The following is a 115,343-nucleotide window of genomic DNA, read 5'->3' as shown; positions in this document are numbered from 1 at the left end:
AAGGGACAGTTCAGCCTCCCCGCATCCAGCGTCGAGAACCTCGCTGCGCACCTTGCCCCCTTCGATGAGAGCGGCCAGTTCCGGCTGCGGTGCACCGATGCTCCAGGGCGGCCGAACGTCTTGCCGGTAGGCGCTGTCCCAATCCATCCGCGGTTCTGTCACGTGGGGGTCCTTCCCTAGCGGGTTTCTTCGGTCTGACGGCCACGTAGGGGCCTTCCGCAAGGGTGGACGATTTCGCACCGAGTGTCTACTTTTGCTGATCCGGGGCATAATCGCTCACACAACGACGCGGAAGAGGCACTGGTGACTATCGGAGAACAGGTTCCCGAAGGCCCCCTCGAATCCGTACCGAGCACCGAACGCAAGGGGCAACGGACCCGGCGGCGCATCCTCGATGCCGCTCGCGCTGTCTTCGCCGAGGTCGGCTACGAACGCGCCACGATACGGGGCATCGCCGCCGCTGCGGGCGTGGACAAGTCCTCGATCATCAAATACTTCGGCACCAAGCAGGCGCTGTTTCACGAAGCCGTGCATTGGGACATCCCGGTGGCCCAACTGAGCACCGACGACGCGGGGCAAACGACCGAAAACTACGCACGCGCCATGCTTACTGCCTGGGCCGCCGATCCCAATAGCCCCATGGCCGTGCTGCTGCGCACCAGCATGACCAGCGAAGACGCCGCTGACATCCTGCGCAGGCACATCACCACGCAGGGCGTGGACGCGGTAGCGGCCACCATCGACGCCACCGACGCCAGGCTGCGTGCCGCGGTGGCCGGCGCCATCTTGATGGGCATCGCCAGCCAGCGGTTCATTCTGCGGATGCCCGATTTGGTCAACGCCGACATCGACGACATCCTGCGACTTGTTACACCGCTGCTGCGCTCGTTGATCGACCCCGAATGACCGGGTGAATAGGACCTCGGAGCTACCCTCGCGCCCCTGACATGGCGACGCAGCCTTGCTGCGGATCGTGGCGCATGTCATCGAAGAATCGCTGGTCGCACCGGTGTCTTCAAGAACCCCACCGAGCACGAGCGCAGACACCGGACTCAGATGGTGCGTTTCAGCCCGACGTGGGCAGCGTGGTACCCGAGCCGGCGATAGAACGCCCGAGCCCTTTCGCGTGCCTCGTCCGTGGTCACCTGCGCCAACTGCGCCCCGTGAGCTCGGCCGTAGTTGTGTGCCCACTCGACGAGTGCGGTACCGAGGCCCTGTGCGCGTTCGGCTTTGGCGACCCGTAATCCCTCGATCTGCAGCCGAGTGGCGCCGCCGCGGGACAGGCCGGGAATGATGGTCAATTGCACGGTCGCGACGACCATGTCTGAACCGTTCAGGACGACTCCGAGATAGTTGGATCGGTTGCGAACGAGGACGTCGTAGGCCGCCTCGTAGCGTTCGAGTCCGGCGCCTTCGCGATCCTGACCGAATTCGTCGTCGGAGAGCAGCTCGGCGATCACTCCCACGTGTTCGCGCGTCGCGCGCTGCACCCGGAAGGTGCGCCCTGCTACCCGCAACAGTCCTCGCACCGAGGACTGCGCCAGTGCCTGCAGGCGCGCCACCAGCAGGTCCAGCCAGGACCCCACGTTGGTTCGCGCCTCCGCGGTATCTGGGTAGCGGCATCGCAGATGCAGGCCGGATTCGTCCTGAATGAACCAGAGCATGACGCCGTCGGTGTGGATCCTCGCGCTCACATACTGGGCGTCGAGTCCGACCGAGTCGATGCGCACCGGAAGTCTAAGTTGGTCCAGCCAGGAGATGGCGAACATGCCAGGCGCCATTGGCATTCCGCCCCACGGAGCCAGTACGTCGGCGAGTGGCCAGGAACCAAGCTGCACCGCTTCTTTGACGGCGGCGGCCGCGGCGTTCGGCTCGACGACCGCGGACTCCAGCACCGAATTGGTGATGAACCAGCCGACCGAGTCGTGCCACTTTTCTTCAAATCGGCTGTGCACGGGGAAGACTGCGCGCAGCGGCGCTCCCGCCAACTCGCGGGTTACCGCAGTCATGGCGACCACCGCGAGTGCCAACGTCGAGACGCCGTCATTGCGTGCCTGCGCGGCGAACGCGGCGCCGTCATCGACATCGAACACATCACGCACTTCGACGCGTTCCGGATGCGGCCCAGACTCACCCAACGGCAGCGGAAACCGCGGCATGACCCCACCACTGTCGCTGATGATTTGGGCCCACCGCGCACGCACGCGATCCGGCGCCGGGGGACGGTCCAGTAGCGCTTGGGTGTGCACCACAAACGCGGGCCGCGGCTGCAGAGACGACGTACGTCCGGTCCTCGCGTCGGCGAGCATCGACAACAGGTCCCGGGCAATCACGAGCATCGACCACATGTCCACATGTGCGTGGTCGGCAGCGATGACCACCGTCAATCCGGCGGCAGTCTCCAACACGCAGAGCCGATGTGAGGGCCGCTGATAGGGCGAACACGTCGCGTTGAGAACTACTCGCAGTGCGTCGTTGACCTCCTGGCCCGCGGCGATCTCATGCTCGACCCACTTGCCGGGTTGAACATCGATCTCATGCAGCTGCGGATCGCCGTCCGCCCCGAGTGTGAATGCCGTTCGCAGAGTGCCGTGGCGGGCGATCACGCCCAGCCACGCATCGGCCAGCGATTGCCGGCTGACCCCAGCCGGCAATCGAATGGACAGAGCCATCCAGGAGCCGGGTCGCGCACCCTCGGCTACGTGTATGCGCTGGTCAAAAGACACCGGAAGCTGCCGACCGAGGTCAGACACCGACACGTCATAGCCCCAGAGTCGTCCGAACGGTAGCCGCAAGTGCGCCACGTTGGTCAGCCGCATGGCGGTACCCTAACGCCCCAGATAGCCTGAATGCTCAGTCAGCGCGGTCGGCTCCGGGACGAGTCGGCCGATCGTGAAAAGAGTCGCGCGATGTCCACTTTCGTGGTATCGGGAGCAGAGCTTGCGGTAGAGCTGAGCGACGAAGGTGGTCACCCGGTAGTTCAACTGCACGGACTTACCTCCAGCCGGGCGCGTGACCGGGTGCTCAATCTTGACCTCGGCAGGGGGCTCAGCGGGACCCGCTTGCTGCGCTACGACGCACGCGGCCACGGCAAGTCGACCGGGCGCAAGGTTCCCCAAGATTACCGGTGGGAACGCCTTGCCGAGGATCTTCTACGGCTGCTCGACAAATGGTTTCCCGGCGAACAGGTGCATGGGGTCGGCCCATCCATGGGTACCGGCACACTGCTGCACGCTGCCGCCCGCGAGCCGGACCGCTTCGCCGGTCTCACGCTGATGGTGCCGGCCACCGCGTGGCACACCCGGCCCGCGCAGGCCGCCAATTACCGGGTGGCGGCCGAGATCATCGAAACCGAGGGAGTCGGGGCATTCATCGCCTGGGGGCGTGCGGCGACTCCGCCACCAGCCACGGTCGGCGCGCCCGAAACAGTTCCCGATGTCGCCGATGCGTTGCTGCCATCACTGTTTCGCGGTGCGGCTCTCAGCGACCTTCCCACCAGTGAAGCCCTAGCACGAATCGATGTGCCGACCACGATCCTGGCCTGGATCAACGACCCGGCGCATCCGCTGTCGACCGCGGAATCACTTGCCGCACTGCTGCCGCAGTCGACGCTCACCGTGGCGCACACCCCGGCCGATGTCGTGACCTGGCCCAAGATCCTCAGCCAAGACGTCGCCCGCAGAGGCTGACACCGCCGCGCGCTCAGGTCAGGAGCCGTCTCGCCCCAGCCGCGCCATCATCAGGGGGGTCACCGCAACGCGCTCGTCGGATTGAACAACCCGCGTGCCGCACGGAATTGGCGGATCCGCTCTCACTGCTACCGCGGACGAGACCGCGCGCGATCATGGGTCCGGCGTTGTCTGCGGGCGAGCCGCCGAGCCAGCACCTGCTGCCCGGGGCCGGCCAGCTCCCCGATGGCACTGTGCCGACCGGAGACCGCCATCAGCACGGCTTCCGCCGATCCGGTCAGCTCTGGTCCGCTGCCGTGACTCCAGTCCAGGTCGCTCGTGGTCAAGCGTACACCGCGGGCCAGGTGCCACCCTGGCAGCTCGGGGGTGCGCAGGCTGTCACCCAGCACGCAACGCAGCCGTTCGGCCGGGATCTGGCGCGGCAGACCGAGCGGGCGGCGGATGTCTTGATGATGGATGGTGACGTCGAGCAGCGCGAGCCGGCCTCCGAAGGTCGTGGCCAGCCCCCGCGGCCGCAGCCGAGCCCGCAGTTGGTCGAGCAGCTGTTCGGTGCTCAGCGATGCGAGTTCGTCGACCCACACCTGGTTGGCGTCAATGATCCGACCGCGGATGACACGGCCAAACATGCCGAGCAGACTGGCGTCGTCGAAGCTCATCACATGAGCGACCACGTCGCGCACCCGCCAGCGCTCACACAATGACTGCGCCTCCCACTGCTCGGGCGTCAAAGTCGCCAGCAGATCGGCCAGCTCTGTCCGCTCGGCGGTGGCCATCTCGAGACCGTCCACGGGATCAACTCTGCCACGCCGACCCTCGGTGGCCGTCCGATAAGTGCTCCTGCCCTGCGCGCCAGCGGAATTCACGCCACGGATACGCCGCTGCGAGGGCAGCGAGCCCGGATTTCATCCTCGCCGTGGGTACGGCCTGCCGCGCCTACCGCACAACAACTGGGCTGCTGGGCACGCAGAGCCGCTAAGCTCCCTGTCATCCCCGCGCACAGCCATCACTCATCGCCCCCCTGACACTGCAGATCGGGCGCATCGAGCGCGGACGTCCCATGGCAGTCACAGCCGCCGGCGAGCGAGTCCTCGATTCAGCCGCGTTGACAAGTTCGTCGATCCTGGCCGCAGTCCACTGGGCCACTGGTGGTCGACGCATTGCCTCCATTGCGACCCAGGGCGATCACCTCGGCCCGGCAATCGAATCAAGCTGCTTCGGTGAGCTGATCGTCACATGGCTGCGGGCGAGGCCCTCGGATTCGTCGACCCGCCGGCGTGCTTCACGAACTTGGCGGATCCGCCATCGCGCGCGAGATTCCGCCACGATCCGTGAGACCCAATAGCTGCCGCGGCTCATCTGGCCATGTTGGCAAAGCGCGACAGGTGCAACTGGTGCGCGACGGTCACCGTCTTGGTCGGACCGTTCCGGTGCTTGGCCAGAATGAAATCCGCTTCTCCCCCACGTGGGTCGTCCCGCTCGAATGCATCCGGGCGGTTGAGCAGAATGACCATGTCGGCGTCCTGCTCCAGCGAGCCCGACTCACGCAGGTCCGAAAGCATCGGCTTCTTGTCGGTACGTTGCTCGGGACCACGGTTGAGCTGGCTGATCGCGACCACCGGGACCTCGATCTCTTTGGCCAAGAGCTTCAGATGCCGGGAGAACTCCGAGACTTCCACCTGCCGCGACTCGTGCTTCTTGCCGGAGGTCATCAGCTGCAGATAGTCGACGACCACGAGCTTCAGGTTCGCCTTCTGGCGCAGTCTGCGCGCCTTGGCCCGGATCTCCATCATGGTCAGGTTCGGCGAGTCATCGATATACAGCGGCGCCTCGCTGATCTCGCTCATCCGACGCGCCAGCCGGGTCCAGTCATCGTCGGTCATCCGGCCCGAACGCATGTCGGCGAGTTTGATTTTCGCCTCCGCTGACAGCAATCGCATCACGATCTCGGTCTTGCTCATTTCCAGCGAGAAGATGACGCTGGCCATCTGGTGCTTGATCGAGCAGGAGCGCATGAAGTCCAGGCCCAACGTGGACTTGCCCACACCCGGCCGCGCCGCGACGATGATCATCTGCCCCGGGTGCAGGCCGTTTGTCACCTCATCGAGTTCGGTGAATCCGGTCGGCACACCGCGCGAGATCCCACCGTTGGAAGCGATGGCGTCGATCTCGTCCATCGTTGGCTGCAGCAGATCTTCCAGCGGCACGAAATCCTCGGACAGCCGCCGATCGGCGACGTCGTAGATCTCGGCCTGCGCGCGGTCGACCACCTCGGCCACATCGGCGCCCTCGGCACCGGCATAGCCGTATTGCACCACCCGCGTGCCGGCCTCCACCAGACGGCGCAGCAGCGCCTTCTCGCCGACGATGCCCGCGTAGTAGCCGGCGTTGGCGGCGGTCGGCACCGTTGAGATCAGGGTGTGCAAATAGGGCGCACCGCCGATACGCCGCAGCAGGCCGCGCCGATCCAACTCGGCGGCCACCGTCACCGCGTCGGCCGGCTCCCCGCGCCCATAGAGATCCAGAATGGCGTCATAAATGTTCTGGTGAGCCGGACGGTAGAAGTCACCGGGCCGCAGCCGCTCGAGCACATCGGCGACGGCGTCCTTGCTCAACAGCATCCCGCCCAGCACCGACTGCTCCGCGGCGAGATCCTGCGGCGGCTGCCGGCCGAAGTCTTCACTCGGCGGCGGGGCATCCATGTTGTCCGAGTGCGCGAGGTCGTCAACGACAGCCATTGGCTCTCACCTCCTCCGAAATAAGCATCCGAACGTACATTCGATCGCTGAGTTTCAGAGCGTAAGTCACCGCACCGACAACCCCCACTCCCACACACCCATCGTCTTGCGACGGGACGATGCTAGACGTTGCTGGCGAGTACTCCAAGTGCCTGCTGTTTATGAACCTGTGCATCGTGTGTGCATATCCATTGACGCCGGTGGTGAGGGGGTATGGAAAACCTGTGGATCAAGGCCGACCTTCTATACATCACTGCAGGTGACCGCTATCCAACGCCAGACATTCAGTGTGGACAAGAATCTCTTCGGCGTGTCGGGTCAGGTTACTGCGTCGGGCGTGTTGGTTTTCGCCGAGATTTTCCCCAAGTTAATCAGTGGTAACGAGGCACGTCCGAAACCATGCTCTGGAAAGTTCGCCAGCCGGGCACCGCCGCATCGCGCTTCCCAGCTATCTCGGATATGGCTCCGAGCAGCACAAAACCCGGTGGCGGCCACTGGCCGCCACCGGGGACATTGCTTGTTAGTGCGGGCTAGCTTTCCGCGACCACGTCGACGGAGAGCTCCACCTCGATCTCGGGGTGCAAATGCATCACCACGGGATGGGTGCCCACCGCCTTGATGTGGGCCTTGGGCAGCCGCACGATCCGCTTGTCGAGGTTCGGCCCGCCCGCCTTCTTGATGGCGGCCACGACGTCACCAGCGGTGACCGAGCCGAACAGCTTGCCGGAGTCGGCAGCCGTCTTCACCGGCAACGCGACCGAGCCGAGCGCCTGGATGGCGGTCTTGATCTCGTTGGCGTGTTCGCGGTCGCGTACCGCCTTGGTCTCGCGGGACCGGCGGATCTCATCGGCCTGCTTCTGCGCACCTCGCGAGGCGACGATCGCCATCCCTCGCGGTAGTAGGAAGTTGCGGCCGTACCCGTCCTTGACCTCGACTGTGTCGCCGACGGAACCGAGGTGGTCGACGTCAGCCGTCAGTATCAGCTTCATCGTTATACGTACTTTCGTTGGGCTTTCAGCGATTACCGTCGATTACCGCGCCGACGAGGTGAAGGGCAGCAACGCGACCTCGCGAGCGTTCTTCACCGCCAGGGCGATGTCACGCTGGTGCTGCACACAGTTGCCGGTGACCCGGCGGGCACGGATCTTGCCGCGCTCACTGATGTAGGTCCGCAGCAGCGCGGTGTCCTTGTAGTCGATTGCTTGGTCTTTCTTGGCGCAAAAGACGCATTTGCGCATCTTGACCGGCTTCTCCGGAGCCGGACGACGCTTGTTGGACTTGGCCATGTGTCTGTTTCTTTCCGTTTCTTACTGGTCTGAAATTCTGTTGGTTCAGAAGGGCGGTTCGTCGTCGCCGCCGAACGAACCCGATGCCGGGGCACTGCCCCACGGGTCGTCGCCCCCTGCCGGGCTGCTGGCCTGCGCGGGCGCCTGACGCGCCCCACCGCCACCGCCGAAGCCGCCACCACCGCCGCCGCGGCTGGCCTTGTTGACCTTGGCGGTGGCGTACCGAAGCGACGGTCCGATCTCCTCGACCTCGACCTCGACGACGGTGCGCTTCTCGCCCTCACGGGTTTCGAAGGACCGCTGCTTGAGCCGCCCGCTGACAATCACGCGCGCTCCCCGGGTAAGGCTTTCTGCGACGTTCTCAGCGGCCTCACGCCAGATGTTGCAGCGCAGGAACAGCGCCTCGCCGTCCTTCCACTCACCGCTTTGGCGGTCGTAGATCCGCGGCGTGGAAGCCACGGTGAAATTCGCGACGGCCGCACCCGATGGCGTAAAACGCAATTCGGGGTCAGCGGTCAGGTTTCCAACAACGGTGATAGTGGTGTCACCAGCCACAATTTCCTCCTGGATCCGCCTGGCGGGTAGTCATGAGCATGTCTTAGCGAGCCTGCACACGAGCCTATGCAACGGCGCTGACAGCGGACAGTCAGCGCTTGTCGGCGCGCATCACCTTGGTGCGCAGCACCTTGGTGCGCAGCACCGACTCGTTCAGGCTCAGCTGGCGGTCGAGCTCAGATACCGTCGCCGGGGCGGCCTTCACGTCGATGACGGCGTAGATGCCTTCGGCGTGCTTGGCGATTTCGTAGGCCAGGCGCCGCCGGCCCCAGATGTCGACCTTGTCGACCGTTCCGCCGTCTTTCCGGATGACATTCAAGAACGTCTCCAGGGACGGGGCAACAGTACGTTCGTCGAGCGTTGGGTCAAGGATGACCATGATTTCGTATGGACGCATGGGAACCTCATCACCTCCTCTGGTCTGCACGGCCACGGTAGTTCCGCGGCAGAAGGGTCGCCTGCGTCGGCAACCGCATCAGGCTACCGGACGCGGCTTAACCTGCGAAATCGGATGGACCGCTCACTTGCGGGAGTCGAGGAATTCGATCGCCCCGGCCCTGACCCCTTCGTCGGCCTTGGCCAGCGATCCGGCATCGAACGGCGGCTCGGGGTCGTACTCGATCAGCAGTTGGGTGGCCTGCGCGGCCTCGCGATCCACCAGCAGCTCGACCAGCCGCAATCCCATGTCGATCCCGCTGGACACCCCGGCGGCGGTGATGATCCGTTGCGGCAGGTGCTCGACCACTCGTTGCGGCACATACCGTGCACCCAGCCCGTTGAGCAGTTCGGCGGCCCGCCAGTGCGTCGTCGCGGTCAATCCGTCCAGCAAGCCGGCCGCGGCGAGCAGCAGCGCACCGGTACACACCGAAGTGGTGAATCTGGTGTGCGGGTGCACCGCCTGCAGCCAGCCGCGGATGGTTTCGTCTTCGAACAGTCCCCGAGTGCCGATGCCACCGGGAAACACCACGACATCGGGCGCATCGACTTCGTCGAAGGTGGCATCGCAGGTCACGCCGAGCATGCCGTTTTCGGTGCGCACCTCACCACGCTGGTGCCCGATGAACACCACATCGATCGACGGAATCCGTTGCAGAACTTCATAGGGGCCAACCGCGTCCAACGCGGTGAACCGGGGAAACACCGGGATCGCGACCTGCATCACCGGCCCCCCACCGTGACCGGTTCGGGCGCGGCCGCCACCGTCACCCGTCGTGAATGCACCGGGCGCAGCCAACCCGGCAACCACCCTGGAGGAGCATCGGCGGCGCGATCAAAAGTGCCCCCCGCCGGATCGTCGATTCGGCCGTCCCAACGCACCAAGTCCTCCTCGGGCCGGTAGATCTGTCGAATCACCAATGCACACAGCGCCATCACCGCGATGTCACGGAGCAGCACCGTTGTGGTGAACCACTGTTCGGGCAACGAACGGCTGGCATTGCCATAGAGGTAATACATCCGCGGTACCCACACCAGTGCGTCAATTGTCATCCACGCCAGCAGAACCCGTCGATGCGGCAGCGCCAGCACGGCCAGCGGGACCAGCCACAGCGAGAACTGCGGACTCCAAACCTTGTTGGTCAACAAGAAGGCGGCGACCACCAGGAATGCAACTTGGGCCAGCCGCGGCCGCCGCGGCGCGGTGAGCGCAATGTAGACAATGGCCGCACAGGCCAGCCCAAACAGCGCCGTGACCACGGTGTTGAGCACCACCGGCGGCTCCCAGAAGCCCAGCGAGGGATCGAAACCGCGCCAGCCGGTGAACGACTTGATGACGTTGTACAGCGAATCCATGTCTTCGCCGCGCCGGGTGTTGAGCCGGAAGAACTCCGACCAGCCCCGCGGATAGAACACCATGACCGGCAGATTCACCATCAGCCAGGTTGCCGCGGTCGCCAGCGTGGCGCGCAGCACGCCACCGAGTCGTCCGGACCGGATACCCAGCACCGCCAGCACGCCCAGGAACAGCAGCGGATACAACTTGGCAGCAGCGCCCAATCCGATCAGCACACCACTCAGCCATGGTTTGCGTCGCGCCCAGGCCAGCAGGCCACCCATCGCGAATGCCGTTGCCAGCGCATCAAAATTGGTGAATATCTGAAAGATCACCAACGGTGAGGCCGCCACCAGGGCCGCGTCCCAGATCCGTCGGCCCGCCAGCCCGGCGGTGGCCCAGACGGTGGCCAGCCAGGCCAGTGCCAGGCCCAAGGCCGCGGCATTGAAGAACATCACCACTTCGGCGATCACCGGCAAGGGGGCCACCTTGCTCAATGCGGTGTAGGTCTTGGCCAGCGCCATCGACAGGTACTGGTAGACCCCGGTCAAAACCGGGTATTCCATGTAGCGCACCGCAATTCGGCCGTCGTACTGAATCTGGGGAGTACCTTCGCCGTTGGTCTCGATCCAGCTCGACTTGTACGGGAATTTGCCCTGATTCAACAGTTCGGCCCCGTAGAGCGGCACCGTATCGGAATAGCACAGTTCGTAGTAGGCACGCTGGTTTTCCCAGTTGGCTACCCGCTCGTCGCCCGGACCGGTGCCGGTGGTCTGTAGACAGGCCGCCTTGGTTGACCATCCGAGCGCCAGAAAAACCAAGGCCATCAAGAACATCACCCGCACCGGGGTCATGAATCGGGCGCGACCGATCAGCGCGTGGCGGCCTACCGGTCCACCGATCACACCCGCCAGCGCGGACCCCAAAACATCAGTGCGGCTGGGGAAATCGCGGTAGTCGGCGCTACGCAGATCCCTGGCTAGCGGTTCGGGCGAGGTGGCGCAACGTGGTGTCCGTGCGTCCGTCACGGTGGCGGATTGTCGGCGGGTGGCGCCCCTGGTGGCGGAGCGGGAGCAAGAGTGATGGTGGTTGGCGGCCCGACGGGAATCGTGATCCCGGGCGCTATCTCGACCGTGGGCTGGATGACGGTCTCCGAGGGCGGCGGCGCCTCCGGTGGAGGTGGAGGCGGTGCCGGCACGCCGGCGTAGCCGCCGATCTCGGTGGGCTTGGGGAAGCTCTCGACCTCGGTGCCCTTCAATGCACCGTCCATGGTGGCTTTCCAGATGTCCGACGGCAGGCCCGAGCCGTAAATCGGTGCGCCCGAGGCGGTCACCAACGGCTCGTCACCCTTGACCGTTCCCACCCACACGGCCGTCGACAGTGACGGGGTGTAACCGACCATCCAGGCGTCTCGGTTGGCGCTGGTGTCGCCCAACTGCACCGTGCCGGTCTTGGAGGCCGACGGCCGGCCGCCGGCCAGGTTGTGACCACGCGAATATCCGGCAATGGGTTCCATTGCCGCGGTGACGTTGTCGGCTACCGCCTTGGGGATGCGCTGGTCACCGGTGTTGTCTTCGGTGGAGGCGTCGAAGAGAACCCGGCCGTCGGCGTTGACGACTTTCTGCACGAAATGTGGCCGGTGATAGATCCCGGATGCGGCCAGCGTGGCGTAGGCCGAAGCCATGTCGATCACCCGGGTCTGATACTGGCCCAGCACAATCCCGTTGTTGGGCGGTCCGCCCTTGCCGTCCTCGGACAGCGTGTGGGGCACGCCCGGGAAGCTGGTGGCAATGCCGGCCTGGTGCGCGGCGTCGGCGACGGCCTCCGGGCCGCCCTTCAGTTTGAGCATCAGCCGGTAGTAGGAGGTGTTCAGCGACATCTTGAGCGCCTGCGCGATGTTGCAGGTACCGCAGCTCTCGCCTTCGACATTGGTGATCTTGATGCCGTCCACCGTCAGTGGCGAACTGTCGACGTCATAGCCCAGGCCAATTCCCTGTTCAAGGGCGGCCACCAGGGCGAATACCTTGAACGAGGATCCCGTCTGCAGCCCGGCCTGGGCGAAGTCGAACCCGTTGGCGTTGTCGCCGCCGTAATAGGCGCGCACGGCCCCGTTGTGCGGGTCGATGGAGACCACCGCGGCCCGCATCTCGGGATCCTGCCCGTCGAGGTATTTCGCTACCGCCTTTTCGGCCGCCTGCTGCGCTTGGGCATCGATCGTGGTCGTGACCTGCAGCCCCTGCGTGTTCAGGGTCTGTTCATCGATGTTGAACAGCTCCAACAACTCTTTGGTGACCTGGCGTTCGATCAGCCCGTTGGGCCCGGTGGTCTGGTTGGCCGCGCGGGCTTGATCCGGCGGCACGGTCCTGGGAAATACCTGCTCGGCCCGGTCTTTGGCGGACAACGCCTTGGTATCCACCATGCCGTCGAGCACCCAGTTCCAGCGCGCCAGCGCCCCATCGGGATCCACCGCCGGGTCCAGCGTGGAGGGCCGCCGAATCAACGCCGCCAGCAGGGCTCCCTCCGACACGGTGAGCTGCTCGACCGGCTTGTCGAAGTAGGCCTTGGACGCTGCCGAAATCCCGTATGCGCCGCGGCCGAAGTAGATGATGTTGAGATAGGCCTGCAGGACATCGTCTTTGGACCACTCCCCCGACATCTTGGTGGCGATGACGAGTTCCTTGGCCTTGCGCATCAGGCCGCTCCACCCGTGTTGCGCCGAGCCGACCAACGCGTTCTTGACGTATTGCTGGGTGATCGTGGAGCCGCCTTGCAGGTCACCGCCGAACAAGTTGTTCTTTATCGCTCGCGCGAAGCCGCTGAAGGAGAACCCCGGGTTGGAGTAGAAGCCGCGGTCTTCGGCGGCGATGACCGCGGCGCGGACATGCTCGGGCACCTGACTGAGGTTGACGTCGACCCGATTGCCTTCGGGGGGAACGATCTTGGCGATCTCGGAGCCGTCGCTAGCCAGGATCGTGGACACCTGATTGGTGCGGATGTCGCCCGGCCTTGGCACATCGACGATGAAGTAGGCCATGGTGAAGGTGACGATGGGCAGCAGGATGACCACCGCCGCGGCCAGGTAGACCGAGCGCCGCACCCATTTCCAGTTGATCCGGCGCAGCCAGTCGCGCTGTGTCGTGGACCGGTGGGACCGGGCGCGAGAGCGACCTGTTGGACCTGAAGGCCCCGCGGGACCCGCGGGTGGAGGCGCCCCGCCATCGGGCGGAAGCCCACCGCCGCTGCGCCGGCTGCGGATGGGCCGCGTCGGCGGGGCGTCGAGCGCGGCCTTGACCTGATCGAGTCGATCACGCTGCAGGGGCGTCGAGGGCGGACTGTCCAGGGCGGCCTTGACTTCCTCGATCGGGTCGGCGTGGCGAGCTGAGCGAGGATCCGACACCGCAGGAATGATCGTGGTCATCCTGTCGTCGGGAGGAACCGCACGACGCGGAACCGGCGCCGAACGCGACCGTTCGTCGTTGCCGGATTGGCCGCCCATGTCGTCGCCCGCTGGACCGCCCCGAACGTCGCTGGGCGGCTGGTGGTGGCGCCCTTCGTTACTCACTGGCAGTGCGGGCTCCATTGCGCGCCGTGCGCTTGCCACCGGTTCCCCGCGGGGGACGTGCGGGACGTGCCGCACCCAGGACATAGGACTTCACCAGGTGATTCCAACTGCAGGTGCGGCACACCTCCACAACGTGCACCGCGAACTCGGAGAACCGGGTGGTCAACGTGATCAACTCTTCGGCGGTACGCGCCGAACCCGACACCGGGCCCAGGTGGTCACCGAACACCCAAGACACCAGCGTGAGCTGCTCTTTACGGCAGATCGGGCAGATCACCTGACTTTGTTTCCCGTGAAACTTCGCCGCGCGCAGCAGATAGGGATTCGCGTCACACACCTCGGAAACACCGGTGCGCCCCGAATACACCTCGGCCAGCAGTGAGCGCCGCCGAAGCGCGTAGTCCACTACCTGTCGCTGCAGTCGCACGCTGACCAGAGTACGTCGCGATCCGCACCACCGATACGCAACAATGCCGTTATCGCGCGTCTCCTGGGTATTCGTTGACCACCTGCCGGCGGGGACTTCTACGATCATCGGCGTGGCGAAATGGCTAGGCGCATCACTCGCGCGTGGAGGCTCGGCGGCGACCCGGGCCAAGGACACCGACCGGCAAGACGCCTGCCAGATTCTCGACAGTGCCCTCAGCGACGGCCAGCTCTCGATGGAGGAGCATCGCCAGCGGGTCGCCACGGCAACCCAGGCGGTGACGTTGGGTGACCTGCAGCACCTGGTCGCCGACCTGCAATCCGAGAGTGCGCCCGCGGAGGTGCCGGCCCTCAAGTCCCGGGGTCAGCGCAACAGCCTTGGCCTGCTGGCGGCCGCGTTGGGTGTCTCGATCTTGTTAGGTGTTGCGATCGGCTGGGGCCTGTACGGAAACACCCGTTCGCCGCTGGACTTCACGACGGACCCGGGCGCCAAGCCCGACGGGGTCGCGGCGGTGGTGCTGACACCGCCCAAGCAATTGCACTCGTTGGGCGGGCTGACCGGGCTGCTGGAACAAACCCGCAAGAGGTTCGGGGACACGATGGGCTACCGGATGGTGATCTATCCCGAGTACGCGGTGCTGGACCGCAAAGACCCCGCCGACGAACGCAGGATCTTGAGCTACACCTACCGCGGCGGCTGGGGGGATCCCACCGGCAGCGCCCGAAGCGGCGCCGACACCGCACTCGTCGACCTGGGCAAGTTCGACGTGAAGACGGCAGTGGGCATCATGCGCGGGGCCGCGGAGACCCTGGGGATGAAGCCGAAAGACGTCACCAACATGTACCTGTCCATCAACCCCGCGAGCGACCCGACCACCCCCGGGGCGATATCGCTACAGTTATACGTCTCGAGCGACTACGGCAGTGGATACATCGCCTTTGCCGGCGACGGTACCATCAAACAGGTGAACTACCCGTCCTAGCCCGAACGGGCTCGTCGTTCAGCGGGTTTTCCCCGCCAACCAACTGTGACTAACACCGCACCAACGGTAGGTTGTGTTGTGGCGAATATATCGCGACGATACTATGGCGCGAGGCGTCGGTTCGTCGTAACCAGGCATGCAAAGGAGGTGGTTCGATGCTGGAGCTCGCCATCCTGGGCCTGCTCATCGAATCGCCGATGCATGGCTATGAGTTGCGCAAACGCCTGACCGGCCTGCTCGGCGCGTTCCGGGCATTCTCCTACGGCTCGCTGTATCCCGCGCTGCGGCGCATGCAGGCCGAAGGGTTGATCGCCGAGAACGCCGCCCCCACGGGGATGCCGGTGCGGCGGGCCCGGCGGGTCTACCAGCTCACCGATGCCGGCCGTCGGCGCTTCGGCGAGCTGGTTGCCGACACCGGCCCGCACAACTACACCGACGATGGCTTCGGGGTACACCTGGCGTTTTTCAACCGCACCCCCGCCGAAGCGCGGATGCGCATCCTGGAAGGCCGTCGCCGCCAGGTGGAGGAACGCCGGGAAGGCCTGCGTGACGCGGTGGCCCGGGCTAGCAGCTCGTTCGACCGCTACACCCGCCAGCTGCATCAACTCGGACTGGAGTCCAGCGAGCGTGAGGTCAAGTGGCTCAACGAGCTCATCGCCGCCGAACGCGCCGCACCCAATCACGCTGAACAGACCTGAACCCCCGCAAACCAACAATGCCTAGACACCGCAGAAGCAATGAGGTTAGGAGAACGCCCGAATGAGTGAGAAGAAGCCGCTAGGCGCGCCGGGTGCGCAGCCTGAGGTACGAGTCGCCATTGTCGGCGTCGGCAACTGCGCGTCCTCGCTGGTCCAGGGCGTCGAGTACTACCAAAATGCCGACGACAACTCGATGGTGCCCGGCCTCATGCACGTGCGGTTCGGCCCGTACCACGTGCGCGACGTCAAGTTCGTGGCGGCTTTCGACGTCGACGCCAAGAAGGTCGGCTTCGATCTGTCCGACGCGATCTTCGCCTCGGAGAACAACACCATCAAGATCGCCGACGTGGCGCCCACCAACGTGGTGGTGCAGCGCGGCCCGACGCTCGACGGCATCGGCAAGTACTACGCCGACACCATCGAGCTGTCCGACGACGAGCCGGTCGACGTGGTGAAGGTCCTCAAGGACAACAAGGTCGACGTCCTGGTGTCCTACCTGCCGGTGGGCTCCGAGGAGGCCGACAAGTTCTACGCCCAGTGCGCCATCGACGCCGGCGTGGCGTTCGTCAACGCGCTGCCGGTGTTCATCGCCTCCGACCCGGCCTGGGCCAAGAAGTTCAAGGACGCCAGCGTGCCGATCATCGGCGACGACATCAAGAGCCAGGTCGGCGCCACCATCACCCACCGCGTGATGGCCAAGCTGTTCGAGGACCGCGGGGTCACCCTGGACCGCACCTACCAGCTCAACGTCGGCGGCAACATGGACTTCAAGAACATGCTCGAGCGCGAGCGCCTGGAGTCCAAGAAGATCTCCAAGACCCAAGCCGTGACGTCCAACCTCACCGGCTCGCTGGCCGGCAAGGTCGAGGACAAGAACGTCCACATCGGCCCGTCCGACCACGTGGCCTGGCTCGATGACCGCAAGTGGGCCTACGTGCGCCTGGAAGGCCGCGCCTTCGGTGACGTGCCGCTGAACCTGGAGTACAAGCTCGAGGTGTGGGACTCGCCGAACTCGGCGGGCATCATCATCGACGCGGTGCGGGCGGCCAAGATCGCCAAGGACCGCGGCATCGGTGGCCCGGTCATCCCGGCATCGGCCTACCTGATGAAGAGCCCGCCGAAGCAGCTGGCCGACGACGTTGCGCGCACCCAGCTCGAAGAGTTCATCATCGAGGGCTAACCCCTTCTTACCGAGCGTCACGCCAGCGTGGCTTTCTGCGCCGAGCGTCACCCCAGCGTGACGCTCGGCGCAGCTCGTAGAGTCGCAGGTGTGACCGACTCCTTCCCCGACGATCTGACCGGCCTCACCGAGTTCGACCTGCTGGCCGAGAATGCCGAACAGGCCGGGGTGACGGGTCCGCTTCCGGAAGTGGAGCGCATCGAAGTCGGCGCGGCCGAGACCAGGATCAGCGCGTTGCGCTGGGGCGGCCGCGCCCCGCGGGTGATCTTTCTGCATGGCGGGGGGCAAAACGCCCACACCTGGGACACCGTGATCGTCGGTCTTGGCGAACCAGCGCTGGCGGTGGACCTTCCCGGCCACGGCCATTCGGCCTGGCGTCAGGACGGTGACTATTCACCCCAGCACAACGCGGACGCACTGGTACCGGCGCTGCGCGAGCTGGCACCCGAAGCCGAATTCGTTGTCGGGATGTCGCTAGGCGGGCTGACCGCGATACGGCTTGGCGCCCTGGCACCCGAACTCGTCGACGAGCTGGTGCTCATCGACGTCACCCCCTCTGCCTTGCAGCGCCACGCTGAAATGACCGCGGAGCAGCGCGGCACGGTTGCCCTGATGCACGGAGAGCGGGAGTTTCCCAGCTTCCAGGCCATGCTGGATCTGACGGTCGCCGCGGCACCACATCGCGAAGTAAAGGCTCTGCGCCGCGGCGTGTTCCACAACTCTCGGCGGCTGGAGAACGGCAACTGGGCATGGCGTTATGACGCCATCCGCGCTTTCCCCGACTTCGCCGTCCTCTGGGACGTCGATGCGTTGGCAGCGCCGGTCACCCTGGTGCGCGGCGGTAAGTCGGGCTTCGTCAGCGACGAGGACATCGCCGAGCTGCGCGGGCGTGCGAAGGGTTTTCGTGGCGCACAGACGGTCGAGAACTCGGGTCATTCGGTGCAAAGCGACCAACCCCGGGTCCTGGTCGAGATCCTGCGTGGGGTGCTCGGCGGGCGCTGAGCCCGCGCCGCAACGCGCCTACGGTGGTCTCATGACCTCACCCGTACATCCCGATCGACCTTTGCGTATCGGCGTTCAGCTGCAGCCACAACACGCCTCGCACTACGGCGATATCCGCGATGCCGTGCGCCGGTGCGAAGACATCGGTGTCGACATCGCCTTCAACTGGGACCACTTCTTCCCGCTGTTCGGCGACCCCGATGGAGCCCATTTCGAGTGTTGGACCATGCTGGCGGCCTGGGCCGAACAGACCTCGCGCATCCAGATCGGCGCGCTGGTGACCTGCAACTCCTACCGCAATCCGGAGTTGCTGGCCGATATGGCTCGCACCGTCGACCACATTTGCGACGGCCGGCTCATCCTGGGGATCGGTTCGGGCTGGAAGCAGAAGGACTACGACGAATACGGGTACGAGTTCGGCACCGCAGGCAGCCGTCTCGACGATCTAGCCGGCGCCCTCCCCCGGATCAAGACGCGGCTGGCGAAGCTGAACCCGGCGCCTACTCGCGGCATTCCGGTCCTGATCGGCGGCGGGGGCGAACGCAAGACGCTACGGCTGGTCGCCGAACACGCTGACATCTGGCACAGCTTCACCGGCGTTGACGAGTTCCCGGCGAAGTCCGCGGTGCTCGCCCGGCACTGCGCCGACGTCGGTCGGGATCCGGCCACCATCGAGCGTTCTGCCGCGCTTCAGGACAGCGGCAGGCTCAGCGCCGACGCCGACGCACTCGCCGGTCTGGGAGTCACACTGCTGACCGTCGGGTGCGATGGGCCCGACTACGACCTGGCAGCTGCCGAGGCGTTGTGCAGATGGCGTGACAGCCGCTGACTTTCGAGAACGTAAATTTAATCGTCAAATCTGAGAATTTGCGTGCCCAGTCGTGAGAAACTTCCAGCGCTGATTGCCGGACCGGGCCGAAAAGAGACTCGACGAAACCGATGCCAAAGAAATATGGGGTCAAGGAAAAAGACCAGGTTGTTGCGCACCTCCTCAACCTGATTCTGACTGGCAAACTACGAAGCGGCGACCGTGTCGACCGCAACGAGATCGCAGGGAGCCTCGGGGTCAGCCGGGTCCCCATCCAGGAGGCGTTGGTCCAGCTCGAACACGACGGAGTCGTGTCCACGCGCTATCACCGAGGAGCGTTCGTGGAACGCTTCGACCAATCGACCGTTCTCGAACACTACGAGCTCGAGGGCGTGCTCAATGGCATGGCGTCCGCGCGCACCGCGGCCAATCCCACGTCTCGGATTCTGGGAGAGCTCGACGGGCTGATGCGAACGCTTCGCGCCGCCAAGGACGCTCGGATCTTTGCCGAACTCACCTCGGAATACCGCAGAACGATCAACGAGGAGTACGCGGGACCACGACTGCAGGCCCTCATTCGCGCGTCGCAAAACCTGATACCCGGCGCGTTTTGGGCGAGCTACCAGTACCGGCGCGAAGACATGCTGCCCTTCTACGAAGACGAGCATTCGGCGATACATCGACGTGACCCGCAGGCCGCGCGCGCGGCCTGTAGCGGCCGCTCCGAGTTGATGGCGCAAACGATGCTGACCGAACTGTTTCGGCGCCAGGTGTTCACCCCGCATGAGCAAGCGTGCCGCAACAACGGCCATGCAGCGGCCGCGCCGGTAGCGCCGCTGCCGTCGCGCCCCAAAATTGTTGTCGAGACCCCTGAGGCGACCCGGCTCGCATTCTGAGCAGCACACACCGCCCGCTTGATCGATACGGTGGCGGTGATGAGTTCAACCGTGTATCCCCGTGCTCGCGGCGGGAAGAGAATGCTCGCGGTGTCCGCGACGATCCTGATCGTGTTGGGCTTGTCGCTGGCGGCGCCCGCCCAGGCGGACCACAATCAGTGCGCACCGGCCGGTGTGGACAGTGCCATGGTCCTGCCCGCCGATCTGTCCAGTGCGACGACTGCCGGCTCGGACGAAGACGTCCAGACCACCGCGGGGGTTGTGCCGCTGAGTTCGGTGAACATTGGCGACCTGGGGCTAGGCACGCCCGGAGTCTTGACGGCGGGCACCCTGTCCGACGCTCCGCCCAACACTTGCATCAACTCCACCGGGCAGTTCACCGGCTTCGATAACGAACTCTTGCGCGCCATCGCAGCCAAGCTGGGCCTGCAAGTCCGCTTTGTTGGCACCGACTTCTCCGGGCTGCTGGCCCAGGTGGCGGCGCGACGCTTCGACGTTGGCTCTGCCTCGGTCAAATTGACCGAGGCGAGGCGACGCACGGTCGCCTTCACCAACGGCTACGACTTCGGCTACTACTCGCTGGTGGTGCCCCCAGGTTCGGCAATAACCAAGTTCAGTGACCTGGCGCCGGGGCAACGCATCGGCGTGGTTCAGGGCACGGTCGAAGAGGCCTATGTGGTGAACAGCCTGCATCTGCAACCGGTGAAGTACCCCGACTTTGCCACCGTGTACGGCAGCCTCAAGACCCACCAGATCGACGCCTGGGTGGCACCCGGCAATCAGGCCGAGGATGCGATCCGGCCCGGCGATCCCGCCGTGCTCGTGGCGAACACGTTCGGCGCGGGGGACTTTGTGGCCTATGTGGTGGCCCGAGACAATCGGCCGTTGCTCGATGCCCTCAACGCGGGGCTGGACGCCGTCATCGCCGACGGCACCTGGTCCCAGCTGTACAGCAAGTGGGTGCCCCGAACCCTGCCGCCGGGCTGGAAGCCGGGTTCTCGGGCCGTCGCCGCGCCCACCCTGCCCGATTTCGCAGCCATTGCCGCAAACCATCGGCACAAGCCGGTGGGGCCGGCCGCACCGAAATCGGCCCTGGCCCAGTTGCGGGACTCCTTCTTCGACTGGGACATGTATCGGCAAGCCATCCCGACGTTGTTCAAGACCGGGTTGCCCAACACGTTGATCCTGACCCTCAGCGCCACCATCATCGGGCTGGCGCTCGGCATGGCGCTGGCGATCGCTGGAATCTCGCACCAGCGCTGGCTGCGCTGGCCGGCCCGGGTCTACACCGACATTTTCCGCGGCCTGCCCGAGGTGGTGATCATCCTGATCATCGGGTTGGGCGTCGGACCCATCGTGGGCGGATTGACCAACAACAATCCCTATCCGTTGGGCATCGCGGCGCTGGGGTTGATGGCCGGCGCCTATGTCGGTGAGATTCTGCGTTCGGGAATCCAAAGTGTTGACCCCGGTCAACTCGAGGCCTCCCGCGCGCTGGGTTTCAGCTACTCCGCGGCCATGCGGCTGGTGGTGGTGCCCCAGGGCGTGCGACGGGTGCTGCCCGCACTGGTCAATCAATTCATCGCGTTGCTGAAGGCCTCGGCCCTAGTGTACTTCCTTGGCCTGATCGCTCAACAGCGTGAACTCTTCCAGGTCGGGCGCGACCTCAACGCCCAAACCGGCAACCTGTCGCCGCTGGTGCCCGCGGGCATCTTCTACCTGATGTTGACCGTTCCGCTGACGCATCTGGTGAACTACATCGACGCGCGGCTGCGCCGCGGTCGCCGCCGCCTCGATCCGGAGGATCCCCCCGGAGTCGTCAGCTCCACCATCGGTGAGGAGATGACGTGACCCGCCAGGATGCAGGTCGACAACCGGTTTGTCTGGCGGCCAGGAGTATTCACCAAACGCTGGGCGGCAGCGTGGTGCTGCGTGGCGTCGATTTGGAGGTCCCCGCGGGTACCACCGCGGCGGTGATCGGTCCGTCCGGGTCAGGCAAGTCGACGCTGCTTCGCACCCTGAACCGCCTGCACGAGCCCGACAGCGGAGACATCCTGCTAGACGGGCGATCGGTATTGCGCGACAACCCCAACGACCTTCGGCAGCGCATCGGCATGGTGTTCCAGCACTTCAACCTGTTCCCGCACCGCAACGTTGTCGACAACGTCACGCTGGCGCCACGCAAGCTACGCGGACTATCCAACGAAGAAGCGCGAATGCTCGCATTGGACCAACTAGACCGAGTTGGCCTGAAGCACAAGGCCAATGCACGCCCAGACATGTTGTCCGGGGGGCAGCAACAACGCGTTGCGATCGCGCGTGCCCTCGCGATGGCCCCGCAGGTGATGTTCTTTGACGAGGCAACCTCGGCGCTGGACCCAGAGATGGTCAAGGGCATCTTGGCGCTGATCGCCGACTTGGGCGCTGACGGCATGACCATGGTTGTGGTCACCCATGAAATGGGTTTCGCCCGCTCAACCTCGGATGCCGTGGTGTTCATGGACCACGGGACGGTGGTCGAAGCCGGTCCCCCAGAGCAGCTATTCGAGGCCGCGCGCACCGAACGGCTGCAGCGGTTTCTCGCCCAAGTACTTTAACAGGCTGGCTAGATCGGCTCAACCGCTGGCCAGATGTCGGGTTAGACTGCCGAATTATGGCGGATACCGAATCCACCGCGCCCGAGGTGACGGAGCTGGCCGAGGGTCTGCACCGCGCGTTATCCAAGTTGTTTTCGATACTGCGCCGGGGCGACCCTAACGGAGTGGTCGCCGGCGAATTGACGTCGGCGCAATTATCGATTCTGGTTACCCTACTCGATCGGGGTCCCATCCGGATGACCGACTTGGCCGCGCATGAGCGGGTGCGAACTCCCACCACCACCGTGGCGATCCGTCGCCTGGAGAAGATCGGCCTGGTGAAACGCTCGCGCGACCCATCGGACTTGCGGGCGGTGCTTGTCGACATCACCCCACAAGGACGCTCCGTTCACGCCAAGTCGCTGGCCAACCGGCACGCCGCCCTGGCCGCGATGCTCGACCAACTCCCCCACTCCGACCTCGAAACCCTGATGACGGCTCTGACCCCGCTCGAACGCTTGGCCTGCGGCGAACCCGCCAATGCCCCGGAGGACGACGCCGCCACGCCCGGGCGGGGATGAAAGTAATTGACCGATAAACGGATTGGTGTCAGCTAGACCCATGCCAACTGCACTCATCACCGGCGCCAGCCGCGGCATCGGTGCTGCGATCGCTGCCGCATTGGCGCCGACGCACACCCTGTTGCTGGCCGGCCGGCCTTCCGCCCAACTCGACGCTGTGGCAGATCAGTTCGGCGCCACTACGTTTCCGCTGGACCTCACCGATGACGAGTCGATCGAAACCAGCTGCGGGATCGTCGATGAACTCGACGTATTGATACACAATGCCGGACTTTCCATCCCGGGGCATTTCGGCGATTCGCACATCGACGAATGGCGCGCCACCTTCAACGTCAATCTCTTTGGTGCCGTTGCTCTTACGCTGGCGCTGCTGCCGGCGCTGCGAAGTGCCCGCGGCCAGGTTGTCTTCATCAACTCCGGGGCCGGGCGCAACGTTTCCGCCGGGATGGCATCCTATTCGGCCAGTAAATTCGCCTTACGGGCATTTGCTGACTCGTTGCGCACCGATGAGCCCACGCTTCGCGTGACGACCGTCTATCCCGGCCGCACCGACACCGACATGCAGAGGGAGCTCGTCGATTTCGAGGGCGGAACCTACGATCCCGCAAGGTTCATGCGCGCCGACACGGTCGCCGAGGTGGTGGCCAATGTGGTAGCCACGCCACCGGACGGTCACGTCCACGAAGTGGTCATCCGACCCCGCTGAGGACACCCGCCCCGGGTTTGGAATCGCGGTCAAACAACAAGATTCACCAGACGGCCGGCGACCACAATCACCTTCCGCGGGCTTGCGCCCGCCAGGAACGCCTGCACCTTCTGATCGGCTAGGGCAGCGGCTTTGACCGCATCGTCATCCGCGTCGGCGGCCACCACAACCCGGCCCCGCACCTTGCCGTTGACCTGAACCGGATATTCGACGGTGTCGTCGATCAGATAGGCCGGATCGGCTGCCGGGAATGGTCCGTGCGCCAACGAAGTGGTGTGACCCAGCCGCTGCCACAACTCTTCGGCCAGGTGCGGGGCCAGCGGGGCCACCATCAGCACCAGCGGCTCGATGGCAGCTCGGGGCACGGCATCGCGATGGCGCTTGGTGAGGAAGTTGGTGTACTCGATCAGCTTGGCGACCGCGGTGTTATTTCTCAGTGCCGCATAGTCTTCAGCCATCCCGGCGATAGCGCGGTGCAGCGCCCGCAGCGTGTCGGTGTCCAACTCAGCGGGCGTATCGGCCACCAGGATCTCGCCGGTGTTTTCGTCGATCACCAGCCGCCACACCCGCTGCAAGAAGCGATACGCGCCGATAACGTCTTTGGTCGCCCACGGGCGTGAAGCCTCGATAGGGCCCATCGACATCTCGTACACCCGCAGGGTGTCCGCGCCATAGTCGTCGCAGATCTCGTCGGGCGATATCGAATTCTTCAGGCTCTTACCGATTTTCCCGAATTCCTGAAAGACCTCGATCTCGCCGTCGGCACCGGGATACACAAACCCGCCGTCACGTACGATGACCTCTTCGGCAGGTACGTAGGATCCCCGCGCGTCGGTATAGGCGAAGGCCTGAATGTAGCCCTGGTTGATCAGCTTGCGGTAGGGCTCGCGAGAGCTGACGTGGCCCAAGTCGTACAACACCTTGTGCCAGAACCTGGCATAGAGCAGATGCAGCACCGCGTGCTCGGCGCCACCGACGTACAAGTCGACGCCACCCGGGTCGTCCGGGCCGTGTTCGGCCGGCCTCGGCCCCATCCAGTACGTCTCATTTTCCTTGGCGCAGAACCGATCTGCGTTGTGCGGATCGGTATAGCGCAGCTCGTACCAGGAGCTGCCCGCCCACTGCGGCATCACGTTGGTGTCGCGGCTGTACGGCTTGAGCCCATCGCCGAGATCCAACTCGACGTGCACCCACTCGGTCGCCTTGCCCAGCGGCGGCGACGGCTCGCTGTTCGTATCGTCGGGGTCGAAAAGCACCGGCGAATAGTCCGGCACATCGGGCAGTTCGACGGGAAGCGCCGACTCATCAAGTGCGTGCGGGCGTCCATCCGCGTCGTACACGATCGGGAATGGTTCACCCCAATACCGCTGACGCGCGAAAAGCCAGTCACGCAGCTTGAATTCGATGCGGGCCTGGCCATGGCCGTCGGAGTCCAGCCGAGCGGTGATGGCCTGCTTTGCCTCCCCCACGCTCATGCCGTCGAGGAATCCCGAGTTCACCAGGACGCCGTCGCCGGTGTAGGCGGCCTGCGAAATGTCGCCGCCGGCAATGACTTCGACGACCGGAAGTCCCAGTGCTCTCGCGAAATCCCAGTCCCGCTGATCATGGCCCGGAACTGCCATGATGGCCCCGGTGCCGTAGCCGGCCAGCACGTAGTCAGCGATGAATATCGGCACCGGCTGGCCAGTGGCAGGATTGATCGCGTGGCTACCCAGGAAGACGCCGGTCTTCTCTTTGCTTTCCTGACGCTCGAGGTCGGACTTGGCCGCGATAGCGCGACGGTAGGCGGCCACGGCCTCGGCCGGCGTGGCACCACCACCGGTCCACAGCGGGTCCACACCGGCTGGCCACCCGGCCCCAACCAGATCGTCGACCAGGTCGTGTTCGGGGGCCAGAACCAGATAGGTGGCACCGAACAGGGTGTCGGGGCGAGTGGTGAACACTTCGAGGCCGACCGTCTCACCGTTGGACCTGGTTGCCGTAAAGAGCGCGGAGGCACCCGTCGAGCGCCCGATCCAGTTGCGCTGCATGGTCTTGACCTGGTCCGGCCAGTCCAGCACATCGAGGTCGTCGAGCAGCCGATCGGAGTATGCGGTGATCCGCATCATCCATTGCCGAAGCCGCTTGCGAAATACGGGGAAGTTGCCGCGGTCGCTGCGTCCATCGGATGTCACTTCCTCGTTGGCCAGCACCGTGCCCAGTCCAGGACACCAATTCACCATCGAATCCGCCCGGTAGACCAACCGGTGGTCATCGATCACGTCGGCCCGCTCCCCCGCCGACAGCGTGGACCAGTCCCGGCCGTCGACCAGACTTCTGGCCCCGGAATCAAACTCTGCGACCAACTCCGATATCGGGCGAGCCTTGTTGGCTGCCGCGTCGAACCACGCGTTGTAGATCTGCAGGAAGATCCACTGGGTCCACTTGTAGAACTCGACGTCGGTGGTGGAGAAGCTCCGCCGGCTGTCGTGGCCCAGCCCCAGCCGGCCCAGCTGGCGCCGGAAGTTGACGACGTTGGCCTCGGTCCTGGTCCGTGGGTGGGTGCCGGTTTGCACGGCATACTGCTCGGCCGGCAGACCGAAGGCGTCGAACCCCAACGCATGCAGCACGTTGCGGCCCTTCATCCGGTGATAGCGGGCGAACACGTCGGTGGCGATGTAGCCCAACGGGTGCCCGACGTGCAGGCCCTCCCCGGATGGATAGGGAAACATGTCCTGGACGAACAGCTTGTCCTCGGGCACCGGGGAACCGTCCGACGGTGCGAGCGATCCAACCGGGTTGGGCACGTTGAACGTGCCCAGGCGGGCCCAGTTCTGCTGCCAGGTCCGCTCCACTCCGGCCGCTAGCTCGGCGGTGTAGCGATGCCGCGGAGCGTCGGATTCCGCGTCGTTAACACCGGAGGGGACACAAGAGGGGGCACCGGACGTGCTGCCAGGTGTCGTGGTCGGCGATTCGGTCACGCCCAACAGGGTATAAGGGCGGCTTTGCAGCGGCTGGCCCGTAGCCCACGGCCACGGGTTGGTCTCGGTTGCGTTGCACACCGATCAGATGTTCATCCCAGGTCTGTTTCGGTCCTGGTAGCTGCCGCCGCCAGCTAGTTACATTCAGCTTCGGTAGCGGGCAGCGCCGCCCGAATAGTTTCGGAGGGACCGACGCAAATGATCCACATCGCGCGCACTTGGCGAGGGTTCGCAGGGTGCTTGGCCGCCGGCTTCGTCGGCGTCACACTGATCGCGAGCGGCACGGCGTCGGCCGACCCGCTCTATCCGCAGCCCCCGTCGCCCGCACCGGCTCCCGCCCAAGCGGCGGTTCCGCCCGTCCAGAACCTCAATGCCTCCCCCGGGAGCATCACCAACCGGTTCGCCCCGGCTCCCGCGCAGGTGCCCGCCCCGATGCAGGTTCCGGCCGCGACGGCCGCGCCGGTACCGGCCGCCATCCCCGCCACCGGACAAATGCCCGCCGCCGGGCAAGTCCCCGCCGCCGGGCAGCTGCCCGTCGCGGCGCCGGTAGCCCCGGCGATAACACCCGCCGTCACCGGGACCGTGCGCGACTACCTCAACGGCAAGGGCGTCAAGCCCGAGGCGCAGCGACCGCAGGGGTTCAACGCACTCGAGATCACCCTGCCCATGCCCCCGCGCTGGACGCCGGTGCCCGACCCCAACGTGCCCGACGCGTTCGCCGTGATTGCCGACCGAGTGGGCGGCAACAGCGTGTACACATCGAACGCGCAGGTGGTGGTGTACAAGCTGGTCGGCGATCTGGATCCCGCCGAGGCCATCTCCCATGGCTTTGTGGACAGTCAGAACTTGCTCGCCTGGCGGACGACCAACGCCTCGATGGCCGAGTTCGGTGGCTTCCCGTCGTCGGTCATCGAGGGCACCTACCGCGAAAACGACATGACGCTGAACACCTCCCGGCGCCACGTCATCGCCGCCTCGGGTAGTGAGAACTACCTGGTGTCGCTCTCGGTCACCACGGCGCAGTCCCAGGCGGTGGCCGATGCCCCCGCCACCGACGCGATCATCAATGGATTCCGGGTGGCGACCCCGACGGCAGCCGGTCACACACCCGCCCGGGCCGGCGCAGCCACTGCGGTAGCGCCGCAGACCCCGGCTCGGGCCGCGTCGCCGGCCGCACCCGCTCAGGCACCCGTGTCGATACCTCATCACCCGGCGGCCGCGACGGCGCCGGCTCAGGCGCCCGCGCCCAATCTGACGCCCGCGCTGCAGGCCGTGCCGGGCCAAGTAGCTGCGGCGCCGCCGGTCGCCGCCGCGCCCGCCCCGTCGCGCTGACTCCCGACGCCCATTACCCCGGGGGGTTGATCCGATCGCCCCTTGATCAAGCGAACTCGGTCACGACCTCGTATTGTGACTCCATGATGATCGCCGGTGTGCTCTGCATGTGTGCGGCGGCGGCGTCCGCCCTATTCGGAGCGTGGTCACTCGCCCGCGCCGATGTCACCGACTCGACTCAGCTCGCATTGCGAGCGATGGCACCCACCCAGCTGGCGGCCGCGGTCATGTTGAGCGCCGGCGGGGTGGTGGCGCTCGCGGCCTCCCCGCACACCGCCTTGGTGGTGTTGATCGTGTGCGTCGCGGGCGCGTTGGGCACACTGGCCGCCGGTTCGTGGCAGAGCGCGCGGTTTGCGCTGAGCCGCGTGGATACGATTCCCGACGAAGCCTCCTGTAGCGGCTCCTGCGCTGGTTGTACGCTCTCCTGCCACTGAGCATCCGGTGGCACGGCAGCGGGGGATCCGGTTAGACCCAGTGCTGCTGATGGTGCTGGGGGGCATATTGGCCGCCGTCCTGCTACCGGCACGCGGTGCCGCCAGCGACGCGGTGATCGTCGCCGCCCGGGTGGCCGTCTCCGTGTTGTTTTTCCTCTATGGCGGCAAGCTGTCCCTCGAGCAGGCCTGGCACGGGCTACGCCAATGGCGCCTTCATGCGCTGGTGCTGATCACCACATTCCTCATATTCCCGATCCTCGGGCTGGCCATCCGCGCGCTGGTGCGGTCCTGGATGGACGAAGAGCTGCACAGCGGACTGCTGTTCATGTGCCTGGTCTCCTCGACGATGCAGTCAGCGATCCTGTTCACCTCGATCGCGCGTGGGCACGTGTCGGCGGCGATAGTCAGCGCGTCGTTGTCCAACATCCTCGGTGTGCTGCTCGCTCCGATACTGGTGCTGTTCTTGATGGACATCGGCGGTGGCTCCCAGGCCGAAGAGAGCGCACTGGCCGATTTTGTGCTGCAACTGTTCGTACCGTTTGTGCTGGGGCAGCTGGCCAGGCGCTGGATCGGTGCGCTCAACGCGCGGCATCCAGGCCTGATGCGCTGGATCGATCGCGCCGCCATCCTGCTGTTGGTGTACGCGGCCTACTCGCTCGGGGTGGCGACGGGTGGATGGACCAAGGTCGACGCGTGGCACTTGGTGGCGGTGGTGGCCCTCGATGCGCTTCTCGCCCTGGCCTTGGGGATCACCACGGCGCTGGGACGAGCCGCTCACCTCAATCGCGACAACTCGGTCGTGCTGATGTTCTGTGGTTCCCAGAAGAGTCTGGTGTCCGGACTGCCGATGGCGATGGTGATGTTCCCCGAGGCGATATCCGGCGTGGTCATGCTGCCGTTGATGATCTATCACCAGTTGCAGCTCGTGGTGGGCGCGGTGATCGCCAGCAAGCTGGGGAGAAAAGTGGTCGACCCAGCCGACTCGGCCGCCCTGCCCGCCGTCGCCGAACCCGACGAGCGGGGGGAGAGCCTCAGTTCCGGCTGACGTCGATCGGGTGGGTCGCCAACAGCGAAAGCGGCCAGGGCTGCCGTCGCAATGTCCGGCCCCACAAGTCGGCCCGCGGCGGTACCAGAACGTCAGATGGCAAGGCCGACAGCACGATCCAGTCATCACGTTCGATTTCGCCCTCGAGCTGCCCGATGGTCCACCCGGAATAGCCCGCAAAAATTCGCACGCCTTCGACCAACGGTGCGATCAGGTCGGGGTCGGCGTCGAGATCGACCATCACGATCCGGCCGGCAACATGGCGCAGACCCGACACTCCACCCGGATCGGCCCCGACCCGCAACGTCGCCAGGCACAGGGCAGCGTCGCGCTTCACCGGCCCGCCGATGAACATCGTCTTGGGCTTGGCCGCAAGCTTGGCCCACTGCGGCAATACGTTGTGCACGGCGGTCTCGCTGGGCCGGTTGAGCACCACACCCAGCGTCCCGCCGTCGTTGTGCTCGACGATATAGATGACGCTGCGCCGGAAGGTGGGCTCGAGCAGGTCGGTATTGGCCAGCAGCAACGTACCCGCTCGCACCCGTTGTGCGGCAGGCGCAACATCGTCTTCTGGATCTTCCTGCGGCGCCACCCCAACATCATGGCATTCACACCACGGCACTAACAGCATCATCACCGGGTTAAACGAGCACTGTCGGCAGATATTTGTAGCGTTGTTGGGTCCGCACGGTGCGAAATCGGGCTAACCTTCGCTCGATCGTGGAAGTGGGGGTCTGTGATTCGCAGACGGATGCACGCCAGCGCACCCGTCGAATTGTGGCGGTCGGTAAGGAGTCCGCCTGATTTTTGGCGGCTGCTTCAGGTGCGCATCGCCAGCCAGTTCGGTGATGGCCTCTTTCAGGCGGGGCTGGCCGGGGCCTTGCTGTTCAATCCGGACCGCGCCGCCGATCCGATGGCCATTGCGCGCGCGTTCGCGGTGCTGTTCTTGCCGTACTCCCTGCTGGGCCCGTTTGCCGGTGCGCTGATGGACCGTTGGGATCGGCGCTTGGTGATCGTCGGCGCCAATATCGGTCGATTGATCCTCATTGCCGGGATCGGGACCATTCTGGCGTTTGAGGCGGGCGATCTGCTGCTGCTGTTTGTCGCGCTGTTGGCCAATGGTCTGGCCCGGTTCGTCGCCTCGGGGCTGTCGGCGTCGTTGCCCCATGTGGTGCCGCGCGAGCAGGTGGTCACGATGAATTCGGTGGCCACCGCCTCGGGTGCGGTCGCGGCGTTTGTGGGCGCCAACTTCATGTTGCTGCCCCGATGGCTGGCCGGTGGCGGTGATCATGGCGCCGCCGCGGTCATTTTCACCGCGATGATTCCGGTCGCGATTTCACTGCTGCTGGCCCTGCGGTTCGCCCCCCGGGTGCTCGGCCCCGACGACACCAAGCGCGCGATCCACGGATCGGCCGTGTACGCGGTTATCACCGGCTGGATGCACGGGGTGCGTACGGTCGTCCAGCTCCCGACGGTGGCCGCCGCGCTGTCCGGTCTGGCGGCCCACCGAATGGTGGTCGGCGTCAACTCCCTGCTGATCTTGCTGCTGGTCCATCACATGCGAGACGTGGACGTCGAAGGGTTGGGCACGGCACTGCTGTTCTTCGCCGCAACCGGCCTCGGGGCGTTCCTGGCAAACGTGCTCACCCCGGGCCTGATCAGGCGCTGGGGGCGCTACGCCACGACAAATGGCGCCCTGGCCGCCGCCGCGGTCATCCAGCTTGCCGGCGCGGGCCTGCTGCTCCCGGTCATGGTGGTGTGCGGGTTTCTGCTGGGAGTGGCCGGTCAGGTGGTCAAGCTGTGCGCCGACTCGGCGATGCAGATCGATGTCGATGACGCGCTGCGGGGACACGTGTTCGCCGTGCAGGATGCGCTGTTCTGGGTCTCGTATATCGTCTCGGTTACCGTGGCCGCGGCCTTGATTCCCGACGACGGGCGCGCGCCGGTCTTTGTGTTGGTCGGCTCGGTGATCTATCTGCTCGGACTTTGTGTGCACAGCATCGTCGGCCGGCGGAGTTCGGCCTCGAACGTTGAGGGAGGTTGACAATGGCGGGTCCCGGCCCGATCGTGGCTGACCTGGAGGCAGAAAGCGACGACCTGGACGCCCTGGTGGCGCCGCTGGCACCGCAGCGGTGGAGCGAGCTGACCCCGGCACCGGGGTGGAGCATCGCACACCAGATCGCGCACCTGCTGTGGACCGATCGCGTGGCACTCACCGCGGTGACCGACGAGGCGGGGTTCGCCGACGTACTGACCGCGGCGGCCGCCAACCCGGCCGGCTTCGTGGACGAGGGCGCCGAGGAGCTTGCGGCGATGCCGCCGGCGGAGCTGCTCAGCGATTGGCGGCTCACCCGCGGCCGACTGCATGAGGCGCTGCTCAATGTTGCCGACGGACGCAAGTTGCCGTGGTTCGGACCACCCATGAGCGCCGCGTCAATGGCCACCGCGCGCTTGATGGAGACCTGGGCGCACGGGCTTGATGTTGCCGACGCCCTCGGTGTCACCCGGCCCGCCACCGACCGGCTGCGCTCGATTGCACACCTGGGTGTGCGCACCCGCGACTACGCCTACTTCGTCAACAACCTGGCCCCGCCCACCGAGCAGTTCCTGGTCGAGCTGCGCGGCCCCGGCGGTGACCTCTGGTCGTGGGGACCGGCCGATGCGGCCCAGCGGGTCACCGGGCCCGCCGAAGATTTCTGCTTCCTGGTCACCCAGCGGCGACCGTTGAGCTCCCTGCACCTCACCGCGACCGGCGAGGATGCGCGGCAATGGCTACAGATCGCGCAGGCCTTCGCCGGGCCTCCCGGCGAAGGGCGATGACCCTAACCTGACCCGCGACCTAGCCGGCTGCGCCGTGGCGCGAGTCGCCGCCCTCGGGGTCCTCGTCGAATGCCTCGTCGTGGTGCGCCCACTGGGGCAACGGGGTTGGTGGCGCGCCCCCGAACACCGCGTTCAAGTAGGACGAAGCATTGGGATCCGATGTTGGCGGCCTGACGCCACGTCGAGCCTTGCGCACAAAGGTGAACAACAACAGGCCGCTGCCCATCACCAGGAAGCCCACCAAGGCCACCAAGGCGATCGTCAACCAGGTCATGGTCCACCAATCTAGCCCGGATGCCGCACCGATGATGCGAAAGAGGCTGTGGTGCAGATAATCTATCCGAGCCGCCGGATGACCATTTCGAACTCATTGCACCGCAGGACAATCCGGCGCCCGGTTACTGCAAAGGCCCGACGTAGCGGGCCTCGTTCTCGGCTTTCGCCTCTTCACGCAGCGCGGCGAGGGCGACGTTCAATCGATCGGCCAGCTCAGCATGGGAGTAGCCGGTCATGACGCCGGGATGCAGCGTCAACTTCAGTAACCGGCCGTCGGAATTGGCCACAGCGTGAACACATCCCAGGTCCACGCTGTAGGTGACATTCTCCGCCTGCGCGACAAGGGCTTCCCATTTGTCGGCCGCCTCGCTCAGTTCGCGAAGGACGGATTCAACGAGGTCTTTGTCGCTCAATTCCGCGCGACCGCCGGGCCCCGACACCAAGACAGTATGTCCACGGCTGTAGCCACCGTCAATTCAAACGCGACGTCGAGCGTGTATGCACCGGTGGCCGATTCGGTCGGCGAGTGGTCACGCATTGAGTTCCCGAAACCAGGCCAGGTGGTAGTTCGCCGTCACCGCGTCGCCGTTGACACTGCTTGCGGTGGCCGCCAACAACATGCAGTTGAGCAACACCTCACCATCGATGCTGGGGTAGTGGGCCACAATCTGGTGCCGCGCAGTGTCGAGATGCACTCGCAAAAGGTCGATTTCGTCTTCCACCACGGCCGTCCCGGCATCAGCCGCCTTGGCCAGTACGTGCGCCATCCTCGGCAACCCGACACGGCTGCGGGTGGCGTCACAGAGCTCTCGGGCCACATTGTCGGCCATCGGCAACTCACGCGGCCGCACCGAGGATCTCGTCGCGGTGTCTTCATCCGCCCAGGGCAGCGGATCGCCCGGGCTATAGCTCAGCGAACCCGTCGCCGCGTCGACCAGTGCGGCGAGCCGGCCGCTGCGCCGCTTCGGGGGCAGCAACCGGACGCCCTGTGGAAGGGCAATCCCGGGAGGTATCCAGCCGTGGGCGACGTCGTTGACCAGCACCGTGCCTTCTGACTGTCGCCCAATCGCCCAGTTCAGGCGAGGCTCCTGGCGGGCCACGAACATCAGCAGTCGACGCAGCCGCTGGTCGTCCGACTCCGGCACAGCCGGTGCCGGAGCTCGAGCCGCTGCCCGGGCCGCATCGACCGCGTCGGGGCGCCCGGCCATCGGCGGTTGCGGTTGCGATCCCGGTTCGCCCGCGTTCGGATCGGCGATGTCTCGTGGTGCGACGGGCGGCTCGGTTGACGCCCCTTCACGTAGTTGATTCCGTGCCGACTCGACTCGTTGCACCGCCCGCGCGCGGGCTTCGTCGATCACCCTGGCCTCCGCGGCACGTCGGTCCGAATCAAGCATTACCGCGTGGCGCAGGCTAGCCAGTTCCTCATTGGCGGAATCGGCGATTCGCTGCAGGTCGGCTTCCAAATACTCTGCCAGCGTGGCAGTTTCGGGCGCATCCCGCGACAGTTCGGTGGGCCATAGCCCGCCGATCACCCATGGGGTGCAGTCCGGCGGAGAGCTGAACGCCGGGATGGCCAGGGATTCCTGGGCGGCTTTGCGGAGGCGCTGACGCGCCGTCCGTCGCCCGAAAATCGCCATCGGCTCAGCGTACCGGCACCTCACGGGGCGTCGCAGATGGTGAATTGTGCCGACGAGCGGGCCTCGGTAGCGTGAGGCCATGGCTGATTCTGCGCTGCAGCAGCAACTCGATGAGGTGCGTTCTCTGCTAAGCCGCGCGCGGGAACTGTTTGGCGCCAATCCCGTCGAACCACCCACCGACATCGCACCCGATCCCGATACCGCCAAACCCTGGCTGCTCTAGCCGATCAGCGGCGGCGCGGCCGTAATTGGTGTGCCAGCAGGCGCTCGATGGCGACGTCGAGATCTCGGTTGGTCGGCACCTCCGCCGATGGCGTGTGGCCGGCCGCGACGATCTCTTCGCGTACTTCTAGCAAAGCCTTCAGACATGAGACATCGGCTGTCAGCAAAATTCCCTCGGCCAGCGCAGCGGCGTCGGTCTCCATCGCTCCCTCGCTCAAGGCCACGCTGTGCATGTAGCCGGCCCGGCACGACCGGACCAGAATGTGCCCGCTGGGATGGACGGTGTCGAACGCGGGGTTGGCGTCTGTCATCGACCGTTGTCGACGATGCCGCCGAAATCGTGAGCCGCGTCTTGCTCGTGCTGGTCCCACATCGCCGCGGAGGTCCGCAGGTTCTGCGCGATGTCGGCATGGTCGTCGGCCTGCTGCTCGTAGCACTGGCGTCGTAGCTCGAGAAGATCGCGACCGGCGTCGCGCAGCTCACTGAAGATCGGCCCCAATGAGTTCAGGCTCTCCTGTATCGCAGCGTGCGACGACGGCACGCTGCGCAGGTATTCGGAGGTTTGCTCGTGATGGGCAGCGGCTTCGCGCAGGTGCGCCGGCTCCACATGGATTCGATCTGCCATCCGCTGTCTCCTCGTTATGGCGCCGGGGTCCCGCCGGCGGGCTCAGTATCGCGGGGCGACCGGCGTAGTCGCCGGCCGGGTCGGGGTTGGGGCGCCGGTCTGGGCCGGCTCCGTGACGGTCGTCGATGTTGGCGGATGCTGCCAGCCTAGGAAGTTCGGCCCGCCAATGCTGGAAACCTGCTGCATCTGCCCGTCCAGAAACGCGTTGCCATCACCGAGGGCAAGCGCGTGCCGATCCGTGAACATGCCGATGTCTCCGGCGGCGAGCCGCGCCGGGTCTATCGGGTCACTCACCGGCGTTCCGGGCGGGGGGATGGCAATGCCTTGTTGCTGGAACGCATCTGCGATGGCAGCACCGCCCGCGGCGGCGTTGATAGCCGCCGCTAGTTCAGGGCTTGCCGCGGTGATCGTGTCCCCGTTGGGCAGAGTCACCGTCGTCGGTCCGGTGGGCAGCGGTTGCGGCTCGCCCGACGATGCCGGTTGCTCCGTGTCTTCGCCACCACCGTCGGTGTCCTCATCCAGATCAGCTGGTTCGTCGTCTGAGTCGTCGCCCGAGGCGTCCGGGTCCAGGGCAAGGGAGTCGAGGCTGGGGTCATCGAGCTCGTCCAGGCGTGATGCGATTGCCCGGGGGATTGCGGACAAGGCCGGACCCGCGGGCAAGTTCGGGACCGAACCAGCACCCGACGGAGTGGCAGCGCCCGATCCGTCGCCCAGGCTGGGCATGCTCGGCAGCGACGGCGCCGTCGCCGCGCCCGACGGCGCAGCGCCCTGCGGCAACGTCGCCTCATCTACCAAACCCGGGTCGTCGAACAACAGCGAGTCCAAAAGCGGGTCCCCGAGATCAGCCCAGCCGCGCGGTCCGCATCGGCACCGGTGCCCGCCGCGGGCTCGGTGGCCGTCTGCGCATCGCCGGGCGAACTCGCCTCTTGCTTGGATGCGTTGTACAGCGACGTCCATGCGGCCATCAGGGTTGCTTTCGAGGTGTCATCGAGGCTCGCAGTGGCGACCACCTCGCGGATATCTCTGAGTTTTCCGATCAGGAAGCGCTGGAAGTCGCGGGCTCCGGCCGGTGTGTCCAGATCCGAGCGGGTCCGCACCGCGGCTTCGGTCTCTTGCTGCAGCTCGTCGAGCGCCTCGCTTCCGTCGACCGCCGTCAGGTGCGCATTCAAGATAGCCGCGATCACCTGCAGATCGAGCTGCGATCTCATCGAATCTGTTGTGCTAAAGCCACTTCCGCGCCAGCGATGGCATCGGCGGCGGCTCCGCCCGCCGCGCCCGATTGCGCACGCTGCTCCGATCCGCCCATGTCGCGTGACAGTACCCAGGCGCCTCAGCGCCGACAATTCACCTCACCTGGTCTGTGCACAACCGGCTGGCGGGCTAGCCCACGGATTCGCCATAGTGTGCCCGCAAGCTCGCCAGCACAGCACTTTTCGTGCGATCAAGCTCGTGGGCGGTGGCGACGATGGTTGCGATCTCGCGCTGCTTGGCGAGCAGGAAATTCTGAAACTCACGCGCCCCCAGCGGGGTATCGAGGGCGAGCGAATCCTGGCCTGCCACAGCGCCATCGATCTCAGCACCGATCGCATCCAGCCGACGGACACTGTCGCGCATTACCGTGTGCGCACGGGTGAGCGCCTCCACCAGCGCACGGTCGGCCTCCCCGAGCACGTCGTGTTGGCGCGCCAGCTCGGCTTGCCGCGCCCGGATCGCAGCTAGCGCGGATCCGGCCTGCTCAGACCTGGGTTCGCCGCCGTTCATAGCGGCCGCCGGATTTGCACATGGCTACCCAATGGGCTGATCCGCACCGAGGCGCCCGCGTGCGGCGCCTCGACAACCAGATTGTTGCCGATCGCCAGCTGCACATGGCCCGGATGCGGGAAGACCAGATCGCCGGGCCGTATCTGCGAGCGCGACACCACGATCCCGTCGTTGATCTGCTGGTAGGTGGTGCGGTCCACGTGCACGCCCGCCTGCGCGTAGGCCCATTGGACCAGCCCGGAGCAGTCGAACCGGTCCGGGCCGGTGGCCCCCCAAACGTAGGGGCGGCCCAGCCGCGACAACGCCGCTCGCACCGCGATTCCGGCGCGCCCGCTGATCGGCGACAGCCGCTGCCTCGACCCATGGTGGTGCAGCATCCGGTACCGCAGCAGGCGCAAGGCGGCCAACCGGCGCCGCGCCCGTCGGTGCGCCCACAGAACATGCGCGCGTTGGGCACGCAGCCGGCCCACCCGGCGACGGATGGCCTCACGCTGGGCCAACGGGGTCACCGGCGGTGCCACACAATCGGCCCGAGCCTGGTTCACGACGTTGCCGGTCAACTCCCGGGCCTGCTCGCGATCCCGGTGCGCATCGGCAATCACCGCGGCAACCACCGCATCGGTTCTTGTCGCAGCCGCTAGGACTTCCCGGCCACGTGCTGCCCTGAACCTATAGCGGGGTTGATCCGTCGCGGGGTTGGGCGGGGTGTCGCGCCACAGCGGCTCCGCACCCGGTTGGGGGTGCACGTCCGGCATCCGGTGGTCGCCAGTGCCGACGAACATCTGATGGGCGCGAAGCAACGCATCGACTTCGGTGGGAATCATCGTTGCCCCTCGCCGTCGTCGTAGCCCGGACCCTGCTGTTCAGAGGACTCCGTGGATCCATCGACGAAGGCGCGAATCCGGGGGAGCGCTCCGGGCGGGATGACCCCCCTGTTGCGGATATCCCACAGTTCGTCACTATCGACACCGATCAGTGCCGCGATGACCGCGTCCGGTAACTGCGATAGCGCGCACGCCCGGTCGAAGCGCGCACTCAAGCTCGCCGGCATCCGCTCAAGCAGGGCGGTGCGCGTTGCCTCCAGCGCCTGCAGGTGCTCCATGAGTCGGGCGCTGGACTCCGAGCCGGCGTTGACCGCCACCCGCCATGAGCTGGCGGCCAGCATCTCGGCCTTCACGCACTGAGCGACCACAGAGAGAATATACGTCTCATATTCGTTTGATGTGCTCGCCGGCAATCTATCGATGACCGACCTGAGGGCATCCAGCTGGGCTTCGGCGTATCCCTCCAGCACATCGGTGTCACTGTGGCGGTCGACCACCACCACGCCGGGGCGGCGAGGCGAGGCCGTCTCGGTCGGCCGGGCAGCGAGCAGCCGGGCTAGCTCCGCCTCCGGATCGGCGGCGACCAGCAGCCGCGAGTAGGTGCCCGGCGGCAAACCGAGGCCGTTTTCTACCTTCTGAACTGTGCCTTTGTGCGGCTTGCGGGCACCTCGTTCCAGATAGCTGAGGCCCATGATGCTGACACCGGTCGCGGCCCCGAGGTCGGCCAGTGACCAATCGTGTGACTCACGCAAGGCACGGATAGCCGCACCGGCCGATTCACGGCTCACCGCTAGCTCCGGCCATAGGCGGGATATTACACAGACCGGTACGACACCCTGTTATATACGTTTTTGTCACGCTTCTCTTGCCAGGATCGCGCATCTTCGTATATGCTTTCGCATACGTTTTAGCGGAGAAGGAGACCGGCTGATGTCCAACCCTTGCGCCACCAACCCGGAACTGTGGTTCGGCTACCCCGACGAAGACAGTGGCAACGGTGCCGCGAAGGCCCGCGCCTATGAGCGCTCCGCCACCAAAGCGCGGATTCAGTGCCTGCGCCGGTGCCCGCTGGCCCAGCAACGTCTGTGTGCCGAACGGGCCGTCAAGCACCGGGAGGAGTACGGGGTGTGGGCTGGGGTCAAGCTGCCCGGGGGCCAGTACCGCAAGCGTGGACAGCTGGCTGAGGCTCATGACGTCTTGCGCCGAATCGCGGCGGGGGAGATCAATGCCCGACAGCTCCCGGAAAACACCGCCCTGCTGGCGCGCAACGAACGCGATGCCGTCCCCGTGACCGCGGTGGTGTGGCATTTGCCGGTCACACAGGTGGGCCCCCAAACAGCGGCCTAGCCCCACCGGTGGGGCCGCGTCGTGATCACGCGCTACCTGGGGCGGCCCGGTCGCCAAACCGGCGTAGGGTCGCGGTAGCTCGCCCGAGCACACCCGCGACGAAGGGTGCACCAAATGAGCAACCTGGGGACCGCACCAGCGGAGGTAGCCTGCTGCGCCGCACACGGTGCCGGTATCGAGGTGCTGCATCCGCGGGAAGTGCCGCTGGGTGGGCCGCGTGCAATCCGGGTGCAACGCACGCTTCCGCAGCGGCAACGTTCGCTGATCGGCGCCTGGTGTTTCGTCGACCACTATGGCCCGGTCTCGGCGCACATGGATGTGGCGCCCCACCCGCACACCGGACTGCAGACGGTCAGCTGGCTGTTCAGTGGGGAAGTGGAGCACCGGGACAGCGCGGGGGTCCATGCCCGGATCCGCCCCGGCGAGCTGAACCTGATGACCGCGGGCGCGGGCATCTGTCACTCCGAGGTGTCGGTGGGTAGCGGCGTGCTACATGGCGCCCAACTGTGGGTGGCCCTGCCCGATTCCGCCCGCGACACCGGGCGCGACTTTGCTCACTACGCGCCGGCACCGGCGGTGCTCCCCGGTGCGCGAGCGCGGGTGTTCATCGGCGAGCTGGCGGGCGTGCGGTGGCCGGTACATACCTTCACGCCGCTACTTGGCGCCCAGCTCGACCTGGACGCCCATGCCGAGCTGGATATCGAAGTCGACCCGACATTCGAACACGGGGTGCTGTGCGATGTCGGCGATCTCGAATTGGCTGGGACCGCGCTGGCGGCAGGCGATCTGGGCTACCAGGGCCTGGACAACACCACCGTGCACGTGCGCAACGTCGGGGCACAGCCGGCGCGACTACTGCTGTTGGGCGGCACACCGTTTGCCGAAGAATTGGTGATGTGGTGGAACTTCGTCGGGCGCAACCACGACGAGATCGTGAGCTATCGCCAACTGTGGCAGGACGCCGACGCGCGCTTCGGTGAGGTTGTCGGCTACCAGGGTTCGGTCACCCGACTGCCCGCCCCGCCCCTGCCCATCACCCGGCTGCTGCCCAGACCGCTACCGAACCGAGAGGACCATCGATGACTGCCGACAAGACCGGCGCGCAGACCACCATCACCGCCGAGGCGGGCAAGCACACGATCGCGGTCGAAGGACAAACCGTCGGACTCGCCACCTACATCGACCGCGGCGATCAGCGCGTCTTCGACCACACCGAAGTCGATCCGGCGTTCGGCGGACGGGGCCTGGCGACCATCCTCGTGGAGGAAGCCCTGCAAGACGCACGAGCCGCGGGCAAGCGCATCGTCCCGGTGTGCTCCATGGTCGTTACGGTCCTCAACAAGCATCCCGAATACGACGCGATCACCGACCCCGTTTAACGGGACAGCTCAGGCGTCCTCGATGTTGGGGCGCGGGCGAATTGCGTCCCCACCGGAGAATGGGCGATGCAGCTGCTGATGCCCATAGACACCCTCGGTGTAGGCCGTCTCCGCGTGCTGGCTGAAGTCGACACCGCTGACCTCTTCCTCGCGGCTTACCCGGAACCCCATCAACCGCTCGATCAGCGCGGCCAACAAATAGCTCACCGTGAACGCGTAGAGCGCCACCACCACCATCGCCAATGCCTGCTTGCCGAGCTGGCCCAGCCCACCGCCGTAGAACAGACCCCGCGCGCCGTCGGTCATCACCGCGGTGGCCAGCAACCCGATCAGCAGGGCGCCCACCACACCACCGATGAAGTGCACACCCACCACGTCGAGCGAGTCGTCGTAGTTGAGTTTGAACTTCACCGTGATCGCGAACGCGCAGACGATCCCGGCCGCCAACCCGACCAGGGCCGCACCCAGGGTGTTCACCGTGCCACACGACGGCGTGATCGCCACCAGACCCGCCACCACGCCCGAGGCGGCACCGAACGTGGTCGGCTTGCCGTCGCGGATCTGCTCGACTGCCAGCCAGCCCAGCATCCCCAGGCACCCGGCGACCAGGGTGTTGAGGAAGATCGCCGAGGCCAGCCCATTGGCCGCCAACGCCGAACCGGCATTGAACCCAAACCAGCCGAACCACAGCAGTCCCACACCCAGCAGCACGAACGGCAGATTGTGCGGGCGCATCGGATCAACCTTGAACCCGATGCGTGGGCCCAGCACCAGCGCCAGGGCAAGGGCCGAGGAACCCGAGACGATCTCGACGACCAGCCCGCCCGCGTAGTCGAGCACTCCCATCTTCGCCAGCCAGCCGCTGGGCGCCCACACCCAGTGCGCCACAACCGAGTACACCGCGATCGACCAGACGGGTACGAAAACCATCCAGGCCGCGAACTTGGCCCGATCCGCGATAGCACCGCTGACCAGGGCGGCGGTGATGATCGCAAAGCTCAGCTGAAAGGTCGCGAACAGCAACTCGGGAACCGACCCATGGACCGTCGCCGGACCGATACCGCGCATTCCGGCATGCGTCAGCCCGCCCACCAGCCCACCGGGGAAGCCAGGCGCCGCGCCGTCGGAGAACGCCAAGCTGTAACCGGCCAGCAACCACGCCACCGTGACCAGCGGTATGGAGATGGAGCTCATCATGATCATGTTGAGCACGCCGGTGGTGCGCACCATGCCGCCGTAGAAGATCGCCAGCCCGGGCGTCATCAGCAGCACGAGTGCGGTGCTGGCCAGCAGCCACGCGATAGCGGCGGGATCGATATCCAACTCGGCGCTCCTTCGATAGTCAGCAGCCACGAGAATATCGGCGCGATGTTTCCGATAGACGCTAGACGGCGGATCTCGGCATAGTCAGCCGCCGCAAACCGAGCCCCGGCCGCGGTGCAATATCCGTGTATGACGCCGTTCCTGTGGGACCAGCACACGTGTCTGCCGCTACAGACCGACACCTCGGTCGAACCGCTGATCCGGTACCACGGTCACGACATGGCGGTGTTGGTATCGGTCAACGCCGGGTATTCGCCGCACAGCTTCCGCGACACGACGGCGCTGCTGGATCACTACCGCGCCGCGATCAGCGCCCACCCCGATCTGGAACTGGCCGCCGGCGTCGGCGATGTCACCACCATCACCCGCGGCGGGCGCATCGCGGTGGTCTTCGACCTGGAGGACTCCCGCCCCCTCGACGACAACCTCGACAACCTGGCGACCCTGGCCGACCTCGGGGTGCGCACGCTGCTGCCGACCTACAACCACGCCAATCGTGCAGGCAGCGGTTGTCTGGACACCACCGATGCCGGCCTGACCGGCTGGGGACGCGCGATCGTCGCCGAGATGAACGACGTGGGCATCGTGCCCGACGGGTCGCACTGCAGCACCCGCACCGGACTGGACATGTGTGAGGTCTCCACCGGTCCGGTGGTCTACAGCCACTCCTGCATGCGCGCGGTGTGGGATCACCCGCGCAACATCACCGACGACCAAGCACGAGCCTGCGCGGCCACCGGTGGGGTCATCGGAATCACCGGGGTCGGCATTTTCCTGGGACCCAATACGCCCACCCTCGACGCCATGACACGACACCTGGAATACGCCGTCGATCTGGTGGGCATCGACCACGTCGGTATCAGCAGCGACTTCTCCTTCGATCTCGCCGACTTCTACGACGAGCTGGCCCGCAACCCGGACCTATTCGATGAGAGCTACACCCGCTGGGGACCGACCCAGTGGATGGCGCCCGAAACGCTGCTCACACTCGGTGCGCACCTCGCCGACCGGGGCTGGGCCGACGATCACATCAACGCGGTGCTCGGCGCCAACTTCTATCGAGTGGCGCAACGCGTCTGGCCCACCTGACAACCCCGCCACGATTGTTCCGGCGACCACACTGATACTCGCACAATTGATTGGTCGACATCTCACCCTCCGGTCCGGATCCGGAAATGGCGTCCGCTCGATTATTCGATCCAACCGTGTTTTCGGGCAAATCCCTCGAATGCCGCCCGGATGCGCACAATCTGCTCACCCGTAATTGAAGGCGTCGCCTCCAAGAGGATCTCGGTGGCCGCTTCCTTGAATTCCTGGGCCGAGAAGACATCGAAATACTCATCGGTGTCCGAGGCAGCGGCCTTGCTCCCAGCACCGGTCCTGCCGGACCCTTCCGAAGTGATCAGCACTGCCGTGGCGAACTTGCCGCGAGGACCGTCCTCGATACCAAAGGAAACCCGCGTACCGCGTTTTGCCAAAAGCCGATCGAAATCCAAGTCGTTGGCATGCAGGAAAACGTCCTCGCCACCGGAATCGGGAGCAATAAACCCATAACCACGAACATCGTCAAAACGAACAATCCGCCCTGTACCCCTCACCGAATACCCCGTTCAACTCACTCACGAATGAATACAAACATATATCCAGAGTAATTCACCGAGTCAAGTAATCTCGCCAACGAACCCGTCCTCACCGTGCTCTGGACACCGGAAGACCGCCAGCGACCCAGCGGATCCGCAACCGTACCAGCGTAGATCCCTCCCGCCTGGAAGCCGAGCACGCGAGCCGTCGCGCCGCACCCATCCGGCCGGGATTTGCCGCATCGGACTCGCGATGGGGTGCCGATCTGGTTAGGTTGAATAACGACATGACGTCCAGCACGCGCTACATCCCCATTATGGAGGCCGCTACCGAGTTCATGGGTTTATACGATTTCGTAGTCGATCGGTGGTCAGTGCTGTGGTTTCTGGCCTACCAGCACATCAGCCTGGTAGGACAGACGCTGATCCTGGCGACGGCGATAGCCCTGATTCTCGGTGTTCTCATCTACAACTCACCGCTGGGCGTGGCCGCCGGGAACGCGGTGACCGCGGTCGGGTTGACGATTCCGTCCTACGCCCTGCTCGGTGTGCTCGTCGGGATCGTCGGCCTCGGCGTTCTGCCGTCGATGATCATGCTGACCTTCTTTGGCGTGTTCCCCATTCTGCGCAACGTTGTGGTGGGACTGACCGGCGTCGACAAAGGCTTGGTGGAGTCGGCCCGGGGGATGGGAATGAGCCGACTGACCACGCTGGTGCGTCTGGAATTGCCGCTGGCGTGGCCGGTGATCATGACCGGTGTGCGGGTGTCCGCCCAGATGCTGATGGGCATCGCGGCCATCGTGGCCTTCGCGCTCGGTCCGGGTCTGGGTGGCTACATCTTCTCGGGCATCTCCCGAATGGGTGGCGCCAACGCGACCAACTCGATCGTCGCCGCCACCATCGGCATCCTGATCCTGGCGGTCATTCTCGACACGGTGCTCAACGTCATTGCGCGTCTCACCACCCCGAGAGGAATACGTGCCTGAAGCCGCATCCGCTGATCAACCGACCACGTCCGACGCTCCCCAGAGCAGCGGACTCCGGATTCTGCTGGATGGGGTGACCAAGCGGTACGGCGTGCGCTCCACACCCGCGGTCGACAACGTCACCATGGAGATCGGCGCGGGCGAGATCGTCATGTTGGTAGGCCCTTCGGGTTGTGGAAAGACCACGACGATGAAGATGATCAACCGGCTGATCGAGCCCACCAGCGGGCGGATCTTCATCGGCGATGACGATGTCACCCGCCGCAACCCCGATGAACTTCGACGCCACATCGGTTACGTGGTCCAGGGCGCGGGACTGTTCCCGCACCTGACGGTGGGTGACAACATCGGCATCGTTCCCCGCCTACTCAAGTGGGACAAGAACCGGGTTGCCGCCCGTATCGACGAACTGCTCGACCTGGTCAACCTCGACCCGGCCCAGTACCGCGACCGGTTCCCCCGCGAACTCTCCGGGGGCCAGCAGCAGCGCGTCGGTGTCGCTCGCGCCCTGGCCGCCGACCCGCCGGTGCTGTTGATGGACGAGCCGTTCGGTGCGGTCGACCCGATCACCCGCCAACGACTACAGGACGAGTTGTTGCGGCTGCAGGAAGAGCTGCACAAGACCATCGTCTTCGTCACCCACGACTTCGGCGAGGCCGTCAAGCTGGGTGACCGGATCGCCATCCTGACCACCGGCTCCAAGGTCGTCCAATACGACACCCCGGAACGGATCCTCGCCGAACCCGCCAACGACTTCGTCCGCGGCTTCGTCGGCGCCGGCGCTACCCTCATGCAGCTCAGCCTGACCCGGGTGCGCGACATCGACCTGCACGAGGCCGTCGTTGCGCAGGCCGGCGGCGACCCCGCCGAAGCCGTTGAACTGGCCGGATCCCTCGACCGGGAGCATGCCATCGTGCTTGACCGGCAGAATCGGCCGCTGCGCTGGCTGCCCCTCGAGGAGCTGGCCAAACCCCAAGCACTGGCCCAGGTGACCCGCGATGACGACCTAGAGTGCGTCAACCTGGCATCGACCCTCAACGACGCGTTAGACGAAATGCTGACCTCGTCACACGGGGTCGTGGTCGTCACCGGCCGACGCAATATCTACCAGGGCGTCATTAGAGTCGAGACGATCATGGAGGCAATCGCCGACATACGCGGTGCAGCGAACTCTGAGGAGCCCGACACGTGAGCGTGGCCGGCAGCGACATCAACGTCGAAGGTGCCGTCAAGGGCGGCGCCGAGGGCCAACCCACGGCCCCGACGACGCCAGGTCGGCCGAGTTTCGGGCGGTGGGCGCTGCAGCCACTCACGTGTGCCTTCGCGGTGGCCGGAGCGCTGGCCTATGTGACGGTGGCCTATGTGTCCGAATCGGAGCGCCGCTCGCTGAGCGTGTCGCATCTGTTGCAGCTGCTGCGCGAACACCTGGTGATCAGCCTGTCGGCCACGGTGCTCACGTGTGTGGTGGCGATTCCGGTGGGAATCGCATTGACGCGAGGGCCGATGCGGCGTTATTCGAAGCCGATCATCACCGTCGCCAGTTTCGGTCAGGCCGCGCCGGCTATCGGCCTGATCGCGCTGGGGGCGGTCGTGTTCGGGATCGGTCAGCTCGGCGCGATCGTTGCCCTCACCGTCTACGGCGCGATGCCCATCATCGCCAACACCGTCACCGGACTCGACGGCGTGGATCGCCGGATCGTCGAAGCCGCCCGGGGAATGGGTTTGTCGGCGTTCTCGACGCTGCGTCGTGTCGAACTGCCGTTGTCGCTACCGGTCATCGTCGCCGGCGTTCGGACAGCCTTGGTGCTGATTGTCGGGACGGCGGCGCTGGCGTCGTTCACCGGCGGCGGGGGATTGGGGCAGCTGATCACCACCGGCATCAAGCTGCAGCAGCCGGTGACCCTGATCGTCGGCGCCATTCTGGTGGCGGCACTGGCGTTGTTCATCGACTGGCTGGCTCGCCTCATCGAGATGGTGGCCGCACCGAGGGGACTGTGAATCACATGCTCGCAGCGGTCCACCGATGGAGTAAATGTCGGCGCGCGCGACGGCTGGCGTTCGCGGCGCTCGCGGTGCTGTGCGTGGGCCTGGTGGCCAGCTGCGGGCTGCGCTCGGCGACCGGTGCGGTGCTGGAAGCCAAACCCGGCCTCATCCGCCACTATCAGTCCCTGGAGGGCGTGCCCATCACCGTCGCGGCCAAGGACTTCACCGAGCAGCTGATCCTCGGCAATATGCTCTCGATCGTCCTGCATGCCGCGGGCGCTAGGGTCACCAACCTCAGCAACACGCCCGGCAGCTTCGGGGTCCGGCGGGCGTTGCTCACCGGCGAGGCGAACATCGCACCGGAGTACACCGGTACCGGCTGGATCAACTACCTCGGCCATGAGAACCCGATCAAGGGCGCAAAGCAGCAATGGGAAGCCGTCAACGTCGCCGATCAGGTCAACGGCCTGACCTGGTTGCCGCCGGCGCCGATGAACAACACCTACACGTTGGCCATCCGCGAGTCCGAGGCCGAACGACTCGGGGTGACCAAGCTCTCCGACCTCAAGAGGCTGCCCCGCTCCGCGCTCACGTTCTGTATCGAAAGCGAATTCGCAAGCCGCAATGACGGTTTCGTGCCGATGCTGCACGCCTACGGGCTTGATCTCGAGGATCTGGCGAAGATCACCACGTTGGACACCGGGGTCGTCTACAGCGCCACGGCACAAGGGGAATGCAATTTCGGCGAAGTGTTCACCACCGACGGCCGGATCCCCGCGCTGCATCTGCGTCTGCTCGAAGACGACAAGCACTTCTTCCCGCTGTACAACCTCACCGAGGTTGTCGATACCTCGCTGATCAATGATCACCCGGAACTTCGGGAGATCTTTGCGCAGCTCAATCCGAGGCTCACCAACGACACGATGAGGGAATTGAACGCCCAGGTGGACAACAATGGCCGGGACCCGGCCATCGTTGCCAAAGACTGGCTGCTGCAACAGAAGCTGCTCAGCTAGCGGCCTGGGTCAGACGTCCGGTCTCACCCGCCCGCAGCGACGACGAGGGTCAATTCGTTTCCGCTGCGCTCCACCTGCATGCCGGCCCTGCGGGCGACCGCAGCGACCGCGGCCGCATCGGTGGGCTCGGCCCGCGTGCTCGCCAGAATGCGGGCCAGCCGACCCTTGTATGCCTTGTTGAAATGGGTGACCACGGTCCGTCGGCCGTCGGGATGCTCGGCGAGGACCTTGACGTGGATCCCGCCGGATGTTGGTCCCAGCGCTACATAGGAGCCGGAGCGCAGATCGACGATCAGGTCTTGGGCCGCCAACTCCGCGAGCAACGGCTCCAGCAGGGGCTTCCACCGGGCGGCCAGGGTGGGTTTCGCCGGGAGCTTGGAAGTAGCGGAAAGCCGGTAGGCGGGCACCTGATCGTCGGCGCGCAACAGCCCGAACAATGCCGAACCAATGGCCATCCGAGCGCGGGCGCGCTTTGCCTCGGCGCCGCGCAGCGAATCGACATCCAACGCGTCGTAGAGGACACCGGTGTAGCGGCGCAGCGCCGGCAGCGTCGGCGCGGTACGCAGCGCGGCGTTGCGCTCGATCTCGGCATCCTGGGACGGCGAGACCCCCAGGGCCGTTCTGCACGCCGGCGGGTCGGCCGCGAGATCAACGAGTTCGCCGACCAGCGCGGCCCGCAGTGCACCCAGTCCCGGGTTGGCGAGTTTTTCGAGTCGCAGTGGGGGGCCATCACCCCCACCCCGCTTGGTCTCCGACGGCGGTAGCAGCACAATCACGGGTGCAGACGATAGTCGGCCGTGGTTTCGCCGGATTGGTGCACGCGGTGTTCGCGGCGATCGGGGGGCTTGCCGGAACCGGCAGTCCGCCCAACCCGCCCAGGTAGGCGAGTCTTCGTCGGCCTGGTAGCCACCGGCCGCTAGTCTGCTGAGTGGCCGTCATCGGCAAACGAAGGGCCTACAAAGTGCGCGTCGAGTCAGCAACGTTTTTGATTGTCGGCGGCTCATCCGGAATCGGTCGCAGCGTCGCGGAGCGGGCTGCGCGCCGGGGCGCCACTGTGGCGGTGACGGCCCGACGTACCGACCGGCTGGCCAGCCTCGCCGCGACCATCGCGGAGATGGGTGGCAGCTGTTCGATCCACCCGGCCGATGCCACCGATCCGGTTGCCGCACAGTCGGTTGTCGCCGACGTACTAGAGCGCCACGCCAAGATCGACGTGGTGTTGCTCAATGCCGGCGGCGCTCCTGCCCTTGATCTGACCCGGCTTGACGCTGCTGACATCACAAGCGTCATGGACGCCAACTACGACGTCGCGGTCAACTACCTCGTTCCGGTGTTGCGGCACATGGCTGAGCGCGGGACGGGCGTGATCGCACACACCAACTCGTTGGCCGGTTGGTACGCCGTACCGCTGCAGGGGCCTTACTCGGCGGCGAAGGCCGCATTGAGGGTGCTGTTCGACGCCTATCGGATTGAGTATGCCGGCAGCGGTGTGCGATTTGTGTCGATCTATCCGGGATTCGTTGCCACGGAGGCCACCGAGGGCGACGGAATGCCCGCACCCGGCGAAATCTCTGAACAGGAAGCTGCAGAGCACATTCTACGCGCACTATCTTCTGGCCGAGAGTCCTTTTCGTTCCCGCGTGCCATGAGCACACTTGTCGGGCTGGGTCGGTTGCTTCCGACAACGCTGCGCCGCAAAGTGATCAAGAAGGTCGTCACCTCGGCGTAAGGACCGCGACCGCAGTCGTTGGAATCGAGCTGGCTCGGTTTGCGACAACCGGTCTTGGACACACCGCACCCGGATGTCTTTCTTTCCGACAGGATCTGCTCACCCCCAGGCGATTTCAGCTCTCCGGAACCCGCGGTATGCACCACGCCGGGCGGCACGGGACACCGTACGAGAGGACCGGATAGCCGTCGAGAAACTGCACGTCTGCCGACGCCACGTCACGCTTAGCCCGTCGCTTCCTCGCCTTCGCGGTCGAAGCCCCACCGGATCGCCGCGGACAGGTTCGACACGTAGTTGGCTTCCAGATTGTCGTCGTGCTGGCGTTGTATCCAGGACGGGTGCTTCACGTGGAAAATGTACGGAACACCCTTGGGGAGTCGCCCGCGCGGAATCTCAAAGAGCTCCTCGCAAATCCGCGCGCTCGGATAGAAGAACGTCAGCACCCGTTCCGCATCGCGACCTAAGGCAACCACCAGCCGCGGCCGGACGATCTCGAGTTCGCGGTGCAGATACGGCGAGCAATTGACAATCTCATGCTGATGCGACGAGCGGTTCTTCGGCGGGTGGCAGTGCACCGCGTTGCTGATGAAGACATCCTCTTTTTCCGGACCCGCGCGCTGGATGCTCTCGTCGATCAGTTCGCCGCTGCCACCGGTGAACGGGACCTGGCTCTCCATGCACTTCTCGCACAGGCTCTGCCCGATCAGCGCGACCGGTGAGCTCACGCAGCCGTAGCCGGGCGCCGACATGGTGGCGGGCGCGATGTTCATGCCCTCGCAGCGCCGGCAGCCCGCGATCTCAGCGTCGAGAGCGATCTTGCGCAGCCGTCGCGAGGCAGATGAGTCATAGTCCTCGGTCACGCTCGGACCCACGGTTGGAGTGTAGATACTTCCGGGGGCACGCCCCGCCTAATTGAGCCGCGGCGAGCAACAACGTCCAGCCGGGCCGCTCGGGCAGGCAAGTCGCATACCCCGCAACGGCTGTAAAAGCGGATCCGACGACGACAGTCCCCACCCATGGACGCCCGCCGCAGCCACCCCCACAAACCACAAAGGTCACGTCCTCTTTCGAGGCCGTGACCTTTGTGTCTACGGTTCATAGAACCGCTCGCTGTGGGCGAAGGGGGACTTGAACCCCCACGTCCCGAAGGACACTGGCACCTGAAGCCAGCGCGTCTGCCATTCCGCCACTCGCCCAAACGACCGGAGGACCATATCACTTTAGTAGGCCCGAACCCCAACCGCTGCCAGCGGGGTGGGGCCGGGGGTCGGCCCCGGGAACCCCCGCCGAGCCGCAGTTCGACCCCAGCGGCCCTGGTACACGGACCAACTTCTGGGTCTCTGAAGTGTCTCGATGTGATTCTCAGGGTTCTCACGGTGCCCCAGGGTCACGGTGTCCCGATAGCATGGTCTGTTGACCACGACCCGCGGGTGAGTCGTTTGCCTTGCGCCAACGATGGACCACAACACAGTGAGGCGAGCGCTGAAGAGATGGGTAGCCAGAAAGGGCTAGTTCAGCGCATCGAGCGCAAACTCGAGTCGACGGTGGGGGACGCATTTGCCCGGATGTTCGGCGGATCGATCGTCCCGCAAGAGGTCGAAGCCCTGTTGCGACGGGAAGCGGCCGACGGCGTGCGCTCCCTGCCGGGAAATCGCCTTTTGGCCCCCAACGAATACATCATTACCCTCAGTGTGCACGACGCTGAGGAATTGGGCGCCGATCCACACCTCACGTCGAGCGAATTTGCTCGGTACTTGGCGGACTACATCCATGAACAGGGGTGGCAAACTTATGGTGATGTGGTCGTCCGGTTCGAGCAGTCATCGAGCCTGCATACTGGCCAGTTCCGCGCCCGCGGGGCTGTTAACCCCGACGTCGAGCCCCGCCCGACAGTCAACGATTCCGCCCAGCCACAATCGAACGATGCGTTTGGCGCAGAACCAGGAGTACCACCAATGACTGACAACTCGAGCTACCGCGGCGGTCAGGGGCAGGGGCGGCCCGACGAGTACTACGACGAGCGTTACGCCCGTCCGCAAGAAGACCCGCGCGGCGGTCCGCACGGCGGACCCGACCCACGTGGTGGATACCCGCCGGAGGCCGGGGGTTACCCGCCTCAGCCCGGGTACCCGCCGCCACGCCCGCAAGACCAGGGCGGCTACCCGGAACAGGGCGGCTACCCCGAGCAGGGCGGCTACCCCGACCAGCGCGGCTACCAAGACCAGCGCGGCTACCAGGACCAGGGCGGTTACCCCGACCAGCGCGGTTACCCCGAGCAGGGTGGCTACCCGCCGTCATATGAGCAGCGTCCGCCCGCGCCCGGAGGTTACGGCGCCCAGGGCTACGACCAGGGTTACCGCCAGGGTGGCGGCTACGGCCAGCCGCCCGGCGGTCAGCCCGGATACGGGGGCTACGGCGAATACGGCCGCGAGCCCGCACGCCAGGACGAGGGCGCCTATTCAGCGCCCGCGGCTCCGTCGGCATCCCCTGAGGCGCAGCGCCCGGGCTACCCCGACCAGGGGGCGGCTACGACCAGGGCTACCAGCAGGTCGGCGCCGGGTACGGCCGGCCCGAGTATGGCCAGGGCGACTACACCCAATACGCCGACACGTCCTCCCCGGGCGGCTACCCGCCGCAGGGCGCCGGATACGCCGACCCGGCCGGTCGCGACTACGAGTACGGCCAAGCGGCGGCCCCCGACTACGGTCAGGCGCCGCCCGACTACGGCCAGGCCCCATCCGACTACGGTCAGGCGCCGCCCGAGTACGGCCAGCCAGCCGGCGGCGGTTACGGCGGTTACGGACAGAGCGGCTACGGGGCTACCGGATCTTCGGTGATCCTGCAGCTCGACGATGGCAGCGGACGCACGTACCAGCTCCGCGACGGGTCCAACATCATCGGCCGCGGGCAGGACGCGCAGTTCCGGTTGCCCGACACCGGGGTGTCACGTCGCCATCTGGAGATCCGCTGGGATGGACAGGTTGCGCTGCTGGCGGACCTGAACTCGACGAACGGCACCACCGTCAACAACGCGCCCGTGCAGGAGTGGCAGTTGGCCGACGGCGATGTGATTCGCTTGGGCCATTCCGAGATAATCGTCCGCATCCACTGACCCTCTGGGCTCACAGCTGCCGTGCTTTACTCCGCACCGACCGCCGTCCAAGTATCGTGACCTTGCTGATGTGCTCGGCACCGGCGTGGGGTGGGCAGTGCCAGGACGGAAAGGACGCCAGATGCAGGGGTTAGTACTGCAACTGACGCGTGCCGGTTTTTTGATGCTGCTGTGGCTTTTCATCTGGTCGGTGTTGCGGATCCTGCGGACCGATATCTACGCACCGACCGGTGCCGTCATGGTGCGCCGCGGTCTGGCGTTGCGCGGGACGCTCTTACCGTCGCGGCGGCGCGGGCAGTCGGCACGCTATCTCGTAGTGACCGAGGGGGCGCTGACCGGCGCCCGCATAACTTTGAGTGGACAGCCGGTATTGATTGGACGCGCGGACGACTCGACCCTGGTGTTGACTGACGACTACGCCTCGACGCGCCACGCCAGGCTTTCCCAACGAGGATCGGAGTGGTACGTCGAGGACTTAGGATCGACCAACGGTACTTACCTTGACAGGGCGAAGGTGACGACTGCGGTACGAGTTCCCATGGGAACGCCGGTGCGAATCGGCAAGACGGCAATCGAGTTGCGCCCGTGACCCTAGTCTTGCGCTACGCCGCCCGCAGTGATCGCGGCCTGGTACGCGCCAATAACGAGGACTCCGTGTACGCCGGGGCACGCCTGTTGGCGCTGGCCGACGGCATGGGCGGCCACGCCGCCGGGGAAGTGGCATCCCAGTTGGTCATCGCCGCGCTGGCACATCTGGACGACGATGAGCCCGGCGGCGACCTGCTGGCCAAGCTGGATGCCGCGGTGCGCTCCGGCAACTCGGCTATCGCCGCCCAAGTCGAGATGGAACCCGAGCTCGAAGGCATGGGGACCACACTCACCGCGATCCTGTTTGCCGGTAACCGACTGGGGCTGGTGCACATCGGTGACTCCCGCGGCTACCTGCTGCGCGACGGTGAGCTGACCCAGATCACCAAGGACGACACGTTTGTCCAGACGCTGGTGGACGAGGGGCGGATCACCGCGGAGGAGGCGCACAGCCACCCGCAGCGTTCGCTGATCATGCGTGCGCTGACCGGTCATGAGGTCGAGCCGACGTTGACCATGCGAGAAGCTCGCGCCGGCGACCGCTATCTGCTGTGCTCGGACGGCCTGTCGGATCCGGTGAGCGACGAAACCATCCATGAAGCGCTGCAGATTCCCGACGTCGCCGAAAGCGCCTACCGTCTCATCGAGCTGGCCCTGCGCGGGGGCGGTCCCGACAACGTCACGGTCGTGGTGGCCGACGTCGTCGACTACGAATACGGACAAACCCAGCCGATCCTGGCCGGCGCGGTCTCCGGTGATGACGACCAGCTGACCCTGCCCAACACCGCCGCAGGACGGGCTTCGGCGATAACCGCCCGCAAAGAGGCGGTCAAGCGGGTTCCGCCGCAAGTCGAGACCGTTCACCGGCCTCGCTGGTCATGGCGACGGATGGCACTGGTCGCCACGCTGGTGGTGCTGCTGGTGGTGGCGGGCCTGTTCATCAGCCGTGCGGTGATCCGCAACAACTATTACGTCGCCGAATTCAACGGCACCGTATCGATCATGCGGGGCATTCAGGGGTCGTTTCTGGGCATGTCCCTGCACGAGCCGTATCTCATGGGCTGTCTGAACGCACGCAACGAGCTGTCCCAAATCAGCTATCAGCAATCCGGCGAGCATCTCGACTGCAATCTGATGAAGTTGGACGACCTGCGCCCACCCGAACGCGCACAGGTGCAGGCCGGCCTTCCCGCCGGCTCGCTCGACAACGCGATCGGGCAGTTGCGCGAGTTGGCCGCCAACTCGCTGCTGCCACCCTGCCCCGCGCCGCGCGCCACCTCGCCGCCGGAATCATCTGCCCCGAGCACCGCCAGCGAGACACCCGGACAGCCCAGCGTCACCTCCTCACCAGCGTCGACGACCACCCCGACTCCCTCGGCCAGCACCACGCCGACCACGACTTCCGGAAGTACGGCAGCTACCAGCACCCCGCCCGCGGGTACCTCGCCGGCGGCCCCGACGTCACCTACTCCGACGTCGACGACGAGTTCGCCGAACGTGACCGCACTCCCGCCACCCCCACCGCAGCCGGGCATTGACTGCCGGGCGGTGGCATGACGACCCAGCTGCAGCCACCGGTAACGGTGACGCCCCCGTTGCCGACCCGACGAAATGCCGAACTGCTGCTGTTGTGCTTCGCCGCGGTGATCACCATCGCTGCGCTATTCATCGTGGAAGCCAATCAAGACCGGGCCATCCATTGGGACCTAGCCAGCTACGGGCTGGCCTTCCTCACCCTGTTCGGCTTCGCGCACCTGGCGATCAGACGCTTCGCGCCGTTCACCGATCCGCTGCTGCTGCCGGTGGTGGCGCTGCTCAACGGACTGGGCCTGGTGATGATCCACCGGCTCGACCTCGTCGACAAGCAGATCGGCCACCGCGCACATCCCAGCGCAAACCAACAGATGCTGTGGACTCTGGTCGGGGTGGCGTCGTTTGCGCTGGTGGTGACGTTTCTCAAGGACCATCGCCAGCTGGCGCGCTATGGCTACACCTGTGGTCTGGCGGGTCTGGTGTTGCTGGCGATCCCCGCGGTACTGCCCGCGGCCTTGTCTGAGGAAAACGGCTCCAAGATCTGGATTCGGTTGCCCGGCTTCTCCATCCAGCCCGCCGAGTTCTCCAAGATTCTGCTGCTGATCTTCTTTTCGGCGGTGTTGGTGGCCAAGCGCGGACTGTTCACCAGCGTCGGCAAGCACCTGATGGGCATGACCCTGCCGCGCCCGCGCGACCTCGCGCCGCTGCTGGCGGCCTGGGTGGCCTCGGTCGGTGTGATGGTCTTCGAAAAGGACCTCGGCACCTCGCTGCTGTTGTACGCGTCATTCCTGGTGGTGCTTTACCTGGCCACGCAACGGTTCAGTTGGGTCATCATCGGGCTGACGCTGTTCACCGCCGGAAGCGTGGTCGCCTACTTCGTTTTCCACCATGTCCGCGTCCGGGTGCAGAACTGGCTCGACCCGTTCGCCGATCCCGACGGCACCGGCTACCAAATGGTGCAAGCCCTGTTCAGCTTCGCGACCGGCGGCATCTTCGGTACCGGTCTGGGCAACGGACAGCCCGACACCGTGCCCGCGGCGTCGACCGACTTCATCATCGCCGCGTTCGGGGAAGAGCTCGGGCTGGTGGGGCTGGCCGCCATCTTGATGCTCTACACCATCGTCATCATCCGCGGACTACGTACGGCGATCGCCACCCGCGACAGCTTCGGCAAGCTCTTGGCCGCCGGTCTGGCATCAACGCTGGCCATCCAGCTGTTCATCGTCGTCGGCGGCGTCACCAAGCTCATCCCGCTGACCGGGTTGACCACACCATGGATGTCCTACGGCGGGTCGTCGCTGCTGGCCAACTACGTGCTGCTGGCCATCCTGGCGCGAATCTCCCACGGTGCCCGACGACCATTGCGCACCCGCCCTCGAAATACGTCGTCCATCGCGGCGGCCGGCACAGAGGTGATCGAGCGGGTATGAACGCCTCTCTGCGCCGAATCTCGGTGACCGTGATGGCGTTGATCGTGCTACTACTGCTCAACGCCACGATGACCCAGGTCTTCACCGCCGACGGGTTACGAGCCGATCCCCGCAACCAGCGGGTGCTCCTCGACGAGTACTCCCGCCAGCGCGGCCAGATCACCGCCGGCGGCCAGCTGCTGGCCTACTCGGTGGCCACCGACAGCCGGTTCCGTTTCCTGCGGGTTTATCCCAACCCAGAGGTGTACGCGCCGGTGACGGGCTTCTACTCGCTGCGCTATTCCAGCACCGGCCTGGAGCGCGCCGAGGATCCGCTCCTCAACGGATCCGACCAGCGCCTGTTCGGTCGCCGGCTGGCCGACTTCTTCACCGGCCGCGACCCCCGTGGCGGCAACGTCGACACCACGATCAACCCGCGCATCCAGCAGGCCGGGTGGGACGCCATGCAGCAGGGCTGCGGCGGGCCCTGCAAGGGCGCCGTCGTCGCGCTGGAACCGTCGACCGGCAAGATCTTGGCGCTGGTCTCTTCGCCGTCGTATGACCCCAACCTGCTGGCGTCGCACGATCCGGAGGCACAGGCCGAAGCCTGGAAGGATTTGCGCGACGATCCCAGCTCCCCGCTGACCAATCGGGCAATTTCGGAAACGTATCCGCCCGGCTCGACCTTCAAGGTGATCACCACCGCCGCCGCATTGCAGGCCGGGGCCACCGAGAACGACCAGCTGACCGCCGCCGCCAACATTCCGCTGCCCGACAGCACGGCGACCCTGGAGAACTACGGCGGTGCCCCGTGTGGCAGTGGGCAGACCGTGTCGCTTCGCGAGGCGTTCGCCAAGTCCTGCAACACCGCGTTTGTGCAGTTGGGCATCTCGACCGGCGCGGCGGCTCTGCGCAGCATGGCACATGCCTTCGGGCTGGACACCCCACCGAGCGCGGTACCCCTGCAGGTGGCCGAGTCCACGGTCGGACCCATCCCGGACGCCGCCGCACTGGGCATGTCGAGCATCGGACAAAAGGACGTCGCGCTCACACCGCTGCAAAACGCGCAGATTGCCGCGACCATCGCCAACGGCGGCGTCGTGATGCGGCCCTACCTGGTCGACAGCCTCAAAGGGCCCGACCTGGCCAATATCAGCACCACCGCACCACATCAGCAGCGCCGCGCGGTGTCACCGCAGGTCGCCGCTAAGCTAACAGAGCTGATGGTCGGCGCCGAGCAAGTCGCACAGCAGAAAGGGGCCATCCCCGGCGTGCAGATCGCATCCAAGACGGGTACCGCAGAGCACGGCACCGATCCCCGTCATACCCCACCTCACGCGTGGTATATCGCGTTTGCCCCCGCACAGGCTCCCAAAGTTGCTGTCGCGGTGCTGGTGGAAAATGGGGCCGATCGCCTTTCTGCGACCGGCGGCGCGCTCGCGGCCCCGATCGGGCGGGCCGTGATCGAGGCCGCGCTTCAGGGGGAACCATGAGCCCAAGAGTTGGTATGACGCTGTCTGGCAGGTATCGCCTGCAGCGGCTCATCGCCACCGGTGGCATGGGCCAGGTCTGGGAGGCGGTCGACAGCCGGTTGGGCCGGCGCGTCGCGGTCAAGGTCCTCAAACAGGAATTCTCGTCGGACCCCGAGTTCATCGAGCGGTTCCGCGCCGAGGCACGCACCACCGCGATGCTCAACCATCCCGGCATCGCCGCCGTGCACGACTACGGCGAAAGCCAGATGAACGGTGAGGGCCGCACCGCCTACCTGGTGATGGAGCTGGTCAACGGCGAACCGCTGAACTCCGTGCTCAAACGCACCGGGCGGCTATCGCTGCGGCACGCGCTGGACATGCTCGAGCAGACCGGGCGGGCTCTGCAGGTCGCCCACGCGGCCGGCCTGGTGCACCGCGACGTCAAGCCGGGCAACATCCTGATCACCCCCACCGGGCAGGTCAAGATCACCGACTTCGGTATCGCCAAGGCCGTCGATGCGGCACCGGTGACCCAGACCGGCATGGTGATGGGCACCGCCCAGTACATCGCGCCCGAGCAGGCGCTCGGCCAGGATGCCAGCCCGTCCAGCGACGTCTACTCGTTGGGAGTGGTTGGCTACGAAGCGGTTTCGGGTAAACGTCCGTTCACCGGCGACGGAGCTCTGACGGTGGCGATGAAGCACATCAAAGAGCCGCCGCCGCCGCTGCCGGCCGAACTCCCGCCGAATGTGCGCGAGCTGATCGAGATCACGCTGGTCAAGAACCCCGGCCTGCGGTACCGCAGTGGGGGACCCTTCGCCGACGCCGTCGCCGCGGTGCGCGCCGGCCGGCGCCCGCCCCGACCCAGCCAGTCACCGCCCGCCGGCCGGGCTGCCCCGGCAGCCATCCCGTCGAGCGCACCGGCGCGGATCGCGCCCGCGCCCACCACCCGGACGACCACGCCGCGCCGAACCCGGCCCGCGACGGGCGGACACCGGCCGCCACCGGCCCGGCGTACCTTCTCCTCGGGCCAGCGCGCGTTGCTGTGGGCCGCCGGGGTGTTGGGCGCACTGGCGATCATCATCGCGGTGCTCATCGTCATCAATTCGCGGGCCGACAGCCAGCAACAGTCACCGCCGCCGACCGTCACCCAGACCACAACGGCTCACCAAACGCCGACCGGTCAGGGGCCGCGCCTTAATTGGACGGATGGTCAATCAATAGGGAATCCTGGACTGCAAAGTAACCAGCCTGACCTGGTCGACGATGCGGGCCGAAATCGCCCGATAGGGAACCGGGACAGCGCAACCAGCTGGAATGTCATGGTGACGCCGCAGCATCGTGCGGCGCTGGCCCGATTTGAGATGCAGCGATGACCACCCCTCAGCACCTGTCCGACCGCTACGAACTGGGCGACATCCTCGGTTTCGGAGGTATGTCGGAGGTACACCTCGCCCGCGACCTGCGGCTACACCGCGACGTCGCGGTCAAGGTGCTGCGCGCTGACCTGGCTCGCGATCCCAGCTTCTATCTGCGCTTCCGGCGGGAGGCGCAAAACGCCGCCGCGCTCAATCACCCGGCGATTGTCGCGGTGTATGACACCGGCGAAGCCGAGACGCCGTCCGGACCGTTGCCCTACATCGTCATGGAGTACGTGAACGGGGTCACCCTGCGTGACATCGTGCACACCGACGGCCCGATGGCCCCGACGCGCGCCATCGAGATCATCGCGGACGCGTGCCAGGCACTGAACTTCAGCCATCAAAACGGCATCATTCACCGCGACGTCAAGCCGGCAAACATCATGATCAGCACCACCAATGCGGTCAAGGTGATGGACTTCGGCATCGCGCGCGCGATCGCCGACAGCGGCAACAACGTCACCCAGACCGCGGCGGTCATCGGCACCGCGCAGTACCTGTCGCCCGAGCAGGCCCGCGGCGATTCGGTCGACGCACGATCTGACGTCTACTCGTTGGGATGCGTGCTCTACGAGATCCTGACCGGCGAGCCACCGTTCACCGGCGATTCCCCGGTCGCGGTCGCCTACCAGCATGTTCGGGAAGACCCCATCCCGCCGTCGGAACGCCACGAAGGGATCTCCGCCGAGCTGGATGCGGTGGTGCTCAAGGCCCTGGCCAAGAACCCGGACAACCGCTACCAGACCGCCGCGGAGATGCGCGCCGACCTGGTGCGGGTGCACAACGGCGAAGCGCCCGAGGCACCTAAAGTGCTGACCGGCGCCGAGCGGCGCTCCCTGACGGCGTCCTCGCCGTCCAGCCCGGCCGCGCCACGCACCGACCCGCTGCCTCGCAAGACACTCGATGACACCGACCGGGACCGCAGCACGCCCTCGGTCGGCCGCTGGGTGGCCGTGGTGGCCGTGCTGGCCGTACTGACGATCGTCGTCACCATCGCCATCAACACGTTCGGCGGCAACACCCGCAACGTGCAAGTTCCCAATGTGCGGGGCCAAGCATCGGCGGATGCCATCGCTGCGCTGCAAAACCGTGGCTTCAAGACCCGCACCCTGCTCAAGCCGGACTCGACGATCCCACCCGACCACGTCATCGGTACCGACCCGGCCGCCAACGCCTCGGTGTCGGCCGGCGACCAGATCACCATCAACGTCTCCACCGGTCCCGAGCAGCGCGAGCTCCCCGACGTCTCCTCGATGACCTACGCCGAGGCCGTCAAGAAGCTGACCGCGGCGGGATTCGGCAGGTTCAAAGAGGCCGAGTCGCCCTCGACCCCCGAGCTGATGGGCAAGGTCATCGGAACCAACCCGCCGGCCAACCAGACGTCGGCGATCACCAACGTCATCACGATCATCGTCGGCTCTGGCCCCGCGACCAAGCAGATTCCCGACGTCGCGGGCCAAAGTGTTGAGGAAGCCGAACAGAACCTCAACGTTTACGGGTTCACCAAGTTCAGTCAGGCATCGGTGGATAGCCCCAAGCCTGCCGGCAGCGTCATCGCCACCAATCCGCCGGCGGGCACCACGGTGCCGATCGATTCGGTGATCGAGCTACAGGTGTCCAAGGGCAATCAGTTCGTCATGCCCGACCTGTCCGGCATGTTCTGGACCGACGCCGAGCCGCGGTTGCGCGCGCTGGGCTGGACGGGATCACTGGACAAGGGGCCCGACGTGGACGCCGGCGGTTCCCAGCACAACCGGGTCGTGTATCAGAATCCGCCCGCCGGTGCCGGGGTGAACCGCGACGGCATTGTCACGCTGAAGTTCGGTCAGTAGTTCCGGCCTCCACCGGCAGGTGCGGTCGGATCGCGCTGGCGACCTCGTTTTCCAAACGTCGCACCAGCGTGTCGTCGCGCGCCCATCCGCAGTAGGCCAGCCAGTTGGCCAGCATCCGGTGCCCGCCCTCGGTCAGGATCGACTCGGGGTGGAACTGGACACCGTGAATCGGCAGCTCGGTGTGGCGAACTCCCATGATCACTCCGCTGCGGGTGTGCGCCGTGGCTTCCAGCTCGGCCGGCAGCGAGTCCGGCAGGATGGTCAGCGAGTGATAGCGGGTTGCCGTGAACGGGTCCGGAAGTCCTTGTAGGACGCCAACATTTGTGTGATAGACGCTGCTGGTCTTACCGTGCAGCAGCTCGGGCGCCCGATCGACGGTCGCCCCGAAGGCAACCCCGATGGCTTGGTGGCCCAGGCATACCCCCAACAGTGGCGTGCGCGCCGCCGCACACGCCCGGACCAAACTCACCGATGCACCGGCTCGTTCCGGAGTGCCCGGGCCCGGGCTGAGCAGCACCCCATCGAATTGCGCCGCGATGGCGGCCTCGTCGCAGAGCCGCGGGTCGTCGTTTCGCCACACCTCGGCCCGCACACCCAACTGGCCCAGGTACTGGACCAGGTTGAACACGAAGCTGTCGTAGTTGTCGACGACCAGGATGGGCATCGTGACAGGTTACCGTCCGGCCCGAGTTCTGGTCGGCTCAGTAGCCCACCGGACCGAGCGGCTGCGCGTAGTGCATCCGGACCGGTTCGGAGTACCCGGCGACATTCACATCGGATTTGGCTTCCTCGCGGTAGCCCAAACCGAAGCGCACCACATACTGCTTGTAGAGGACCACCAGTGGTGCCGCCTCGAGCGCCGCTTGCATCGCGGCCGCATCACCGATCGCGGTAATGATGTAGGGCGGGCTGTAGGTGCGACCGTTGAGCAACAGGGTGTTGCCGACGCAGCGAACCACCGAGTTGGCGATGATGCGCTGGTCCTGCATCTGAATCGCCTCGGCGCCGGCACTCCACATCGCGTTGAGAACGGCGTCGATGTCTTGTTGGTGCACCACCAGGTCATCGGGGGAGGCGTCGCGCGGGAAGCGGCCGTTGGCGTCGCGCTGCGCGTCGTTGAGCGTGACCACCAGGCCCGGGCCGTGCGCCGGATCCATATCGGCCTCGCTGGCCAACTCGCGGGCTCGGCGCAGCATCGCCGTCAGGGCGGCATCAGAGGACCGCAGGTGGTTCGCGTCGATCCGCGCGGTGAGGGCATCGCGCTCAGCGCTGAGGCGGTTGACCGACGACTGCGACTGACGGACCAGGTCCACCAGTCGTGGTGCATCGCTGCGGCGGATTTCCGCGCCGCCGGAGACCCCGTGGGTGGCGGCCAGCAGCAGACCGGCCAGTAGGCACACCAGCGGAACGCCGAAGCGCCACGGCGAGCGGCGCTCATCGGTCATGCCGCCTCCATTTCCTGGTCACAGGGCCGGTTGGGTTAGTCTCGTGGCAAAGCTATGCCTAATGCTGCAACCGTAATCGTTGCAGTCCTGTCCCGCTCATTGTGTTGTTGAGGTATTTCGAGGTACCAATGCCCAAGTCGAAGGTCCGTAAGAAGAACGACTTCACCGTCAAGCCGGTGAGCCGCACCCCAGTGAAGGCGAAGGTCGGCCCTTCCAGCGTCTGGTTCGTCGCGTTGTTCATCGGTTTGATGCTCATCGGCCTGGTCTGGTTGATGGTGTTCCAGTTGGCTGCCGTCGGTAGTCAAGCTCCCGCGGCGCTCAATTGGATGGCTCAGCTGGGTCCGTGGAACTACGCGATCGCGTTCGCTTTCATGATCACCGGATTGTTGCTGACGATGCGCTGGCACTGACCCAAACCACACCCGTAATGAATTCATTACTGGGTAGGTGGGTCACCGCGCCAGCAACTCTTTTGTAGTTCAATCACACGCGTGTGATTTATCCCCACTGTTGATAGCGTCTGTGGATAACCGTATCCCCCTTGGTCGGAGGGCTGAAGTAGCGCATGCAGCAAACACAATGGTCGCCGCGGACGGCGGGAATCGCTGGTTGTGCGCTCGCTGGCGTTTTGATGGCTACCGCCGCTGTGACCGTCGTCACAGACCCGCCTGGGCGCATTCTGGCAGGCGTTGCCGCACTGGGTCTGATCTTGTTTGCGGGCGGATCGTGGCGCGCGCGGCCAAAGCTGGCAATCACGCGTGAGGGCCTAGCGATCCGCGGCTGGCTTCGGACTCAGCTGCTGCGCCCCGCCAGCATCAAGATCATCCGGATCAACGAATTCCGTCGCCATGCGCGCACGGTCCGTTTGCTCGAGATCGAGGGGGACAACGACGCCATGTTCGTCTTGTCGCGGTGGGATCTCGGTACCGATCCGCTCGACGTACTCGACGCGCTCACCGCGGCCGGCTATGCCGGCCGCGGCAAACGTTGAGCTGAAGGTGTCAGGAAATAGTGATCGACTCGATCACGACCGGTTCGGTGGGCCGGTCGCTGCCGTCGGTGGAGGTCGTCGCGATCGCCTCCACCACACCCTGTGAGTCCGGGTCGCTCACCTCGCCGAAGATCGTGTGGCGCCGATTCAGGTGCGGCGTCGGGCCGACGGTGATGAAGAACTGCGAGCCGTTGGTGCCCGGCCCGGCGTTGGCCATCGCCAGCAGGTAGGGCTTGTCGAATTGCAGCTCCGGGTGGAACTCGTCAGCGAACTTGTAGCCCGGTCCGCCGCGGCCGGTGCCGGTGGGGTCGCCGCCCTGGATCATGAAGCCCCGGATCACCCGGTGAAAGACAGCGCCATCGTAGAACGGGCCGGAGGTGCTACCGGATGCGTTCTGGGTCGAATATTCCTTGGTGCCCTGCGCAAGGCCGACAAAGTTGGCAACGGTCTTGGGAGCGTGGTTCCCGAAGAGGGCGACCTTGATATCCCCGCGGTTGGTGCGCAGCGTGGCGGTTGCAGTCTGAATTGGGCTGTTAGTCACGGAATCACAGTCTGCCATTACAGACGGGCCCGGCCGCAGCCGGTGTCATTCCGACTCGTGGGAAGCCGTGTGCGGGCAATGGGCCCGCGAACGCCCTAATGGTGGCAGTCTGTGGAGGGACCGGAGTAGCTCTGGGCCAGGGCCTGGCAAGACGGTTTGGCACGACAGTAGAGAGGCGGCAGATGAGAGAGCAGGCGGAAGCACGGTTGACGCCACGGGAGCGACTGACCCGCGGGCTGACCTACACGGCGGTGGGGCCGGTGGATGTGACCCGAGGTGTTGTGGGACTCGGGGTGCACTCTGCGCAGTCGACCGCGTCGGAGCTTCGCCGCCGGTACCCCCAGGGCCGCTTGGCCCGCGAGGTTGCCGCCGCTCAGGAAGCGATTGCCCAGGAGCTGGCCGCCGCTCAAGAAGTGGTCGCCAATCTGCCCCAGGTGATTCAGGAGGCCCGGCGCAAGCAGGGCCGCAGTAAGCGTCCCTGGGTGATTGCCGGGGCGGTCACCGTGGTTGTCGTGGCCGGCGGTGCGGTGGCATTCACCGTGGTGCGCCGTTCGTCGCAGCCCGAGCCGTCCCCGCGCCCACCCAGCGTTGACGTCCAGCCGCGTCCCTAGGACTCGCTTAGCGTGCCCATGGACTCGGGCAACTAGGCCGCCTATCACGACGGCTTGACCCTCACGCGACGTGAGGCGCCAACCTGATCGACGTGACGCAGGAGACGCCGGTGGACGGACTCACCGTGGGCCAGGTCGCGGAGCGATTCGGCATCACGGTGCGCACGCTTCACCACTATGACGAAATCGGGTTGTTGATCCCGAGTCGACGTGCGGCCTCGGGTTACCGGGTTTACACGTCGGCGGACCTGACGCGCCTGTCCCAGGTCATCGTCTACCGCCGACTCGAGCTGCTGCTCGACGAGATCGCGCGGCTGCTCGACGAGGGCAATGCGGTCAGCCACCTGGTTCGTCAGCGCGAACGCGTCATGGCGCGACTCGATGAGATGAAGGACCTCGTCGAGGCAATCGATCTGGCATTGGAGAAAGCCATGACCAACACCCCCATGACCGACGACGACATGCGCGAACTCTTCGGTGACGGCTTCGACGACTACCGGGTCGAGACCGAGCAGAAGTGGGGCGAGACCGCGGAGTGGAAGGAATCCCAACGCCGCACCAAGTCCTACGGCAAGGACGAGTGGGTTCGGATCAAGGCCGAGGGCCAAGCCATTGAGAAGGCCTTGTCCGACGCCTTCCGCGCTGGGCTGCCGGCCGACTCCGAGGAGGCTATGAACGCGGCGGAGCAACACCGCCGCCACGTGAATCGCTGGTTCTACGACTGCCCGCCGGCCTTTCACCGCAACCTGGGCGACATGTACGTGAGCGACCCCAGGTACATCGCCACCTACGACGAATCATTCGGGTTGCCGGGGGTCGCGGCCTACTGTCGCGAGGCCATTCACGCCAACGCGAACCGGGCCGGCGGCTGACGTGACCGGCCCGTCCTGGTCGCGGTGCTAGCCGCTGTGCGGGGTGCGGGTCCACGCTCCGACCTCGGAGCGTCCGATAACCGTCGCACCCAGATCGCTGACCTCCTCGAGCAGCCGCTGCGTCAGCGTTTCAATACCGACCTCGGTCGCGGTCGCCACACCCTGGGCCTGGATGGTCGGCAGCAGCGTCTCAACCAGATCGGCGAGGGCTTGTAGCCACACCGCGGCCGCACGCCCGGCCCCGATGAAGGTCCGCATGGTCAACGTCGGTGCCGGTAGCCCGGCACCGGTGAAGGCGTTGTGTAGGCGGTCGGCCATGTCCCAGGAGGTGTGGGTGCGGTCCAACGCCTCGCGGATCCAGTGACAGCAGCGGTCGTGGGTGGGCGCCGGTGGCGACGAGCGGACGGCACTCCAGTCCGGCTCGTGAAACGCCACGATCCCGCCAGACACCAGATGTTGAGACAGTCGGTGCAGCATGGCGGCGGGATCGGCCTGGAAGGTCAGGACGTAGCGGCCCACAATCGCATCGAATGGCCGCTCGAAGCTCAAGTCGGCGGGGTCACCCAGCCGGAAGCGAACGGTTTCGGATAGCCCCCGCGCCGCCGCGGTCGCCGATGCCGCGCTCACCGCGCCGGCCGCCCGGTCCGTTCCGACCACCTCGCCGCCGGGCATCGTCAGCTCCGAGGCGAGAAACGCGACGTCTCCGGGACCGCTGCCCACATCGAGCACCCGCATCCCGGGCTCAAGGCCCGCGGTGGCCAGGTACTCGCGCGTGGTCGCGTCCAGCAGGATGGCCTGGCGGCCCAGGCGGCCCAACTCGTAGTCCGAATGGCCCAGTACATAGTCGGGTCGGTTCACATTCACCACGATTGATCCTTGATTCGGTGATCGGGAGCAAATCCGCAACATTGCAGTGCGCGCATGGTCGGTGTGACGAGTTCGGCGCACAACGACCCTCATGCCGGGAAAGTGGGCGACCAGCCGAGGTCAGACAGATGATTTGTGGAGCCTAGGGGAATCGAACCCCTGACACCCGCCTTGCAAAGGCGGTGCTCTACCAACTGAGCTAAGGCCCCTCGTCGTGACCGGGTGGATAACCGGGTACGAATCCAGAATCCGGATCCGGCGCCACGTGCCAGACCTCGACGCTGCGCCGTGCCCGCACCGATGCTGCTACCACAGCAGTCGCTACCAGCAGCAACACGAGCGGCACGCTATGTCTTGATGGGCACATGGTCGTGGGCCTAGGAGGACTCGAACCTCCGACCTCTTCGTTATCAGCGAAGCGCTCTAACCGCCTGAGCTATAGGCCCGTATTGCGCATACGGCCAAGCGACGAGATTACCGCAATGGGTGCCCGACTCCCAAAACCGCTAGTCGCGATCGGCCAGGGTGACCTCGATACCGCCGATCAGATCGGTCGCCAGGTTGTAGATAAATGCCGCGATGGTGGCCATCGCCGTCATCAAAACGATGTTCACCAAGCCGATCAGCACGGCACCGCCGAAGATGGTTCCGCTGGAGACCAGCTCCGCGCTACTGCCGCTGGTGTTGTTCAGCAGGTCGCCGACGTTGCTGTTGAGCTTGGCCCACACGCCCATACCGCCCAGAACCAGGTACAGGAAGGCCACCGCGATCATCCAGATGAAGAACAGCGCCACCGAGAGCAGCCCCGACACCTTCAGCGTGCTCCACGGATCGATCCGTCGGATCTGCATGCTGGCCCGTACCGGGCCGCGCGCCGCCCGCCGAGACGACACCTGGAAGCGCGATTCCCGCGATTCCCGGGCTTCGGCGGCCGCCGACCGTGCCGCACCGGCCATCGGATGGGCCCCGGAATTGTCCGCCCCACGATCGGGGGCGGGCTTGCGCTGCACGGGTCGGGGAGCCGGTCCGGACAGATCGGGCAGTTCGCTGGCGTAGACCTCCGCCGGGAGGTTCTCGCCACGCACCGGTGGGGCTTCGGCCTCCGGCGGCGGGGCCTTGACCGAAGCCGGCCCGCCGGCCGGCGCCGACGTACCGGAGATGAAGCGGCTCAGCCGAGCGTCGGCGGCCGACGTCGGACCGGGCACCCGCCCCTCACCGGACTGTTCGGGTGGGCGTGGCCCCGGGTTTCCCGGTCGCGCCGCGCCCCGCTGCCAGGGCGGTGAATCCGCTGGATCGGGTAGCCGGCCGGGCCCCGTCCCCGCCCGGTGTACGCCGGAACGGTCGACCGCGGCGTCCCCATTGAAGTTGTCGCCCATATTGGGGGCGCCTGGATCGTTCGGTGAGGTCACCCGGACTCCTAACGTATGTACCCAGGTCGCTGAGTCTAATGGCCCCACGCTTTGCCCCAGGGCGGGTGTACCCCGCCCCGGCCCTAGTTGCTGGACTCGTCGGTGTCGGTTGCTTCCGCGACAGCTTCGTCGGCGTTTTCTTCAGCGTTGCGGGCGATGGCCAACAGCGTGTCACCCTCGCCGAGGTTCATCAACCGAACGCCCTTGGTCTGCCGTCCCGCCTTGCGGACCTGGCGAGCCGCGGTACGGATGACACCGCCACCGGAGGTGATCGCGTAGAGCTCGCTGTCGTCATCGACGATCAGCGCGCCGACCAGCCGGCCACGCCGGCGGTCGTACATGATGGTCAGCACGCCCTTGCCGCCGCGGCCCTGGACCGGATACTCCTCGATCCCAGTGCGTTTGGCGTAGCCGCCCGCCGTGGCCACCAGCAAGTAGGTGCCCTCTCGGACCACATTCAGCGACAGCAGCCGGTCATCGGCGTTGAACCGCATGCCCTGCACGCCGGAGGTGGCCCGGCCCATCGGCCGCAGCGCCTCGTCGGTCGCCGAGAACCGAATCGACTGACCGTTCGCCGAGACCAGCAACAGGTCTTCCTCGGACGAACACAGCACGGCGCCAACGAGTTCGTCTTCACCGCGCAGGTTGATCGCCACGATCCCCCCGGAGCGGTTGGAGTCGAAGTCGGTCAACTTGGATTTCTTGACCAACCCGTTCTGGGTGGCCAGCACCAAGTAGGGCGCGTCCTCATAGCTCTTGATCTGGATCACCTGGGCGATGCGTTCCTCGGGCTGGAATGCCAACAGGTTCGCCACGTGCTGCCCACGCGCGGTGCGTAACGCCTCGGGCAGTTCGTAGGCCTTGGCCCGATAGACCCGGCCCTGGGTGGTGAAGAACAAGATCCAGTCATGCGTTGAGCAGACGAAGAAGTGTCGGACGATGTCGTCTTGCTTGAGACCGGCACCCTGCACGCCCTTGCCGCCGCGCTTCTGGCTGCGGTACAGGTCGGTCTTGGTCCGCTTGGCGTAGCCGGTTTCGGTGATCGTGACGACGACGTCCTCGCGGGCGATCAAGTCCTCATCGCTCACGTCGCCGTCGGCGGCGATGATCCGGGTACGACGGTCGTCGCCGTGCTTGTCGACGATCTCGGCGAGTTCGTCCCGCACGATGGCGCGCTGGCGTTCCGGTTTGGCCAGGATGTCTTCCAGATCGGCGATCTCGGCCTCGATCTTGGCCAGATCGTCGACGATGCGCTGGCGTTCCAGGGCGGCCAGCCGCCGCAGCTGCATGTCCAGGATGGCCTGGGCCTGGATCTCGTCGATGTCGAGCAACTCGATCAGGCCGGCGCGGGCGATGTCGACCGTCTGCGACGCCCGGATCAGTGCGATCACCTCGTCGAGCGCGTCCAGCGCCTTGACCAGACCGCGCAGAATGTGGGCCCGCTCATTTGCTTTTCGCAGCCGGTAGGTGGTGCGTCGGATGATCACGTCGAGTTGGTGTTCGACGTAGTAGCGGATCATCTGGTCCAGACGCAGGGTGCGCGGTACGCCATCGACGATGGACAGCATGTTGGCGCCGAAGCTGGTCTGCATCTGGGTGTGCTTGTAGAGGTTGTTGAGGACCACCTTGGCCACGGCGTCGCGTTTGATCTCGACGACGATCCGCAGGCCCACCCGGTCGCTGGACTGATCCTCGATGTTGGAGATGCCGGCCAGTTTGCCGTCGCGAACCTGCTCGGCGATCGAGGTGATAAAGTTGTCGTGGTTGACCTGATACGGCAGCTCGGTGATGACCAGTGATGTCCGGCCGCGCGAATCTTCCTCTATCTCAACGACTCCGCGCATCCGGATGGAACCGCGACCGGTCTTGTAGGCATCGGAGATGCCTTGGGTACCGACGATCAGACCCGAGGTGGGGAAGTCGGGTCCCTTGACGCGGTCGGTGACCGCGGCCAGCGTCGCCTCTTCGTCGGCGTCGTGGTTTTCCAGGCACCAGAACACCGCTTCGGCGAGTTCACGCAAGTTGTGCGGCGGGATGTTGGTGGCCATGCCGACCGCGATGCCGCCGGACCCGTTGGCCAACAGGTTGGGGAACCGGCTGGGCAACACCGTCGGTTCCTGCACCCGACCGTCGTAGTTCGGGATGAAATCGACTGTCTCCTCGTCGATTTCACGCAACATTTCCATCGCCAGCGGGGTCAGGCGAGCCTCGGTGTACCGCATGGCGGCTGGCGGGTCATTACCCGGCGACCCAAAGTTACCCTGACCGTCGACCAGCGGGTAGCGCAGCGACCACGGCTGCGCCATCCGCACCAAGGTGTCATAGATCGACGCGTCACCGTGCGGGTGGTAGTTACCCATCGTTTCGGCGACCGAGCGCGCCGACTTGGCGTGACTGCGGTCCGGCCGGAACCCGGAGTCATACATGGCATAGAGCACACGGCGGTGTACCGGCTTGAGCCCGTCGCGGACTTCGGGCAGGGCCCGGCCGACGATGACGCTCATCGCGTAGTCGATGTAGCTGCGCTGCATCTCCTGCTGAATGTCGACCGGTTCTATCCGGTCACTAGCTTCACCACCAAGCGGCAGCGTCGTGTCTGTCATCTATTCCTCGTTTGCTCAGTCAAAACGCGGACTCGGGGTCTAAACGTCCAGGAACCGAACGTCTTTGGCATTACGGGTGATAAAGCTGCGGCGTGCATCGACGTCTTCGCCCATCAGAATGGAGAACAATTCGTCGGCGGCCGCCGCATCGTCGAGGGTCACCTGGCGCAGCACCCGAACCGATGGGTCCATCGTGGTTTCCCACAGCTCCTTGGCGTCCATCTCGCCCAGACCTTTGTAACGCTGAATGCCGTCTTCCTTGTTGATCTTCTTGCCGGCTTTGAGCCCAGCCTCGAGGAGGCCGTCGCGCTCCCGATCGGAGTAGGCGAACTCGGGTTCGGTGCGCTGCCACTTCAACTTGTACAGCGGCGGCTGTGCCAGGAACACGTGGCCGTTCTCGATCAGCGGACGCATGAAGCGGAACAACAGGGTCAACAACAACGTGGAGATGTGTTGGCCGTCGACGTCGGCGTCGGCCATCAAGACGATCTTGTGATAGCGCAGCTTCGAGAGGTCGAATTCGTCGTGAATACCGGTACCCAACGCGGTGATGATCGCCTGGACTTCAGTGTTTTTCAGGACTCGGTCGATGCGTGCCTTTTCGACATTGATGATCTTGCCGCGCAGCGGCAGGATCGCCTGGAACATCGAATCGCGGCCACTCTTTGCCGAGCCGCCGGCGGAGTCACCCTCCACCACATACAGTTCCGACTTGCGCGGATCTGTCGAGCGGCAGTCGGCCAACTTACCGGGCAGCCCACCGAGATCGGTTGCGCTCTTGCGCCGCACCAACTCTCGCGCCTTGCGCGCGGCGAGACGTGCCTGCGCCGAGGAGACCGCCTTGTTCACAATGGTTTTGGCTTCCGAAGGATTGGCCTCGAACCAGTGGGTGAGCTGTTCGTTGCAAACCTTCTGGACAAACGACTTGACCTCGGTGTTGCCCAGCTTGGTCTTTGTCTGACCCTCGAACTGCGGCTCTGCCACCCGCACCGAGATGACCGCGGCCAACCCCTCGCGGATGTCGTCACCGGTGAGGTTGGGGTCCTTGTCCTTGAGCAGCTTCTTGTCTTTGGCGTACTTGTTCACCACCGAGGTCAACGCACTGCGGAAGCCTTCTTCGTGCGTTCCACCCTCATGGGTGTTGATGGTGTTGGCGAAGGTGTGCACCGACTCGGAGTAGCCACCGTTCCACTGCATCGCGATTTCGACTTCGTGGCCGGAGCCCTTGCCCTCGAAGTCGACGATGCTCTGCTGAATAGGACTCTTGGTGCGGTTGATGTGCTTGACGAAATCGACCAAACCGCCGGGATAGTGGAAGGTGCGGCTCTTGACCTTGTGCGGCGCGGTCGATTCGGCGGCCTTCTCCTGGGCGGACTTTGGTGCTTCGGCGGTATCACTGACGACGTCGTCGACGACCTCGTCCGGGGTGACCCGCTCGTCGGTGAGATTGATGGTCAGGCCCTTGTTGAGGAACGCCATCTCCTGCAGGCGCCGCGCCACCGTCTCGAAGTCGTATTCGGTGGTCTCAAAGATGTCCGGGTCGGCCCAGAACCGGATGGTGGTTCCGGTCTTCTTGGTTGCCTCGCCCTGTTTGAGGGTGCCCGGCTGGGCGCGGTCGTAGAACTGCGACCACTCGTATCCGTCGCGCTTGATGTCGACTTCCAGTCGGGTGGACAGCGCGTTGACCACCGACACACCCACGCCGTGCAGACCACCACTGACGTTGTAACCACTGTTCTCGCCGCCGAACTTGCCGCCGGCGTGCAGTTGGGTCATGACGACGTCGACGGTCGGGGCGCCGGTGGCGTGCATCGCGACCGGAATGCCTCGGCCGTTGTCAGCGACCTCGACACTGCCGTCATCGAGCAGCCGCACGTTCACCTGGGTGGCGTAGCCGGCCATCGCCTCGTCCACCGAGTTGTCGACGACCTCCCACACCAGGTGGTGCAGACCGCGCTCACCGGTGGACCCGATGTACATACCGGGGCGTTTACGGACGGCCTCGAGGCCTTCGAGAACGGTGATCGCCGAAGCGCCGTAGTCGTCTTGTGCCTTCTTCTTCTGGGCAGCCACGGTCCGAATGTTCTCCTCGGGGTTGGATGCGCGCGGTCCAGTCACCGCAGCAGTCACTCCTCCACTCTACCGTGAGTGGTTGTCCGCACCGATTCTCTGGGCGCGTTTCTACCTATCTAACTGCGCCGTGCGCTCGATATCTTGCTTCCCGATGCGTCCCGACGTTGGAGATGCGGGTCCATCTCGTCCTAGCCGATCTGAGACCTCCATGGCCGTGGACTCGATTCGAGGGGTCGCATTTGTCCGCGTGGGACCTAGCCGTAGGTGTCGCGAGGGCCTCTACCAGCGATGTGTCGGGGCCCTTTGCGCCACGACGGACTGGCCGGGCCGGTGATCTTGAGCGAGGTCACCATGCCGTTGCCCACCGCTGCGGCGATCTTGGCCAACAGTTGTGATTGCATGATCCGCAACTGTGTCGCCCACGCCGTTGATTCGGCCGTCACACTCAACACACCCTCATTGAGCGCCGTGGGCGTTGCGTGATCGGCGATCTGCGCGCCGACCACTTGACTCCACTGACCCAGCACGGTGCCTTCCGCGACGTGACCGGACCACCCGCGCTTTTTCGCCAAGTCGCGCGTCAGCTTACCCAGCGGTTGCGGATCCCTGGTGTCCGGCCCGGGTCCTGACCAACTACGGCGTCGCCCCGCCACACGTCGCGGCGCGGGCCCCGCGGCGAAACCTCGCCCCGGGTCTTGGCCACGGGCGCGCGCTGCCGCCCGCGCTTCGGCCAAAGCACGCCGCACCAAGTCCATGCCGGGCAATTCGTCACGTGCTGCGCCGTCACCGGGCCCGGGCTGTTCGCCGTCACCGTTCACGACTGCACCGCCGATACCCGGCCGTCGGCACTGTCACGCAGATCGATATGCACCTTGCGAGCATCCCAGCCCGAAGGGATGTCTTCGAGCACCGCCGCGGTTACCAAGACTTGTTCGGCCGACTCGGCGACCCTTGCCAAAGCCGTGCGACGGGCGGCATCGAGCTCAGCGAACACATCGTCGAGTAACAAGACCGGTTCGCTACCGTCGGCGCGCAGCAGCGCAAAGGCCGCCAATCGCAGCGCCACCGCCATTGACCATGACTCCCCATGGCTGGCAAAGCCCTTTGCCGGCTGGTCGCCGAGACGCAATTCCAAGTCGTCACGGTGCGGACCCACCAGACACACACCCCGCTCCAACTCGGCATCACGGCGCGCGGCCAACGCCGCCAACAACCCTTCTTCCAGGGTGACACGATCCGGCGCGGCGTCGTCGGCAGCCACGAATGCATCCATGCTGGCTCGATACGCGATCGCCGCTGACCGCGACTCCGGCGCCAGCAGCTGATATGCCTTCTCCACTTCCGGTTCCAGTAGACGCACCAAATCAATGCGGGCCGCCATCAGTTCCGCACCATGTTGCGCCAGCCGGCTGTCCCATACATCTAAGGTGTCCAACGCGCCGCGGTCTCCCCGAAACCGTGCTCCTGAAACGGATTTCAGCAATGCGGTGCGCTGCCGCAGCACCTTGTCGTAGTCGGCACGCACGCCGGCAATGGTCGGTCGGCGCAACGTCGCCAAGTCATCGAGGTAGCGGCGACGATCCGCCGGGTCCCCACTCACCAAGGCCAGATCTTCGGGGGCAAACAACACCGCCCGCAAAACACCGATCACCTCGCGCGTGCTGCGCACCGGTGATCGATTCAACCGCGCCTTGTTAGCACGGCCTGCGGCGATCTCCAGATCCACCGCACATTCTCGACCGTCATTGACCACGATCGTCGAGATCACCGCTCGGTCGGCACCCGCGCGGATCAACGGCGCGTCGGTACCGACCCGGTGCGACCCCAATGTGGCCGAATACCACAGCGCCTCAATGATATTGGTCTTGCCAAATCCGTTCGGACCGACGAACACCGTTCGTCCGGGCCCCAGTTCAAGATCCGCGTGCGCCCACGAACGGAAATCACGCAATCCCAAATGCCGGACGTACACCTATTTCGGCACCATGGTGGTCAGCCCGGCAACCGAACCGGCATCAACAGATAGACGTAGTCGGTCGGCACCGCCGCGAAGGGACCTTGATCCCCGGGACCGCTGACAATCCGGTCCTCAGCGGACGCTGGCCGCAACAGCGCCGGCTTGCCAGGCGTGGTGAAACCGAACGACACCCGCTCGGAATGCAACGAGGCCAACCCGTCGATCAGATATGTCGGGTTGAACGCGATGGTCAAGGGTTGACCCGCGAACTCAACGGCAATGTCTTCTTCGGCCCGTCCGACGTCATCGGCTCCGGCCGAAAGCCGCAACATTCCATCGGCGAACTCCATGCGCACCTGGGCGCCGCGGTCGGCCACCAAGGCGACCAGCTTGATCGCCTCGGTCAGCTCAGCCACATCGGCGCTGGCCACCGCGGTGTGTTCGGCCGGCAACAGCTGACGGAACTTGGGAAACTCCGCGTCAAGGAGCCGCGTGGTGCTGCGCTTGCCGTCACCGCTGATACCCAGCAGGCCGTCCTTGCCAACCCCCATACCGGCGCCCAACGACAACCGGACTTCCGAACCATCGGTGTTGGCTTTGGCCGCCTCGCCCAGGGTCTTGGCCGGCACCAACACCGCCGCCTCGATGTCCGGGGACAACGCATTCCAGGTCAACTCGCGAACTGCCAGGCGGAACCGGTCGGTGGCCGCCAAAACCACTTTCTCGCCTGAGATCTCTACACGAATACCGGTCAACATGGGCAAGGTGTCATCACGACCTGCGGCGATGGCGACCTGACCGATCGCCTCGGAGAACAGCTCGGCGGGCAGCGTGCCGGTGTCCTCGGGCAGTGTGGGCAGCGTCGGGTAATCCTCAACCGCCATCGTCGGAAGTGAAAACCTGGCGTTCCCACAGGTCAGCGCGACGCGGTTACCGTCGACGTAGAAGTCGACCGGCTTGTTCGGCAGTGCCCGGGTAATGTCGGACAGCAATCGCCCTGATACCAAAACCGTTCCAGGAGAAGCAATTTCGGCGGGAACCCGGACTTCTGCGGAAACCTCGTAGTCAAAACCCGAGATGGTCAGCCCCTCGTCGGAGCCGGTCAACAACACCCCCGACAGCACCGGCACCGCAGGCCTGGTGGTCAAGTTTTTTGCGACCCACGACACCGCATCGGCGAAGGACTCGCGCACCAAACGAAATTTCAAGTCGGTGAGACCAGCTCGTGTCGTAGCCGCGTCCATTGCGTCCCTTCACCTAACAGTGAGTTCAAAACCCGTAAATCCATGAGCCGACTTTGCCGCCGGCAGGTGGGACTGACCGCTTCGTACGTCAGTGGCGTGTAGTTACACGAAGACGTCCGCAACGACAGTCGAACACCAACCGTAGAGCTTCAAGCCCGAACTTGAAAGCTCGCTGTCAGTGACGACAAGTCAGCCGACACGCGCTGCGATGCGGCGCTGTGTAGCGGATGTCCCCAACGCTGTTCTTCAAAGAACAATCATCGAAGAGATCTCAATAACAGTAATAAGGGGTGTTAATTCTGGGGACAGCCGGGTCTTGACGCAGCTAGAGGACCGGTGGGGCTGTGGATCACGCTGCGGGTGGCTGTGTGGTCTGTGTTGGCCTGTTGGGGATGGGACGGGCGGTGTGCACTCCAGTCCGAAAATTACATGAATGTCTGCAGCCGTTTGTGCACAGGACTACACACACCGGCGTCGTGTAACTCGTGTGACTAACGTGAGAGAAGTTTTTTGCAGAAATTACTGGAGCTGGCCGCGGATCAGTGCTTGGAGCGCTGCCGAATGCGGGTGGTGAGCTCCTTGACGTGATCGAAGACCTCACGGCGCTCGGCCATTTCGGACAGGATCTTGCGCTGGGCGTACATGACCGTGGTGTGGTCGCGCCCGAATGCCTGGCCGATCTTGGGTAGTGACAGGTCAGTGAGCTCCCGGCACAGGTACATAGCGATCTGTCGCGACTGAGCTAGCGCTCGGGTCTTGCCAGGGCCGCGGAGCTCTTCGACCGTGGTGTCGAAGTATTCGGCGGTGGCAGCCATGATGGTGGCCGCGCTGATTTGCATGGTGCCGGCGTCGGCGATCAGATCACGCAGCACGATCTCGGCAAGTGCCTTGTCGATGGGGGTCTTGTTCAACGAGGCAAACGCGGTGACACGGATGAGCGCACCCTCGAGTTCGCGAATGTTGCGTTCGATGCTGCTGGCGATCAGTTCTAGGACATCGTCGGGCACCGCGAGTCGCTCCATCTGCGCCTTCTTGCGCAAGATCGCGATGCGGGTTTCCAGCTCGGGGGGTTGAACGTCGGTGATCAGTCCCCACTCGAACCGGGTTCTGAGCCGGTCTTCGAGAGTGGCCAGCTGTTTGGGCGGCCGGTCCGAGGAGATCACGATCTGCTTGTTCGCGTTGTGCAACGTGTTGAAGGTGTGGAAGAACTCTTCCTGGATACCTTCTTTGCCTTCGATGAACTGGATGTCATCGACGAGCAATACGTCGACGTCGCGGTAACTGCGTTTGAAGGCGACTTTGCGGTCATCACGCAGCGAGTTGATGAAGTCGTTGGTGAATTCCTCGGTGGACACGTATTTGACGCGCATGCCCGGGAACAAACGCTGTGCGTAGTTCCCCGCGGCGTGCAGCAGGTGTGTTTTGCCCAGTCCGGACTCGCCCCAGATGAAAAGTGGGTTGTAGGCACGGGCGGGTGCCTCGGCGATCGCCAGAGTGGCCGCGTGCGCGAATCGGTTGGAGGCTCCGATGACGAAGGTGTCGAACGTGTAGCGGCGGTTGAGGCTGGTACCGCCGGCGCTAGCGCTGGTATCAGTGTCGGTTGAGCGCTTCTTGAAGTGCGTCGGCCAGCTTTGCCGCGAATTTGGCGCGTTTTCGCCAAAGTCATCGATCTCGTCGGAGACTTCTTGTGACGTTTCTGGTGACGCTTCGAGGCCGGGGTCCTCGACCGCGGCGGCCACCGAATCGTCATCATCGTCGGCGGGCGGCGGGGCGATGCGGACGCCGAGCTGGATCTGTTGTCCAAGCCGACGGCTCAGCGCTGCGGTGATCGGGGTGCGCAGGTGGCGTTCGATCTCGTTTTGCACAAAGCTGCTCGGGACCGACAGCAGAGCAAACCCCTCAACGATGGTGAGCGGTTGGACGAGGTTCAACCAAGCTCTTTGCTGGGGGTTAGTGGACTGGTCAAAGTGGTGCCGGTGCCGGCATCACCATCAGTGTTGGGTTCTCCGTTGAGCTCAGCGACGACGGCATTCCACACTGCGGCGAAACCGGAACCGGGGTCATTGGTCAACGACGCATCTCCCTGATCCGACATAGCAGTGGAATTATGGGCCACACTATCCACACCGTTATGCACAGGTGCGGAAAGGACGACCAATGGCGGGCCACAGCCTATCGGCAACGGCTCGCGATCTCCGCGCTGCGTACAACCAAGCGGTTGTCTGGGCAGCTAGTTGATCCGCCATCCTCGCTTCATTGTCGGCCGCCGTTTCAATCCGAAAACAGCACTGCCCGAAGCTAACAGTTTTCGGTGCGGCTGCCAACAGTTCTCTGGTATTCGGTTGAGGGTTGGCTGTGAGGGTGGTTTTGTGACTCAGATTTGGCGGTCGATTCGGTTCAGGGTGGGTCTATTGAGGCTGGCGAGGTTTGACCAGGAGAAGGCTCGTCAGTACCCTCAAACAGTCGCCCGAAAGTAGGCGATGCGGCTGCGACCTGAATCTTGTATTGAGGGACCGCGCCGGCCAGTAGCGAGACCACCTCCGGCCGACAGTGAGGATGTTGGCGGCCGGTTGGTTATGCCAGAGACACCGAGGAGAATGTCGTGGCCAAGGGCAAGCGGACCTTCCAGCCGAACAACCGGCGGCGAGCCCGCGTTCACGGCTTCCGTCTGCGGATGCGGACCCGCGCTGGGAGGGCCATTGTTACTGGTCGGCGCCGTAAGGGCCGCCGTGCATTAACTGCCTGATCGCAGCGCCGGGTTTCCCAGCGGTGCTGTCCGCACGCAACCGCATGAGGCGGTCGACTGAGTTTGACGCGACGGTCAGACAAGGGGTGCGCACCGTGCAGCCCGACGTCATCGTTCACGTCCGTCGGGCCAAGGAATGCGCTGCAAACAGCAGCCCCCGGGTTGGGCTGATCATCGCCAAGTCCGTGGGTACAGCAGTGGAACGTCACCGAGTTGCGCGTCGACTGCGACATGTGGCCCGTCCGATGCTGATGAACCTTCATCCGTGCGATCGAGTTGTGATTCGTGCGTTGCCGAGCAGCCGCCACGTGTCCTCGGCATGGCTGGAGCAGCAACTGCGTAGCGGATTGCAACGGGCGTTCGAATCGGCGTGTGCCGACCGGTGACCTCGTTGGCATCGAGTGGCCCAGGCATGGTGAGAACCAGCGGCCGGTTGGCAGCGCGCGGACTCATTTATGTGATCGAGCTTTATCGGCACATGGTCTCGCCGTTGCGGCCGGCCTCGTGTCGTTTTATCCCAACCTGCAGTCAGTACGCGGTGGATGCGCTTTCCGAGTACGGACTGATTCGGGGCAGTTGGCTGACGGTCGCCCGACTCGCAAAGTGTGGGCCGTGGCACCAAGGGGGTTGGGATCCGATACCGGAGCGCCAGGGTTGCCGGGCCGACGAGGCTGGGTGCAGTCCCGCGGTGAAGCAAGGGGAGAGTGAGTTTTTTGTTTGATTTTTTCAGCCTCGACTTCGTCTACTACCCGGTGTCGTGGATCATGTGGGTTTGGTACAAGCTGTTCGCTTTGGTGCTAGGCCCCTCGAACTTCTTCGCCTGGGCGCTGTCGGTGATGTTCTTGGTCTTCACATTGCGCGCCCTGCTGTACAAGCCGTTCGTGCGCCAGATCCGGACCACGCGGCAAATGCAGGAGCTGCAGCCACAGATCAAGGCGTTGCAGAAGAAGTACGGCAAGGATCGCCAGCGCATGGCGCTCGAGATGCAGAAGCTGCAACGGGAGCACGGGTTCAACCCGATCCTGGGCTGTCTGCCGATGCTTGCGCAGATTCCGGTGTTCTTGGGGCTTTACCACGTGTTGCGTTCGTTCAATCGGACAACGGGTGGGTTCGGTCAGCCGCACTTATCAGTGGTGGAGAACCGGCTCACCGGAAACTATGTCTTCACCCCGACCGATGTGGGCCACTTCCTGGACGCGAACCTGTTCGGCGCGCCGATCGGTGCCTCGATGACGCAGCGAGGCGGGCTGGACGCGTTCGTCGATTTCAGTCGGCCCGCGGTGATCGCGGTGGGTGTTCCGGTGATGGTTCTGGCCGGTGTCGCAACCTACTTCAACAGTCGGGCCTCGGTCGCTCGGCAGAGTCCCGAGGCGGCCGCTAACCCGCAGACCGCGATGATGAACAAACTGGCTCTCTACGTCTTTCCGCTGGGCGTGGTTGTCGGTGGGCCGTTTCTTCCGCTGGCCATAATCTTGTACTGGTTCTCGAACAACATCTGGACGTTCGGTCAACAGCACTACGTCTTCAGCATGATCGAGAAAGAGGAAGAGGCGAAAAAGCAGGAGGCCTTGGAGCGGCGGGCGGCCAACGCTCCCGCGCCGGGAGCCAAGCCGAAGCGCACACCCAAAGCGGTGGCGGGCAGCAATGGATCGCCAGCGGAGTCAGAGGACGTCTCGGACACCGACGCGACCGAGACTTCGGGCGAGGAAGCTCCGTCCGGCGACACCAAGCGGGACAAGCCGAACTCGACCGCGCGCAACAGCTCGCCAACCAATCGAACTCCGCGCCCGGGTGTGCGGCCCAAAAAACGTAAACGGTAACCGTAGGCGCGCCAGCGCCGTCGGCTCAGCCGGAGCACCGGTGCTGAGCCACTAGAGAAAAGACCCCGCGAATTTTCGCGACCACCAACCCGTGACTGAGGGGAGATAGGGCTATGACCGAGGCTGACATCACCGAACTGGAAAGTGACGTGGCAGAGAAGACACCGCCGGCCGATGGCGCCGCCGAGGGAGACGACCTCGAGGAGCGTTTGGTCGCCGAGGGCGAGATCGCCGGTGACTACTTGGAAGAGTTGTTGGACCTGCTCGACTTCGATGGGGATATCGATCTGGACGTCGAGGGCAGCCGTGCGGTGGTGAGCATCGACGGTGGCAACGACCTGAACAAGTTGGTAGGCCGTGGGGGAGAGGTCCTGGATGCGCTCCAAGAACTCACCCGGCTGGCGGTGCACCAGAAGACGGGTGTGCGCAGCCGCCTGATGCTCGACATCGCCAGCTGGCGGCGCAAGCGTCGCGAGGAGTTGGCGGCGCTGGGCGACAAGGTGGCGCGTCGGGTGGCCGACAGCGGTGAACGCGAGGAGCTGTCGCCGATGACCCCGTTCGAGCGCAAGATCGTGCACGACGCGGTGGCGGCGGTGCCGGGTGTGCACAGCGAAAGTGAAGGCATCGAGCCGGCACGGCGCGTCGTCCTTCTGCGCGACTGATCCGTAAGCGGATCGGGACCCTGCCGTAACGGGTGCCGATCGAGTTACGGCGATGTAGTTATTGCGGTTGCGGTCTGTTGGGTGCAAGAAGAGCGGAGAATGTTTCACGTGAAACATGGCCCGACTCACGAGCCGGCCGAGAGTTCGGAGCGATGACACAGCCCCTCGATGATGCCGCGTCGGCGATTTTCGGACCGCGCCTCGAGCTCGCCCAACGTTATGCCGATTGGCTGGCCACCGCCGGTGTCGAGCGGGGATTGCTCGGACCGCGTGAGGTGGACCGGCTCTGGGAACGTCACGTCTTGAACTCCGCGGTGATCGGTGAACTTCAGGATCACGGCGAACGCGTCGTAGACATCGGAAGCGGGGCGGGTCTGCCGGGCCTACCGTTGGCGATAGCCCGCCCCGACCTCCAGGTCGTCTTGCTGGAGCCAATGCTGCGGCGCGTCGAATTTTTGCAGGAGGTCGTCACAGACCTCGGTTTGGCCGTGGAAGTCGTGCGAGGCCGCGCGGAGGAACGGTCGGTGCGAGAGCGCCTCGGCGGCAGTGATGCCGCGGTTTCGAGAGCGGTGGCCGCGTTGGACAAACTGACGAAGTGGAGTATGCCGTTGTTGAAGCGGGAGGGGCGAATGCTGGCGATCAAAGGGGAGCGAGCTCCCGATGAAGTGCGCGAGCACCGGCGTGTAATGGAGTCGTTGGGTGCCGCGGATGTCAGGGTAGTGCCATGTGGCGCGAACTACTTGCAACCGCCCGCAACCGTGGTGGTAGCCCGACGCGGGGACACCCGTGGGCCCAACCGACGGGTCTCTCCCCGGCGAACGGGGAGAGCACCGGCATGAGGCTATTACGAATTCCCGTGCCCGGTGCGGGAGGCTCCGCGGCGGCGAAGGTTGACGCTGAACCCGGCGGTCCCGCCGGGGTGGACAAGGGATCGGACGCCGCTACCGGGACACCGGCTGGTGTCGCCACGGGCGAGGCCGATGCGGCGGAAGCGGTGGAGGCGACCGGGCCGGACGCGGACGGGGTAGCGTCCGCGGCGGAATCGGCGGACAATCCGACGGTGAATGTTTCACGTGAAACATCGAGTGAGTTTGATACCCCGATCGGCGCTGCCGCCGAGCGAGCGATGCGGGTCTTGCATACGACCCATGACCCCCTGAAACCGCCGCATCAACGCCGGGTCTTCACCATCGCCAACCAGAAGGGGGGCGTCGGCAAGACCACCACCGCCGTCAACCTCGCGGCGGCCCTGGCGATCCAAGGACTCAAGACACTGGTTATCGATCTCGACCCGCAGGGTAACGCGAGCACCGCACTCGGGATCACCGATCGTCAGTCGGGCACCCCATCGTCATACGAGGTGCTGATTGGTGAAGTCTCATTACGCGAGGCGCTACGGCGTAGCCCACACAGCGACCGACTCTTCTGTGTACCGGCCACTATCGATCTAGCCGGCGCGGAGATCGAGTTGGTAAGCATGGTCGCGCGCGAGAATCGCTTGCGCAACGCTCTGGCCGAGCTCGACCAATTCGACTTTGACTACGTCTTTGTGGACTGCCCGCCATCGTTGGGCCTGCTGACAATCAACGCGCTTGTGGCGGCCCCGGAGGTCCTGATCCCGATCCAGTGCGAGTACTACGCACTGGAAGGCGTCTCGCAGCTGATGCGCAACATCGAGATGGTGAAGGCTCACCTCAATCCGGACCTGGAAGTCACCACCGTCATTTTGACGATGTACGACGGGCGGACGAAACTGGCCGACCAGGTGGCCGAAGAAGTCCGCAGCTACTTCGGCGACAAGGTCCTTCGCACCGTCATACCGCGCAGCGTCAAAGTCTCCGAAGCGCCGGGCTACAGCATGACGATCATCGATTACGACCCCGGCTCGCGCGGGGCGATGAGTTACCTCGATGCCAGCCGCGAACTCGCTCAGCGTGATCGACCACAGACCGGGAAGGAACGGGCATGACGCAGCCTTCGCGCAGAAAGGGCGGCCTCGGACGGGGACTGGCCTCGCTGATACCCACCGGCCCCGCCGAAGGCGAATCCGGCGCGCAAGGCTTTGGACCCCGGATGGGTTCGGCCGCCGCCGATGTCGTTATCGGTGGCCCCGTCGCGGATGCCGCGGCGATGGGCGCGGTGTACCGAGAGATTGCGCCGGGGGATATCGAGGCGAACCCCCGCCAGCCGCGGCAGGTCTTTGATGAAGAAGCGCTCTCGGAATTGGTGCATTCCATCCGCGAGTTCGGCCTCTTACAGCCGATCGTGGTGCGCACGGTCGACGGAGCGCAAAGCGGTGCGCCCTACCAGATCGTCATGGGGGAGCGGAGGTGGCGAGCGGCTCAAGAGGCGGGGCTGGCAACCATCCCGGCCATCGTGCGGGAAACCGGCGATGACAACCTGCTGCGCGATGCTCTGCTGGAAAACATCCACCGGGTACAGCTGAATCCCTTGGAGGAAGCCGCCGCATATCAACAACTTCTCGATGAGTTTGGCGTCACCCACGATGAGCTGGCCGCCCGGATCGGCCGCTCTCGGCCGCTGATCACCAACATGATCCGGTTGCTGAAATTGCCGATCCCGGTCCAGCGGCGAGTGGCTGCGGGCGTGCTGTCCGCGGGGCATGCCCGCGCACTGCTATCGCTGGAGGCCGGCCCGGAGGCTCAGGAAGAACTGGCAAGCCGGATCGTTGCGGAAGGACTCTCGGTGCGAGCCACCGAGGAGGCGGTGACTCTGGCCAACCGCAGCGACGCAAGCACCCCGACACCGCCGCGGCGTAAGCCGATCCAGATGCCGGGACTGCAAGACGTTGCTGACCGGCTGTCGAACGCCTTCGATACCCGGGTGACAGTCAGTCTTGGCAAACGTAAGGGCAAGATCGTGGTCGAGTTCGGGTCGGTGGACGACTTGCAACGAATCATTGGAATAATGACCGATGCCGAGGCGTGACCAGCCATAAGCGGTAATTACGTCACTGTGACACTGCGTCGGTCGCGACCGCAGAAAAATCCATCCTCGGAATCCAAACCGGGTGGAGAACTGCTGTGGCTCAGTCGAATTCGTGATTGGACCGGCTCTCGGACCAGCGCGGCGGAACCGCAGCCGAGTCCCGGCCGAGCGGCCGGCGTGGTTCGGGGGGGTCTGACGTTGGACTGGCCCGACACAAGCCCCGGGCGGTCTGGAGTGGCTAGGCCAACACTGGCCCCATCCCGGCCCACTCTCTTATTCTGGAGAGGTTGCCGTTGGCACATCAGCCGGGAGACAACTGGCTGTTGCTATCGCCGTGTGACAAGGCGAGCCACGGGGCGGTTCGCGGAGGAGCGGGGCTGCCGACATCGCCTTGCAACGACGCGGGCCGGCCGGCTTAGAAGAGGTGCAAGAAACGATTGCTGCAGTACCGCACGGAGGCCAGGAGACTAGTGTCTGCTCGTATTACAGCGCTGCGGCTCGAAGCCTTCGAGCAGCTTCCCAAGCATGCGCGCCGGTGCGTCTTCTGGGAAGTGGATCCCGCGACCCTGGGCAACAACGACCACCTCGCCGACCCGGAATTCGAAAAGGAAGCCTGGCTGTCGATGGTCATGTTGGAGTGGGGATCGTGCGGCCAGATCGCCACCGCAATCCCGGACGAGCGTAGCGACGCTGAACCGGCCTGTCTGGGCTATGTGTTTTACGCGCCGCCACGAGCGGTACCGCGGGCCCATCGCTTTCCGTCCGGGCCGGTGTCCGCCGACGCGATCCTGCTGACCTCGATGGGCATCGAGGCCGGCGAGGACACCGATGACCTGTCGCACAGTCTGATCGCCGGAGTCATCGACGAACTGGTGCGCCGCGGTGTGCGTGCCGTGGAGGCGTTCGGCCGCACCACCGCCGCCGCCGAGCTACAAGACTCGAATGCCGTCACCCCTGAGCTGCAACCGGTGCTGGCGGCTCTCGGTGACTGTTCGGTGGAGCACTGCATGCTGGACGCCGACTTCTTGATCGACGTGGGTTTTGTTGTGGTGGGGCCGCATCCGTACTTCCCTCGCTTGCGCCTCGAGTTGGACAAGGGCCTGGGGTGGAAGGCCGAAGTCGAGGCCGCGCTGGAACGGCTCTTGGAGAATGCTCAATTGCAGCAGCCGGTGGGAGCCGGCGCTGCGAGTTGCAGTCCGTAAGTAGACAGAACGCCAACGGTTCTGGCGGTATGGGCTGGCTTAGGAACCGCTGAGGCGGCTGGCTCGCTCCACGGACAGTTCGTGGGCCAGCAGCTCGGCGAATGTGAATGTGCCCGTGGGCCGGTCATTCTTGCCGAGCAAGTAGAGCCGCTTGACCGCGGCGAGAATACCTTCGGCGATGGCATCGCGGGTTTGTGTCGAGACCAGCAGCTCGTGATCGAGCGGGTTGGTGATGTAACCGATGTCGACCTGAACGGTAGGCATCCGGGTCAATCGCAACAGATCCCAGGTGCGTCCGTGTGTGCGGCAGTCCTGTAAGCTGGTGCGTGCCACAACTTCTCGCTGAATGAAGTCGGCGAGGTTGCGGCCGATGGTCGATACGGAACCGTGCGAATTACCGAAGTGAAAGGATGCGACACCGTTGGCCGAAACGCTGGTCTGAGTTTCGCAGCGCAGACTGATCATCAGGTCTGCACCAACGGCATTAGCGGTAGCGGCCCGCTCGGCATCCGACGGGCTGGTGTTCGCCGGCCGGGACAAGAAGGTCTCCATGCCGATTGCCGACATCCGGCCTTCAAGTCGACTTGCCAAGTCCCACAGCACGTCAGCTTCGCTGACCGGTCCGGCTTCACCGTGCGCGATCACGCCACGGTCGCTACCTCCGCGGCCCGGATCAATGATGATGCGCTTGCCCGACAGCTTGGGACCTGACCGGCGGACCAGTTCCTCTTCCCGAATCGCATGCGGTGAGCCACCGCTGACGCGTGAACTCAGAAAGTACAACGACCGCAACGTCTCTGGACCGCAGATACCGTCGGCGGACATCCCGTACTCGCGCTGGTAGGACATCAGCGCATTGTGGGTTTGCAGCCCGAAATATCCATCGACCAGCCCGGTGTAGAAACCCAGGTCCTGTAGGCGGGCCTGCAGCGTCGCGACGTCATCACCATAGAGCGGCGCACCGAACTGGTGATAGAGCGTGCGTGCACCGAGGCGATAGGAGGCCTCTCTGAGCGCTCGATAGGTTGCCTCACCGACGATGCCGTCGACAAGCAGTCCCCGATGTTGCTGGAAGGCGCGCACCGCGTGGTCGAGCTCAGGGTCGAACAGCTCGAGCGCGATGTGGCGCCCGGTGCTCAGGTCTTCGTCGGGATTGTCCAGCATGCCCAATGCGGCCAGTGCAGCCCGGATCTCCGCGACGGCGGCGCTGCGGTCACCACAGCGCAACGTGTCGCCGTCTTCGCGGCGCGGACTCGGCATACAAGGGCCCTCCGGGACTAGCGGACATCGCTGACAAGTGCACGACAATTAATTGGCATTGTCGCAGATCCTCGCCGATTTCGGGAAACACCAAGCCAGTCGGGGAGCCGTTTCGGTGGTGCGAACGACAGTTAGCCCAGGTTGGGAACCGCGTCGGATAGCTCACGCAACAGCGCCGCTTTGCCCTTGGCCCCAACGATGCGTTTCACCGGCTCGCCGTCTTTGAACAGGATCATCGTCGGGATGGAGACGACCTGAAAATTGCGGGCCGTTTCCGGGTTGGCGTCCACGTCGAGCTTGGCCACGGTCAAATTGTCCGCACGCTCGGTAGCGATCTCTTCGAGCACCGGCGCCACCATCTTGCACGGCCCGCACCACGTTGCCCAAAAGTCCACCAGCACAGGCTTGTTGCTGGAAAGCACCTCGGTGGAGAAGGAGGCGTCTGACACCTCGATGGTGGCGCTGGACTTTTCGGAATCGGTCATTGCTGTGCTCCAATCAGCGTGTCGGTACTGTCAGCGTCTCCAGTTGCTTCATGTTCGGCCAGCCAACGCTCGGCGTCTATGGCCGCGGCGCACCCGCTGCCGGCGGCGGTGACCGCCTGCCGGTAGGTGCGGTCCACCAGGTCGCCGGCGGCGAAAACACCTTCCAGCGAGGTGCCGGTGGTGCGCCCGTTCACCAGCACGTAGCCATCGGGGTCGACGTCGACGGCGTCGCGCACCAGGCTCGATCGCGGTTCGTGCCCGATCGCGACGAACACGCCGGTTACCGGCAGGGTGGTTTCTTCCCCGGTGACGGTGTCGCGCAACTGCAGTCCGGTGACGGTCGTCTCCCCGTCCACCGCGAGGACGATCTTGTTGGTCAGGATGCGGATCTTGTCGTTGGCCTGGGCCCGATTGATCATGATCTTGGAGGCCCGGAACTCGTCACGACGGTGCACCAGGGTCACGCTGCGGGCGAACCGCGTGAGGAAGGTTGCCTCCTCCATCGCGGAGTCGCCGCCGCCGATCACCGCGATGTCCTGGTCGCGGAAGAAAAATCCGTCACAGGTGGCACAGGAACTCACTCCGCGTCCCAGCAGCTCCTGTTCGCCGGGCACGTGCAGGTAACGCGCGGCCGCGCCCATCGCCAAGATCACCGCGCGCGCCCGATGGGTCTCTCCGTCAGAGGTGACAACAGATTTGATCGGTCCATCCAGCGACACCGACTGGACGTCTTCCATGCGGAGGTCGGCGCCGAAACGGAGCGCCTGCTCGCGCATCTCGTCCATCAACTCCGGGCCGGTGATCCCTTCGCGAAAACCGGGATAGTTCTCCACTTCCGTCGTTGTCATCAGCGCGCCACCGAACGAGGTGCCCTCGAATACCAGCGGAGCCAGCTGAGCACGGGCGGTGTAGAGCGCCGCGGTGTATCCGGCGGGACCGGAGCCGATGACGATCACGTCGTGGATGGTGGCGTCAGCAGAAGAGTCGGTAGTCATACGGGCCTTTCGGGTACGGAGGCGATCACGACTATGAACGCAAGCGTAAGCACTGCTGTTCCCGCCCGCTGCGTCGCACCGGCATGCCGCTAGGAGTCGGGGAGTCGGGGCAGCGTGGTGCTGGCGAGCAGACCGGTGTCAGCCGCGCTGCAATTGAGCGCGACCGCATAGACCGCCAGATCGGCGGGGGCATCGCCGGCCAGCACCAGTAATACGCCTGGACGGGCATTGATGTCGACGGGCTGCGCGCCCAGGATCGGAGTGGATGCCGGGTAGCCGAGGCCGCTGAGGCAGGAGGCGCGTCGCGAGGGATCGGCAAACGGACCGTAGTCGGGGGCGCGCTGGAGCAGGTCGAGGACCTGGTCGTGTGAGAGCGGAATCACTGGAGGCGGCGTGGAAACTGTGATGTGCATCGCGGTGGGCGGGCCGCTTGGGGTCGGCCCGGGTGCGGTGATCAATGCGGCGGTACCGAGTCCAATCGCGGCGATGAGCGCGATCAGCCCGGCGATGCCGGCCAGGATCTTGTTCGAGTTGGGGCGGGGGCGCGCGGCGTGGGCGGCGGTGGGGCCACCCGACGTCGCGGACCGGACCGCATCGGTGATCCTGGTGGGGAGGTGCGGGGGAGGATCGCCCAACCCGGACGTGTCGGTGCCCGCCTGGGCGACGTCGCGGCGCACGCGTTGTAACGCTTCCAGGGTTGCCGCCGCCTGCGCGTCGGTGCGGATTCGGCGCAGGACTTGGGCGGCGGTTTCATCGTCGAGCAGACCGGCCTGCAGGTCGGCAAGGAGCTCGACGGTCAGCGCCGGGTCCGTGTCCGTTTCGTCCTCGGCCTCATTCATCCGCCCCAGTGTCCGCCATGGCGGGCCCGATGGCTACGGGCAGTCCCCGCCCGGCGGGTATCCGGGCCGGTCGGGCTAGTTCATGTCCACGGCGTTGATGTCGGCGTCGAGGTAGCTCAGCAGCCGCGCGAGCCGGGCCCGACCGCGGGCACAACGGCTCTTGACGGTGCCTTGGGCCACGCCCAAAAGCAATGCCGTGTCGCCGATCGAATACCCCTGCATATCGACGGCGACCACCGCGGCACGTTGCTCGACGGGAAGGCGCATCAGGGCGCGGCGCACCAGGATCGCTGTCTCGACACGGGTTGTCGCATCGGGCACCGGGTAGACATCTTCGAGTGGCACGGTTGGCCTGGACTTGGCCCGGCGCAGCCGGTCCAGGCAGGCATTGACGACGATGCGGTGCAGCCAACTGGTGACCGCCGCGTCCTGGCGAAACGAGCCGGCACAGTTGTGCACCGAGATCATCGCTTCCTGTAGGGCGTCCTCGGCGTCCTCCGGGGTTTGGCTGGTGAGCCGCGCCAGGTGGTAGAGCTGCCGATGATGGCGGCGAAACAGCTCCTCGAACGCGAGCTGTTCCCCGGCGACGAAAGCCGCCAACAACTCGGCATCGGTGCGCTGTCGCGCGGTGTCCCTGCGTTGCCGCTTGCCCCCGAAAGCCACGGGCGGACATTAACCAATGCCGGGCCGTCGAGCACTTCACCCCGACGCGCGGTGCGCTGCGTTAGGAGGCGGCCCGGATCGTGAGCTGGGAGATGGCGGAGCGGCTCTTGCCGTCCGTGGTGCCCAGCGTTGAAATCCACACCAGCAGGTTGGAGGTGGGGGAGGAGGCATTGACCGCGATGGTGTTCGAACCCGGCTTGAGTGCGGTAGCCGAGGTGAGCACGGTGGTGTCATCCAGCTTCGACGGGTTGGGAGTTGGTGACGAACGAATCTCCACCTTGGTGCCGGTGCTGGGAACGTCGAGGGTGACCGAGCCGACCACGGTGGGCTGCGGAAGTTGCAGCATCAACCCGACACCATTCTTGAAGCCCGGGAACGGAACCGGGTCGTTGTAGGTGTCGGTCTCCCAGGACGTGGTGGAATCGCCATCGATGGCCATGTCGGCTTGGCCCGGGTTATCGGCTTCACCATCCGGTGAGAAGACGGTGGCTTTGGTGGGTTTGACGACGCTGCCCGCCGGCGCCGAACTGGCGGCCGCAGAGGTGGACGCGGTGGGGGCGTTGAGGCCGAGCTGGTCCTGGTCGAGGCCGCCGCCGACGTTTCCGAACATCTTGTTGAGCACCGAGGCCAACACCAGCAGCGCTACCAGCAGAATCGCGGCGCCCGCGCCGATCCCGATCAGCAGGTTGCGGCGGCGGCGCCCGAAGGTTGCACCCGTGGGTGCGGGGGAGCGGGCGGGGGCGGGCGGCGCGGGTGGTTCGATCGGGCCCAGCACCTCGGTCCGGTCGGCCACCGCGGTCGCCTGCTGTAGCAGGTTCAAAAGTGTTGAGGCGCTGCGTATCCCGCCTTCCTCTTGAACCGATCGGACGGTGACCGCCGAGATCTGGAACGGGATGTCGCGATCGACGGCGGCGGGCTCAACGGGATTGCCGGACGCATCGCGTTCGGCCGGCGCAAACCCACTGTCTGCCCCAGCCTCCGGCAGCGGCCACCGGTTGACCAGCAAGGCATACAGCGCGGCGCCGATGCCTCGGATGTCGTCCTGCGGATTGGCGTCGGGCATGGTCGCCGGGTAGGCGAGCACCACATCACCTTCGATGCTGACCCGGACCCGGCCCGGGTGGTCCAGCGACAGGGCCACGCCGGCCCGATGGGCGGCGTCGGCGGCCGCCGCGAGCGACTGCATGGCCCGGATGGCCCCGACCGGCGAGGGTGCCGTGTCGGCGACTTCCTGCAGCGAGCCTCCGCGAATCCACTCCGACACCACCAGCCCGCCGGAGGCGGTGTGCAGTACGTCAAGCACCCGGGCGACGCCCGGCTTGTCGATCCGGCTCAGTCGCAGGGTGCGGGCCAGAATCTCCTGCAGGACATCTTCGGGCAGGGTGCCATCCGGGTCGACGAAGGTCAGCGCCACCTGTCGATCCAGGGCGGTATCGAGTGCCTGCCAGAACTGCAACGGCGGGATACCGCCGTGGAAGACGAGCAGCCGGTAGCGGCCGTTGGCGATGCGGGCACCCGGGACCAGATTGACATCGTCTTGCGGCGTCGAGGGTTCCGCACTGCACTCGCGTGGAGCGTCGAACGGAATGGGTCCGCGGGTGTATCCGACGGAATCGCCGTTGGACTGATCCGAGGGGCGTTGACTCGCGCCACGGCCCCGGTCTGGGCCGGCCGGAATGTCGGGTTGAAAATCGTCGGCGACTGGCCGCGGCAGATCGATATCCGACGCGGAACTCGATGAGGCGGTGCTATCCGATGGGCGGTCGGTCACCGACGGTCCTTTCGCTATCCCGGCCCTGATCACCGGGGGTTTGCGCCGGATCGGCTCCTGGACCACATTTTCCCCCGGCAGGGACGACTTCCTTTGCTCAGGGTACGTGACGTCGTGATCGCCAGACGATGCATCCAGCACAGCTACGCTGCGTGGACCCGGTTTGCCAAGGCGCGTTCCGATCCGGTTGCGGACCACGTTGAGAGCCGCCTGTGCCTCGGGCACCTGCCCGGCGAGCAGCACCGCAATCACGATGGGCGCCATGATCACGCCCAGGATGAGTAGCCGCAGCAGCGAACCGATTCCGCCATCGAACACGGTCAACTGGCCCAGCCCGGCAAGCCGATCCACCACATAGGCCAGCAGTCCGGCCAGCAGCGACGCGGCGATGGTCACCAGGATGGTGTGCACCTCACGGGTGCCGACCAGTTGGCCGCCACCGGGGCGCAGCGCGCGTCGCAGCAGGTAGTAGCCGACGATCGCGCCGGCCAGGAATCCGAGCCCGTTGGCCAGTCCCAGATAACCGGCGACCATGTCGGGGTCATTGGTGAGGTGCGGCGCTAACACCGAGGCGCCGATCTTGACGCTGGTGATGATGATGATGATCAGGATCGGAGTCCAGGGTTGCTCGCGGGCGTAGAACACCCGCAGTCCCAGCAGCACCAGCGCATAGGGGATCAGCGTGAAGGCCGACAGTGCGATCGCCGCGCCCAGATATCCGGCGTCGACCTTGCCGAAGTTTCCGTAGGCGAACAGCGCGCTTCCCATTGCCGACCCGCCCACGGTCATGAATGCGACCGTGGGGATGAGGGTGATCATCGTCAGACGGGTGGCCAGCGACAGGTCGGCGAGCACGGCCGGGATGTCCTCGGCGGCGGCGTTGCGACTCAGCCGCGGCATCACCACCGTCAGCACGGTTACCCCGATCATGCCGAACGGCAGCATCAGCACCAGCCAGGTGTAGTTGTAGATGGCCGGCCCCGAAGCCGCGGCCCCGCTGGCGATCTGGTTGCCGACAATCAGCCCGAGCTGGCTGACCAGCACATACAGCACCATGGCGGCGGCCATGGCGCCGAACCGCTTGAGCCGGTCATCGATTCCCCACAGCGGCCACAGGCTGATGTGCTGGCGCCCAATCGCGACCAGCAGCACCGCGGCCTGCGCGAACACGCCTAGCGTGGTGCCGACTCCAAGCACGAGCAGCTTGGCATTGCCCATCTTCACCGGATCGACGGCCAGCTCGCCGGGGACTGCCAGGTACACCAACAAGGTCGCGATGGCGACGACGTTGTTGATGACGGGCGCCCAGGCCGGCGGCCCGAACACGTTTCGGGTGTTCAGGATCGCCATGAACACCGACGACAGCCCATAGACCAGCACCTGAGGCAGCAGCAGGTAGGCAAAGGCGGTGGTCAACGGCTCGTTGACCTGTGGGTGGCGGCCCAGCATCAACCGCACCAGCAGTGGCGCGGCCAGCACCGACAGCGTGGTTGCCACGATCAGCAGCGTGGTTGTCAACGTCACGAGCCGCCGCACGAAGGCGGCCCCACCGTCGGGATCGTCCTGCTCGGCGCGAGCCAGGACCGGCACGAAGATCGCGGTGAACGTCGCCTCCAGCACTAGCGCGGCGACCAGGTTCGGCAGCTGATTGGCCACCGAGAAGGAACTCGACAGCGCCGCGCCCAAAATGGCGGCCAGCAGCACGATCCTGGCGAAACCCGTGATCCGGCTGACCAACGTCGCCAAGGCCATGCCCCACGACCGCGATACCAGCGCGGCATCGGAGAGTTCAGCGCGCTTCGGTGGCCCCGCAGCCGCCTGGCTGTAGGGCACCGGGAGCCGCTCGGGAAGCCGTCGAGGGTCCGGCGCTGAAACCGGACCCCGTGGTGCGGGCGGTCGCGCCGGAGGGCTTTCCTGCGGCGCTGGTGGGATTCGCCGCGGAGCCGGTTTCATACTCGGTGCTCTTCATCGACCCGATGGTCGGACGCGGCGTGCCGGGCGGCGGGAGGATCGGGCCGGTCCAGGTCGGCACGGTCGGGCTGACCGCGGAAGCGATGCCAAAGCCGCCGTCCCGCCAGCGCCACCAGCACAGCGGCGGCCGTCAGCGTGATCGCGAACAGCACCTTGCCGTAGGCGTTGGAATGCACGGACAACCGCACGGGTTCGCCGAGCGCCATGCCGTCGGGAGTCTTGAGCGTCACGTCGATAGCGACGCGCTGGGTGAAATTCACTTCGATCGGTACCCGAATGGGCAGGTACCCCGGCGGCAGCTCGATCTCACCGAGATCGGTGACCGTCATGCCGGGCGGCGCGTCGACCTGAAGCCTGACTCGGATGGGCACCGCCAAGCCGTTGTGCAGGGCCAGGGGCAGGGGGCTGTGTTCGGTGGCCAGGGTGTAGGAGCCACCCGGATTGACGATGGTGACCGCACCAAAGAAGTCGTTGATCGTGTTGCCGACCACCGCCAGCCGTTGCTGAGCCAAGCCGTTGCGGGTATCGGGCGGTACCGACTGGCTCAAAGCGCGCATCATGTCCTCGCGAAGTGGTGCGGTGTACTGCGCCCCGGTCAGTCCGGTGCGGTCGTCGGTGGTCATGGCCGACGTCAGTTTCCACAGGCGACCACTCTGATCGGAGATCTGGGCGGTGACGTCATCGTCGAATCGGCCCCGTGCCGAAGGGTAGGGACCGGGCGGCTCCGGCGGCTCGGTGTGCGCCGCCGCCTCGGAGATCAGGGCCGACAGCGGCCGCGGCACCGCCAGGCCGGAGTGAATGGTGGTGGCCAATGCGGTCAGGATCAGCTGTGCGTCATCGCTGTGCAGGTCCCAGGTGGTGGGCGGGACCAGGATCTGGGTGCGTGGTGCCGCCTCCCCCCACAAGCTGCGCCACAGCATGGCACCTAGGGCGTCTTGGCGGCGTGCGGTTGGCGAGTCGTGGGCGATGTGTACCGACAGCGAGGAGTCCAGGTAGGTGGGAACGGTCGGGTTACTCCCGGCGGCCGCCAGGGCGGCGCCGACGGTCGGGTCGAACGGGGCGGCGACCACCTCAGCCGACAACCGTCGGGGTGCGGTATCGGCGGTGGCCCGGCCGCCTTCGGCGGCGACGTGCGCGGAGAAGTCGGCGGCCGCGATGGTGACCATTCCGCCGTCGGCGTTGAGGAGGTCGACCGCGCGGCTGGTCAGCGGTCCGTCCGGCAGCACCGCCGCGCCCCGTACCGACTTGACGTCGAGGATCCGATCGACGATGTCGGCGGCGCTGATGACGGCAATGTTGCTCAACCGGGGATCGTTGACGCGCTGCAAGGCGTCCAGGTCGGCCTGGGCGTAAGCTAGTGTCACCACGCATGTCCGGCGGGCCAGCGTGCGCAGGCGGTCCAGCCAGATGTTTGCGGCCGCCTGGCCGGTTCCCGGATGTGTCGGGGTGCCGGGCAATTGAGCGGGGCCGTCAGGGGAATCGGATACGACGTAGCCCGCGGTCATCGCGTTGACGGTGACGAGCAGGTCGGGGTCCACGGCCAGACAGATAGAGCGGGTGACGGTGCCCTCCGGGTCGACGTCGCGGCTGGTGGCCAGTTCGGCGGCGGAGAGCAGGGTATCCAGCCTGCCCCCGCTGGCCAGCGAGTTGGCCAGGTCGTCATCGATCAGCCGTACCGGAATGGTCCCGCCGGGAACGCCGGGGGCCAATCGAGGCCGATCGGCCAATGGCCACAGCATGGTGATCCAAACCGGCTTGTCGGTCTCGGGCGTGACGGGAGCGTCGAAGTCGGCGTCACGGTCGGGGGGCACCCCGACGACGGGCAGCAGGAAGCGCGCGTTGTCCAGACGGGCCGGCGCACCGTAGTCGGGCGTCCCGTTGACGTTGACCAGCACCGGGAAGATTCCGGGACCATCGATGGACAGCGATGGTTTGGTCAGCGAGCGCAACGGCGCCGACAGGGTGAAGCCGACTTGTTGGCCTCGCCGCAGTTCCGAGGACACCGTGAGGAAGTCCGCGGCCGGCTGGTACTGGTCCGTGCTGCCGTCAAGCGACGTGCGTAGCGCCGACGACGACGTGACCGCGGCGGCGTGTTCTAGCCGGACCATGACATCGCGAACCGGGCGGTCGCCGATGTTGGTCACCATGCCGCTGACCGTGATTACCGGGTCGCTTGTGGTGGTGACCAGGTCTGGGGTCACTTGATCGATTCGGACCTGCACGAACGGCGTCGCACCGGGCTCGCCCGCCGATGCGCGGGGCGCGGCGGGAGCAGTGAGCACTACCGCGAACCCGGCAACGATGCCGATCACGGCGGCGAGGCGCCACATCCCGGACCAAGGGAGTCGCAACGCGGTCACGGCCCCGGTCCGTGACCGTTCTTGCGTCCGGGTGGGGATCCTTCGGCTGCGTGACGAGTGCGTGAGTGAGTTTGGGGCCGTCGGCGGGGCGCGCTGGGCGGCAACGGCGGGAGCGCGGTGGGACCGTCGGTCTGCAGCTTGTCGATCAACTCGTCGGCGACTTCGGCCAGCCGACGTTCATCGGCGTAGGCCAGCCGGGACGGGAGTTCCGGAATCGGCACCCACGCGACCTCGGTGACCTCGAGATCATTGTCGGAGAGTTCTCCGCCCAAGAACCGCATCAAGTAGTGGTGCACGGTCTTGTGTACACGCCGGCCGTCGGTGACGAACCAATAGTCGATGCGACCCAGCGCGGCGAGCACGCCGCCGCGAATGCCGGTTTCCTCGGCGACCTCGCGGATCGCGGTCTGCTCGGCGGTTTCACCCATCTCGATGTGGCCCTTGGGCAGTGACCACAGCATGCGTCCGCGCCGGTCTATCCGACCGATCAGCGCCGCGACCTGCGCGTCGCGCGGTCCATCGATTCCGTCGATGACCAGGCCACCGGCCGATGTTTCGTGCACGGTCCGCAACCGGTCCGGACGGCCGCGACGGGGTAGGCGGGGTCTGCGACCCTTGGTGGGTGCTGGGTTCGGGTCGGTGGACCCGGCGTTGTCCGTATGATTCTCGGCTGAGCGTGCAGCGCCACGTCCGCGACGCCGGCCTCGGCGTCGACGTGGTTTGGCTTGTTCGCCCTCCGACACCCAAGCGATATTAGCTGGCGGGAGCGGGTCTTCAGGACGCACTCGCCGTCGCCGGCCGCATCGACGGCATTGCGGCCCGATTTCGGTGCCGGATCCGAGGGCGGCGGGCACCCGTTACCGGCCGTCTGGTCGCGCGGTGGAGTCTGGTGACTAGGCTGATCGAACGTGCCTGAAACCGTCCAGGATGCCGACCTGCTGACCGCTGCCGCGGTAGCCCTCAATCGGCACGCCGCCGTGCTTCGTGAACTCGGATCGGCCTTCGCCGATGCGGGTCACGACTTGTATCTGGTCGGTGGTTCGGTTCGCGATGCCCTGCTGGGCCGGTTGAAGTCCCCCGACCTTGACTTCACCACCGACGCCCGCCCGCAACAGATACTGAAGATCGTGCGCCCCTGGGCCGATGCCGTGTGGGACACGGGCATCGAATTCGGGACGATTGGCATCGCCAAGAACGACTACCGCCTGGAGATCACGACCTTCCGGGCCGACAGCTACGACCAGGTTTCACGGCACCCCGAGGTCCGTTTCGGCGAGCGCCTCGAAGACGACCTGGTGCGCCGCGATTTCACCGTGAATGCGATGGCCGTGCGGATCACGGCCAGTGGCCCGGGCGAGTTCCTCGATCCGTTGGGCGGTTTGTCGGTGCTGCGCGACAAGGTGCTCGACACGCCGGCCGCGCCTTCGGTGTCCTTCGGTGACGACCCGCTGCGAATGCTGCGGGCCGCGAGGTTCGTCTCCGAGCTCGGCTTCGCCGTGGCACCGCGGGTGCGGGACGCGATCGAGGAAATGGCCCCGCAACTGGCACGCATCAGCGCCGAACGGGTCGCCGCGGAGCTGGACAAGCTGCTGCTGGGCGAGGATCCGGTGGCCGGCATCGACCTGATGGTGCACACCGGAATGGGCGAGGTGGTGCTCCCCGAGATCGGTGGCATGCAGATGGCCATCGACGAACACCACCAGCACAAGGATGTCTACCAGCACTCGCTGACCGTGCTGCGCCAAGCGATCGAACTGGAAGACGAAGGACCGGACCTGGCGCTGCGGTGGGCGGCGCTGCTGCATGACATCGGCAAGCCGGCCACCCGACGCCACGAGGCCAACGGCGGCGTGAGTTTTCACCACCACGAGGTGGTGGGCGCCAAGATGGTGCGCAAACGGATGCGGGCCCTCAAGTACTCCAAGCAGATGGTCGACGACGTCTCGCAGCTGGTGTATCTACACCTGCGATTCCACGGCTACGGCGATGGGAAGTGGACGGACTCGGCGGTGCGGCGCTATGTCACCGATGCGGGACCGCTGCTGGCGCGACTACACAAGCTGGTACGCGCTGACTGCACCACGCGCAACAAGCGTCGGGCCGCGCGCCTGCAATCCAGCTATGACCGGCTCGAGGAGCGGATCACCGAACTGGCCGCCCAGGAGGACCTGGACCGGGTGCGGCCGGATCTGGATGGCAACCAGATCATGACGCTGCTCGACATTCCGGCCGGCCCTCAAGTCGGTGAGGCGTGGCGCTATCTCAAAGAGCTGCGGCTCGAGCGTGGACCGTTGACCATCGAGGAAGCCAAGGCCGAACTGCTGTCCTGGTGGCAATCGCGGGGGAACCCCTAGCGGCGGTGTGGCGTCCAAGTAGGAGTGGACTACTGCATCGGTGGCGAGGACGGAACGGCGGCCATCTGGCAGCGCCAGCCCGATCTCGACTTGGACGGTGACGGCATGCGCGATGACGCATTGGCGGACTTCGACGGTGACGGCATGGCCGACCATGGCATCTTCGACTTCGACAACGACGGAACCCCCGAAGCCGTCTTTACCGACGACGGCTCGGGGACGTGGGCGGTCGGCGCTGAGCGCGGCGGGCAACTTCGTTGGTTCGGTCTCGATGGTGTCGAGCACACCGGTGGCCCCTTGGTTGACTTCGACGGGCTCGGGCAAGCCGACGATCAGCTGATAGATACCGACGGCAACGGGGTTGCCGACCGGGCGCTGTGTCCGGAAGAGGAGGGGATCACCGGGTACGTCGATACCGATGGCGACGGCGAATGGGATGTGCGGATCACCGATTCCGACGGTGATGGGACCGCCGATGGTGCCAGCGCATTGTGAGGACTTGATCAAGGTGAATTGACCACCAAAGGTGGGCGTCACTAGCGTGGCGGCCAGGATGAGAGGGACGGCGACGCTTCGGGGACCGCGACAGGGCGTTGCCGGGCGACTTGGACGAGACAAGGCTGGCCATGTTTGTTGACACCGGACTGCTGCACCTGGGGGGCAACGAATCTCACCGAGCCGGGGGACACGCCCAAGAAGGCGCCGATCGTCTCGCGCTGGGGCCGCTCATGTCAGGAATGTTCGCCGACTTCGCCGCCGCCGATGCGTTTCACAACTCCGTGCACTCGGCGCATGCGCAACACGTGCGGAACCTGCAGGCCCATCAGGAAGCACTGACGGCGGTCGGCAGCAACGCACACTTGGCCGCCAAGGGATTCACCGCCATGGATGGGCACAACGCCCAAGCGCTGCAAGCGGTGCGGTGGGGTGCGGGTACATAGGTATCCCGAGCATCGCGAACGAACTGCAGATCCGCCGTCCAGGGACGATATCCGTTCTGGGACAAACCCTTTACCGGACCTTCGCTATTTCAGCGGCGGCCGACCCGCCCCCGGCCCTTGCGCCACTCATTGCCATAGGCCGTAGCGTCCGCAAGGTGACTTGACCGGCGATTTCTCGGTAGTAATCTTTCTGCCGGCGCGGGAGGGTTCACGATGTTGGTCGACACCGGTTTGCTGGAGAGCGATGGATGTCGCCGGACGCACGGGCATATCCAAAGTAGTGCGCCTCAGTTCGGGTGTCGAGCGCTGATGCCGGGTATCGTCCGCGATTTGCCGCCGCAGCGGGCGCGACTCAGCGCACGTCGCACGCCGCGCGCATCAACCACCTCAAGAGGCTCGAGTCACGCCACGACGCTGTGGACGGTGCGATGCAACTCCGGTACATAAGCATCCCGCTTCTGATTGCCGAGGCCGGCGGTGGCCCGTGGGCGATCAATCAGAGTCTGCAGCTTGGTCGCCCGGCCCAGATATCAGACTTAGCAACGGCATTTCACGATGCGGGCAGATCGACCACCGAGGCGGACACAGCCTTCGAGCAAGCACGACGCCGTTTCGAGACGTCCTGGAATCGGGAGACCGGCGCTCACCCGATCAACGATTCGCCCCAGGTCCAGGGGCTGACCACTTCGTTGAGATCGCAGGCTGCCAGGCTGCCGGAAATCGGGCTCCAACTGGACAACATTGCCGGCGGTCTGGCCGGGGCGCAGCGGTCAGCGACTGGCCAGATTGTGGGCCTGGAGGCGCAGCTGTGCGACATCGACAGTGAAATTGGCGAGGTGCTGGCGCTGGAACACGGCGCCCAACTGACAACTGCGGACAGGCTGGCCCTCGAGGCGATTGTTTGCGCACTTGAAGATCAAGCCGTCGGCGACACGCAATCGGCAGTGAGTCAATTGCATTCGATACGAGCGGGATACGCGGGCCTGCTGCACCAAGCCCTGACCAGTCTGAGCGCCGACGGCTTCGATCCGGCGGCTATCCAGGCCTTGGACGCCCCGCAGTCTCCGGCTGAACCCGCTGAGGTGATTGCGATCCCGCCGCCTACCGCGAGTGCCGAGGAGGTCAAGAAGTGGTGGGATTCGTTGAGTCCGCAACAGCGAGGGCGATTGATCGACGAACATCCACCAGAACTGGGCAATCTCAACGGCATCAACGCCATCACTCGTGATTTGGTGAACCAGGCCGTGATGGACGACGACATCACCCGGGTGGAAAGCGTGGCAATGCAACGCGGCGTCTCGGCTGACGACATCGTGAACAACCCGCAGAAGTATGGGCTTTCGGGCTCGGATGTCACGCGCTATCGAAATGCCATCAGGACCCGCGACGGTCTCATCTATGACCGGGAGCACGCGACCGATGACCCGAGGCCCGTCATGCTATGGGCATACGACCCGTTGGCCTTCAACGGCGAGGGCAAAGCGGCGATCGCCATCGGCAACCCGGACTATGCACGCAATACCGCCGTGATCGTGCCGGGAACCGGCAGCAGCGTGGCGCAGGGCTGGATGTCAGACCACGACGATGCAACCAACCTTTATGATCAGGCCCTCGCCGCAGACCCTGAGCACCACTACACAGCGGTGATCGCCTGGATGGGATATGACGCCCCAACGGATTTTCCGACGTGAGAGTCACAGAGCCAGGGCTCGCGCGCAGCGGCGGTGCACTGCTGGCCAACGATGTGAACGGGCTTTGGGTCACCCACAACAGCCTGACGCCCCAACATGTCACCGTAATTGGACACTCCTACGGATCGACAACGGTAGCCGATGCGTTTGCCGGCAGCGGCATGCACGCGAACGACGCAATCCTCATAGGATGTCCTGGAACCGATCTCGCACGCAGTGCAGCCGACTTCCATCTCGACGGAGGACAGGTCTACGTCGGGTCGGCCTCTACGGACCCGGTCAGCTGGATCGGCGAATCCAGCGGTGTACCTGGCGAATTACTCAAAGGCAAACTCAGGGAGTATGGGGTGCCGATTCCGTTGGATGCCGGCTTGGGTCGTGATCCGGCCGGCGACGGCTTTGGATCAGTCCGCTTTCACGCGGAAGTACCTGGCTCTGGAACGATGGACCGACACGACCATTCGCACTACTACGTGATGGGCAGCGAGTCGCTGCGCAGCATTACCGATATCTCCAGCGGCCATCCAGACCGACTTGCGAGCGACGACCTGATTGCCGAGGGGCGGCGGCAGCCGCACGTCGGACCGTTCCGGGTCCCCGGCGTTCCGGCATACATCGATCCAGAAAGCGACCGTCCACGAGACACCGTCCATGATGACCACCACTATCCCGCTTACCAACCGCCCCGCTGATCACCGCGCCCGATCCCGCACTGCACTGCGGCATATCGGGGTGGCGATGGCTGTGCTCGTCTTGGGAGGATGTTCACTGATGAGACCGCACCGTCCCGAGATCGATCAGCCGGCTCATCCGCTGTCGGACCAACAGGCCCGCGATCAAGTCATCGAACCGGCCAAACAGATCGCCAGCTTTGCAGGCCTGCAGGATCCAACCGGACGCTTCGACTTCTCGTCATGCAATGACCAAGGCGATCCGCCATATCGCGGCCTGGTCTCCATGAGCTTCGCGTGGCCCACTGACGACACCGGGGGCTATCCCGCTGCAGCCGAACCGAATACGGTCTTTCAACAGATCGCGACCGACATGGTTGCTCACGGCTGGAGTGATGGCCCTCCGCCTGATTGGCACTCCTTTGGCCGCGTCCTGAACAAGAACGGGGTGGTGGCGGTGCTGACCCAAAGCTCCGCTAGCGGGAAGGGCAGCATCCAGCTCTACGGCGAATGCCGCAATATGACCAACCATCGCCTCGAGCGCACGACGATGGGCTCCCGCATTGACGAGCAGCTCCGCGGAAAGTAACAAGCCATGTGGCATTGAGCTGGACATGGCTGTCCAGGTGCGCTGGGTGGGCCCAGGGCGGGGCGGCCAGGTGAATTGCGGACGCGCCTCCGGGTGGCTAGGTTGCCGACATGGATGCTGACGGCACGCTAGGTGCGAATGCCGCTGCGATGCTCCGCTTCGCGGAATCGCTGCATGGTGCTGCCGAACATCTTCAAGGCGAACTGGCTGAGCTCGAAGGACAGGTTGGCGACATGTTGGGCGGGTGGCGCGGCGCGGCGGGGAGTGCATTTGCCTCGGCATGGGAATTGTGGCGCCGTGGTGCCGGAGAGGTGCAGTTGGGGCTGTCGATGCTGGCGGAGTCGGTAGGCCAAGCGGGCGCGGGCTATCAGGCCAACGAGGCGGCTTCGGCGCGGGCTCTACGTGAATTGGGCCATGGCTGATCCCTTCCGGGTGGATCCCGCCTCGCTGTCCGATGCGGTAGCGCAGATGGCGGAGTTTGGTCGTCACGCGGAGGCCATGATTGCTGAAATCGAATCCCTGGTAACCAGATTGCACGTGACATGGACGGGCGAGGGCGCGGCAGCCCATGCCGAGGCGCATCGGCATTGGGCCGATGGCGAAGCGATGATGCGCGAAGCGCTTGCTCAGTTGCGGTCCGCGGGACACAGCGCGCACACCAACTACACCGCGGTCATGTCAGCGAATCAGAGCATGTGGTCATGAGCTGATGGCGCCGCTGGCCGTGGATCCCGCGGCCCTCGATGGCGCTGGCGCCGCGGTGTTGGCTGCCGACGAGGGGCTGGAGCCGGTGATCGCATCCTCTGGTCGTGCTTCTGATGGGGCGGCAGCAAAGGTCCTGGCAGCTATGGAGCTAGCCGAAACAGGCTGTGCGGCAGTGGAGATGAGATTGGACTGTCGCTTCTACGTTTCCAACTGAATGAGAACTCACCAAGGCCGCTTCCACGGACTGTTGTGTGGTAGATGAATTGGTCGATCCGTGCAGGATTTACAGGCAAGATTTTCCGCACAGCCGAGGAAGCGGAGCGTGAGGGCTTCACAGCGCCGATGGACGATGAGATTGCACGCGCACAACGTCTTTTCGAAGAGTTTCAAGCGAAAGTAGATGCGGTAGGTCCTGATCGGGTGAAAGAAGTATCGCCCAAATTCTGGGGCGATACATCAGGTCGGGAAACCGGCATCAGCATGGATGGCTAGTTGTAAGATCCGCTGGTAACCGTGCTCAACGAACTTGTCCTCTAATCCGCGAACCGAGGTGTGGTTGGCGACTAGCCAGTTGAGCACTTGGGAATTGCATAGCTGATCACAGTGCTCCTGCTGCGGGCCAGCCGGGAAATGGTGGCAGGGTGGGAAAGTCTCAGGGCTCCGGCGTTGTTGATTAGCAGGCTTGTGAGCTGGGGAATTGTGGATTGAGGAGGTCTAGGCGGCGGTTGGCGGTCAAAGCGGTGATCCGGCAGGCTTCGGCGATGTTGTCGGCGCCGTTGAGGCGGTGCAGATTGATCGCGGTGTTGCGTAGCGTTGCTAGGACCTGTGCGCCGTTTCCGGTATGTGCCCTTTGACGGTCTTCGTCGAAGGTGACGTCGCGTATCCAGTGCAGGCTGTTCTCGATTCCCCAGTGTTGACGCATCCAGGTCATGATCGCGGTAGGGCGGGCGTGCTCGAACGGCAGGCTGCAGATGGCATAGACCACCTCCACGCTGCGCTGGTCGGTGGCGGTGATCAAGCGTTCACGAGTGATCCGGATGATTTGTTTTGCGTAGGGGAAGCCGATTCCTCGTGCAACGGTGATGATTTGCAGGGTGCGGGTCTCGACACGGCCGTGGCCGCGGGAGTCGTCGGTAGCGGCTGTGGGCACCTCGGCCCAGGGCAGCGCGGTGATACGCGCAAGTATTTTGGCTTGGTTGGACTTGACGATCATCAGGTAGTGCGACTTCAAGGTGGCGCAGATCAACTTCGCGGTGACGACCTGGGTATGCATCGCATCCACGGTGACCAGCCACCGCAAGCTACCCGGCAGCAGCGTGAGCAGGGCACGTACGCAGGGAATTTCATTGCTTTTCTCGGCGACAGCGAGTTGACCGAGCACCAATCGGGCACGGTGGGCGAACACCGACACGAGATGCGTGGCTGTCGCTTTGGCGCGTAAAGCACCACGCAGCATCTTGCCGTCCAACGCGATCGGCACCAATCCACTGGGGTCGCTGCTGGCCACGTGTGCAGTGAAGTAACTGCCCATCCTGGCGTTGAGGTCGGCGGGGTCTAGCCGAGACAAAACATCGCGGAAGGTCTTCTCACTGGGCCGCCGGAACCGGACCCCTAATTGGGCCAACACATCATCGGGAGCGGTGGCCGCCCATGTGGCAAAACCAGCATAGCCGCGCATCCCCGCGGCAGTGGCCAGAACCGCGATCGCCAACAAAGCCATCAGCGAATACCTCCGACCGCGTGGGTCCCTCGGGTCTGGCACCGAGGCCAACACATCGAGAAACTCCGATCCGATGAGCTCGCTGCGCTCACCAGGACTCCAGCGGTCGAACACCTCTGGAACCGACGACACAGGCAATACTGAAACGGTAGGCACGGGCAACTCCAGACCAACGACGAACAGTAACCAACTCGATCGTTCTCCAGATAGCCCGTGCCTACACTCCGGCCCCAATAGCGCGGCACCAAAGATCATCAACCCAGCTCACAAGCCTGCTAATCAACAACGCCGGAGCCCTGACCACGTCAGTGTCACGAGTTGTCACAACCCGGTTCAAGGTCGCTCCCGCTGCCTTCAATGCGTCGTCCTGAGAGTGCGCCTACAGCTTCATCGTGAGAGTGGCATCCTTGTGCCCAATCCACGCGGCAATCACCGCTGCTGGGACCCCTTGCAGATGCATCAAAGTCGCGCAGGTGTGCCGCGCTGCGTGCAACTTGATGTGGCGGGCACCTGCGGCTTTAACCGTGTCGCGCCAGTACCGCGACAGGACGCCCGGCGCATACGGCTCCCCGACCTCGTTGCTCACGACGTACGTCCATTCGCCAACGTTAGCGCCCAACGCCAGGCGTTCGGCTGCCTGCTGCACCTTCGCCGACCGCAGCACGTTGACGAGCCGCTCCGGCAATCGGAGGGTGCGTCGCGACGCCGCCGACTTGGGATCGTTCTCAACGGTGCGTCCAGCGGCAGACACCCAATTGTTCGTAATCGCAAGCGTTTTGGCGTCGAAGTCGATATCAGACCAGTATAGACCAACTACTTCTCCACGGCGCAAGCCGGAAAGCGCCAGCTCCCAAGCGTGAGCGAGGCGGTGACCGTCGATAGCCCCAAGAAGGTCACTGACCTCAGCTTCTGTGTACGTATCAACATCTTTGTGGGGAACCGATACACGATTCACCACCTCTGCGACGTTTCGCGGAACTATGCCCTGAACCTTAGCGTCGGCGAGTACCTGCCCGATTGTCGCGATCACCTTGTTAACCGAGTCCGGTGACCATGGCCGCCCCGTCCGTCCATTTATTGTGGTTGCGCCGCCCGCGACGAGGTCTGCGACCAGGCTGTCGACGTGGGCCTTGGCCAGGCGCTGCACAGGGACCGGCCCATAACGCTCGCGAAGGGGCGAAAGATCATAGGCCAGCTTGGCTTTCGATGATTCACGAAGGTTGTGACGGCTCGCGATGTAGTCCTCACAGAGCTCGTCGACTGTCATGGACGAGCGGGCAACAAACTCACCTTTTGCAGCGGCGCTGGAAATCTCGGCAAGGGCGGTACGTGCGGCACGCTCGGTCGCGTACCGCCTGCGAGCCTGCTGCCGGCGCCCCGTCGTCGGGTTGATGCCGGCGTCAACGGTAACCTGTTATCACACAGCGGCTTTGCCGGTTGTCCGGTCCTTCACCGTGATCTTCTTGATCTGCGGGGGAAGCTGCTGCCTAGTCATTGTTGTCCTCCTCGGACATTGCGGTGCGGTTCATTCCCCACAGCGACTCTTGAGCAGTGCGGATGCGGTTGCGGATAGTTGCGATGTGGTCGGCGTTGCGGTCCAACATCTGCTGAGCGGTATGCATTTCGGTCGGATCACGCTCAACCGTCCGCAGATGATGCACAAGGGAACTGCGGGTGTCCAGCGCCTGGTGAAGCAACGTGATGTTGGCGATCAGCTCCACACCGTCATTCGGCAGCGATGGCTCGCCGTCCAGCCGTCCAGCATTCATGTCGTAGACACGTGGGTTAGAGGTCTCGCCCGACACCCAGCGGATCGACTCACCGTCCGTCGTAAACACATTGGGAAGCACGCTGCTCCCGCTATCAGAAGCCACCTGCGGAAACAACAGCAACAGAGGCGGAACGTCGAGGGCCGCGGCTAGGACCAACACTTCCGCTACGTCGATTTTGCCCGAGCGCAGGTTCGATTCAATCTTCGCGATCGTCCCCCGCGTGATAGGAAAGCCCAGCTCAGCGGTCTTCCGCGACAGTTCGGCGGCGGTGAGGCCCAATGCCTTGCGCCGCCACCCCACGGCATTCCCAAACCAGCCAGCACGACCCGTCTCGTACGCCTTCGCTTGTTCATCAATGTTCGGCATATGGACGCATATACCACACTAGTTGTATCGTCCCGGAGCAGAGCGCACGCTCCATGATGTAGCTTTCTGGAGGATTTCAGCTACATACAGGAACTACTATGAGAATGGACATGACACACATTGCACAGCTTCACAGCGTCATAGGCGCTGTGCAGAAGCTCGGACTAAGCCGCTCGACGCTCTACTTGGAAATGGAGGCCGACCGCTTGCAGTTCGTCAAGGTTGGCAAGCGGCGGCTCATCAGTGAGGTGGCGCTGCACGCATACATTGACAGCCTCGTCGCCGAATCCGCCGCGAAGGTGGCAGTCGCTGACCCGACTCCCGAGGCCGCGGAGTGGGGGCGGTGGGGCTCCCGGAAACGATTCGGCAAGCGAAGCGTTGGGATCAGACCAAGCAGGCGTACCTCAATGAGGGGCTGTGCCACCGTTGTGCCGCCCACGCCGCGTGGGGCCACCAGAACAACGCTGGCGGCTGGACGAAGCTGCCGGCTCCTTGTGTGGGATGCGCTCCGCGAGTTCGCGACTTCCCCGTGCCCACGACGAGCCCTCTGTGGCGCAAGTTCGACCGCCCGCAGGACCTGATCCGGTCGTTGCCAGCCCTGTACGAGACTCGCTTGAATTCTGTGGAGGACCGTGAAATGGCTGTCAGCGACCAGGAATCGGTGGCCTAGTGACGACGTACACGACCATGGACGACTGCGCGCTGACGCCGCTGGACTGGCGACTACTTGGCACCGCCGCGCCGAAAGACTCGCTCATTCAGGGGCTGACCGACGAGGGAGAGTCGGGCTCCCTCATTGCTCAGGCCGGTGCGGGGAAATCCCTGCTGATGCTCGAAGTGGCGATCAATCTCGCACTCGGCCGACCACTTGTTGGTGAGCCCGCTCGCGAGCCGGTCCCCGTGATGTACGTCGATATGGAGAACACGGAGACGGAACTGGCCAACCGCCTCCACAGCATGGGACACGAGGCGGCTGCGCTGGATGGCGCGCCGCTGTTCTACTTTTCGTATCCCGACCTACCACCGCTCGATACGGCGGTAGGCGGGAGGAAACTCGCCCTCGCCGCCGCACGGCATGATCCGAGCTTGATCATTCTCGACACAATTTCGCGACTGGTCGAGGGCAAGGAGGACAGCGCCGACACCTAGCGGTATTTCTATAACTTCACGATGGTGCCTCTGCGTCGGCAGGGCCGCGCTGTGCTGCGCCTCGACCACCAAGGCCACGATCTGAGTAAGGGCGCTCGCGGCTCGTCGGCTAAGCGAGACGATGTCGATGTCGATGTCGAATGGATTCTGAAACGGAGGGACAACAACATCACGCTCACGCTCGACAAGGGACGCGGGCTCGGGCACCCGCAGACGATCGAACTGCGGCGTTACTCCGAACCGACACGTCACCTTCTGGCATCCACGACCACGACCACCTCCAAGGTCGGCGACTGCACCGAAGCCCTTGATGCCCTTGGCGTCCCGCTCAGCGCAACCCGCGACCGTGCCGGGAAGGCCCTGCGTGAACACAACTATAAGTTCGGCCAACGACATTCTCGGCCAGGCGTTGCACCACCGAAATTCGTCCGCGTCCTGCCGGACAGACGGGCCGCGCTAGCCACATTCTCCCAGTTCTAGCCATCGTTCTGCCGTCCGTCCAATACACCCCCTTAAGGGGGTGTGGTGGCCATGCGGACGGACTGCTCAACGAAGCAGGGTCGCGCACTCATCGAAGGGTGGGGGTACCCCCAGGGCTCCGGCGTTGTTGATTAGCAGGCTTGTGAGCTGGGTTGATGATCTTTGGTGCCGCGCTATTGGGGCCTGAGTGTAGGCACGGGCTATCTGGAGAACGATCGAGTTGGTTACTGTTCGTCGTTGGTCTGGAGTTGCCCGTGCCTACCGTTTCAGTATTGCCTGTGTCGTCGGTTCCAGAGGTGTTCGACCGCTGGAGTCCTGGTGAGCGCAGCGAGCTCATCGGATCGGAGTTTCTCGGTGTGTTGGCCTCGGTGCCAGACCCGAGGGACCCACGCGGTCGGAGGTATTCGCTGATGGCTTTGTTGGCGATCGGGGTTCTGGCCACTGCCGCGGGGATGCGCGGCTATGCTGGTTTTGCCACATGGGCGGCCACCGCTCCCGATGATGTGTTGGCCTAATTAGGGGTCCGGTTCCGGCGGCCCAGTGAGAAGACCTTCCGCGCTGTTTTGTCTCGGCTAGACCCCGCCGACCTCAACGCCAGGATGGGCAGTTACTTCACTGCACACGTGGCCAGCAGCGACCCCAGTGGATTGGTGCCGATCGCGTTGGACGGCAAGATGCTGCGTGGTGCTTTACGCGCCAAAGCGACAGCCACGCATCTCGTGTCGGTGTTCGCCCACCGTGCCCGATTGGTGCTCGGTCAACTCGCTGTCGCCGAGAAAAGCAATGAAATTCCCTGCGTACGTGCCCTGCTCACGCTGCTGCCGGGTAGCTTGCGGTGGCTGGTCACCGTGGATGCGATGCATACCCAGGTCGTCACCGCGAAGTTGATCTGCGCCACCTTGAAGTCGCACTACCTGATGATCGTCAAGTCCAACCAAGCCAAAATACTTGCGCGTATCACCGCGCTGCCCTGGGCCGAGGTGCCCGCAGCCGCTACCGACGACTCCCGCGGCCACGGCCGTGTCGAGACCCGCACCCTGCAAATCATCACCGCTGTACGAGGAATCGGCTTCCCCTACGCAAAACAAATCATCCGGATCACTCGTGAACGCTTGATCACCGCCACCGACCAGCGCAGCGTGGAGGTGGTCTATGCCATCTGCAGCCTGCCGTTCGAGCACGCCCGCCCTACCGCGATCATGACCTGGATGCGTCAACACTGGGGAATCGAGAACAGCCTGCACTGGATACGCGACGTCACCTTCGACGAAGACCGTCAAAGGGCACATACCGGAAACGGCGCACAGGTCCTAGCAACGCTACGCAACACCGCGATCAATCTGCACCGCCTCAACGGCGCCGACAACATCGCCGAAGCCTGCCGGATCACCGCTTTGACCGCCAACCGCCGCCTAGACCTCCTCAATCCACAATTCCCCAGCTCACAAGCCTGCTAATCAACAACGCCGGAGCCCTGTGCAGCTACCCTGCGATGGGCGGGCGACGGTGTCCGCGCCCATGGTGCGCCGTGTTTCGCTGACCCGGAGGTACGGGAGTAGTGGCTTGGGTGTTTGTTTCCAGGCGGAGTGGTCTGCTGACAGACGTGGGCCGGTTTCGGCACGGCGGCGGAGGAATTCTTGACTGATCCGCTGATCCTTCAGACGCTGGCGACCTTGTCCCGCGGGCACGGGCTGTTCGCCGGTCGCTTAGTCGACGAAAGAAGCCGCCACGAGCCGCAGCTTCAGGCACTGGCCGACTCCGTATCGCAGACAGGAGGGGACCGGCTTCCCGATCGGGCCGCAGCGCGATCGCACGCCGTCGTCCAGGCCGTACGACGGTCCATCGACACCGACCGGGAACTCGCGCAGATCATGTCGATAGCCCAGGCCGATTACGCGCTCGCGAGAAGGGCCACGCGCGCCATCCTGCAGGCAGCCCACGCCGATAGCGCGCTCGCGGCCGATACGCCGCTTGGCCGGCGCGAAGCCATGGTCCGCATGGCGGCAAGACTGCGAGCCCAGCGCCGCCACATCGTGCGGTCGCGTGCACGGGCGCGACAACTGGTGTTGCGGCTGCGCCGGCTGCGGTACCTACAGGCAGCCGCTAGGCGACAGCATAATCACGTTTCACCCACGGGCCGGCCCGCTGTGTTGGCGGCGATCCGTAAAGCCCTCGATATCAAGGGTATTCACGACCCTGCAGCACGAGCGCGCTGGACACGCGGGATGGATTTGGTGGCCCGCCGAGAGTCGGGCTACAACGCCAGCGCGGTGAACGACTGGGACGCTAACGCGGCCCAGGGCACGTCGAGTAGGGGAGCGTGGCAGTTCATCGCACCGACCTTCGCGGCCTACCACCAGCCGGGCACCTCGACCAACATCACCAACCTGGTGGCCTAGGCATGCGCGTTCATCAACTACGCGCAGGGCCGCTACGGGGTTGCCGCTGATGCATCGAACCTGGCTGATCGGATCCAGCAAGCCGATCCACGTCGTTCCCCAAGGGGGTACTGAGCAATGCCGTTGAGCTTGTCCAACCGGGACCAAAACTCCGGGCACCTCTTCTACAACCGCAGGCTGCGTGCGGCGACCACCCGCTTCTCGGTGCGGATGAAACATGAGTTCTACTCCCTGGTGGAACGTCACCAGGACGGAACACCGGACATGATTGGCATGGAGGCGGTCAACCAGCTCCTGGTCAAGTTGGAGACCCACCGATTCGATTTCTGTTTCATCGGTGCGGGCTATGAGGATCAGGTCGACGAATTCCTCAGCGTGAATCCGGGTTTGGCCGGACGATTCAATCGCAAGCTGCGCTTTGAGTCATATTCGCCGACGGAAATCGTCGAGATCGGGCAGCGCTATGCCGCGCCGCGCGCCAGCCTGCTCGATGAGGCGGCGCGCGAGATCTTTTTGGACGCGGCCACCACCATCCGCAACTACACCACCCCGGGTGGGCAACACGGGATCGATGCCATGCAGAACGGGCGGTTCGCGCGCAACGTCATCGAGCGCGCCGAGGGATATCGGGACACTCGAGTGGTCGCCCAGAAGCGAGCGGGGCGAGCGGTGTCGGTCGAGGATCTTCAGATGATCGCCGCTGGTGATGTCGAAGCCGCGGTGCGCAGCGTGTGCGCGGACAACCGTGACATGGCCGCCATCGTTTGGTGACGGATCGCGCCGGTTGGCGAGGGCAAGCCCCGGCGCGTGGAATGGCATGTGTTCGTGCATCTTTGAATGACACCCGGACCGGTACGGCACTGTGTGCGGAGCCAGTTGCCGACGCCGCTTGGTCACAGTTCAGGATGGACAGGCTGGCACCGGGTTGAATAGCGTCGTTTACGCGCCCGTTACGTCTAAAATGCAGCCAGGACTGACACGAGCGTGCCAGAGCCTCACTGCGGCTAAAGAACGGAGTGATTCCGGGGTGCACCGGACCTTGCTGACGATGGTCGCGCTGGCGTTGCTGACCGCACCGCCGGCTTTTGCAATCGATCCTCCCTCGATTGATCCCGGCGCGGTACCACCGGATGTAACCGGTCCCGACCAACCCACCGAGCAGCGAGTGCTCTGTACCAGTCCCACGACGCTGCCCGATTCCAGCTTTCACGATCCGCCGTGGAGCAACGCCTACATGGGTGTCGGAGAGGCCCACAAGTTTGCGACCGGGGCCGGCGTGACGGTGGCGGTGATCGATACCGGCGTGGACGCCTCACCACGGGTCCCGGCCGAGCCGGGTGGGGACTTCGTCGATCAGGCCGGCGACGGACTGTCGGACTGTGATGCGCACGGCACGCTCACGGCCTCGATTATCGGCGGGCGCCCCGCACCGACCGACGGTTTCGTCGGGGTTGCCCCCGACGTGCGACTGCTTTCGTTGCGCCAGACATCGGAGGCCTTCGAACCGGTTGGCTCGCAACCCAACCCCAATGATCCCAACGCGACGCCGGCGGCCGGGTCCATTCGCAGTCTTGCCCGTGCGGTGGTGCATGCGGCCAACCTCGGGGCGGGAGTGATCAACATCAGCGAGGCGGCGTGTTACAAGGTGAGCAGGCCGATCGACGAAATAAGTCTGGGCGCGGCCATCGACTATGCGGTCAACGCCAAGAACGCCGTGGTCGTCGTCGCCGCGGGTAACACCGGCGGCGACTGCTCGCAGAATCCGATGCCCGACGCGTCGACACCCAATGATCCCCGGGGCTGGAACAAGGTGCAGACCGTGGTCACACCGGCTTGGTATGCGCCCTTGGTGCTGACTGTCGGGGGCATCGGCCAGAACGGGGTGCCGAGTTCGTTTTCCATGCACGGACCGTGGGTGGGGGTAGCGGCACCCGCGGAGAACATCATCGCGCTCGGTGATCACGGCGAACCGGTCAACGCCCTGCAAGGTCGAGAAGGACCCGTGCCCATCGCCGGCACCTCGTTTGCGGCGGCCTATGTCTCCGGTCTGGCCGCGCTGGTCCGGCAACGGTTTCCGGAACTGACGCCGGTGCAGGTGATGAACCGGATCACCGCCACCGCGCGACATCCCGGAGGCGGTATCGACAATCTCGTCGGCTCCGGCGTGGTCAATGCCGTCGCGGCGCTGACCTGGGACATCCCGCCGGGCCCGGCTTCGGTGCCCCCCAGCGTCAGACGACTACCGCCCCCACGCATCGAACCCGGCCCGGATCACCGCCCGATCTCCATGGTGGCGGTGTCGCTACTGGGGCTGACGCTGGTGCTCGGATTGGGCACGTTGGCCGCCCGGGCGCTGAGGCGCCGATGAGGAACCCCTTCAGTTCAATACGGTTCCGGGTCAGCACCGGCCACACACTTGTCGTTGCGGTGCTGGCGCCGCCCTGCATCATGATGTTCCTGCACATGCGCTACTGGTGGGTGGGCATCGCGCTGGTAGCGCTGGGCGTCATCGTGGCGACGGTGACTTTTTCCGGTCGTCGGGTCACCGGGTGGGTGGCCACCGTGTTCGCCTGGCTGCGTTGGCGTCGCCGACCGCCGGATGTGCCGTCCGAACCGGTGGTCGGTGCCACCGTGAAGCCGGGTGATCACGTCGCGGTGCGTTGGCGACGCGACCACCTGATTGCGGTGATCGAGCTCAAGCCCCGCCCGTTTACCCCGACGGTCATCGTCGACGGCAAGGCTCACACCGACGACGTGCTGGACACCCGCCTACTCGAGGACCTGCTGTCGGTGCATTGCCCGGACCTGGAAGCAGATGTGGTCTCGGCGGGCTACCGCGTTGGCAACACCGCCTCCGAAGAGGTGGTGAGCCTTTACCAGCGGGTGATCGGCGCCGATCCGGCTCCGGCAAACCGGCGGACGTGGATCATGCTGCGAGCCGACCCGGAACAAACCCGCAAGTCTGCGCAGCGTCGCGAGGCCGGCCTCGCCGGTTTGGCTCGCTATCTGGTGGCGTCGGCGACTCGCATCGCCGATGGCCTGGCCAGCAACGGCGTCGACGCAGTATGCGGGCGCAGCTTCGACGACTACGACCGCGCCACCGACATCGGTTATGTGCGGGAGAAATGGTCGATGATCAAGGGCGCTGACAGCTACACCGCCGCCTACACCGCGCCCGGCGGCCCGGATTTGTGGTGGTCCGCACGAGCGGACCACACCATTACCAGGGTCCGGATTGCTCCCGGGATGCCGCCGCGGTCCACGGTGTTGTTGACCACAGTGAGAACGCCCAAGACTCCTCGGGGCTTCTCGCGCCTGTTCGGCAGTCAGCGGCCGGCGTTGGAAGGGCAGAGCCTGGTGGCCAATCACCACTGCCAACTGCCAATCGGATCAGCGGGTGTGTTAATCGGTGAGACCGTGAACCGCTGCCCGGTGTACATGCCGTTCGATGACGTGGATGCGACCGTCAACCTGGGGGACGCCCAGACCTTCACCCAGTTCGCCGTGCGTTCGGCGGCTGCCGGGGGCGCCGTCACCGTGGGACCACACTTCGAACAATTCGCCAGGCTCATCGGTGCCCATGTCGGCGCGGAGGCCAAGGTGGTGTGGCCGAACGCGACGACCTATCTGGGCGCGCACCCTGGTATTGACCGGGTGATCCTGCGTCACAACTTGGTCGGCACCCCACGACACCGCAAGCTGCCGATCCGGCGGGTCTCTCCACCGGAGGAAAGTCGCTTCCAGATGGCCCTGCCCAAGTAGGTCCAAGTGAGCTGGAAGAGGCGGCGAAATTTTTTGGTGCAGCAAGCGGTCGTTTCAGCGACGATAATGGCATGGAGCACTAAGGAGGACGATCCGACATGAGCCAGCCGCAGACCGTAACGGTGGATCAGCAGGAAATCTTGAACAGGGCAGACGAGGTGGAGGCGCCGATGGCGACTCCGCCCACTGATGTGCCCCAGGCATCGTCCGGCCTCACGGCAGCCAACAACGCGGCCGAGCAACTGGCGATCTCCGCCGACAACGTCCGCCTATACCTGCAGGCAGGCGAGCGGGAACGGCAACGTCTGGCGACGTCGCTGCGCAACGCCGCCGCGGCGTATGGCGAGGTCGAGGACGAGTCCGCAACCGCGCTCGATAACGACGGTAATGGCGAGGTCGACGCCCAATCTGCGGGCGGCGCCGGCGCCGGCCAGACCGATTCGCTGGAGGAAACCCCGAAGGTGGCGGCCGCGGGTGAATCAGACTTCACCGACCTCAAGACCGCGGCGACAAAGCTCGAATCCGGTGACCAGGGCACGTCGATGGTCAACTTCGCCGACGGGTGGAACAACTTCAACCTGGCTCTGCAACGGGACATCAAGCGGTTCCGGATCTTCGAGAACTGGGAGGGAGACGCCGCTACCGCCTGCGAGGCCTCGCTGGACCAGCAGAAGGACTGGATACTCCACATGGCCAAGCTGAGTGCATCGCTGGCCAAGCAGGCCAATTTCATGGCGCAACTGCAGCTGTGGGCCCGGCGAGGGCACCCCACCCTGGCCGACATCATCGAACTCGAGAGACTGGCGAAAGACCCGGACTATCAAGAGCAAGCCATCAAGCTCTACGCCGAGTATCAAGAGACCTCGGAGAAGGTGTTGAGCGAATACAACACCAAGGCAGATCTCGAGCCGGTGAATCCGCCGAAGCCTCCGGAGGCGATCAAGATCGACCCACCGCCACCCGCGCAACCTCAGGGCCTGATCCCCGGCTTCTTGATGCCGCCCAGCGACGGTTCCACCGGGCTGGCTTCGGGAATGACGCCGCCGATGATTCCGCCCACCGGTGGAGCGGGCGGTACACCGGACGTCAACACCGCCGAGCTCACCTCGGCGGGTCGCGAGGCGGCGTCCAACCTGTCCAAGGGCCTCGGCGTCAAACCGATGTCTTTGGGCGGCGGCGGTGGTGGTCTCGGCGGCGTGTCCATGGGTGATGCGCCTCTGGCCGGCGGCGAGTCCGTACGACCGGCCGCGGCAGGCGACGTCGCCGGTGCCGGCCAGGGTGCTGGCGCCGCAGGTCGCGGAATGGCCGGGGGTGGCATGGGAATGCCGATGGGCGGCGCCGGCCAGGGCCAGGGCGGCGCCAAGTCCAAGGGCGCTCAACAAGACGAGGAAGCGCTCTACACCGAGGACCGCGAGTGGACCGAGGCCGTAATCGGTAACCGCCGCCGTCAGGACAACAAGTAGCCGTCAGGACAGTCGTCAGGACAGTAAGGAGTCAAGGTGACCAGCATGGAGATGGACCCCCAAGTCGCGCAGGTGTTGGCGTTGGCAGCACGGTTCCAGTCGGCCTTGGACGGAACGCTGAACCAAATGAATACCGGCAATTTCCGTGGCAAAGACGACACCGAGACGGTCGAGGTCACGATCAATGGGCACCAGTGGCTCACCGCTGTGCGCATCGACGACGGCCTGCTGAAGGAAGTTGGTCCGGAGGTCGTTAGTGCGCGGGTCAACCAGGCGTTGAAGAACGCCCAGGACGCCGCATCCAAGTACAACGACGCGGCGGGAGAAAAACTAACCGCAGTGTTGTCCTCAATGTCTCAAACAATGAACAACGGGATGGTCTGATCCGTCCCTGCGCCGGGGTGGAAACAGTCCCCTCGGCGCGCCTGTCAGCGGCTTTTGGTTCGCGCTAGCGGACCATTGACGCGACCGCCGTGGTGCCTCCGTGTCGCGGCGTCTGCGTCGTTCTGCGCGCGGCTCAAGCCTGCGCGAAATCTCTCCGATACGGCGGTCTGCCGTGCTGTGGTGTCATTTTCGTCGGCCCGTCCCGATCCCCAAATTGGCGCATCTAGCTGGTCTTAAGCTCGGTTAGGCTTGTTAAGCATGACGTCCGGTACCACTGACCAGCTGACGCGGCCCGCAAGCCAGCGCAACGGCGGTGCGGTGTGCGCGCCGGTCCAACGATCCACTGCGGGTACCTACCTGACAGGTCTGGTCGCTGCGGCCTGGATGCTGCGGGGAGGAGAGTAGGCGATGGGTATTCCGAGGCCGACGGGGGAGTACGCCGGGCGGATGCTCGAGGCGGG

Annotated in this window: 109 protein-coding genes, 3 tRNA genes and 8 pseudogenes (2 of these 120 running past the window's edge); 68 read left to right on the top strand and 52 right to left on the bottom strand. The window is 65.2% G+C overall.

Translation table 11 applies throughout. The features are described from left to right. Positions 1-162, bottom strand: partial view of a class I SAM-dependent methyltransferase gene (locus tag CKW46_RS02755; RefSeq protein ID WP_015353941.1) — the start only. It extends 498 nt beyond the left edge of the window; only the first 162 of its 660 coding nucleotides appear in the window; it begins with the start codon at positions 160-162; its stop codon lies off the left edge, out of view. 141 nt (positions 163-303) lie between these two features. Between CKW46_RS02755 and CKW46_RS02750 the strand changes: the two genes are divergently transcribed. Further along, positions 304-906, top strand: coding sequence for a TetR/AcrR family transcriptional regulator (locus CKW46_RS02750; RefSeq protein WP_117437330.1), 603 nt, complete (start codon positions 304-306; stop codon positions 904-906). Between the two features lie 146 nt (positions 907-1,052). Here the strand turns inward: CKW46_RS02750 and CKW46_RS02745 are convergent, their stop codons facing one another. Further along, positions 1,053-2,819: a GNAT family N-acetyltransferase gene (locus CKW46_RS02745; protein WP_482052771.1), complete on the bottom strand. Its 1,767-nt coding sequence runs from the start codon at positions 2,817-2,819 to the stop codon at positions 1,053-1,055. Positions 2,820-2,909: 90 nt separating this feature from the next. Here CKW46_RS02745 and CKW46_RS02740 point away from each other — a divergent pair, with 90 nt between their 5' ends. After that, complete coding sequence (locus tag CKW46_RS02740; RefSeq protein WP_015353938.1) at positions 2,910-3,689, top strand: alpha/beta fold hydrolase; 780 nt, start codon at positions 2,910-2,912, stop codon at positions 3,687-3,689. A 128-nt stretch (positions 3,690-3,817) separates the two neighbouring features. Here CKW46_RS02740 and CKW46_RS02735 read toward each other — a convergent pair whose 3' ends face one another. The 10 genes from CKW46_RS02735 to CKW46_RS02690 all read right to left on the bottom strand — a co-directional run bounded on the left by CKW46_RS02735 (position 3,818) and on the right by CKW46_RS02690 (position 14,025). Continuing rightward, positions 3,818-4,477 (bottom strand): maleylpyruvate isomerase family mycothiol-dependent enzyme, encoded by a 660-nt coding sequence (locus CKW46_RS02735; protein WP_020785417.1) that lies wholly within the window; start codon positions 4,475-4,477, stop codon positions 3,818-3,820. A gap of 564 nt (positions 4,478-5,041) precedes the next feature. Next, positions 5,042-6,424: a replicative DNA helicase gene (gene dnaB / locus CKW46_RS02730; RefSeq protein ID WP_012392079.1), complete on the bottom strand. Its 1,383-nt coding sequence runs from the start codon at positions 6,422-6,424 to the stop codon at positions 5,042-5,044. A 530-nt stretch (positions 6,425-6,954) separates the two neighbouring features. Further along, positions 6,955-7,413 carry a 50S ribosomal protein L9 gene (gene rplI, locus CKW46_RS02725; protein WP_012392078.1) on the bottom strand — a complete coding sequence of 153 codons (459 nt, stop codon included), beginning with the start codon at positions 7,411-7,413 and terminating at the stop codon, positions 6,955-6,957. Between the two features lie 42 nt (positions 7,414-7,455). Beyond that, entirely contained in the window at positions 7,456-7,710 is a 255-nt protein-coding gene (rpsR, locus tag CKW46_RS02720) for a 30S ribosomal protein S18 (protein WP_117437335.1), read from the bottom strand. A 45-nt stretch (positions 7,711-7,755) separates the two neighbouring features. Further along, entirely contained in the window at positions 7,756-8,265 is a 510-nt protein-coding gene (locus CKW46_RS02715) for a single-stranded DNA-binding protein (protein WP_015353936.1), read from the bottom strand. A gap of 91 nt (positions 8,266-8,356) precedes the next feature. Continuing rightward, positions 8,357-8,662 (bottom strand): 30S ribosomal protein S6, encoded by a 306-nt coding sequence (gene rpsF / locus CKW46_RS02710; protein ID WP_117437366.1) that lies wholly within the window; start codon positions 8,660-8,662, stop codon positions 8,357-8,359. Positions 8,663-8,785: 123 nt separating this feature from the next. Continuing rightward, entirely contained in the window at positions 8,786-9,424 is a 639-nt protein-coding gene (locus tag CKW46_RS02705; RefSeq protein WP_015353935.1) for a DJ-1/PfpI family protein, read from the bottom strand. After that, complete coding sequence (locus CKW46_RS02700) at positions 9,424-11,064, bottom strand: glycosyltransferase family 87 protein (RefSeq protein ID WP_482052769.1); 1,641 nt, start codon at positions 11,062-11,064, stop codon at positions 9,424-9,426. The genes CKW46_RS02705 and CKW46_RS02700 overlap by 1 nt, the downstream gene beginning before the upstream one ends. After that, positions 11,061-13,598 (bottom strand): transglycosylase domain-containing protein, encoded by a 2,538-nt coding sequence (locus CKW46_RS02695; RefSeq protein WP_482052768.1) that lies wholly within the window; start codon positions 13,596-13,598, stop codon positions 11,061-11,063. Before CKW46_RS02695 ends, CKW46_RS02700 begins: the two co-directional genes overlap by 4 nt. After that, entirely contained in the window at positions 13,591-14,025 is a 435-nt protein-coding gene (locus tag CKW46_RS02690) for a DUF5318 family protein (protein ID WP_161964885.1), read from the bottom strand. Before CKW46_RS02690 ends, CKW46_RS02695 begins: the two co-directional genes overlap by 8 nt. A gap of 112 nt (positions 14,026-14,137) precedes the next feature. Here CKW46_RS02690 and CKW46_RS02685 point away from each other — a divergent pair, with 112 nt between their 5' ends. The 10 genes from CKW46_RS02685 to CKW46_RS02640 all read left to right on the top strand — a co-directional run bounded on the left by CKW46_RS02685 (position 14,138) and on the right by CKW46_RS02640 (position 23,454). Beyond that, positions 14,138-15,007 (top strand): DUF1707 SHOCT-like domain-containing protein, encoded by an 870-nt coding sequence (locus tag CKW46_RS02685; protein ID WP_012392072.1) that lies wholly within the window; start codon positions 14,138-14,140, stop codon positions 15,005-15,007. A gap of 155 nt (positions 15,008-15,162) precedes the next feature. Further along, a complete protein-coding gene (locus CKW46_RS02680; protein ID WP_011738463.1) occupies positions 15,163-15,705 on the top strand; it encodes a PadR family transcriptional regulator in 543 nt (180 codons plus the stop codon). A 61-nt stretch (positions 15,706-15,766) separates the two neighbouring features. Continuing rightward, on the top strand, positions 15,767-16,885 hold the full coding sequence (locus CKW46_RS02675; protein ID WP_482052767.1) for an inositol-3-phosphate synthase: 1,119 nt from the start codon (positions 15,767-15,769) through the stop codon (positions 16,883-16,885). Between the two features lie 90 nt (positions 16,886-16,975). Beyond that, a complete protein-coding gene (locus CKW46_RS02670) occupies positions 16,976-17,887 on the top strand; it encodes an Rv0045c family esterase (protein ID WP_015353930.1) in 912 nt (303 codons plus the stop codon). Between the two features lie 31 nt (positions 17,888-17,918). Further along, positions 17,919-18,716: an LLM class F420-dependent oxidoreductase gene (locus tag CKW46_RS02665; RefSeq protein ID WP_482052766.1), complete on the top strand. Its 798-nt coding sequence runs from the start codon at positions 17,919-17,921 to the stop codon at positions 18,714-18,716. Positions 18,717-18,826: 110 nt separating this feature from the next. Next, positions 18,827-19,591: a GntR family transcriptional regulator gene (locus tag CKW46_RS02660; RefSeq protein WP_117437339.1), complete on the top strand. Its 765-nt coding sequence runs from the start codon at positions 18,827-18,829 to the stop codon at positions 19,589-19,591. A gap of 81 nt (positions 19,592-19,672) precedes the next feature. Beyond that, positions 19,673-21,442, top strand: coding sequence for an ABC transporter substrate-binding protein/permease (locus tag CKW46_RS02655; RefSeq protein ID WP_482053503.1), 1,770 nt, complete (start codon positions 19,673-19,675; stop codon positions 21,440-21,442). Then, complete coding sequence (locus CKW46_RS02650) at positions 21,439-22,188, top strand: amino acid ABC transporter ATP-binding protein (protein WP_012392066.1); 750 nt, start codon at positions 21,439-21,441, stop codon at positions 22,186-22,188. Before CKW46_RS02655 ends, CKW46_RS02650 begins: the two co-directional genes overlap by 4 nt. Positions 22,189-22,244: 56 nt before the next feature. After that, positions 22,245-22,748 carry a MarR family winged helix-turn-helix transcriptional regulator gene (locus CKW46_RS02645; RefSeq protein WP_117437342.1) on the top strand — a complete coding sequence of 168 codons (504 nt, stop codon included), beginning with the start codon at positions 22,245-22,247 and terminating at the stop codon, positions 22,746-22,748. Positions 22,749-22,788: 40 nt separating this feature from the next. After that, complete coding sequence (locus CKW46_RS02640) at positions 22,789-23,454, top strand: SDR family oxidoreductase (RefSeq protein WP_117437343.1); 666 nt, start codon at positions 22,789-22,791, stop codon at positions 23,452-23,454. A gap of 29 nt (positions 23,455-23,483) precedes the next feature. On the opposite strand, the gene leuS is transcribed toward CKW46_RS02640, so the two are convergent. Further along, positions 23,484-26,414 carry a leucine--tRNA ligase gene (gene leuS / locus CKW46_RS02635; protein WP_482053502.1) on the bottom strand — a complete coding sequence of 977 codons (2,931 nt, stop codon included), beginning with the start codon at positions 26,412-26,414 and terminating at the stop codon, positions 23,484-23,486. 198 nt (positions 26,415-26,612) lie between these two features. On the opposite strand from leuS, the gene CKW46_RS02630 reads away from it, so the two are divergent. From CKW46_RS02630 to CKW46_RS02620, 3 genes are all read left to right on the top strand, one after another. After that, the gene (locus CKW46_RS02630; protein ID WP_482052765.1) at positions 26,613-27,746 is read left to right on the top strand and encodes an LpqN/LpqT family lipoprotein; all 1,134 of its coding nucleotides are present in this window, start codon (positions 26,613-26,615) and stop codon (positions 27,744-27,746) included. A gap of 83 nt (positions 27,747-27,829) precedes the next feature. After that, positions 27,830-28,180: a hypothetical protein gene (locus CKW46_RS02625; protein ID WP_012392061.1), complete on the top strand. Its 351-nt coding sequence runs from the start codon at positions 27,830-27,832 to the stop codon at positions 28,178-28,180. Between the two features lie 7 nt (positions 28,181-28,187). Further along, on the top strand, positions 28,188-29,225 hold the full coding sequence (locus CKW46_RS02620; protein ID WP_482052764.1) for a bile acid:sodium symporter family protein: 1,038 nt from the start codon (positions 28,188-28,190) through the stop codon (positions 29,223-29,225). Here the strand turns inward: CKW46_RS02620 and CKW46_RS02615 are convergent. After that, positions 29,212-29,856: a YqgE/AlgH family protein gene (locus CKW46_RS02615; protein ID WP_117437372.1), complete on the bottom strand. Its 645-nt coding sequence runs from the start codon at positions 29,854-29,856 to the stop codon at positions 29,212-29,214. The genes CKW46_RS02620 and CKW46_RS02615 overlap by 14 nt on opposite strands. 120 nt (positions 29,857-29,976) lie before the next feature. Between CKW46_RS02615 and CKW46_RS02610 the strand changes: the two genes are divergently transcribed. Both CKW46_RS02610 and CKW46_RS02605 read left to right on the top strand, forming a co-directional pair. Beyond that, on the top strand, positions 29,977-31,269 hold the full coding sequence (locus CKW46_RS02610) for an MFS transporter (RefSeq protein ID WP_015353920.1): 1,293 nt from the start codon (positions 29,977-29,979) through the stop codon (positions 31,267-31,269). Between the two features lie 2 nt (positions 31,270-31,271). Further along, positions 31,272-32,045, top strand: coding sequence for a TIGR03084 family metal-binding protein (locus tag CKW46_RS02605; RefSeq protein ID WP_015353919.1), 774 nt, complete (start codon positions 31,272-31,274; stop codon positions 32,043-32,045). Positions 32,046-32,064: 19 nt separating this feature from the next. Here CKW46_RS02605 and CKW46_RS02600 read toward each other — a convergent pair whose 3' ends face one another. From CKW46_RS02600 to CKW46_RS02590, 3 genes are all read right to left on the bottom strand, one after another. Next, positions 32,065-32,319, bottom strand: coding sequence for a hypothetical protein (locus CKW46_RS02600; protein WP_015353918.1), 255 nt, complete (start codon positions 32,317-32,319; stop codon positions 32,065-32,067). Positions 32,320-32,443: 124 nt separating this feature from the next. Continuing rightward, a complete protein-coding gene (locus CKW46_RS02595; RefSeq protein WP_085981818.1) occupies positions 32,444-32,764 on the bottom strand; it encodes a DUF2710 family protein in 321 nt (106 codons plus the stop codon). Positions 32,765-32,851: 87 nt separating this feature from the next. Then, complete coding sequence (locus tag CKW46_RS02590; RefSeq protein WP_117437348.1) at positions 32,852-33,958, bottom strand: DUF5631 domain-containing protein; 1,107 nt, start codon at positions 33,956-33,958, stop codon at positions 32,852-32,854. A 79-nt stretch (positions 33,959-34,037) separates the two neighbouring features. On the opposite strand from CKW46_RS02590, the gene CKW46_RS02585 reads away from it, so the two are divergent. Beyond that, positions 34,038-34,181, top strand: a complete 144-nt coding sequence (locus tag CKW46_RS02585; protein ID WP_020727578.1) for a hypothetical protein — start codon at positions 34,038-34,040, stop codon at positions 34,179-34,181. Positions 34,182-34,185: 4 nt separating this feature from the next. Here CKW46_RS02585 and CKW46_RS02580 read toward each other — a convergent pair whose 3' ends face one another. The 6 genes and pseudogenes from CKW46_RS02580 to CKW46_RS02555 all read right to left on the bottom strand — a co-directional run bounded on the left by CKW46_RS02580 (position 34,186) and on the right by CKW46_RS02555 (position 38,178). Next, positions 34,186-34,491: a DUF2694 family protein gene (locus tag CKW46_RS02580; protein WP_015353914.1), complete on the bottom strand. Its 306-nt coding sequence runs from the start codon at positions 34,489-34,491 to the stop codon at positions 34,186-34,188. Next, on the bottom strand, positions 34,488-34,805 hold the full coding sequence (locus CKW46_RS02575) for an ESX-1 secretion-associated protein (RefSeq protein WP_015353913.1): 318 nt from the start codon (positions 34,803-34,805) through the stop codon (positions 34,488-34,490). Before CKW46_RS02575 ends, CKW46_RS02580 begins: the two co-directional genes overlap by 4 nt. Positions 34,806-34,847: 42 nt before the next feature. Then, positions 34,848-36,111 (bottom strand): annotated as a pseudogene (locus CKW46_RS02570) (DUF4226 domain-containing protein). A 74-nt stretch (positions 36,112-36,185) separates the two neighbouring features. Beyond that, a complete protein-coding gene (locus CKW46_RS02565) occupies positions 36,186-36,566 on the bottom strand; it encodes a DUF4226 domain-containing protein (protein ID WP_015353911.1) in 381 nt (126 codons plus the stop codon). Next, positions 36,563-37,390, bottom strand: a complete 828-nt coding sequence (locus CKW46_RS02560; RefSeq protein WP_015353910.1) for a C40 family peptidase — start codon at positions 37,388-37,390, stop codon at positions 36,563-36,565. Before CKW46_RS02560 ends, CKW46_RS02565 begins: the two co-directional genes overlap by 4 nt. Then, on the bottom strand, positions 37,387-38,178 hold the full coding sequence (locus CKW46_RS02555; RefSeq protein WP_482052763.1) for a helix-turn-helix domain-containing protein: 792 nt from the start codon (positions 38,176-38,178) through the stop codon (positions 37,387-37,389). The genes CKW46_RS02560 and CKW46_RS02555 overlap by 4 nt, the downstream gene beginning before the upstream one ends. 142 nt (positions 38,179-38,320) lie before the next feature. Between CKW46_RS02555 and CKW46_RS02550 the strand changes: the two genes are divergently transcribed. The 3 genes from CKW46_RS02550 (at position 38,321) to CKW46_RS02540 (ending at position 40,116) form a co-directional block, all read left to right on the top strand. Next, positions 38,321-38,737 carry a WhiB family transcriptional regulator gene (locus tag CKW46_RS02550; RefSeq protein ID WP_015353908.1) on the top strand — a complete coding sequence of 139 codons (417 nt, stop codon included), beginning with the start codon at positions 38,321-38,323 and terminating at the stop codon, positions 38,735-38,737. A 114-nt stretch (positions 38,738-38,851) separates the two neighbouring features. Continuing rightward, positions 38,852-39,820, top strand: coding sequence for a pirin family protein (locus tag CKW46_RS02545; protein WP_482052762.1), 969 nt, complete (start codon positions 38,852-38,854; stop codon positions 39,818-39,820). Beyond that, positions 39,817-40,116, top strand: coding sequence for a GNAT family N-acetyltransferase (locus CKW46_RS02540; protein ID WP_117437354.1), 300 nt, complete (start codon positions 39,817-39,819; stop codon positions 40,114-40,116). The genes CKW46_RS02545 and CKW46_RS02540 overlap by 4 nt, the downstream gene beginning before the upstream one ends. A gap of 9 nt (positions 40,117-40,125) precedes the next feature. Here CKW46_RS02540 and CKW46_RS02535 read toward each other — a convergent pair whose 3' ends face one another. Next, positions 40,126-41,439 (bottom strand): ammonium transporter, encoded by a 1,314-nt coding sequence (locus CKW46_RS02535; RefSeq protein WP_482052761.1) that lies wholly within the window; start codon positions 41,437-41,439, stop codon positions 40,126-40,128. A gap of 129 nt (positions 41,440-41,568) precedes the next feature. On the opposite strand from CKW46_RS02535, the gene CKW46_RS02530 reads away from it, so the two are divergent. Further along, complete coding sequence (locus CKW46_RS02530) at positions 41,569-42,528, top strand: dipeptidase (protein WP_117437356.1); 960 nt, start codon at positions 41,569-41,571, stop codon at positions 42,526-42,528. Positions 42,529-42,629: 101 nt separating this feature from the next. Here CKW46_RS02530 and CKW46_RS02525 read toward each other — a convergent pair whose 3' ends face one another. Then, positions 42,630-43,037 carry a cold-shock protein gene (locus tag CKW46_RS02525; RefSeq protein ID WP_117437357.1) on the bottom strand — a complete coding sequence of 136 codons (408 nt, stop codon included), beginning with the start codon at positions 43,035-43,037 and terminating at the stop codon, positions 42,630-42,632. A 320-nt stretch (positions 43,038-43,357) separates the two neighbouring features. Between CKW46_RS02525 and CKW46_RS02520 the strand changes: the two genes are divergently transcribed. From CKW46_RS02520 to CKW46_RS02505, 4 genes are read left to right on the top strand one after another with little or no spacing between them, the layout of a single operon-like run. Further along, positions 43,358-44,005 (top strand): ABC transporter permease, encoded by a 648-nt coding sequence (locus CKW46_RS02520; protein ID WP_117437373.1) that lies wholly within the window; start codon positions 43,358-43,360, stop codon positions 44,003-44,005. Continuing rightward, the gene (locus CKW46_RS02515) at positions 43,998-45,197 is read left to right on the top strand and encodes an ABC transporter ATP-binding protein (RefSeq protein WP_482052760.1); all 1,200 of its coding nucleotides are present in this window, start codon (positions 43,998-44,000) and stop codon (positions 45,195-45,197) included. Before CKW46_RS02520 ends, CKW46_RS02515 begins: the two co-directional genes overlap by 8 nt. 2 nt (positions 45,198-45,199) lie before the next feature. Continuing rightward, positions 45,200-46,003 carry an ABC transporter permease gene (locus CKW46_RS02510; protein ID WP_369797343.1) on the top strand — a complete coding sequence of 268 codons (804 nt, stop codon included), beginning with the start codon at positions 45,200-45,202 and terminating at the stop codon, positions 46,001-46,003. A 5-nt stretch (positions 46,004-46,008) separates the two neighbouring features. Further along, positions 46,009-47,004: a glycine betaine ABC transporter substrate-binding protein gene (locus CKW46_RS02505; RefSeq protein WP_482052759.1), complete on the top strand. Its 996-nt coding sequence runs from the start codon at positions 46,009-46,011 to the stop codon at positions 47,002-47,004. 23 nt (positions 47,005-47,027) lie between these two features. Here CKW46_RS02505 and yaaA read toward each other — a convergent pair whose 3' ends face one another. Further along, complete coding sequence (yaaA, locus tag CKW46_RS02500; RefSeq protein ID WP_482052758.1) at positions 47,028-47,780, bottom strand: peroxide stress protein YaaA; 753 nt, start codon at positions 47,778-47,780, stop codon at positions 47,028-47,030. 152 nt (positions 47,781-47,932) lie between these two features. On the opposite strand from yaaA, the gene CKW46_RS02495 reads away from it, so the two are divergent. After that, a complete protein-coding gene (locus CKW46_RS02495) occupies positions 47,933-48,733 on the top strand; it encodes an SDR family NAD(P)-dependent oxidoreductase (RefSeq protein WP_117437361.1) in 801 nt (266 codons plus the stop codon). A 224-nt stretch (positions 48,734-48,957) separates the two neighbouring features. On the opposite strand, the gene CKW46_RS02490 is transcribed toward CKW46_RS02495, so the two are convergent. Both CKW46_RS02490 and CKW46_RS02485 read right to left on the bottom strand, forming a co-directional pair. Beyond that, positions 48,958-49,593 (bottom strand): uracil-DNA glycosylase, encoded by a 636-nt coding sequence (locus CKW46_RS02490; protein WP_020785447.1) that lies wholly within the window; start codon positions 49,591-49,593, stop codon positions 48,958-48,960. 253 nt (positions 49,594-49,846) lie between these two features. Beyond that, a tRNA-Leu gene (locus tag CKW46_RS02485) sits at positions 49,847-49,929 on the bottom strand. Positions 49,930-50,223: 294 nt separating this feature from the next. Here CKW46_RS02485 and CKW46_RS02480 point away from each other — a divergent pair. The 7 genes and pseudogenes from CKW46_RS02480 (at position 50,224) to pknB (ending at position 60,100) form a co-directional block, all read left to right on the top strand. After that, positions 50,224-51,845: pseudogene (locus CKW46_RS02480) on the top strand (FHA domain-containing protein). 121 nt (positions 51,846-51,966) lie between these two features. After that, positions 51,967-52,434: an FHA domain-containing protein FhaB/FipA gene (locus tag CKW46_RS02475; protein WP_015353896.1), complete on the top strand. Its 468-nt coding sequence runs from the start codon at positions 51,967-51,969 to the stop codon at positions 52,432-52,434. Beyond that, positions 52,431-53,990, top strand: coding sequence for a PP2C family protein-serine/threonine phosphatase (locus CKW46_RS02470; RefSeq protein WP_015353895.1), 1,560 nt, complete (start codon positions 52,431-52,433; stop codon positions 53,988-53,990). The genes CKW46_RS02475 and CKW46_RS02470 overlap by 4 nt, the downstream gene beginning before the upstream one ends. Beyond that, positions 53,987-55,396, top strand: coding sequence for an FtsW/RodA/SpoVE family cell cycle protein (locus CKW46_RS02465; RefSeq protein ID WP_482052756.1), 1,410 nt, complete (start codon positions 53,987-53,989; stop codon positions 55,394-55,396). Before CKW46_RS02470 ends, CKW46_RS02465 begins: the two co-directional genes overlap by 4 nt. Next, complete coding sequence (gene pbpA, locus CKW46_RS02460) at positions 55,393-56,868, top strand: D,D-transpeptidase PbpA (RefSeq protein ID WP_015353894.1); 1,476 nt, start codon at positions 55,393-55,395, stop codon at positions 56,866-56,868. Before CKW46_RS02465 ends, pbpA begins: the two co-directional genes overlap by 4 nt. Continuing rightward, positions 56,865-58,223, top strand: a complete 1,359-nt coding sequence (locus CKW46_RS02455; protein ID WP_499018712.1) for a serine/threonine-protein kinase — start codon at positions 56,865-56,867, stop codon at positions 58,221-58,223. Before pbpA ends, CKW46_RS02455 begins: the two co-directional genes overlap by 4 nt. Then, positions 58,220-60,100, top strand: coding sequence for a Stk1 family PASTA domain-containing Ser/Thr kinase (gene pknB / locus CKW46_RS02450; RefSeq protein ID WP_482052755.1), 1,881 nt, complete (start codon positions 58,220-58,222; stop codon positions 60,098-60,100). Before CKW46_RS02455 ends, pknB begins: the two co-directional genes overlap by 4 nt. Here pknB and CKW46_RS02445 read toward each other — a convergent pair. Next, on the bottom strand, positions 60,078-60,764 hold the full coding sequence (locus CKW46_RS02445; protein WP_015353891.1) for an aminodeoxychorismate/anthranilate synthase component II: 687 nt from the start codon (positions 60,762-60,764) through the stop codon (positions 60,078-60,080). The genes pknB and CKW46_RS02445 overlap by 23 nt on opposite strands. A 37-nt stretch (positions 60,765-60,801) precedes the next feature. Next, complete coding sequence (locus tag CKW46_RS02440; RefSeq protein ID WP_015353890.1) at positions 60,802-61,545, bottom strand: DUF881 domain-containing protein; 744 nt, start codon at positions 61,543-61,545, stop codon at positions 60,802-60,804. 128 nt (positions 61,546-61,673) lie between these two features. Here CKW46_RS02440 and crgA point away from each other — a divergent pair, with 128 nt between their 5' ends. Both crgA and CKW46_RS02430 read left to right on the top strand, forming a co-directional pair. Next, on the top strand, positions 61,674-61,955 hold the full coding sequence (gene crgA, locus CKW46_RS02435) for a cell division protein CrgA (RefSeq protein WP_117437698.1): 282 nt from the start codon (positions 61,674-61,676) through the stop codon (positions 61,953-61,955). A gap of 155 nt (positions 61,956-62,110) precedes the next feature. Then, the gene (locus CKW46_RS02430) at positions 62,111-62,536 is read left to right on the top strand and encodes a PH domain-containing protein (protein ID WP_015353889.1); all 426 of its coding nucleotides are present in this window, start codon (positions 62,111-62,113) and stop codon (positions 62,534-62,536) included. 10 nt (positions 62,537-62,546) lie between these two features. On the opposite strand, the gene CKW46_RS02425 is transcribed toward CKW46_RS02430, so the two are convergent. Then, on the bottom strand, positions 62,547-63,095 hold the full coding sequence (locus CKW46_RS02425) for a peptidylprolyl isomerase (protein WP_015353888.1): 549 nt from the start codon (positions 63,093-63,095) through the stop codon (positions 62,547-62,549). Positions 63,096-63,259: 164 nt separating this feature from the next. Between CKW46_RS02425 and cwsA the strand changes: the two genes are divergently transcribed. Both cwsA and CKW46_RS02415 read left to right on the top strand, forming a co-directional pair. Next, positions 63,260-63,688 carry a cell wall synthesis protein CwsA gene (cwsA, locus tag CKW46_RS02420; RefSeq protein ID WP_015353887.1) on the top strand — a complete coding sequence of 143 codons (429 nt, stop codon included), beginning with the start codon at positions 63,260-63,262 and terminating at the stop codon, positions 63,686-63,688. Between the two features lie 110 nt (positions 63,689-63,798). After that, positions 63,799-64,560 (top strand): MerR family transcriptional regulator, encoded by a 762-nt coding sequence (locus tag CKW46_RS02415; RefSeq protein WP_015353886.1) that lies wholly within the window; start codon positions 63,799-63,801, stop codon positions 64,558-64,560. Positions 64,561-64,587: 27 nt separating this feature from the next. Here CKW46_RS02415 and CKW46_RS02410 read toward each other — a convergent pair whose 3' ends face one another. The 10 genes and pseudogenes from CKW46_RS02410 to dnaA all read right to left on the bottom strand — a co-directional run bounded on the left by CKW46_RS02410 (position 64,588) and on the right by dnaA (position 76,784). Further along, a complete protein-coding gene (locus tag CKW46_RS02410; RefSeq protein WP_015353885.1) occupies positions 64,588-65,427 on the bottom strand; it encodes a class I SAM-dependent methyltransferase in 840 nt (279 codons plus the stop codon). Positions 65,428-65,563: 136 nt separating this feature from the next. After that, positions 65,564-65,636 (bottom strand) — tRNA-Ala (locus tag CKW46_RS02405). A gap of 163 nt (positions 65,637-65,799) precedes the next feature. Then, positions 65,800-65,873: transfer RNA gene (locus tag CKW46_RS02400), tRNA-Ile, on the bottom strand. 60 nt (positions 65,874-65,933) lie between these two features. Beyond that, positions 65,934-66,836 carry a DUF3566 domain-containing protein gene (locus CKW46_RS02395; protein ID WP_482052754.1) on the bottom strand — a complete coding sequence of 301 codons (903 nt, stop codon included), beginning with the start codon at positions 66,834-66,836 and terminating at the stop codon, positions 65,934-65,936. A gap of 83 nt (positions 66,837-66,919) precedes the next feature. After that, positions 66,920-69,439 carry a DNA gyrase subunit A gene (gene gyrA, locus CKW46_RS02390; protein WP_482052753.1) on the bottom strand — a complete coding sequence of 840 codons (2,520 nt, stop codon included), beginning with the start codon at positions 69,437-69,439 and terminating at the stop codon, positions 66,920-66,922. Between the two features lie 39 nt (positions 69,440-69,478). Next, complete coding sequence (gyrB, locus tag CKW46_RS02385) at positions 69,479-71,512, bottom strand: DNA topoisomerase (ATP-hydrolyzing) subunit B (protein ID WP_036427061.1); 2,034 nt, start codon at positions 71,510-71,512, stop codon at positions 69,479-69,481. 254 nt (positions 71,513-71,766) lie between these two features. Beyond that, entirely contained in the window at positions 71,767-72,267 is a 501-nt protein-coding gene (locus tag CKW46_RS02380; protein ID WP_252872664.1) for a DUF721 family protein, read from the bottom strand. A 59-nt stretch (positions 72,268-72,326) separates the two neighbouring features. Continuing rightward, positions 72,327-73,484 carry a DNA replication/repair protein RecF gene (gene recF, locus CKW46_RS02375; protein ID WP_041298578.1) on the bottom strand — a complete coding sequence of 386 codons (1,158 nt, stop codon included), beginning with the start codon at positions 73,482-73,484 and terminating at the stop codon, positions 72,327-72,329. A 20-nt stretch (positions 73,485-73,504) separates the two neighbouring features. Next, positions 73,505-74,713, bottom strand: a complete 1,209-nt coding sequence (dnaN, locus tag CKW46_RS02370; RefSeq protein WP_015353880.1) for a DNA polymerase III subunit beta — start codon at positions 74,711-74,713, stop codon at positions 73,505-73,507. A gap of 539 nt (positions 74,714-75,252) precedes the next feature. Then, positions 75,253-76,784: pseudogene (gene dnaA, locus CKW46_RS02365) on the bottom strand (chromosomal replication initiator protein DnaA). A 531-nt stretch (positions 76,785-77,315) separates the two neighbouring features. On the opposite strand from dnaA, the gene rpmH reads away from it, so the two are divergent. The 9 genes from rpmH (at position 77,316) to CKW46_RS02320 (ending at position 84,092) form a co-directional block, all read left to right on the top strand. Further along, positions 77,316-77,459, top strand: a complete 144-nt coding sequence (gene rpmH / locus CKW46_RS02360) for a 50S ribosomal protein L34 (RefSeq protein WP_011742530.1) — start codon at positions 77,316-77,318, stop codon at positions 77,457-77,459. Positions 77,460-77,482: 23 nt separating this feature from the next. Further along, on the top strand, positions 77,483-77,845 hold the full coding sequence (gene rnpA, locus CKW46_RS02355; protein WP_117437685.1) for a ribonuclease P protein component: 363 nt from the start codon (positions 77,483-77,485) through the stop codon (positions 77,843-77,845). Positions 77,846-77,871: 26 nt separating this feature from the next. Then, entirely contained in the window at positions 77,872-78,180 is a 309-nt protein-coding gene (gene yidD, locus CKW46_RS02350) for a membrane protein insertion efficiency factor YidD (RefSeq protein WP_011742528.1), read from the top strand. Continuing rightward, the gene (yidC, locus tag CKW46_RS02345) at positions 78,164-79,279 is read left to right on the top strand and encodes a membrane protein insertase YidC (RefSeq protein WP_015357733.1); all 1,116 of its coding nucleotides are present in this window, start codon (positions 78,164-78,166) and stop codon (positions 79,277-79,279) included. The genes yidD and yidC overlap by 17 nt, the downstream gene beginning before the upstream one ends. Before the next feature lie 113 nt (positions 79,280-79,392). Then, positions 79,393-79,941 carry a Jag family protein gene (locus CKW46_RS02340; protein WP_482052752.1) on the top strand — a complete coding sequence of 183 codons (549 nt, stop codon included), beginning with the start codon at positions 79,393-79,395 and terminating at the stop codon, positions 79,939-79,941. Positions 79,942-80,093: 152 nt separating this feature from the next. Next, positions 80,094-80,780, top strand: a complete 687-nt coding sequence (gene rsmG, locus CKW46_RS02335; RefSeq protein WP_482052751.1) for a 16S rRNA (guanine(527)-N(7))-methyltransferase RsmG — start codon at positions 80,094-80,096, stop codon at positions 80,778-80,780. Next, entirely contained in the window at positions 80,777-81,910 is a 1,134-nt protein-coding gene (locus CKW46_RS02330) for a ParA family protein (RefSeq protein ID WP_243706817.1), read from the top strand. The genes rsmG and CKW46_RS02330 overlap by 4 nt, the downstream gene beginning before the upstream one ends. After that, entirely contained in the window at positions 81,907-82,890 is a 984-nt protein-coding gene (locus tag CKW46_RS02325) for a ParB/RepB/Spo0J family partition protein (protein ID WP_015357729.1), read from the top strand. Before CKW46_RS02330 ends, CKW46_RS02325 begins: the two co-directional genes overlap by 4 nt. A gap of 470 nt (positions 82,891-83,360) precedes the next feature. Beyond that, positions 83,361-84,092: a hypothetical protein gene (locus tag CKW46_RS02320; RefSeq protein WP_020727089.1), complete on the top strand. Its 732-nt coding sequence runs from the start codon at positions 83,361-83,363 to the stop codon at positions 84,090-84,092. A gap of 39 nt (positions 84,093-84,131) precedes the next feature. Here CKW46_RS02320 and CKW46_RS02315 read toward each other — a convergent pair whose 3' ends face one another. The 8 genes from CKW46_RS02315 to CKW46_RS02280 all read right to left on the bottom strand — a co-directional run bounded on the left by CKW46_RS02315 (position 84,132) and on the right by CKW46_RS02280 (position 95,179). Further along, positions 84,132-85,352, bottom strand: coding sequence for an N-acetylmuramoyl-L-alanine amidase (locus tag CKW46_RS02315; RefSeq protein WP_117437681.1), 1,221 nt, complete (start codon positions 85,350-85,352; stop codon positions 84,132-84,134). 131 nt (positions 85,353-85,483) lie between these two features. Continuing rightward, on the bottom strand, positions 85,484-85,837 hold the full coding sequence (gene trxA, locus CKW46_RS02310; RefSeq protein WP_015357726.1) for a thioredoxin: 354 nt from the start codon (positions 85,835-85,837) through the stop codon (positions 85,484-85,486). Next, positions 85,834-86,832 (bottom strand): thioredoxin-disulfide reductase, encoded by a 999-nt coding sequence (trxB, locus tag CKW46_RS02305; protein WP_015357725.1) that lies wholly within the window; start codon positions 86,830-86,832, stop codon positions 85,834-85,836. The genes trxA and trxB overlap by 4 nt, the downstream gene beginning before the upstream one ends. Before the next feature lie 89 nt (positions 86,833-86,921). Next, positions 86,922-87,671: an RsmA family anti-sigma factor gene (locus CKW46_RS02300; RefSeq protein ID WP_482052750.1), complete on the bottom strand. Its 750-nt coding sequence runs from the start codon at positions 87,669-87,671 to the stop codon at positions 86,922-86,924. 75 nt (positions 87,672-87,746) lie between these two features. Beyond that, positions 87,747-88,334 carry an RNA polymerase sigma factor SigM gene (sigM, locus tag CKW46_RS02295; protein WP_482052749.1) on the bottom strand — a complete coding sequence of 196 codons (588 nt, stop codon included), beginning with the start codon at positions 88,332-88,334 and terminating at the stop codon, positions 87,747-87,749. Between the two features lie 61 nt (positions 88,335-88,395). Continuing rightward, positions 88,396-92,058: a murein biosynthesis integral membrane protein MurJ gene (murJ, locus tag CKW46_RS02290; protein WP_482052748.1), complete on the bottom strand. Its 3,663-nt coding sequence runs from the start codon at positions 92,056-92,058 to the stop codon at positions 88,396-88,398. Next, the gene (locus CKW46_RS02285) at positions 92,055-94,436 is read right to left on the bottom strand and encodes a hypothetical protein (protein ID WP_482052747.1); all 2,382 of its coding nucleotides are present in this window, start codon (positions 94,434-94,436) and stop codon (positions 92,055-92,057) included. The genes murJ and CKW46_RS02285 overlap by 4 nt, the downstream gene beginning before the upstream one ends. Continuing rightward, positions 94,433-95,179, bottom strand: coding sequence for an NUDIX hydrolase (locus tag CKW46_RS02280; RefSeq protein WP_036426077.1), 747 nt, complete (start codon positions 95,177-95,179; stop codon positions 94,433-94,435). Before CKW46_RS02280 ends, CKW46_RS02285 begins: the two co-directional genes overlap by 4 nt. 165 nt (positions 95,180-95,344) lie before the next feature. Between CKW46_RS02280 and CKW46_RS02275 the strand changes: the two genes are divergently transcribed. The 9 genes and pseudogenes from CKW46_RS02275 (at position 95,345) to CKW46_RS02235 (ending at position 101,879) form a co-directional block, all read left to right on the top strand. Continuing rightward, positions 95,345-96,790 carry a CCA tRNA nucleotidyltransferase gene (locus CKW46_RS02275; RefSeq protein WP_482052746.1) on the top strand — a complete coding sequence of 482 codons (1,446 nt, stop codon included), beginning with the start codon at positions 95,345-95,347 and terminating at the stop codon, positions 96,788-96,790. A gap of 24 nt (positions 96,791-96,814) precedes the next feature. Then, positions 96,815-97,285 (top strand): pullulanase, encoded by a 471-nt coding sequence (locus tag CKW46_RS02270; protein ID WP_117438059.1) that lies wholly within the window; start codon positions 96,815-96,817, stop codon positions 97,283-97,285. A gap of 131 nt (positions 97,286-97,416) precedes the next feature. Further along, positions 97,417-97,731 carry a DUF2563 family protein gene (locus CKW46_RS02265; RefSeq protein ID WP_015357718.1) on the top strand — a complete coding sequence of 105 codons (315 nt, stop codon included), beginning with the start codon at positions 97,417-97,419 and terminating at the stop codon, positions 97,729-97,731. Between the two features lie 428 nt (positions 97,732-98,159). Further along, positions 98,160-100,114 (top strand): annotated as a pseudogene (locus CKW46_RS02260) (putative alpha/beta hydrolase). A 46-nt stretch (positions 100,115-100,160) separates the two neighbouring features. Next, positions 100,161-100,682, top strand: coding sequence for a lipoprotein LppJ family protein (locus CKW46_RS02255; protein ID WP_499019228.1), 522 nt, complete (start codon positions 100,161-100,163; stop codon positions 100,680-100,682). Positions 100,683-100,792: 110 nt separating this feature from the next. Further along, the gene (locus CKW46_RS02250) at positions 100,793-101,104 is read left to right on the top strand and encodes a WXG100 family type VII secretion target (protein WP_015357716.1); all 312 of its coding nucleotides are present in this window, start codon (positions 100,793-100,795) and stop codon (positions 101,102-101,104) included. Then, a complete protein-coding gene (locus CKW46_RS02245) occupies positions 101,097-101,387 on the top strand; it encodes a WXG100 family type VII secretion target (protein WP_275540305.1) in 291 nt (96 codons plus the stop codon). The genes CKW46_RS02250 and CKW46_RS02245 overlap by 8 nt, the downstream gene beginning before the upstream one ends. Before the next feature lie 4 nt (positions 101,388-101,391). Next, positions 101,392-101,601: a hypothetical protein gene (locus CKW46_RS02240; RefSeq protein WP_020785475.1), complete on the top strand. Its 210-nt coding sequence runs from the start codon at positions 101,392-101,394 to the stop codon at positions 101,599-101,601. Positions 101,602-101,645: 44 nt separating this feature from the next. Beyond that, positions 101,646-101,879: a hypothetical protein gene (locus tag CKW46_RS02235; RefSeq protein ID WP_083866521.1), complete on the top strand. Its 234-nt coding sequence runs from the start codon at positions 101,646-101,648 to the stop codon at positions 101,877-101,879. A gap of 181 nt (positions 101,880-102,060) precedes the next feature. Here CKW46_RS02235 and CKW46_RS02230 read toward each other — a convergent pair whose 3' ends face one another. From CKW46_RS02230 to CKW46_RS02220, 3 genes are all read right to left on the bottom strand, one after another. Continuing rightward, positions 102,061-103,263 carry an ISAs1-like element IS2404/ISMul1 family transposase gene (locus tag CKW46_RS02230; RefSeq protein WP_499019227.1) on the bottom strand — a complete coding sequence of 401 codons (1,203 nt, stop codon included), beginning with the start codon at positions 103,261-103,263 and terminating at the stop codon, positions 102,061-102,063. A 223-nt stretch (positions 103,264-103,486) separates the two neighbouring features. After that, positions 103,487-104,374: a tyrosine-type recombinase/integrase gene (locus CKW46_RS02225; RefSeq protein ID WP_482052744.1), complete on the bottom strand. Its 888-nt coding sequence runs from the start codon at positions 104,372-104,374 to the stop codon at positions 103,487-103,489. Between the two features lie 220 nt (positions 104,375-104,594). After that, positions 104,595-105,245, bottom strand: coding sequence for a helix-turn-helix domain-containing protein (locus CKW46_RS02220; protein ID WP_482052743.1), 651 nt, complete (start codon positions 105,243-105,245; stop codon positions 104,595-104,597). 669 nt (positions 105,246-105,914) lie between these two features. On the opposite strand from CKW46_RS02220, the gene CKW46_RS02215 reads away from it, so the two are divergent. The 12 genes and pseudogenes from CKW46_RS02215 to CKW46_RS02160 all read left to right on the top strand — a co-directional run. Further along, positions 105,915-106,394 (top strand): ATP-binding protein, encoded by a 480-nt coding sequence (locus CKW46_RS02215; protein WP_020785480.1) that lies wholly within the window; start codon positions 105,915-105,917, stop codon positions 106,392-106,394. A gap of 51 nt (positions 106,395-106,445) precedes the next feature. Then, the gene (locus CKW46_RS02210; protein ID WP_499018688.1) at positions 106,446-106,874 is read left to right on the top strand and encodes a hypothetical protein; all 429 of its coding nucleotides are present in this window, start codon (positions 106,446-106,448) and stop codon (positions 106,872-106,874) included. A 254-nt stretch (positions 106,875-107,128) separates the two neighbouring features. Further along, positions 107,129-108,331, top strand: a pseudogene (locus CKW46_RS02205) (ISAs1-like element IS2404/ISMul1 family transposase). A 180-nt stretch (positions 108,332-108,511) separates the two neighbouring features. Next, positions 108,512-109,387, top strand: a pseudogene (locus tag CKW46_RS02200) (transglycosylase SLT domain-containing protein). Between the two features lie 3 nt (positions 109,388-109,390). Beyond that, positions 109,391-109,495, top strand: a pseudogene (locus CKW46_RS02195) (hypothetical protein); the annotation flags it as partial. Beyond that, positions 109,493-110,044: pseudogene (locus CKW46_RS02190) on the top strand (type VII secretion AAA-ATPase EccA); the annotation flags it as partial. The pseudogenes CKW46_RS02195 and CKW46_RS02190, both read left to right, overlap by 3 nt. 256 nt (positions 110,045-110,300) lie before the next feature. Continuing rightward, a complete protein-coding gene (gene mycP1, locus CKW46_RS02185) occupies positions 110,301-111,641 on the top strand; it encodes a type VII secretion system ESX-1 serine protease mycosin MycP1 (RefSeq protein ID WP_117437637.1) in 1,341 nt (446 codons plus the stop codon). Further along, positions 111,638-113,035 carry a type VII secretion protein EccE gene (gene eccE, locus CKW46_RS02180; protein ID WP_117437638.1) on the top strand — a complete coding sequence of 466 codons (1,398 nt, stop codon included), beginning with the start codon at positions 111,638-111,640 and terminating at the stop codon, positions 113,033-113,035. Before mycP1 ends, eccE begins: the two co-directional genes overlap by 4 nt. Before the next feature lie 98 nt (positions 113,036-113,133). Further along, a complete protein-coding gene (espB, locus tag CKW46_RS02175; RefSeq protein ID WP_015357704.1) occupies positions 113,134-114,498 on the top strand; it encodes a type VII secretion system ESX-1 target EspB in 1,365 nt (454 codons plus the stop codon). Positions 114,499-114,543: 45 nt separating this feature from the next. After that, on the top strand, positions 114,544-114,882 hold the full coding sequence (locus CKW46_RS02170) for a YbaB/EbfC family nucleoid-associated protein (RefSeq protein WP_036426087.1): 339 nt from the start codon (positions 114,544-114,546) through the stop codon (positions 114,880-114,882). Between the two features lie 258 nt (positions 114,883-115,140). After that, positions 115,141-115,287, top strand: a complete 147-nt coding sequence (locus tag CKW46_RS02165; RefSeq protein WP_153234315.1) for a hypothetical protein — start codon at positions 115,141-115,143, stop codon at positions 115,285-115,287. A gap of 3 nt (positions 115,288-115,290) precedes the next feature. Then, positions 115,291-115,343 carry the beginning of an EspK C-terminal domain-containing protein gene (locus CKW46_RS02160; RefSeq protein WP_482052741.1) on the top strand. Its footprint extends 2,203 nt past the window's final position, so the window shows 53 of its 2,256 coding nt (coding positions 1-53); it begins with the start codon at positions 115,291-115,293; the stop codon falls past the right edge of the window.

The organism is Mycobacterium liflandii (genome assembly GCF_022354805.1).
Classification (GTDB): Bacteria; Actinomycetota; Actinomycetes; order Mycobacteriales; family Mycobacteriaceae; genus Mycobacterium; species Mycobacterium marinum.
Note: the sequence above shows the minus strand (reverse complement) of the source record. Positions and strands in the feature narration are given on the sequence as shown.

Coding starts and splice junctions, on each gene's coding strand:
- CKW46_RS02745 (WP_482052771.1), bottom strand. CDS start 2,819: ATGCGGCTGACCAACGTGGCGCACTTGCGGCTACCGTTCGGACGACTC.
- CKW46_RS02740 (WP_015353938.1), top strand. CDS start 2,910: ATGTCCACTTTCGTGGTATCGGGAGCAGAGCTTGCGGTAGAGCTGAGC.
- dnaB (WP_012392079.1), bottom strand. CDS start 6,424: ATGGCTGTCGTTGACGACCTCGCGCACTCGGACAACATGGATGCCCCG.
- rplI (WP_012392078.1), bottom strand. CDS start 7,413: ATGAAGCTGATACTGACGGCTGACGTCGACCACCTCGGTTCCGTCGGC.
- rpsR (WP_117437335.1), bottom strand. CDS start 7,710: ATGGCCAAGTCCAACAAGCGTCGTCCGGCTCCGGAGAAGCCGGTCAAG.
- rpsF (WP_117437366.1), bottom strand. CDS start 8,662: ATGCGTCCATACGAAATCATGGTCATCCTTGACCCAACGCTCGACGAA.
- CKW46_RS02705 (WP_015353935.1), bottom strand. CDS start 9,424: ATGCAGGTCGCGATCCCGGTGTTTCCCCGGTTCACCGCGTTGGACGCG.
- CKW46_RS02680 (WP_011738463.1), top strand. CDS start 15,163: ATGCTGGAGCTCGCCATCCTGGGCCTGCTCATCGAATCGCCGATGCAT.
- CKW46_RS02675 (WP_482052767.1), top strand. CDS start 15,767: ATGAGTGAGAAGAAGCCGCTAGGCGCGCCGGGTGCGCAGCCTGAGGTA.
- CKW46_RS02665 (WP_482052766.1), top strand. CDS start 17,919: ATGACCTCACCCGTACATCCCGATCGACCTTTGCGTATCGGCGTTCAG.
- CKW46_RS02660 (WP_117437339.1), top strand. CDS start 18,827: ATGCCAAAGAAATATGGGGTCAAGGAAAAAGACCAGGTTGTTGCGCAC.
- CKW46_RS02655 (WP_482053503.1), top strand. CDS start 19,673: ATGCTCGCGGTGTCCGCGACGATCCTGATCGTGTTGGGCTTGTCGCTG.
- CKW46_RS02645 (WP_117437342.1), top strand. CDS start 22,245: ATGGCGGATACCGAATCCACCGCGCCCGAGGTGACGGAGCTGGCCGAG.
- CKW46_RS02640 (WP_117437343.1), top strand. CDS start 22,789: ATGCCAACTGCACTCATCACCGGCGCCAGCCGCGGCATCGGTGCTGCG.
- CKW46_RS02630 (WP_482052765.1), top strand. CDS start 26,613: ATGATCCACATCGCGCGCACTTGGCGAGGGTTCGCAGGGTGCTTGGCC.
- CKW46_RS02625 (WP_012392061.1), top strand. CDS start 27,830: ATGATGATCGCCGGTGTGCTCTGCATGTGTGCGGCGGCGGCGTCCGCC.
- CKW46_RS02615 (WP_117437372.1), bottom strand. CDS start 29,856: ATGCTGTTAGTGCCGTGGTGTGAATGCCATGATGTTGGGGTGGCGCCG.
- CKW46_RS02610 (WP_015353920.1), top strand. CDS start 29,977: ATGCACGCCAGCGCACCCGTCGAATTGTGGCGGTCGGTAAGGAGTCCG.
- CKW46_RS02605 (WP_015353919.1), top strand. CDS start 31,272: ATGGCGGGTCCCGGCCCGATCGTGGCTGACCTGGAGGCAGAAAGCGAC.
- CKW46_RS02600 (WP_015353918.1), bottom strand. CDS start 32,319: ATGACCTGGTTGACGATCGCCTTGGTGGCCTTGGTGGGCTTCCTGGTG.
- CKW46_RS02590 (WP_117437348.1), bottom strand. CDS start 33,958: ATGGCGATTTTCGGGCGACGGACGGCGCGTCAGCGCCTCCGCAAAGCC.
- CKW46_RS02585 (WP_020727578.1), top strand. CDS start 34,038: ATGGCTGATTCTGCGCTGCAGCAGCAACTCGATGAGGTGCGTTCTCTG.
- CKW46_RS02580 (WP_015353914.1), bottom strand. CDS start 34,491: ATGACAGACGCCAACCCCGCGTTCGACACCGTCCATCCCAGCGGGCAC.
- CKW46_RS02575 (WP_015353913.1), bottom strand. CDS start 34,805: ATGGCAGATCGAATCCATGTGGAGCCGGCGCACCTGCGCGAAGCCGCT.
- CKW46_RS02565 (WP_015353911.1), bottom strand. CDS start 36,566: ATGAACGGCGGCGAACCCAGGTCTGAGCAGGCCGGATCCGCGCTAGCT.
- CKW46_RS02560 (WP_015353910.1), bottom strand. CDS start 37,390: ATGATTCCCACCGAAGTCGATGCGTTGCTTCGCGCCCATCAGATGTTC.
- CKW46_RS02550 (WP_015353908.1), top strand. CDS start 38,321: ATGTCCAACCCTTGCGCCACCAACCCGGAACTGTGGTTCGGCTACCCC.
- CKW46_RS02545 (WP_482052762.1), top strand. CDS start 38,852: ATGAGCAACCTGGGGACCGCACCAGCGGAGGTAGCCTGCTGCGCCGCA.
- CKW46_RS02540 (WP_117437354.1), top strand. CDS start 39,817: ATGACTGCCGACAAGACCGGCGCGCAGACCACCATCACCGCCGAGGCG.
- CKW46_RS02530 (WP_117437356.1), top strand. CDS start 41,569: ATGACGCCGTTCCTGTGGGACCAGCACACGTGTCTGCCGCTACAGACC.
- CKW46_RS02520 (WP_117437373.1), top strand. CDS start 43,358: ATGGGTTTATACGATTTCGTAGTCGATCGGTGGTCAGTGCTGTGGTTT.
- CKW46_RS02505 (WP_482052759.1), top strand. CDS start 46,009: ATGCTCGCAGCGGTCCACCGATGGAGTAAATGTCGGCGCGCGCGACGG.
- CKW46_RS02475 (WP_015353896.1), top strand. CDS start 51,967: ATGCAGGGGTTAGTACTGCAACTGACGCGTGCCGGTTTTTTGATGCTG.
- CKW46_RS02465 (WP_482052756.1), top strand. CDS start 53,987: ATGACGACCCAGCTGCAGCCACCGGTAACGGTGACGCCCCCGTTGCCG.
- pbpA (WP_015353894.1), top strand. CDS start 55,393: ATGAACGCCTCTCTGCGCCGAATCTCGGTGACCGTGATGGCGTTGATC.
- CKW46_RS02455 (WP_499018712.1), top strand. CDS start 56,865: ATGAGCCCAAGAGTTGGTATGACGCTGTCTGGCAGGTATCGCCTGCAG.
- pknB (WP_482052755.1), top strand. CDS start 58,220: ATGACCACCCCTCAGCACCTGTCCGACCGCTACGAACTGGGCGACATC.
- CKW46_RS02445 (WP_015353891.1), bottom strand. CDS start 60,764: ATGCCCATCCTGGTCGTCGACAACTACGACAGCTTCGTGTTCAACCTG.
- CKW46_RS02440 (WP_015353890.1), bottom strand. CDS start 61,545: ATGACCGATGAGCGCCGCTCGCCGTGGCGCTTCGGCGTTCCGCTGGTG.
- crgA (WP_117437698.1), top strand. CDS start 61,674: ATGCCCAAGTCGAAGGTCCGTAAGAAGAACGACTTCACCGTCAAGCCG.
- CKW46_RS02430 (WP_015353889.1), top strand. CDS start 62,111: ATGCAGCAAACACAATGGTCGCCGCGGACGGCGGGAATCGCTGGTTGT.
- CKW46_RS02425 (WP_015353888.1), bottom strand. CDS start 63,095: ATGGCAGACTGTGATTCCGTGACTAACAGCCCAATTCAGACTGCAACC.
- cwsA (WP_015353887.1), top strand. CDS start 63,260: ATGAGAGAGCAGGCGGAAGCACGGTTGACGCCACGGGAGCGACTGACC.
- gyrA (WP_482052753.1), bottom strand. CDS start 69,439: ATGACAGACACGACGCTGCCGCTTGGTGGTGAAGCTAGTGACCGGATA.
- CKW46_RS02380 (WP_252872664.1), bottom strand. CDS start 72,267: ATGGACTTGGTGCGGCGTGCTTTGGCCGAAGCGCGGGCGGCAGCGCGC.
- dnaN (WP_015353880.1), bottom strand. CDS start 74,713: ATGGACGCGGCTACGACACGAGCTGGTCTCACCGACTTGAAATTTCGT.
- yidD (WP_011742528.1), top strand. CDS start 77,872: ATGGTGAGAACCAGCGGCCGGTTGGCAGCGCGCGGACTCATTTATGTG.
- CKW46_RS02340 (WP_482052752.1), top strand. CDS start 79,393: ATGACCGAGGCTGACATCACCGAACTGGAAAGTGACGTGGCAGAGAAG.
- rsmG (WP_482052751.1), top strand. CDS start 80,094: ATGACACAGCCCCTCGATGATGCCGCGTCGGCGATTTTCGGACCGCGC.
- CKW46_RS02330 (WP_243706817.1), top strand. CDS start 80,777: ATGAGGCTATTACGAATTCCCGTGCCCGGTGCGGGAGGCTCCGCGGCG.
- CKW46_RS02325 (WP_015357729.1), top strand. CDS start 81,907: ATGACGCAGCCTTCGCGCAGAAAGGGCGGCCTCGGACGGGGACTGGCC.
- CKW46_RS02315 (WP_117437681.1), bottom strand. CDS start 85,352: ATGCCGAGTCCGCGCCGCGAAGACGGCGACACGTTGCGCTGTGGTGAC.
- trxA (WP_015357726.1), bottom strand. CDS start 85,837: ATGACCGATTCCGAAAAGTCCAGCGCCACCATCGAGGTGTCAGACGCC.
- trxB (WP_015357725.1), bottom strand. CDS start 86,832: ATGACTACCGACTCTTCTGCTGACGCCACCATCCACGACGTGATCGTC.
- CKW46_RS02300 (WP_482052750.1), bottom strand. CDS start 87,671: ATGAATGAGGCCGAGGACGAAACGGACACGGACCCGGCGCTGACCGTC.
- murJ (WP_482052748.1), bottom strand. CDS start 92,058: ATGAAACCGGCTCCGCGGCGAATCCCACCAGCGCCGCAGGAAAGCCCT.
- CKW46_RS02265 (WP_015357718.1), top strand. CDS start 97,417: ATGTTTGTTGACACCGGACTGCTGCACCTGGGGGGCAACGAATCTCAC.
- CKW46_RS02255 (WP_499019228.1), top strand. CDS start 100,161: ATGGCTGTGCTCGTCTTGGGAGGATGTTCACTGATGAGACCGCACCGT.
- CKW46_RS02250 (WP_015357716.1), top strand. CDS start 100,793: ATGGATGCTGACGGCACGCTAGGTGCGAATGCCGCTGCGATGCTCCGC.
- CKW46_RS02245 (WP_275540305.1), top strand. CDS start 101,097: ATGGCTGATCCCTTCCGGGTGGATCCCGCCTCGCTGTCCGATGCGGTA.
- CKW46_RS02240 (WP_020785475.1), top strand. CDS start 101,392: ATGGCGCCGCTGGCCGTGGATCCCGCGGCCCTCGATGGCGCTGGCGCC.
- CKW46_RS02235 (WP_083866521.1), top strand. CDS start 101,646: ATGAATTGGTCGATCCGTGCAGGATTTACAGGCAAGATTTTCCGCACA.
- CKW46_RS02225 (WP_482052744.1), bottom strand. CDS start 104,374: ATGACAGTCGACGAGCTCTGTGAGGACTACATCGCGAGCCGTCACAAC.
- CKW46_RS02220 (WP_482052743.1), bottom strand. CDS start 105,245: ATGCCGAACATTGATGAACAAGCGAAGGCGTACGAGACGGGTCGTGCT.
- eccE (WP_117437638.1), top strand. CDS start 111,638: ATGAGGAACCCCTTCAGTTCAATACGGTTCCGGGTCAGCACCGGCCAC.
- espB (WP_015357704.1), top strand. CDS start 113,134: ATGAGCCAGCCGCAGACCGTAACGGTGGATCAGCAGGAAATCTTGAAC.
- CKW46_RS02170 (WP_036426087.1), top strand. CDS start 114,544: ATGGAGATGGACCCCCAAGTCGCGCAGGTGTTGGCGTTGGCAGCACGG.
- CKW46_RS02165 (WP_153234315.1), top strand. CDS start 115,141: ATGACGTCCGGTACCACTGACCAGCTGACGCGGCCCGCAAGCCAGCGC.